Source organism: Marinobacterium zhoushanense, assembly GCF_014641945.1.
Classification (GTDB): domain Bacteria; phylum Pseudomonadota; class Gammaproteobacteria; order Pseudomonadales; family Balneatricaceae; genus Marinobacterium_D; species Marinobacterium_D zhoushanense.
In genome coordinates, this window is sequence record NZ_BMIJ01000003.1 from 282,730 (window position 1) to 397,173 (window position 114,444).

General features: G+C 58.2%; 102 protein-coding genes (2 of these 102 cut by a window edge). 46 read left to right on the forward strand and 56 right to left on the reverse strand.

Annotated elements, in window-relative coordinates:
• The 3 genes in view from IEX40_RS08450 to IEX40_RS08460 are tightly spaced (each overlapping or abutting the next) and all read right to left on the reverse strand, a layout consistent with a single transcriptional unit that may run on beyond the window.
• Positions 1-689, reverse strand: partial view of an ABC transporter permease gene (locus tag IEX40_RS08450; RefSeq protein ID WP_188747227.1) — the 5' portion only. 565 nt of this gene lie to the left of the window's left edge; only the first 689 of its 1,254 coding nucleotides appear in the window; its start codon is at positions 687-689; the stop codon falls past the left edge of the window.
• Positions 683-1,402, reverse strand: coding sequence for an ABC transporter ATP-binding protein (locus IEX40_RS08455; protein WP_188747228.1), 720 nt, complete (start codon positions 1,400-1,402; stop codon positions 683-685). The genes IEX40_RS08450 and IEX40_RS08455 overlap by 7 nt, the downstream gene beginning before the upstream one ends.
• On the reverse strand, positions 1,399-2,010 hold the full coding sequence (locus tag IEX40_RS08460; RefSeq protein ID WP_188747230.1) for a ZrgA family zinc uptake protein: 612 nt from the start codon (positions 2,008-2,010) through the stop codon (positions 1,399-1,401). The genes IEX40_RS08455 and IEX40_RS08460 overlap by 4 nt, the downstream gene beginning before the upstream one ends.
• 306 nt (positions 2,011-2,316) lie before the next feature.
• On the opposite strand from IEX40_RS08460, the gene IEX40_RS08465 reads away from it, so the two are divergent.
• On the forward strand, positions 2,317-4,272 hold the full coding sequence (locus IEX40_RS08465) for a propionyl-CoA synthetase (RefSeq protein WP_268235774.1): 1,956 nt from the start codon (positions 2,317-2,319) through the stop codon (positions 4,270-4,272).
• Positions 4,273-4,417: 145 nt separating this feature from the next.
• Here the strand turns inward: IEX40_RS08465 and IEX40_RS08470 are convergent, their stop codons facing one another.
• The 11 genes from IEX40_RS08470 to osmF form a co-directional block, all read right to left on the reverse strand.
• Positions 4,418-7,558, reverse strand: a complete 3,141-nt coding sequence (locus tag IEX40_RS08470) for an efflux RND transporter permease subunit (protein WP_188747235.1) — start codon at positions 7,556-7,558, stop codon at positions 4,418-4,420.
• Between the two features lie 80 nt (positions 7,559-7,638).
• Positions 7,639-8,769, reverse strand: a complete 1,131-nt coding sequence (locus tag IEX40_RS08475) for an efflux RND transporter periplasmic adaptor subunit (protein ID WP_188747237.1) — start codon at positions 8,767-8,769, stop codon at positions 7,639-7,641.
• A gap of 239 nt (positions 8,770-9,008) precedes the next feature.
• Positions 9,009-10,736, reverse strand: coding sequence for a putative bifunctional diguanylate cyclase/phosphodiesterase (locus IEX40_RS08480; RefSeq protein ID WP_188747240.1), 1,728 nt, complete (start codon positions 10,734-10,736; stop codon positions 9,009-9,011).
• Positions 10,737-10,767: 31 nt separating this feature from the next.
• Entirely contained in the window at positions 10,768-11,229 is a 462-nt protein-coding gene (locus tag IEX40_RS08485; protein ID WP_188747242.1) for a response regulator, read from the reverse strand.
• Positions 11,201-13,129 carry a sensor histidine kinase, YfiR-like protein-associated gene (locus IEX40_RS08490; RefSeq protein WP_188747244.1) on the reverse strand — a complete coding sequence of 643 codons (1,929 nt, stop codon included), beginning with the start codon at positions 13,127-13,129 and terminating at the stop codon, positions 11,201-11,203. Before IEX40_RS08490 ends, IEX40_RS08485 begins: the two co-directional genes overlap by 29 nt.
• The gene (locus IEX40_RS08495) at positions 13,126-13,674 is read right to left on the reverse strand and encodes a TOL_0243 family YfiR-like periplasmic protein (RefSeq protein ID WP_188747246.1); all 549 of its coding nucleotides are present in this window, start codon (positions 13,672-13,674) and stop codon (positions 13,126-13,128) included. The genes IEX40_RS08490 and IEX40_RS08495 overlap by 4 nt, the downstream gene beginning before the upstream one ends.
• A gap of 7 nt (positions 13,675-13,681) precedes the next feature.
• Entirely contained in the window at positions 13,682-15,595 is a 1,914-nt protein-coding gene (locus IEX40_RS08500; RefSeq protein WP_188747248.1) for a TOL_0244 family TonB-dependent receptor, read from the reverse strand.
• 201 nt (positions 15,596-15,796) lie between these two features.
• Complete coding sequence (locus IEX40_RS08505; protein WP_188747251.1) at positions 15,797-16,573, reverse strand: ABC transporter permease; 777 nt, start codon at positions 16,571-16,573, stop codon at positions 15,797-15,799.
• Positions 16,573-17,523 (reverse strand): ABC transporter ATP-binding protein, encoded by a 951-nt coding sequence (locus IEX40_RS08510; protein WP_188747258.1) that lies wholly within the window; start codon positions 17,521-17,523, stop codon positions 16,573-16,575. Before IEX40_RS08510 ends, IEX40_RS08505 begins: the two co-directional genes overlap by 1 nt.
• Entirely contained in the window at positions 17,520-18,668 is a 1,149-nt protein-coding gene (locus IEX40_RS08515; protein ID WP_188747259.1) for an ABC transporter permease, read from the reverse strand. Before IEX40_RS08515 ends, IEX40_RS08510 begins: the two co-directional genes overlap by 4 nt.
• A gap of 15 nt (positions 18,669-18,683) precedes the next feature.
• Positions 18,684-19,577 carry a glycine betaine ABC transporter substrate-binding protein OsmF gene (gene osmF, locus IEX40_RS08520; RefSeq protein WP_188747261.1) on the reverse strand — a complete coding sequence of 298 codons (894 nt, stop codon included), beginning with the start codon at positions 19,575-19,577 and terminating at the stop codon, positions 18,684-18,686.
• A gap of 311 nt (positions 19,578-19,888) precedes the next feature.
• Here osmF and IEX40_RS08525 point away from each other — a divergent pair, with 311 nt between their 5' ends.
• The 4 genes from IEX40_RS08525 (at position 19,889) to IEX40_RS08540 (ending at position 22,904) form a co-directional block, all read left to right on the forward strand.
• On the forward strand, positions 19,889-20,638 hold the full coding sequence (locus tag IEX40_RS08525; protein ID WP_188747262.1) for an electron transfer flavoprotein subunit beta/FixA family protein: 750 nt from the start codon (positions 19,889-19,891) through the stop codon (positions 20,636-20,638).
• Between the two features lie 11 nt (positions 20,639-20,649).
• Complete coding sequence (locus IEX40_RS08530) at positions 20,650-21,579, forward strand: electron transfer flavoprotein subunit alpha/FixB family protein (RefSeq protein ID WP_188747264.1); 930 nt, start codon at positions 20,650-20,652, stop codon at positions 21,577-21,579.
• 114 nt (positions 21,580-21,693) lie between these two features.
• Positions 21,694-22,110 (forward strand): PaaI family thioesterase, encoded by a 417-nt coding sequence (locus IEX40_RS08535; RefSeq protein ID WP_229680654.1) that lies wholly within the window; start codon positions 21,694-21,696, stop codon positions 22,108-22,110.
• Complete coding sequence (locus IEX40_RS08540; protein WP_229680655.1) at positions 22,107-22,904, forward strand: alpha/beta fold hydrolase; 798 nt, start codon at positions 22,107-22,109, stop codon at positions 22,902-22,904. Before IEX40_RS08535 ends, IEX40_RS08540 begins: the two co-directional genes overlap by 4 nt.
• Before the next feature lie 41 nt (positions 22,905-22,945).
• On the opposite strand, the gene IEX40_RS08545 is transcribed toward IEX40_RS08540, so the two are convergent.
• Together IEX40_RS08545 and IEX40_RS08550 are read right to left on the reverse strand one after the other, a co-directional pair.
• Entirely contained in the window at positions 22,946-23,563 is a 618-nt protein-coding gene (locus IEX40_RS08545) for a response regulator transcription factor (protein ID WP_188747266.1), read from the reverse strand.
• Positions 23,563-25,095, reverse strand: a complete 1,533-nt coding sequence (locus tag IEX40_RS08550; protein WP_229680656.1) for a PAS domain-containing sensor histidine kinase — start codon at positions 25,093-25,095, stop codon at positions 23,563-23,565. Before IEX40_RS08550 ends, IEX40_RS08545 begins: the two co-directional genes overlap by 1 nt.
• Positions 25,096-25,668: 573 nt before the next feature.
• Here IEX40_RS08550 and IEX40_RS08555 point away from each other — a divergent pair.
• The 6 genes from IEX40_RS08555 (at position 25,669) to IEX40_RS08575 (ending at position 29,526) form a co-directional block, all read left to right on the forward strand.
• Positions 25,669-26,205, forward strand: coding sequence for a hypothetical protein (locus IEX40_RS08555; protein ID WP_188747268.1), 537 nt, complete (start codon positions 25,669-25,671; stop codon positions 26,203-26,205).
• A gap of 123 nt (positions 26,206-26,328) precedes the next feature.
• The gene (locus IEX40_RS08560) at positions 26,329-27,270 is read left to right on the forward strand and encodes an ATP-binding protein (RefSeq protein ID WP_188747270.1); all 942 of its coding nucleotides are present in this window, start codon (positions 26,329-26,331) and stop codon (positions 27,268-27,270) included.
• Between the two features lie 114 nt (positions 27,271-27,384).
• Positions 27,385-28,266, forward strand: a complete 882-nt coding sequence (locus IEX40_RS08565) for a hypothetical protein (protein ID WP_188747272.1) — start codon at positions 27,385-27,387, stop codon at positions 28,264-28,266.
• A gap of 107 nt (positions 28,267-28,373) precedes the next feature.
• Complete coding sequence (locus tag IEX40_RS22100) at positions 28,374-28,574, forward strand: hypothetical protein (protein WP_229680657.1); 201 nt, start codon at positions 28,374-28,376, stop codon at positions 28,572-28,574.
• A 48-nt stretch (positions 28,575-28,622) separates the two neighbouring features.
• Positions 28,623-29,039, forward strand: coding sequence for a hypothetical protein (locus tag IEX40_RS22105; RefSeq protein WP_229680658.1), 417 nt, complete (start codon positions 28,623-28,625; stop codon positions 29,037-29,039).
• A gap of 106 nt (positions 29,040-29,145) precedes the next feature.
• Entirely contained in the window at positions 29,146-29,526 is a 381-nt protein-coding gene (locus IEX40_RS08575) for a hypothetical protein (RefSeq protein WP_188747274.1), read from the forward strand.
• Positions 29,527-29,555: 29 nt separating this feature from the next.
• Here the strand turns inward: IEX40_RS08575 and IEX40_RS22270 are convergent, their stop codons facing one another.
• Entirely contained in the window at positions 29,556-29,999 is a 444-nt protein-coding gene (locus IEX40_RS22270; protein ID WP_373286478.1) for a hypothetical protein, read from the reverse strand.
• Positions 30,000-30,166: 167 nt separating this feature from the next.
• Positions 30,167-30,583 carry a PilZ domain-containing protein gene (locus IEX40_RS08585; protein WP_188747276.1) on the reverse strand — a complete coding sequence of 139 codons (417 nt, stop codon included), beginning with the start codon at positions 30,581-30,583 and terminating at the stop codon, positions 30,167-30,169.
• A 608-nt stretch (positions 30,584-31,191) separates the two neighbouring features.
• Between IEX40_RS08585 and IEX40_RS08590 the strand changes: the two genes are divergently transcribed.
• Entirely contained in the window at positions 31,192-31,395 is a 204-nt protein-coding gene (locus tag IEX40_RS08590; protein ID WP_188747278.1) for a CsbD family protein, read from the forward strand.
• 112 nt (positions 31,396-31,507) lie between these two features.
• Here the strand turns inward: IEX40_RS08590 and IEX40_RS08595 are convergent, their stop codons facing one another.
• The 11 genes from IEX40_RS08595 to IEX40_RS08640 all read right to left on the reverse strand — a co-directional run bounded on the left by IEX40_RS08595 (position 31,508) and on the right by IEX40_RS08640 (position 43,490).
• Entirely contained in the window at positions 31,508-32,758 is a 1,251-nt protein-coding gene (locus tag IEX40_RS08595) for a DEAD/DEAH box helicase (RefSeq protein ID WP_188747280.1), read from the reverse strand.
• Between the two features lie 264 nt (positions 32,759-33,022).
• Positions 33,023-33,694 (reverse strand): metal-dependent hydrolase, encoded by a 672-nt coding sequence (locus IEX40_RS08600; protein WP_188747282.1) that lies wholly within the window; start codon positions 33,692-33,694, stop codon positions 33,023-33,025.
• Between the two features lie 204 nt (positions 33,695-33,898).
• Positions 33,899-35,599, reverse strand: a complete 1,701-nt coding sequence (locus IEX40_RS08605; RefSeq protein ID WP_188747284.1) for an AMP-binding protein — start codon at positions 35,597-35,599, stop codon at positions 33,899-33,901.
• A 57-nt stretch (positions 35,600-35,656) separates the two neighbouring features.
• Complete coding sequence (locus tag IEX40_RS08610) at positions 35,657-36,238, reverse strand: peroxidase-related enzyme (protein WP_188747286.1); 582 nt, start codon at positions 36,236-36,238, stop codon at positions 35,657-35,659.
• 85 nt (positions 36,239-36,323) lie between these two features.
• Entirely contained in the window at positions 36,324-37,226 is a 903-nt protein-coding gene (locus tag IEX40_RS08615) for a hydroxymethylglutaryl-CoA lyase (RefSeq protein ID WP_188747288.1), read from the reverse strand.
• Positions 37,226-39,220 carry an acetyl-CoA carboxylase biotin carboxylase subunit gene (locus IEX40_RS08620; protein WP_188747291.1) on the reverse strand — a complete coding sequence of 665 codons (1,995 nt, stop codon included), beginning with the start codon at positions 39,218-39,220 and terminating at the stop codon, positions 37,226-37,228. Before IEX40_RS08620 ends, IEX40_RS08615 begins: the two co-directional genes overlap by 1 nt.
• A complete protein-coding gene (locus IEX40_RS22165; RefSeq protein WP_268235770.1) occupies positions 39,210-39,341 on the reverse strand; it encodes a hypothetical protein in 132 nt (43 codons plus the stop codon). Before IEX40_RS22165 ends, IEX40_RS08620 begins: the two co-directional genes overlap by 11 nt.
• A gap of 5 nt (positions 39,342-39,346) precedes the next feature.
• A complete protein-coding gene (locus tag IEX40_RS08625; RefSeq protein WP_188747293.1) occupies positions 39,347-40,141 on the reverse strand; it encodes an enoyl-CoA hydratase/isomerase family protein in 795 nt (264 codons plus the stop codon).
• A gap of 12 nt (positions 40,142-40,153) precedes the next feature.
• Complete coding sequence (locus IEX40_RS08630) at positions 40,154-41,761, reverse strand: carboxyl transferase domain-containing protein (RefSeq protein ID WP_188747295.1); 1,608 nt, start codon at positions 41,759-41,761, stop codon at positions 40,154-40,156.
• 82 nt (positions 41,762-41,843) lie between these two features.
• Positions 41,844-43,010 carry an isovaleryl-CoA dehydrogenase gene (locus tag IEX40_RS08635; RefSeq protein ID WP_188747297.1) on the reverse strand — a complete coding sequence of 389 codons (1,167 nt, stop codon included), beginning with the start codon at positions 43,008-43,010 and terminating at the stop codon, positions 41,844-41,846.
• 69 nt (positions 43,011-43,079) lie between these two features.
• A complete protein-coding gene (locus tag IEX40_RS08640; protein ID WP_188747299.1) occupies positions 43,080-43,490 on the reverse strand; it encodes a MerR family transcriptional regulator in 411 nt (136 codons plus the stop codon).
• Between the two features lie 302 nt (positions 43,491-43,792).
• Here IEX40_RS08640 and IEX40_RS08645 point away from each other — a divergent pair, with 302 nt between their 5' ends.
• The 5 genes from IEX40_RS08645 (at position 43,793) to IEX40_RS08665 (ending at position 48,574) form a co-directional block, all read left to right on the forward strand.
• Positions 43,793-44,614 carry an ABC transporter ATP-binding protein gene (locus IEX40_RS08645; protein ID WP_188747301.1) on the forward strand — a complete coding sequence of 274 codons (822 nt, stop codon included), beginning with the start codon at positions 43,793-43,795 and terminating at the stop codon, positions 44,612-44,614.
• Positions 44,611-45,321 carry an ABC transporter ATP-binding protein gene (locus IEX40_RS08650; protein WP_188747302.1) on the forward strand — a complete coding sequence of 237 codons (711 nt, stop codon included), beginning with the start codon at positions 44,611-44,613 and terminating at the stop codon, positions 45,319-45,321. Before IEX40_RS08645 ends, IEX40_RS08650 begins: the two co-directional genes overlap by 4 nt.
• Before the next feature lie 93 nt (positions 45,322-45,414).
• Positions 45,415-46,620 carry an ABC transporter substrate-binding protein gene (locus tag IEX40_RS08655; RefSeq protein WP_188747304.1) on the forward strand — a complete coding sequence of 402 codons (1,206 nt, stop codon included), beginning with the start codon at positions 45,415-45,417 and terminating at the stop codon, positions 46,618-46,620.
• A 134-nt stretch (positions 46,621-46,754) separates the two neighbouring features.
• Complete coding sequence (locus IEX40_RS08660) at positions 46,755-47,642, forward strand: branched-chain amino acid ABC transporter permease (protein WP_188747306.1); 888 nt, start codon at positions 46,755-46,757, stop codon at positions 47,640-47,642.
• Positions 47,643-47,650: 8 nt separating this feature from the next.
• On the forward strand, positions 47,651-48,574 hold the full coding sequence (locus IEX40_RS08665) for a branched-chain amino acid ABC transporter permease (RefSeq protein WP_188747736.1): 924 nt from the start codon (positions 47,651-47,653) through the stop codon (positions 48,572-48,574).
• A gap of 81 nt (positions 48,575-48,655) precedes the next feature.
• Here the strand turns inward: IEX40_RS08665 and IEX40_RS08670 are convergent, their stop codons facing one another.
• Entirely contained in the window at positions 48,656-49,579 is a 924-nt protein-coding gene (locus IEX40_RS08670) for an AraC family transcriptional regulator (RefSeq protein ID WP_188747308.1), read from the reverse strand.
• Positions 49,580-49,714: 135 nt separating this feature from the next.
• On the opposite strand from IEX40_RS08670, the gene IEX40_RS08675 reads away from it, so the two are divergent.
• From IEX40_RS08675 to IEX40_RS08715, 9 genes are all read left to right on the forward strand, one after another.
• Positions 49,715-51,208, forward strand: a complete 1,494-nt coding sequence (locus tag IEX40_RS08675; protein WP_188747310.1) for a CoA-acylating methylmalonate-semialdehyde dehydrogenase — start codon at positions 49,715-49,717, stop codon at positions 51,206-51,208.
• Positions 51,209-51,280: 72 nt separating this feature from the next.
• Positions 51,281-52,438, forward strand: a complete 1,158-nt coding sequence (locus IEX40_RS08680) for an acyl-CoA dehydrogenase family protein (protein WP_188747312.1) — start codon at positions 51,281-51,283, stop codon at positions 52,436-52,438.
• 25 nt (positions 52,439-52,463) lie between these two features.
• On the forward strand, positions 52,464-53,240 hold the full coding sequence (locus IEX40_RS08685) for an enoyl-CoA hydratase (RefSeq protein ID WP_188747314.1): 777 nt from the start codon (positions 52,464-52,466) through the stop codon (positions 53,238-53,240).
• A 25-nt stretch (positions 53,241-53,265) separates the two neighbouring features.
• Complete coding sequence (locus IEX40_RS08690) at positions 53,266-54,372, forward strand: enoyl-CoA hydratase/isomerase family protein (protein WP_188747317.1); 1,107 nt, start codon at positions 53,266-53,268, stop codon at positions 54,370-54,372.
• Positions 54,368-55,318 (forward strand): 3-hydroxyisobutyrate dehydrogenase, encoded by a 951-nt coding sequence (gene mmsB / locus IEX40_RS08695; RefSeq protein WP_268235775.1) that lies wholly within the window; start codon positions 54,368-54,370, stop codon positions 55,316-55,318. The genes IEX40_RS08690 and mmsB overlap by 5 nt, the downstream gene beginning before the upstream one ends.
• A 131-nt stretch (positions 55,319-55,449) precedes the next feature.
• A complete protein-coding gene (locus IEX40_RS08700; RefSeq protein WP_188747321.1) occupies positions 55,450-57,357 on the forward strand; it encodes a propionyl-CoA synthetase in 1,908 nt (635 codons plus the stop codon).
• 33 nt (positions 57,358-57,390) lie between these two features.
• On the forward strand, positions 57,391-58,152 hold the full coding sequence (locus IEX40_RS08705; protein WP_188747323.1) for an SDR family NAD(P)-dependent oxidoreductase: 762 nt from the start codon (positions 57,391-57,393) through the stop codon (positions 58,150-58,152).
• Positions 58,153-58,167: 15 nt separating this feature from the next.
• Entirely contained in the window at positions 58,168-59,349 is a 1,182-nt protein-coding gene (locus IEX40_RS08710) for a thiolase family protein (RefSeq protein WP_188747324.1), read from the forward strand.
• A 136-nt stretch (positions 59,350-59,485) separates the two neighbouring features.
• Entirely contained in the window at positions 59,486-61,135 is a 1,650-nt protein-coding gene (locus IEX40_RS08715; RefSeq protein ID WP_188747326.1) for an AMP-binding protein, read from the forward strand.
• A 32-nt stretch (positions 61,136-61,167) separates the two neighbouring features.
• Here the strand turns inward: IEX40_RS08715 and IEX40_RS08720 are convergent, their stop codons facing one another.
• The 8 genes from IEX40_RS08720 to IEX40_RS08755 form a co-directional block, all read right to left on the reverse strand.
• Positions 61,168-61,617, reverse strand: coding sequence for a nuclear transport factor 2 family protein (locus tag IEX40_RS08720; protein WP_188747328.1), 450 nt, complete (start codon positions 61,615-61,617; stop codon positions 61,168-61,170).
• An 18-nt stretch (positions 61,618-61,635) separates the two neighbouring features.
• Positions 61,636-62,403, reverse strand: coding sequence for an SDR family NAD(P)-dependent oxidoreductase (locus IEX40_RS08725; RefSeq protein WP_188747329.1), 768 nt, complete (start codon positions 62,401-62,403; stop codon positions 61,636-61,638).
• Between the two features lie 3 nt (positions 62,404-62,406).
• Positions 62,407-62,982, reverse strand: coding sequence for a DUF3833 domain-containing protein (locus tag IEX40_RS08730; protein ID WP_188747331.1), 576 nt, complete (start codon positions 62,980-62,982; stop codon positions 62,407-62,409).
• Complete coding sequence (locus tag IEX40_RS08735) at positions 62,979-63,482, reverse strand: chalcone isomerase family protein (protein WP_188747332.1); 504 nt, start codon at positions 63,480-63,482, stop codon at positions 62,979-62,981. Before IEX40_RS08735 ends, IEX40_RS08730 begins: the two co-directional genes overlap by 4 nt.
• Positions 63,479-64,006, reverse strand: a complete 528-nt coding sequence (locus IEX40_RS08740; RefSeq protein WP_188747333.1) for a DUF2878 domain-containing protein — start codon at positions 64,004-64,006, stop codon at positions 63,479-63,481. The genes IEX40_RS08735 and IEX40_RS08740 overlap by 4 nt, the downstream gene beginning before the upstream one ends.
• Positions 64,007-64,078: 72 nt before the next feature.
• A complete protein-coding gene (locus IEX40_RS08745) occupies positions 64,079-64,528 on the reverse strand; it encodes a DUF3833 family protein (protein ID WP_188747334.1) in 450 nt (149 codons plus the stop codon).
• 91 nt (positions 64,529-64,619) lie between these two features.
• A complete protein-coding gene (locus IEX40_RS08750; RefSeq protein ID WP_188747335.1) occupies positions 64,620-65,273 on the reverse strand; it encodes a ChrR family anti-sigma-E factor in 654 nt (217 codons plus the stop codon).
• Positions 65,273-65,848 carry a sigma-70 family RNA polymerase sigma factor gene (locus IEX40_RS08755; protein ID WP_229680659.1) on the reverse strand — a complete coding sequence of 192 codons (576 nt, stop codon included), beginning with the start codon at positions 65,846-65,848 and terminating at the stop codon, positions 65,273-65,275. Before IEX40_RS08755 ends, IEX40_RS08750 begins: the two co-directional genes overlap by 1 nt.
• A 144-nt stretch (positions 65,849-65,992) precedes the next feature.
• On the opposite strand from IEX40_RS08755, the gene IEX40_RS08760 reads away from it, so the two are divergent.
• Genes IEX40_RS08760 through IEX40_RS08770 form a run of 3 tightly spaced genes read left to right on the forward strand, consistent with a single transcriptional unit; the run spans position 65,993 to position 69,372 of the window.
• On the forward strand, positions 65,993-67,342 hold the full coding sequence (locus IEX40_RS08760) for an NAD(P)/FAD-dependent oxidoreductase (protein ID WP_188747336.1): 1,350 nt from the start codon (positions 65,993-65,995) through the stop codon (positions 67,340-67,342).
• Positions 67,335-68,138, forward strand: a complete 804-nt coding sequence (locus IEX40_RS08765) for a DUF1365 domain-containing protein (RefSeq protein WP_188747337.1) — start codon at positions 67,335-67,337, stop codon at positions 68,136-68,138. Before IEX40_RS08760 ends, IEX40_RS08765 begins: the two co-directional genes overlap by 8 nt.
• On the forward strand, positions 68,125-69,372 hold the full coding sequence (locus IEX40_RS08770) for an SAM-dependent methyltransferase (protein ID WP_229680660.1): 1,248 nt from the start codon (positions 68,125-68,127) through the stop codon (positions 69,370-69,372). The genes IEX40_RS08765 and IEX40_RS08770 overlap by 14 nt, the downstream gene beginning before the upstream one ends.
• 45 nt (positions 69,373-69,417) lie before the next feature.
• Here IEX40_RS08770 and IEX40_RS08775 read toward each other — a convergent pair whose 3' ends face one another.
• The 3 genes from IEX40_RS08775 to IEX40_RS08785 form a co-directional block, all read right to left on the reverse strand.
• Entirely contained in the window at positions 69,418-70,008 is a 591-nt protein-coding gene (locus tag IEX40_RS08775; protein ID WP_188747338.1) for a ferredoxin reductase domain-containing protein, read from the reverse strand.
• A gap of 4 nt (positions 70,009-70,012) precedes the next feature.
• Entirely contained in the window at positions 70,013-70,786 is a 774-nt protein-coding gene (locus IEX40_RS08780; RefSeq protein WP_188747340.1) for a HupE/UreJ family protein, read from the reverse strand.
• A 151-nt stretch (positions 70,787-70,937) separates the two neighbouring features.
• The gene (locus tag IEX40_RS08785) at positions 70,938-71,807 is read right to left on the reverse strand and encodes a LysR family transcriptional regulator (RefSeq protein ID WP_188747342.1); all 870 of its coding nucleotides are present in this window, start codon (positions 71,805-71,807) and stop codon (positions 70,938-70,940) included.
• Between the two features lie 129 nt (positions 71,808-71,936).
• Here IEX40_RS08785 and IEX40_RS08790 point away from each other — a divergent pair, with 129 nt between their 5' ends.
• Positions 71,937-73,127, forward strand: a complete 1,191-nt coding sequence (locus IEX40_RS08790; protein ID WP_188747343.1) for an MFS transporter — start codon at positions 71,937-71,939, stop codon at positions 73,125-73,127.
• A gap of 73 nt (positions 73,128-73,200) precedes the next feature.
• On the opposite strand, the gene IEX40_RS08795 is transcribed toward IEX40_RS08790, so the two are convergent.
• Positions 73,201-74,523, reverse strand: coding sequence for a hypothetical protein (locus IEX40_RS08795; RefSeq protein ID WP_188747345.1), 1,323 nt, complete (start codon positions 74,521-74,523; stop codon positions 73,201-73,203).
• Positions 74,524-74,755: 232 nt separating this feature from the next.
• Between IEX40_RS08795 and IEX40_RS08800 the strand changes: the two genes are divergently transcribed.
• The gene (locus IEX40_RS08800) at positions 74,756-75,976 is read left to right on the forward strand and encodes a tetratricopeptide repeat protein (RefSeq protein WP_188747346.1); all 1,221 of its coding nucleotides are present in this window, start codon (positions 74,756-74,758) and stop codon (positions 75,974-75,976) included.
• Between the two features lie 35 nt (positions 75,977-76,011).
• On the opposite strand, the gene fahA is transcribed toward IEX40_RS08800, so the two are convergent.
• The 7 genes from fahA to IEX40_RS08835 all read right to left on the reverse strand — a co-directional run bounded on the left by fahA (position 76,012) and on the right by IEX40_RS08835 (position 83,685).
• On the reverse strand, positions 76,012-77,307 hold the full coding sequence (gene fahA, locus IEX40_RS08805) for a fumarylacetoacetase (protein WP_188747348.1): 1,296 nt from the start codon (positions 77,305-77,307) through the stop codon (positions 76,012-76,014).
• On the reverse strand, positions 77,297-77,839 hold the full coding sequence (locus tag IEX40_RS08810) for a VOC family protein (protein WP_188747350.1): 543 nt from the start codon (positions 77,837-77,839) through the stop codon (positions 77,297-77,299). The genes fahA and IEX40_RS08810 overlap by 11 nt, the downstream gene beginning before the upstream one ends.
• Before the next feature lie 46 nt (positions 77,840-77,885).
• On the reverse strand, positions 77,886-78,530 hold the full coding sequence (gene maiA, locus IEX40_RS08815) for a maleylacetoacetate isomerase (protein ID WP_188747352.1): 645 nt from the start codon (positions 78,528-78,530) through the stop codon (positions 77,886-77,888).
• Positions 78,531-78,547: 17 nt separating this feature from the next.
• Positions 78,548-79,627, reverse strand: a complete 1,080-nt coding sequence (gene hppD, locus IEX40_RS08820; RefSeq protein WP_188747354.1) for a 4-hydroxyphenylpyruvate dioxygenase — start codon at positions 79,625-79,627, stop codon at positions 78,548-78,550.
• A gap of 48 nt (positions 79,628-79,675) precedes the next feature.
• Positions 79,676-80,026 carry a type 2 periplasmic-binding domain-containing protein gene (locus tag IEX40_RS08825; protein ID WP_229680661.1) on the reverse strand — a complete coding sequence of 117 codons (351 nt, stop codon included), beginning with the start codon at positions 80,024-80,026 and terminating at the stop codon, positions 79,676-79,678.
• Positions 80,027-80,228: 202 nt separating this feature from the next.
• Complete coding sequence (locus IEX40_RS08830) at positions 80,229-81,311, reverse strand: MBL fold metallo-hydrolase (RefSeq protein ID WP_188747357.1); 1,083 nt, start codon at positions 81,309-81,311, stop codon at positions 80,229-80,231.
• A 13-nt stretch (positions 81,312-81,324) separates the two neighbouring features.
• A complete protein-coding gene (locus IEX40_RS08835) occupies positions 81,325-83,685 on the reverse strand; it encodes a hypothetical protein (protein ID WP_188747359.1) in 2,361 nt (786 codons plus the stop codon).
• A gap of 545 nt (positions 83,686-84,230) precedes the next feature.
• Here IEX40_RS08835 and IEX40_RS08840 point away from each other — a divergent pair.
• Complete coding sequence (locus IEX40_RS08840) at positions 84,231-85,739, forward strand: aldehyde dehydrogenase (RefSeq protein ID WP_188747361.1); 1,509 nt, start codon at positions 84,231-84,233, stop codon at positions 85,737-85,739.
• 36 nt (positions 85,740-85,775) lie between these two features.
• Here the strand turns inward: IEX40_RS08840 and IEX40_RS08845 are convergent, their stop codons facing one another.
• Positions 85,776-86,642, reverse strand: a complete 867-nt coding sequence (locus tag IEX40_RS08845; protein ID WP_188747363.1) for an inositol monophosphatase family protein — start codon at positions 86,640-86,642, stop codon at positions 85,776-85,778.
• Between the two features lie 110 nt (positions 86,643-86,752).
• On the opposite strand from IEX40_RS08845, the gene IEX40_RS08850 reads away from it, so the two are divergent.
• Positions 86,753-87,187 carry a DUF1810 domain-containing protein gene (locus IEX40_RS08850; protein ID WP_188747365.1) on the forward strand — a complete coding sequence of 145 codons (435 nt, stop codon included), beginning with the start codon at positions 86,753-86,755 and terminating at the stop codon, positions 87,185-87,187.
• 9 nt (positions 87,188-87,196) lie between these two features.
• On the opposite strand, the gene IEX40_RS08855 is transcribed toward IEX40_RS08850, so the two are convergent.
• Positions 87,197-87,655 (reverse strand): flavodoxin domain-containing protein, encoded by a 459-nt coding sequence (locus tag IEX40_RS08855; protein ID WP_188747367.1) that lies wholly within the window; start codon positions 87,653-87,655, stop codon positions 87,197-87,199.
• A gap of 207 nt (positions 87,656-87,862) precedes the next feature.
• Here IEX40_RS08855 and IEX40_RS08860 point away from each other — a divergent pair, with 207 nt between their 5' ends.
• A complete protein-coding gene (locus IEX40_RS08860) occupies positions 87,863-88,414 on the forward strand; it encodes a leucine-rich repeat domain-containing protein (RefSeq protein ID WP_188747368.1) in 552 nt (183 codons plus the stop codon).
• Between the two features lie 64 nt (positions 88,415-88,478).
• Here the strand turns inward: IEX40_RS08860 and IEX40_RS08865 are convergent, their stop codons facing one another.
• On the reverse strand, positions 88,479-89,873 hold the full coding sequence (locus IEX40_RS08865) for a glutamine synthetase family protein (RefSeq protein WP_188747371.1): 1,395 nt from the start codon (positions 89,871-89,873) through the stop codon (positions 88,479-88,481).
• Between the two features lie 253 nt (positions 89,874-90,126).
• On the opposite strand from IEX40_RS08865, the gene IEX40_RS08870 reads away from it, so the two are divergent.
• From IEX40_RS08870 to IEX40_RS08890, 5 genes are all read left to right on the forward strand, one after another.
• Entirely contained in the window at positions 90,127-91,473 is a 1,347-nt protein-coding gene (locus IEX40_RS08870; protein ID WP_188747373.1) for a glutamine synthetase family protein, read from the forward strand.
• Between the two features lie 2 nt (positions 91,474-91,475).
• On the forward strand, positions 91,476-92,765 hold the full coding sequence (locus IEX40_RS08875) for an NAD(P)/FAD-dependent oxidoreductase (protein ID WP_188747375.1): 1,290 nt from the start codon (positions 91,476-91,478) through the stop codon (positions 92,763-92,765).
• Positions 92,766-93,036: 271 nt separating this feature from the next.
• Positions 93,037-95,184, forward strand: coding sequence for a methyl-accepting chemotaxis protein (locus IEX40_RS08880; protein WP_188747377.1), 2,148 nt, complete (start codon positions 93,037-93,039; stop codon positions 95,182-95,184).
• A 37-nt stretch (positions 95,185-95,221) separates the two neighbouring features.
• The gene (locus IEX40_RS08885; protein ID WP_188747379.1) at positions 95,222-98,635 is read left to right on the forward strand and encodes an ATP-binding protein; all 3,414 of its coding nucleotides are present in this window, start codon (positions 95,222-95,224) and stop codon (positions 98,633-98,635) included.
• Positions 98,632-99,546, forward strand: a complete 915-nt coding sequence (locus IEX40_RS08890) for a response regulator transcription factor (protein ID WP_188747381.1) — start codon at positions 98,632-98,634, stop codon at positions 99,544-99,546. The genes IEX40_RS08885 and IEX40_RS08890 overlap by 4 nt, the downstream gene beginning before the upstream one ends.
• An 86-nt stretch (positions 99,547-99,632) precedes the next feature.
• Here IEX40_RS08890 and IEX40_RS08895 read toward each other — a convergent pair whose 3' ends face one another.
• Together IEX40_RS08895 and bamE are read right to left on the reverse strand one after the other, a co-directional pair.
• On the reverse strand, positions 99,633-100,013 hold the full coding sequence (locus tag IEX40_RS08895) for a rhodanese-like domain-containing protein (protein ID WP_229680662.1): 381 nt from the start codon (positions 100,011-100,013) through the stop codon (positions 99,633-99,635).
• A 299-nt stretch (positions 100,014-100,312) separates the two neighbouring features.
• The gene (gene bamE / locus IEX40_RS08900; protein WP_188747384.1) at positions 100,313-100,675 is read right to left on the reverse strand and encodes an outer membrane protein assembly factor BamE domain-containing protein; all 363 of its coding nucleotides are present in this window, start codon (positions 100,673-100,675) and stop codon (positions 100,313-100,315) included.
• A 317-nt stretch (positions 100,676-100,992) separates the two neighbouring features.
• On the opposite strand from bamE, the gene urtA reads away from it, so the two are divergent.
• The 6 genes from urtA to IEX40_RS08930 all read left to right on the forward strand — a co-directional run bounded on the left by urtA (position 100,993) and on the right by IEX40_RS08930 (position 107,523).
• On the forward strand, positions 100,993-102,279 hold the full coding sequence (gene urtA, locus IEX40_RS08905) for an urea ABC transporter substrate-binding protein (RefSeq protein ID WP_229680663.1): 1,287 nt from the start codon (positions 100,993-100,995) through the stop codon (positions 102,277-102,279).
• Positions 102,280-102,385: 106 nt separating this feature from the next.
• On the forward strand, positions 102,386-104,002 hold the full coding sequence (gene urtB, locus IEX40_RS08910; protein WP_188747385.1) for an urea ABC transporter permease subunit UrtB: 1,617 nt from the start codon (positions 102,386-102,388) through the stop codon (positions 104,000-104,002).
• Positions 104,003-104,023: 21 nt separating this feature from the next.
• Positions 104,024-105,088, forward strand: a complete 1,065-nt coding sequence (urtC, locus tag IEX40_RS08915; protein WP_229680664.1) for an urea ABC transporter permease subunit UrtC — start codon at positions 104,024-104,026, stop codon at positions 105,086-105,088.
• Positions 105,088-105,927, forward strand: coding sequence for an urea ABC transporter ATP-binding protein UrtD (gene urtD, locus IEX40_RS08920; RefSeq protein ID WP_188747389.1), 840 nt, complete (start codon positions 105,088-105,090; stop codon positions 105,925-105,927). Before urtC ends, urtD begins: the two co-directional genes overlap by 1 nt.
• Positions 105,928-105,949: 22 nt before the next feature.
• A complete protein-coding gene (gene urtE / locus IEX40_RS08925; protein WP_188747391.1) occupies positions 105,950-106,645 on the forward strand; it encodes an urea ABC transporter ATP-binding subunit UrtE in 696 nt (231 codons plus the stop codon).
• 20 nt (positions 106,646-106,665) lie between these two features.
• The gene (locus tag IEX40_RS08930) at positions 106,666-107,523 is read left to right on the forward strand and encodes an urease accessory protein UreD (RefSeq protein ID WP_188747393.1); all 858 of its coding nucleotides are present in this window, start codon (positions 106,666-106,668) and stop codon (positions 107,521-107,523) included.
• On the opposite strand, the gene IEX40_RS08935 is transcribed toward IEX40_RS08930, so the two are convergent.
• The gene (locus IEX40_RS08935; protein ID WP_188747395.1) at positions 107,468-110,161 is read right to left on the reverse strand and encodes a glycosyltransferase; all 2,694 of its coding nucleotides are present in this window, start codon (positions 110,159-110,161) and stop codon (positions 107,468-107,470) included. The two genes, IEX40_RS08930 and IEX40_RS08935, sit on opposite strands and share 56 nt — an antisense overlap.
• 100 nt (positions 110,162-110,261) lie before the next feature.
• Positions 110,262-113,675: an ammonium transporter gene (gene amt, locus IEX40_RS08940; RefSeq protein WP_188747397.1), complete on the reverse strand. Its 3,414-nt coding sequence runs from the start codon at positions 113,673-113,675 to the stop codon at positions 110,262-110,264.
• Between the two features lie 619 nt (positions 113,676-114,294).
• On the opposite strand from amt, the gene ureA reads away from it, so the two are divergent.
• Positions 114,295-114,444 carry the start of an urease subunit gamma gene (gene ureA / locus IEX40_RS08945; RefSeq protein ID WP_188747399.1) on the forward strand. It continues 153 nt past the right edge of the window, so the window shows 150 of its 303 coding nt (coding positions 1-150); it begins with the start codon at positions 114,295-114,297; its stop codon lies off the right edge, out of view.

Genomic DNA, 114,444 nt, shown 5'->3' on the forward strand with positions numbered 1-114,444 from the left:
TCGGACAACGTGCTCGGGTCTACCGACAGCCCCGGCATCGGAACGCCCGCGCGCCAGCCCAGATGGATGGCGGTTATCGACTCCAGGCTGACGAGCAGCGACTGGTCTACGGGGGTGCCCGTGGGTTCGAGGATACCGACAACGGTAAAGGGTTGGTCTTTATGCTGGGCAAAGCTTGTGCTGCCAAGGCCATGGGCTATGACCACTTTGTCCCCGGTATGGTATCCAAGTCTGCTGGCGGCCTCCGCTCCAAGTGTAACCTGGTGGATACCGTTGAAGGCACGGCCGGCGCTCAGCTTGAGTGCGTTTTCACGCCCGTACCGATAGTGATCGAAGAAGGCGCTGGTGGTGCCCACTACGCGAAACCCTTTGTGCGAGTCGCCCAGCGACAGAGGGACGCTCCATTCAACTGCAGGATCGTTGGCAACACGCTGGAAGCTTTTCCAGCGGATATTGTTGGTGGCCGAGCCAAGGTGGAACACCGAGTATAGAAGCAATTCGACCTGCCCGGTTCGTGCCCCGACGATCAGGTCGGTGCCGGAAACAGTGTTAAAGAAGCCTTCGCGCATATCCTGGCGCACTTTCTCGACACCGGCCAGCAGCGCTACGCTGAGGCCGATCGTCAGTATGCTCAGCACAGCGGTGGCGCGCCGGTTCAGCAGGCTGCGCCAGAGCAGGTCGATCAGCATGGCCGTGTCTCCAGGGAGCTGCCGGTAATCCCGTCCAGCTGGAGGGTATTATCGAAGTGACTGGCGAGCGCCGGATCATGGCTGACGAACAGCAGGCTGGTGCCGTTGGCTTGGGTTTCCTTCATCAGGAGATCGACGAAGCGGTCGCGGTGCTCGGAGTCCAGCGCCGATGTGGGTTCGTCGGCGATGATCAGTTCCGGGCTGCCGATCAGGGCCCGAGCCGCGGCGACCCTCTGCTGTTGACCGATGGAGAGCGCCGAGGTGTTGCGGCGGCTGTTCAACACCTCAGCGAGACCGAGTTCGCGAAGCAGGCGGATCGCTTCGTCTTGGACCGAACCGCTGCGCGCCTGGGCACGGTCGCGTCTACGACGGGAAAAGCGACAGGCCAGTGCGACATTCTCCACGGGTGACAACCAGGGAAGGAGATTGAACTGCTGGAAGATCAAACCTATATGATCGGCCCTCAACCGATCGCGGCGATGGGCTGACAACGTCTCCAGACGCTCGCCGCAGATCGAGACGGAGCCTGAGTAACCCGCCTGGACACCCGACACCAGATTAAGCAGGGTACTTTTTCCGCTGCCCGATGGACCGCGCAGGAACAGGCTGCTGCCAGCTTCAAGGCGTAACTGGGGTATATTCAGCAGTTGCCCGCGCATGTCGGGCCAGCTGAAGCGTAATTGGTCGATTTCAACGATATGGCTAGTCGTCATTTGAGTTTCAGATATGGATTGGCGGCGTTCAGCAACTGGACCGACTGGGTGTGGGTAATGACCTGCGCTAGCAAGGACTCCAGCAAAGGGTACTTGCCGAACAGGGTGAGTTTGATTCGATCCAGCAGTTCAGGGGCAGCACACAGGAATCGGTAGTTGAAGCTCAGATCCATATGTTCGTCAATCAGATCGGCATGATCATGTTCGTGCTCGTGCTCGTGCTCGTGCTCGTGCTCGTGCTCGTGCTCGTGTTCTTGATCATGTTCCTCTTCATCTTCTTCAAGTTTGAGCTCATGGTGCTGGCCGATCTCGACCTGGCTGAGCGCACAGTCGGCTTCGGGTGGAAGTTCAATCCAGTGCTCGGGTGTACGCATCGCTGAGTCGATGGCCTGAATCCTGGCCTTCTCCTGATCGGTTTGTGCCGGGTGTTCGAATCCGACCAGATTGTATGCCGGTGAGTTCAATGTGAGGCTCAGTGTTTGACCATCGGTCACCACATCCAGTTGGGCCTCGCCATGTTGATGCGGAGCGAGCGCGGGTTGAGCCTGTGCCCCAATAGCGAAAATACTGATTACCACAGCGGTGCTGGTCAGAGTTAGGCGGGTCATCTGGTTCTCCATCTCCATTAGCGAGTCTGATATTTTGGTAATGTTATAATATAACCATTTGATAGCCAATCATGCTGAACTGATTTCAAACCGCGACGGATTGGGTGGTTCAAAGTAAGTGTCGACAATTAAAAGATTCTAAAAGAGATGTCCGTGATACCGAAAATCACAAGATAGTTCCGGTGTTATAGCTGTTTCAGGTCAATATTCCATTCTGCATCACCTAAGGTTACGCCTTTTGTCGTATCTCATTTGTCGACAGATTCAGCTAGAGTGACTGTCGATAACGGGGAAGTGTCAACAATAATCGATAAACCCCGAACCCCAAGCGACCACAAACTCAAGAATAAAAGGACCTGTGCCATGTCCTACCAAGCCGAATACAGCAACGCCATCGAGAACCCGGAAGGTTTTTGGGCCGAGAAAGCCGCTGATCTCCCCTGGTACGCTCCGCCGCAACAGATACTCTCCACCGATGACAACGGTATCTACCGCTGGTTCGCCGATGGTGAGATGAACACCGCCTACATGGCATTGGATCATCATGTGGAGAGCGGTCGTGGTGACCAGGATGCCGTGATCTACGACTCACCGGTATCGGGTTCCAAGCGCAAGCTGACCTACCGAGAGTTGCGCGATGAAGTGGCCAAGTTTGCCGGCGTGCTCAAGGCTCAAGGTGTCACCAAGGGAGACCGTGTCGTCATCTACATGCCGATGGTGCCGGAAGCGTTGATCGCGATGCTGGGTGTAGCCCGGCTTGGTGCCATCCATTCGGTGGTATTCGGTGGCTTTGCGCCGCACGAACTTGCCGTGCGTATCGACGATGCCGAGCCGAAGGTGGTGGTATCCGCCTCCTGCGGCCTCGAGGTCGCCAAGGTGATCGAGTATAAACCGATGCTGGATCAGGCGATCGAACAGTCCGCGCACAAGCCGCAGGCGTGCATCATTCTGCAGCGCCCCGAAGCGAAGGCCGAGCTGACCGAGGGGCGTGATATCGACTGGGTCGAGGCGATGGCCCAGGCCGAACCGGCTGACTGCGTTCCGGTCAAGGGCACCGACCCGCTCTACATCCTGTACACCTCCGGAACTACCGGAAAGCCGAAAGGGGTGGTGCGCGATAACGGTGGCCATGCCGTCGCCCTCAAGTACTCGATGAAGGCGATCTACAACATGCAGCCGGGCGATGTGTTCTGGGCTGCATCCGATGTGGGTTGGGTCGTGGGCCACTCCTATATCGTGTACGGGCCTCTGCTGGCCGGGTGCACCACCATCGTGTACGAAGGCAAGCCGGTGAGAACACCGGACGCCGGTGCCTTCTGGCGTGTGGTGCAGGAGTACAAGGCCAAGGCGCTGTTCGCCGCGCCGACCGCGTTCCGTGCGATCAAGAAAGAGGATCCCGAAGCGTCTCTGCTGGCCAACTACGATATCTCCTCTCTGCAGACCATCTTCATGGCCGGCGAACGCCTCGATCCGCCCACCTACGACTGGACCGTCGGCAAGACCGGCAAGCCGGTGGTTGATCACTGGTGGCAGACCGAAACCGGTTGGGCGATCTGCGGCAACCTGATGGGGATCGAGCCGAAAACGCCGAAAGCGGGCTCCTCTACACTGCCGGTACCGGGCTTCAATGTGCAGATTCTCGGTGTCGATGGCCAGGAGCTGCCGCCGGGCGAGCAGGGCTCAATTGCACTCAAGCTACCGCTGCCGCCGAGCTGCCTGCCAACGATCTGGGGCGATTTCGAGCGTTTCCGCACCGGTTACCTGTCCGACTTCCCGGGTTACTACACCTCCGGCGACGGCGGATACAAGGATGAGGAGGGCTACGTCTTCATCATGGGGCGCACCGACGATGTGATCAACGTGGCCGGTCACCGTCTCTCCACCGGTGAGATGGAGGAGATCGTAGCGGCGCACCCGGCTGTGGCCGAGTGTGCGGTAATCGGTGTCAATGATCCGCTCAAGGGCCAGGCGCCGATCGGTCTGGTGCTGCTGAAAGATGGTGCCGAGGTGGAAGAGAGCCAGCTGCAGAGCGAACTGGTGGCCATGGTGCGCAAGGAGATCGGGCCGATCGCCTGCTTCCAGCGCGCCATTATTGTGCAGCGCCTACCGAAGACCCGCTCCGGCAAGATCCTGCGCAAACTGTTGCGCCAGATTGCCGATGGCCAGAGCTACACTGTGCCGTCGACTATCGACGATCCGGCCAGTCTGTCCGAGATCGAGTCGATCATGGACAGCCACGGGCTGGTGCAGCGTAACGGTTAAACCTGACTGCGATATATAAAGAACAACAACTCCAACGGCGTCAGGTTGCATACAGGGATGTAAAAAACCCGCCTGCGTATGGATGCGCAGGCGGGTTACATGGACGTTGCCGATTCAGGTTATCCGCGTAATCGACGACTCTTCCTCAGGCCTCTGTTCTGACCAGAGCCATCCCGTCCTCTTCCTCCAGATCCTCATGCTCGTGCTGGCGCGCAATCAGCATGTACAGTGAGGGCACCACGAACAGTGTGAAGATCGTGCCGATCGTCATACCGCCCACCAGCACCAGACCGATTGAGTTACGCGCCGCCGCTCCCGGACCATCCACCAGTGTCAGCGGGAAGTGACCGGCAATGGTGGCGATGGAAGTCATCAATACTGGACGCAGTCGGGTCATGGCAGCCAGTCTGATAGCGTCCAGCTTCGCCTGTCCCTGCTCCTGCAGTTTGTTGGCGAACTCGACGATCAGGATACCGTTCTTCGAGATCAGCCCTACCAGAGTGACCAGACCGACCTGGGCATAGATGTTCATTGTCGTGGTCCAGCCATCGGTCCAGAACGGAATATCCGGGTTGGGCATTTTCAACACAGTGAAGGTGAGGGCGCCGAACATCGCCAGCGGCACCGAGCCGAGCAGGATCACGAACGGGTCGCGGAAGGAGTTGAACTGCACTGCCAGCACCAGGAAGATCATCAGGATCGCCAGCCCCAACGAGGGCAGGAACTTGTTGCCCTCGGTACGCAGCTGGCGCGACTCGCCGGTGTAGTTGACGGTGTAGTTGGCCGGCAGCAGTTCCGCAGCGGAGTTTTCCAGTACCTTGAGCCCCTCGTCGATCTGCGCCGTCATGCCGGAAAGCTTGATCGCATTGAGCTGCTGAAAACGGTTCAGCGAGCGTGGTACGGTGGTATCGCTGAGCGTCGCTATAGAACTCAACGGAATCAGCTGGCCATCAGGTCCAGAGACGTAGATCTCGTTGAGCTGCTCCGGGTTGAGCCGGTCGATGCGGGCGATCTGCGGGATCACCTTGTAGGCGCGCCCCTCCACGTTGAAGCGATTGACGTAGTTGGCCCCCAACGCGGCTCCCAGGTCCGCACCGATCTGCGCATTGGTCAGTCCAAGGGCGGCGACCTTCTGGTGATCGATATGGATCTCGGACTGAGGCTGGTCGAACTTCAGGTCGATCTCCGGCGGGAAGTAGAACAGTCCGCTCTCCATCGCTTTCATCTGCAGCTGCTGGGCGTACTCCAGCATCTGCTTCGGATCGTCGGTGGAGGTGATGACGAACTCCACCGGGAAGTTGCTGCCGCCGGGCAGGGCCGGGGGCTGGGTGACGAAGATCTGCAGCCCGGGAATGGTCGACAGCTGTCCCTGCATCTCGCGAATCAGCTGATTGACCGACTTGTCGCGCTCATCCCAGGGCTTGGTAACCATACCGCTGAAGCCGCCGATACCCAGTGCAGCCGCGAATGGGTCGGATGGCGCCAGCAGGATCTGGAAGGTCAACTCGCGCGCGGGGGCGTTGTAGAACATCTGCTCGGCGGTTTTACCGAAATGGACCTTCTGGTCCGCCGATGCGTTGGCTGCATTGTTGATGATGCCGAACATGACGCTCTGGTCCTCCAGCGGCGCCAGCTCCTTGGGCGAGAACATGTACATCGGCACCACCATGATGCTGAGCGCGATCCAGACCACGTAGACCACGGGGCGGGCATGCAGAATGCGCTGAAGCAGGGCGCCGTAGCCATCACGCAGGCGGTCGAAAAAGTGGTTCACCCGGCCGGTCAGGCCGTGCTCTTCGCTTTCAGCGCTTTTCAGCAGGTGTCCCGCCATCATCGGCGACAGGGTCAGGGCGACGATACCGGAGATGGTCACCGCACCGGCCAGGGTCAGCGCGAACTCGCGGAACAGGGCGCCGGTCAGACCGCCCTGCAGACCGATTGGCGTATAGACCGCGGCCAGGGTGATGGTCATCGCGATTACCGGCCCGATCAGCTCACGGGCACCGATCAGTGCGGCCTGCATCGGTGAGCGGCCCTCGCGTAGATGGCGCTCCACGTTCTCCACCATGACGATAGCGTCATCCACGACTAGACCCACCGACAACACGATTGCCAGCAGCGTCAACAGGTTCAGCGTGAAGCCGAACACCTGCATCAGGAAGATAGCGCCGATCAGCGAAACCGGGATCGCCACTACCGGTACCAGCACCGAGCGCATGGAGCCGAGGAAGATGAAGATCACCAGAACGACGATCGCCAGCGTCTCGGTTAGCGTGCCGACAACCTCATGGATCGCATCGTTGATATAGGCGGAGGCGTCATAGCCGATCTCGGCCTCCATACCTGGCGGCAGACCCTGTTTGATCCCCTCCAGATCCTTGCGCACCAGGCCAATGACATCGATGGTGTTGCTGTCAGGCAGGGGAAATATCCCCATGAACACGGCGGTCTGGCCGTTGAAGCTGACATTGGTTTCGTAGTCCTCGGCGCCGAGCTCCACCTCGGCGATATCGCTGAGCCGGATGATGGTGTCATGCTGGTTGCGGATCACCAGTTGTGCGAACTCCTCCTGCGAGTGCAGGTCGGTGTTTGCGGTCAGGTTAACCTGAACCATATTGCCCTTGGTGTTGCCCACCGCTGCCAGGTAGTTGTTGGAGGCCAGCGCCGTGCGCACCTCTGTCGGACTGATGTTCAGTGCCGCCATTCGGCCGGGATCAAGCCAGACCCGCATGGCATAGGTACGCGCACCGAAGATCTCAGCGCGCTGCACCCCCTCCAGAGCCGACAGACGGGGCTGTACCACCCGTACCAGATAATCGGTGATTTGGGTTTGCGACAGGGTATCCGAGGAGAAACTGAGGTAGGCGGCAGCGAATTCGGAGTCCGCCGACTGGATGCTGATCGACGGCACCTCCGCTTCGGCCGGCAGCGAGTTGCGTACCTGGTTCACTTGGGCGGTGATATCGGTCAGCGCCTTGGTGGGCTCGTAGTTGAGCTCAAGTCGGGCGGTGACCATCGACAGCCCGAGCAGGCTTTTCGACTCTACATAATCGACACCCTGAACCGCGCCGATGGCGCGCTCTATCTCGGTGGTGACGAAGCCCTTCACCACTTCGGCGCTGGCGCCAATATAGGGAGTGGTGACGGTTATGGATGCGTTTTCGCTCTGCGGGTACTGGCGCACGCTCAGTGACCACCAGGATTGCACGCCCGCGATGATGATGACGACGCTGACCACGATGGCAAGCACGGGGCGGCGTACGAAAATATCGGTGAAAGCTTTCATGATCGATTGTTCCGGCGCAGTAACGGGTTAAAAGGCGCAGGCGCAGCTATTGCCGCAAGCCTCAACTGTTGCCAGGAGCCTCAGCTATTATTAGGAGTCGGCTCGAACTTGAACTCAGGCGCGAGGCTGTTATCGACCACAACCGTCATCCCGGGACGCAGCTTGAACACGCCGGTGGACACCACTCGATCACCCGCCTTTACCCCCTGCAGAACCTCCACAAAGTCACCCATGTGCTTACCCAGCGTTACGCTTTGCTGTCGGATTACCAGTGATTCCGGGTTCTCTTCGCTGGCTTCGATGACAAACAACGTGGAGCCGTAGGGGCCGTATTGAACCGCCGTGGCGGGGAGCATCAGCACCTTTTCGGTCATCCCCTTAAGTACTTCAAGCGAGACGTACATGCCGGGGCGCAGAAATCCCTGGGGATTGGACAGGGTGGCCTGCACGCGGATATTGCGTGTGGCGGGATCCACATCGGGGTTGAACGCGGTGATGCGGCCCTCGAACGGTTGTTCCGGGTAGGCGTCGGCTTTGACCTGCACGGTCAGTCCGGTGCGCAGCTCCCCCTGGTGCTGCTGCGGGAGCGAGAAATCTACATACACCGGATCAAGCGATTGCAGGGATACGATCTCGTCGCCCTTATTGAGGAACTGACCGACGCTGATCTGGCGAATGCCCAGCGTACCGGAGAAGGGGGCGCGGATGGTTTTCTTGGCGATCACCGCGCGCACGTAATCAACCTGGGCGTCGGCTTGCTTTACGCCGGTGCGGATAGAGTCGAACTCGGACTGAGCGATATATTTGCTCTTGCGCAGCTCCTGAGCTCGCTTGAGCGAGATCCGCGACAGCTCGGCAGTGGCTTCCGCTTCGCGCAGCTGTGCCTGTTCGAGCTCGGTGTCCAAACGCACCAGCGGCTGTCCCGCTTCGATATTGCTACCGGCCTCGAACAGTATCTCACGCACCAATCCCTCGACCTCGTTACGTACCATGGTGCCCTGTACTGACATCACCGTACCGACAGCGGGTATCTGCGGTTGTCGCGTGTATTCAAAAACCTCGGCCGCGTTTACCGGCTCGGGCGGCATGGTCATCTCTGCGAATGCATCGCCCATGGTTTTGAACTGCAGCAGCTTAATGCCTGCCAGGCCTGCAATCATCGGCAGCGCTATAACAGCGCCAAGCAGCACCAGCAGTAGTTTCCTTAACATCTAAATACGTCCTTTTTCTGGTTTTGCGAACAAGCGATTATAGTTGATTATTTGGTCATGTTTATTAAATCTTATTACGAAAATCGGTTTATTAAACCCTGCTAAATATAAGGGTGTCGCGGGGGGCATTGATTTTTTTGCGGAATCGAAGAAAGTGTTACGTCATGGTATCGAAAAAAATGTATTGCAGCGTTGGCGCGGATATGCCGCGGCCTTGTGACGCCGGTCGCGGTTAGCGGTCATATCTGTGTAAAGGGGGAGGGCGTTGCAAGCAATTTGCCGAGATCATCTCCAGGTAAGGGGCGGCTGAACAGGTAGCCCTGTACCAGATTGCACCCCTCGTTGCCCAAAAACTCGGCCTGCTGTTTCGTTTCGACGCCCTCCGCTATCACGTTAATATTGAGGCGGGCCGTCATGGCGATGATCGCGCGTGTAATCTCGATGCTGTCCCGGTCGTCGGGTATATCTCTGATAAAACTCTGGTCAATTTTCAACATGTTGACCGGGAAGCGCTTGAGATAACTCAGGCTGGAGTAACCGGTGCCGAAGTCATCCAGGGAGATGGATACGCCGAGGTCTCTCAGGCGTTTTAGAATACGCTGAGTCGTGTCCGGATCCTGCATAAGAGCGGTTTCGGTGATCTCGATTTCCAGTTGCTGCGGCGGCAACTGAAGGTGCTCCAGCAGGTTTTGAACGCTTTCCGCGAGATCCGGCTGACGGAACTGAAAAGCGGAAAAGTTCACGGCGACTCTGGGGGCTGTTTCCCCGTATCGAGACGCCCACTCTTTGGCTGCGCTGCAGGCCTGTTTCAACACCCATTGCCCGATTGAAAGAATATGGCCGGTCTCTTCGGCGATTGGGATAAACAGATCCGGGCGTATCGAGCCCCGCTCTGGATGATTCCATCTTAGCAACGCTTCAACCGCTACCATCCGCCCGCTCGAGAGCTCTACCTGCGGTTGGTAGTGCAGAATAAAGCCCTTGTTGATTGCCGCGGTGCTCAGTTCATGCTCAAGGGTTAGCCGTTCATCGCGAAGTTGCCGCAGCTCGGGAGAGTAGAACCTATGGTTGCTACCGCCGTGCCGGATCACCTTCTGCATCGCCAATGCCGCATTTCCGTGTAAGCCATCGGGTTTGTCCGCGTCATCAGGAAACAGGCTGATCCCGATGCTTGGATTTATCCTCAATGAGTAACCGCTGATATCCAGGGGTTGTGACAGGGTCTGATACAGCCGCATACAGGCAGCAAGCAGTTCATCATTATCGGAATAACCGGTGACTATGGCGGCAAACTGATCGCTATCCAGACGGGCGACAAAATCATGGCTCTGCACTGACTGGCCGACACGCGCGGCAAAGGCCTTGATGAGCCTGTCGCTTCCCTTCGGGCCCAGACTACTGCTGAGTTCATAGGCACGGTCCAGACGGATCAGAAGCAGCCCGATCAACCCACCGTTATGCTCGGCTTCGATCAGTGACTGTTGAAGCCTGTCCTGGTACAGATTCCGATTGGGCAGGTTTGTCAGCTGGTCATAATTTGCCAGGTACTGAATGTGCTGCTCCGCCTCGCGTCGCTTGCGGTGTACCTCCGCTTCGCGCAGCTCTCTCGGTACCGCGGCGGAGAGACGCTTGAGATTGTCTTTAAGTATGTAGTCTTGTGCGCCGGAACGAACCGCGCTGACCGCCAGTTCCTCGCCGATAGTGCCGGATACGAAAATAAAAGGTACGTCCTTGTCATAGCGGCGAACCAGATCCAATGCGGCCATGCCGTTGAAAGAGGGCATGGTGTAATCGGAGAATACGATCTGCCAATTTTGCGAGCCAAGCAGCGCACGCTCCAGTGCTTCGGCGGTATCAACCTTGACAGCATCGACGTCATAGCCGCACTTGCGCAATTCGCGCAGCAGCAATGCGGCGTCATCCGGTTCATCCTCGATGATCAATGCGCGCAGAGGTTGGGTGTCCATGATCGGTGTAACTCCTCCCAACGATACCTAATTAAGTATGTTCAGATTTTAGTGCATCATGTTGCTCCGGGAGCTCATTGAGCAGCAGCCAATACATGCCGAGCTGGCTAACCGCTCGCGCGAACTCGTTGAAGTCGACTGGCTTGCGGACGTAACTGTTGGCGCCAAGTTGGTAGCCCGCAATCAGGTCCTCCTCGTGCTTGGAAGAGGTGAGTATTACCACGGGCAGGGTTTTGGTATGCGGATCGTTGCGGATCCTGCGTAATACTTCGAGCCCGCTGATCTTCGGTAGGTTTAGGTCGAGCAGCACCACGGCGGGCAGGTGCCTGTATTCGCTCGTTTCCGTATCGGATCCCAAAAGCAGATTCAGCGCCTCTTCTCCGTCACGTGCTATCCATAGCTCGTTACTGATATTGCATTTCTTGAACGCTCTCAAGGCGAGCGCTTCGTCGTCGGGGTTGTCTTCAACCAGCAGAATTGGGCGTCTTGTCATGGTGGAGTTCCTCGGATGGGGTTAGCGTGAAATAGAAGGTACTGCCTTTATCCAGTTCGGATTCGGCCCATATTCTGCCGCCGTGGCGACGGATCACACGCTGTACGGTAGCCAGGCCCACACCGGTGCCGGGAAACTCACGGTTGTCGTGCAGGCGCTGGAACGGGGTGAAAAGTCGATCGGCATATTTCATGTCGAATCCGGCACCGTTGTCGCGGACAAAGAAGTAGCTTCGCCCTTCGAACTCGACCTGGCCGAACCGGATCTTGGCGTCGTCCCGTTTTGCCGTGTACTTCCAGGCATTGCTGAACAGGTTTTCCAACACCACGCGGACAAGGCGGCTGTCACCGTAAGCCAGAAGCTCCGGCTCGATCTCGGTGTATACGCTCCGCTGTGGTTCGGACTGGCGCAGTTCGTTCAGCAGTTCCGCGGCGACTTCGCTGAGGTTTAATGGGCGGCGGACCAACTCCATGCGGCTGACTCTGGACAGGTTCAGCATGTCATCGATCAGTCGGCCCATCCGCTGGGCACCATTGCGTACTCGATCCAGATACTCCTTGGCTTCTTCATCAAGTTTGTCTCCGTAGTCCTCGATCAGGGCTTGGCTGAAGCCGTCGATTGAGCGCAGCGGAGCTCGCAGGTCGTGTGAAACGGAGTAGCTGAACGATTCCAGCTCTCTGTTGGCGTTTTCAAGCTCTGCAGTGCGCTCCTGCACGCGGTGTTCGAGTTCGGCATTCAGGCGCTGTACCTCCTCAGTCGCCTGCATTCGTTCGTGAATATCATCGACGATCCCCATCCACTCCATGGTTTGACCACCGGGGTCAATAAGAGGGGCGGCGCTGAAGTTGACGTAACGGTACTCGCCGCCGGGGGCATACCAGAGCCTGAATACCTGCTTGAACGCTACACTCTCTTCGCAGGCCTGATTCCAAAGCTGGCTGACCAGCTCCCGGTCATCCGGGTGGACCGCCTGAAGCCAGCCACGGCCTGCATGACTTCGGGGCGTTTGTCCGGTAAAGCTGTCCCACGCAGTCTGTGTGGCGCTGAAGTCGCCATGCGCATCGGCCCGCCATGTCAGTGCCGACAGCGTCGTGATCAGCGTGCGGTGCCGATATTCGCTCTCGCTGAGGGCTTTTTCAGCCTGCGACCGTTCGTGGATCTGCTCGGCCAACTCGCTGTTGGAGCGCTCAAGTTCTGACGTGCGAAGCCCGATCTGGGACAGCATCTGGTTGAACGCTTCGATCAGAAAGCCGATTTCATCGTCGGTGGTTCTATTGGCGCGCAGGTTATAGTTGCGCTCGTTGACTACCTGGCGGGCCAGCTCCGTCACCTCCATTATCGGGCTGGTGATACGGGCCTGAAGCCAGGAAGAGAGCAGTGTCGAGGCCGCCAGCGCGACAATGGCGATGGATAAGAAAATCAGTAGTACACGGAAGGTGCGCTCCTTGACACCGCTTTGCGCCAGCATGAATACGCTGCCGATTATCTCCCGATCGTTATAGATAGGCCTGAATAGCCGGATTGTATCAGCGTCGACACCGATACTCGGCTGTTCGGCACGAACCGGTATTTCACGAATATGGGCGGGGGAGGCGTAATAGCGGGCGAAGAGATTGCCGTTCCTGTCATAGATTGCGGCGGCAAGTATCTCAGGTCTCAGCCGGAGTGAGGCGAGGGTCTGCTTGGCGGTTTCCCGGTCCTCAAACTCCAGTGCCGCCGTGCTGCTTAGACTTATCAGGTCAGCCTGGGTGGTCAGCTCTTCGACAAGGCGATCGCGGTAATCTCCCAGATCGTAGATGATGAAGATCGCACCGAGGATTGCCAGTGCGGTGGCGGTCGTCAGCAATACGCCGACTAGCAGCTTGTGGCGGATTGAGCTTAGAGCGAAAAGGGCATTCATGGCTCCGCCCCCTCGATCTGTCGTGCTACGGTCAGGAGCCGCGAGCTGATCTTGAGTCGATTGGACTGTGCGGCGGTCAGCGAGATATCAAAGCGGATGCGGTCGTCCTCGCGGCGGAAGTTAATACCGCTGCCGAACTCAAGTCCCCTCGGGAGATCGGTAACAATCAATATCGGCTGCCCCTTGACGCTCTCTATGCGACTGCGGACCAACCGAGTATCGTCGCCCAGGTAAAGCACATGTATGCCTTCCGTTACCTCGTGCTCGGATAGCGTGCGGACCTGAACCGGTCGTTCACCCACTCGGCGACCCCGAACCGTTTCCGTTAACAGGTGTGCCATCGATGCGTCACGCTCAAAGGTCGCAATGACGATTGGGGATTGAGGCGTGGAAAAAATCTCGGGCGGCCACTCGATATAGCTGCAGAACTTGAAGATGAAGGCAGCCTTGACCTGGTCCGCCAGCGGTGGGCGAGAGGTATCGTTGGCGGCTGCAACCGACCCATGAAGTATTAGAAGCGCCAGGAGTATCCGAACTGCTCTCATAGCGACCTCAATATCTATGCACCAGCTTCAGCAGCACGTTACGACCGACCTCACTGCGCGAGGCCGAAGATCCATACTCCGGGTGGCGAGAGTCAAACAGATTAAATCCGGACAGAGAAACATCTGTACTTTCGCCAAGGCGCCAACCCAGTCTGATGTCCACGGCGGTGTAGCCCGGTGCTCCGCTGTCCGAAAGTTCGCCTACCCGCCGCAGGTTCAGATCAAATTCGGTATCGTTGGCGAGGTCGATATGCGAGCCAATTCGCCACTGGTAGTTGGGGTCATTGCCAGAGCCACCGTCCATGAAGTTAGACGATTTGAATTCCAGGTCCCGGTCCATCAGCAATCCGCCGGCGTTAATGCGCCAGTTATCGGTGAGCTGCGCAACCCCCCAAACCTCCAGTCCATGAATGCTGCCCTTGATGCCGTTGCCGATTTCGAAGGCGCCACCAGGGGTGGGGTTTAGAGAGCGGATATCGTCGTAGTCGTGATAGAACAGCGTCAGATTGTAGTTCAGATTGCCGGCCTGGCGGGCACGGTACCCGATTTCGAACGCGTTCAGGATTTCCGAATTGAACTCGGGACCTCCCGCCAGCAGTGAGCCATCAGCGGGAGCATACAACTCCCGGTCAAGTCGGGACGGGGTGCGTACTGCCCTTGAAACCGCTGCCCAGAGTAGTCGGTCATCCGAGAGCAGCCATGCGATTCGGGCGCTGGGCATCGCTTCCCAGCCGGTGTAACTGTTGTGTTCCAGGCGACCGGCCAGGGTCAGGCGAAGCGCATCGTTCAGCTCGATCTTGTCCTGTATGAACAAGTTGCTCCAGCTCAGCCGCTTGTCCGCGGGCAGGAACACAAGATTGGAGGGGTTACCGACCTCATCCCACGCAGTGCGGTAACCCATGCCCCATATAAGCTGCTGCCTGGCGGTTGGCTGCAGTGTGTGCTGCATCTCCAGATCCAGTATGTCGAGCGTTTCGCTGTAACTGTCGGGAAAGTCTCGCTCGCGATGATCCAAATAGGCACTCAGGGTTAATTGTTCGCCCCCGGCGAGCTGCGGCTTCCAGCTCGTGAGCAGGTTGAACCCGCTGATGCTCGCATCATCGGCGTCGGCATTATCCAATCGGCCGCGGTAGGCATCGCCCTGTACCCTTAAGTCTCCCTTGGCATCGAGATCCAGCCTGAAGCCTGCCTGAGAGCTGGACCAGTTGTCGTCGGCCCCCGGGCCCGATTCCAAAAGGGTTTCGTTGTCATGAGAGGCCTTGGCATAGGCGCGATACTGCCCGCCGGAATCGAGTGTGCCGCCATAGCGATAGGCGGCATCCTGAGCGCTGTTACCGCCTCCGAGCGAGACAAGCCCGCCCTGGGATTGGGCGGAAGGGAGGGTGATGATATTGATGACGCCGTTTACCGCGTTGCTGCCCCAGGAGGTAGAAGCGGGGCCGCTGATCACCTCAATGCGTTCGATATCCTCCAGTAACACCGCGGGCTCATCCCAGAATACGCCGGAGAAGAGCGGGGTGTAGATGATGCGCCCGTCGATCAGCACCTGGAGCTTGTTGGCCGTCGTGGAGTTGAATCCACGGGCACTTATCACATAGGTCTGAGCATCCCGTTGTGCGACCTGAAGATTCGGCGCCAGCCTCAGTACCTCCGGCAGGCTACGGGCGCCGCTTCGGCGTATATCCTCGGCCGAGATGACGAATATGGACGCGGCAGCATCGGATAGCTTTTCTCCGTCCCGCGAGACGGAGGTGACCTGGATGTCGCTCAGCTCCTCCAGGCTCAGGTCAGCCAGGCTGATTTCTGGCGCTGTAGTCGCGGATTGCGCAAGGGAAGAGAGCGTCACTGCAACGAGCAGTGTGGGTGGCCAAAGTGTCCTGACGTAGCGTGCGACCCTGGTGCTGGGGGAGGAATACGGCATAGCACTCATCCTGTTGCTATCGAATGGTCAGCACGACAAAGGCCGACCGCCAATAATTCACTCCAAAGCCGTGCCTTTGGATCCCTTTTTTAGACGGAATAACTTTTCCGACTAATTGAGTCAGGATAATCAAAAAACGTGAATTTGCTAACTCGTATGAATTTTTTTCTGGTCGTAGCGGTTTGCCTGAGCAGCGTCGATTCAGTGGTTTTGCGCTGACAGCAGACGGGACTCAAGGCGCTGGAACAGCGCATCGAACAGCATCGCCATCAGCGCGACGATAATGCCTCCCTGCAGAACGAAGGAGAGGTTGTCGGTGAGCAGGCCGGCAATGATCACTTCACCAAGTCCTTTGGCAGCAACCGTCGAGCCGATGGTGGCGGTGCCGATACTGATGATCACCGACAGACGCACCCCGGTTACGATAACCGGCAGCGCCAGTGGTAGCTCAACACGCCAGAGCACCTGCATCGGCCCCATGCCCAACCCCTTCGCCGCCTCCTTGATCTCCGGCCGGACCTGTCCGAGCCCGGCCAGGGTGTTTTCGAAGATCGGCAGCAGGCCATAGAGAAACAGGGCGATCAGCGTCGGCCAGGAACCGAAGCCGACGGCCGGTACCGCCAGTGCCAGCACCGCCACCGGGGGCAGGGTCTGGCCGAGGTTGGCCAGTGATCTCGCCAGGGGCAGGAAATCGGCCCCGCCGGCTCGGCTGACCAGTATCGCGGCGGCGATCGCAATCAGCGACGCGGCGGTAATCGCCAGTACAACCAGGAACAGGTGCCAGCCTATCAGGTTGATAAAACTGTCTCGGACGTAGATGACCGGTGCACCCACTGGCGTCAGCGATACCAGTAGCGGCTCAAGAGTTGAGGTAAACAGTGCGAAGTAGAGCAGCAGGAGCAAGGGCACCAAAACGCCTCGCCAGTCGCGCAGGTATTCAAAGGAAGCGGGTGACGCCGCAGGGGTGTTAACAGGCATCAGTCACGTCCTCCGGCGTTGATCAGCTCCTGCAGACTGACGGCGCCGCAGGTTGCGCCGGTCTCATCCACCACCCTCAGCACAGCGCTGCGCTGCCAGATCTGCCGCGCCAGGGCATCGCGCAGCGACATACCCGCGTCGATGCAGGGGGTGTCATCGCTCAATTCGAACTGGTCGGCGGGCTGTGCCAGATCACCTACGCTGCGCAGCGACAGCAGACGCAGGGCACGCTCCTCGCCACCAACCAACTGGCTGACAAAACCCTCTCGCGGATTGCGCAGCAGCTCAGCGGGACTGGCCACCTGCAGCAGCTTGCCGCCATCCATCACCGCGATCTGGTCAGCGAGTCTGATCGCCTCTTCGATATCGTGGGTTACCAGGATGGTGGTGATGCCGAGCATGCGCTGGATCTGCTTCAGCTCGCCCTGCAGCCGCTCGCGGGTCAGCGGATCGAGCGCACCGAACGGCTCGTCCATCAGCATCAACTCCGGGCGTGCAGCCAGGGCTCGGGCGACACCGATTCGCTGCTGCTCGCCACCCGAGAGGCGGTGAGGGTACTGGTACGCAAAGGTATCGAAATCCATCTTCAACAGGTCGAGCAGTTCATGCACCCGCTGATCAATCTGTTTGGCGGGCCAGTTCAACAGCCGGGGCACGGTGGCGATGTTGTCGTATACGGTGCGATGGGGGAACAGGCCGACACCCTGAATCGCGTAACCGATACGGCGTCGCAGCAGCTCCGGTTGCTGGTCGCGGATATCCTCGCCATTGATCAGCACGGTACCGCTGGTCGGCTCGATCAGCCGGTTGATCATCTTCAGCGTGGTGGACTTACCGCAGCCCGAGGTGCCGATCAGTGCACAGATCTGGCCCGACTCCACCCGCAGGTTCAGGTTGTCGACCGCGGTACGTTCGCCGAATACGCGGGTCAGCCCCTGCAGTTCGATCATTGCGCCTCCCTAGTTGTCATCGCGATCAGCGTGTCGATCAGTAGCGCCGCCAGAAAAGCGAGCAAGATGGTGGGCAGGGTGCCGAGCAGTACCAGATCCGTTGCCGTCTGCCCCAGCCCCTGGAAGATATAGGTGCCGTAGCCTCCACCGCCGATCAGCCCGGCCACCGCCACCAGACCGATATTCATGGTGACGACGATGCGCAGCCCCGACAGCATCACCGGCAGCGCCAGCGGCAGTTCGATCTGCCACAGCATCTGGCGGCGGCTCATGCCCATGCCGCGTGCCGCCTGCAGCACCGCCGGATCCAGGCCGTCAAATCCGGCCGCGGTATTGCTGACGATGGGTAGCAGTGAATAGAGAAACAAGGCCAGTACCGCAGGCGCGACCCCTATGCCACGGATACCCAGATCTGCGAGCAGAGGGAAGGAGAGGGCGAGCAGGCTCAGTGGAATCATCAGCAGGCCAAACATCGCCAGGCTGGGGATGGTCTGCAGCAGGCTTAGTACCGGTATCAGCGCGGCACGAACTCTGGGTGAGCGGTGGCAGCGAATACCAAGTGGGACACCGATGATCAGGGCCGGCACGATGCTGCCCAGTGCCAGCAGCAGATGGCGCGCGCCCTGCTGCCAGAACGCGGGCTGATTATGGTACTCCAACATCAGCGAGAGACGGTCCCAGACTCCGCCCGCAAGCAGCACGAACAGCACTGCCAGATACCCGACAACCAGCAGCAGACGCGGCAGTGCGCTGAGCTCCAGCTTGATCAGCGCATCGGTCAACATCAGGCCGAGCAGTAAAAGCAGTGCCCAGAAGCCGCTACCCAGCGCCAGTCGGGCAAAACCACTTTTGTCAGCCAACAGGGCGGTGCTGTCCGTGCCCAGAGCATAGATCAGCGCGAGCAGGCTGAGAGCACTGAGCCCCAGCTTGAACAGGGCTTGGGTCCGTAAGCAACTGACGATAGCCGTTGGAATCAACAGCAGCAGAAACAGCTGCATACCCGACTGCTTCAGCAGCTCACCAAGGGGCACACCGCTGCCGGGCAGGATGCGATTAGGCTGCAGGTTAAGCAGCGGCAGCAGCACCAGTACCAGTGCAACCGCCACCGCAAGGGTCAGACCCAGCCGGTCGATACGAAAGGGCATAGGGTTGGTTCGTGGTTAAAGCCCCAGCTGTTCGAGATAGCTGGCCGCCACATCGCTGGCGTTCTCGCCGCCAACGGCGATGCGACCGTTCAGTGATTGCAGGGTTTCCAGATCCAGCGAATCGAACACCGGCTTGAGCAGCTCCTCAATCTCGGGATGGGCGTTGAGTACCTCCTCGCGGATGATCGGCGTCGGCGCGTAGACCGGCTGTACCCCCTTGTCGTCCGCCATCACCAACAGGCCCACGGCCGAGATCGCACCGTCAGTGCCGTAAACCATCGCCGTATTGGTGCCATCGGTCTGCGTTGCGGCCGCCTTGATTGTGGCGGCGGTATTACCACCGGAAAGCACCAGCAGTTGCGACTCCTCCAGCTTGAAGTCGTACACCTGCTGGAACGCGGGCAGTACTGCCGGGCTGGAGACAAACTCGGCCGAGGCCGCCAGCTTGATGTCGCCGCCTTCACGGACATAGGTACCGAAATCGGTCATGGTCTTCAGACCGGCCTCATCCGCGATCTCCTTGCGCACGGCCAGCGCCCAGGTGTTGTTGGCGTTGGCCGGTGTCAGCCAGACGATCTTGTTGGCTTCGTAATCCAGCTGTTTGGCTTTTTCATAGCCCTCCTGGAACGATTTCCATACCGGATCTTCCGCCTGATTGAAGAAGAACGCAGCGTTACCGGTGTACTCCGGGTAGATATCGATCTCACCCGAGGTGATCGCCTTGCGCACGATCGGTGTGCCGCCAAGCTGCACCCGATTTTCCACCTCAAGCCCCGCTTGCTGCAGGCGCTGGAAGATCATGTTGCCGAGCAGACTGCCCTCGGTATCGATCTTGGATGAGACGACGATAGGGTCGGCTTGGACCGACAGACTGAACAGTGCACAGAGCGTAACTAGCAGCCGGATCATGGTGGGAGCTCCGAAGTCAGGTTCGATTGAGACTGTCTCATAAGACTAACACAGAGGCTTGAATCCTGCGGGGAGGGTGCTCGCAGCGCACCTTTTCTGGCCCCGTACGACTGTCCAAGTCAGCATATAAATACGTATGTTCCCGTATTTTTGTCGATTCATCAGTAGCTATCACTTCTACCAATTGGCTAATAAGGGTAATTGCTTATCGATGTGAAATCGGTAATATAGGGGAAAGTACTTATTTAGTGGGCGTGCTTAATCAGCGATAGCGCGCCCTGCCACATAACGATTAGAAAAGGTTTCTGCTGATGAAGGTACTCGTAGCCGTCAAGCGTGTGATCGACTACAACGTCAAGGTGCGCGTGAAGTCGGACAACACCGATGTGGATCTGGCCAACGTCAAGATGGCGTTGAACCCGTTTTGTGAGATCGCCGTCGAGGAGGCGGTGCGCCTGAAAGAGTCCAATGTCGCCAGCGAGGTGGTCGTGGTCTCTGTCGGACCCAAGGCGTGTCAGGAGCAGATCCGCACCGCCCTGGCCCTCGGCGCCGACCGCGGCATCCATATCGACACCGACGCTATGCCGGAGTCGCTGTCGGTGGCCAAACTGCTGGCCAAGGTAGTCGAGCAGGAGCAACCGGGGCTGGTGATTCTCGGCAAGCAGTCGATCGATTCCGACAACAACCAGTCCGGCCAGATGTTGGCGGCGCTGACCGGCATGTCCCAGGGTACCTTTGCCTCCAAGGTGCAGGTGATCGACGGCTCGCTGAACGTGACCCGTGAAGTGGACGGCGGCCTGCAGACCCTGGCATTGAAACTGCCCGCCGTGGTCACCACCGACCTGCGTTTGAACGAGCCGCGCTACGCCAAGCTCCCCGACATCATGAAAGCCAAGAAGAAACCGCTTGAGGTGAAAACCCCGGCCGACCTCGGCGTCGAGCTGCGCGATCACACCAGACTACTGAAGGTGGAAACGCCACCGACGCGTCAGGCGGGGATCAAGGTCGCCAGCGTCGATGAGCTGGTCGAAAAACTGAAGAACGAAGCCAAGGTAATTTAAGGGGTGATCTGATGGCTATTCTGGTAATTGCGGAACATGACAACAGCACCCTCAAGGGCGCGACACTGAACACAGTAGCGGCGGCTGGCCAGATCGGCGGTGATATCCATCTACTGGTAGCCGGTAGCGGCTGCCAGGCCGTCGCCGAGCAGGCCGCGGCGGTTGCCGGCGTGGCGCGGGTGCTCTGCGTCGACGCCGCGACTTATGAACATCAGTTGGCAGAGGATCTGGCACTGCTGGTTGCCGAGTGCGGCCGCGACTACAGCCATATCCTGGCGCCGGCCACCACCAGCGGCAAGAACCTGCTGCCCCGCGTGGCGGCACTGCTCGATGTGGCGCAGATCTCCGATATTATCGGCGTCGAGAGCGCCGACAGCTTCCGTCGTCCGATCTACGCCGGTAACGCCATCGCCACCGTGCAGTCGCTGGATCCGATCAAGGTGATCACCGTGCGCAGCACCGGTTTCGATGCCGTGGCGGCCAACGGCGGCAGTGCCGAGATTGTTACGCTGACCGCGGTCAGCGCCGCAGGCATCTCCAGCTTCGTCAGCGAAGAGGTTGCCGAGTCCGAGCGTCCGGAGCTGACCTCAGCGCGCGTGGTTGTCTCCGGTGGTCGCGGCATGGGCAATGGAGAGAACTTCGCGCTGCTGGAGAAAGTGGCCGACAAGCTGGGTGCCGCCATCGGCGCCTCGCGTGCCGCGGTGGATGCGGGCTTTGTCCCCAACGATATGCAGGTGGGGCAGACTGGCAAGATCGTCGCGCCGGACCTGTATATCGCCGTGGGTATCTCCGGTGCGATCCAGCATCTGGCGGGCATGAAAGACTCCAAGGTGATCGTGGCGATCAACAAGGACGAGGAGGCACCGATCTTCCAGGTCGCCGATTACGGTCTGGTGGCCGACCTGTTCAAGGCGGTGCCTGAGCTGGAGCAGAAGCTGTAAGCAGGGCTCGGGTTGTCGATAGTAGGGCGCTTAGGCGCCCTGTTATGTACAGGACGTACGGTATGCCGCGCGCAGGGACGTGCAGAAGCGGCGGTGTCAGGGGAACAACAGCTGATGATGAATTTCGATGAATTGGTCGCCTTCCTGCAGGAGCACTTTCCGCAGGGCGCGCAATATGGCGAGCTGATCGAGCTCGGCGAAGGCTGGGCGAAGATGCGCCTGCCGGTGGACGATCAGCACCTGCGCCCCGGCGGCACGGTCTCGGGGCCGGCGATGATGGGGCTGGCGGACGTGGCGGTGTACGCGGCGCTGCTCAGCCGAATTGGCCCTGTACCGCTGGCGGTGACCACCAGCCTGAACATCAACTTCCTGCGTAGGCCGCACTCTGGCGCGGACATTATCGCTTACGCCAAGATGCTCAAGGTGGGCAGGCGCCTCGGCGTTGGCGAGGTCTATATCAGCTCGGACGGTGATGAGGACCCAGTCGCCCATGCCACCATGACCTACTCGATCCCGGAGCAGCGCACGTGAGCATCCAGTTTGAAGACCTGATGCTGCAACTGGCGGATGGGGTGCAGATCCATGCCCTGCACGGTCGCCACCCGCTGGGAGCGGGGCGGCCGACACTGGTGTTCCTGCACGAAGCGTTGGGTCATATCCGCATGTGGAAGCAGTTTCCGCAACAACTGGCGGAGCGCTGCGGCTGCGACCTGCTGATCTACGAACGCCAGGGCTATGGCGGGTCGACGCCGATCGAGCTGCCGCGCAGCGATGATTACCTGCTGGTGGAAGGGGAGTACTACCTGGCCCAGGTAACAGAGGCCGCCGGGATTGAGCGGATGATTCTGATCGGCCATAGCGACGGTGGCAGCATCGCGCTGCTCGGTGCCGCCTGTCTCGGTGATCGGGTGCGCGGGCTCATTACCGAAGCCGCCCATATCAATGCCGATGAGCTGACCCTGGCGGGTGTACGCAAGGCGGTCGACATCTACCGGACCACGGATCTGCATCAACGCCTGGAGCGCTATCATGGCGATCGTACCGAGCTGCTGTTCCGGGCCTGGACCGATACCTGGTTGCGTGAGAGTTTCCACCTGAACATCGATCTCAGCCCCTGGCTGTCGCAGATCCGTTGTCCGGCGTTGATCATGCAGGGAAGGGATGACCAGTACGGTCTGCCGCAGCAGGTGCAGGATATCTGCCAGGGCATCGGCGAGCAGGCTCAGGCGGCGTTTATCGACGACTGCGGCCATATACCGCACTTGGAACGACCGGATGCGGTGCTCGATTTGATGGTGCCGTTTATCCGCAGCTTAATTAACTGATAGATCGACTGAACCATCAATACGCAGATCAGGCGCTCGGATTAAGCACTTGGATTAAGCCGGGCCGCCTGCTGCACCAGCTCGGCGATACTGCCCGCACGCATCTTGCCCATCACGCGGGAGCGGTGTACCTCGACGGTCTTCGGACTGATACCGAGGGTTTCAGCGATCTCGCGGTTGGACTGCCCCTCGACCACCAGTGCCATCACCTCTTTTTCGCGACGGCTCAACTGCGCGTAGCTGTCATGGACCTGGCTGGCCTGCGCCTGGGATTGCTGCAGTTTCGCGGCCTGGGCCAGCGCCTGGTTGACCAGCTGCAGCAGCACCTCGTCGTCGAATGGTTTCTCGAGAAAATCCACCGCCCCGTTCTTCATTGCGCTGACCGCCATCGGGATATCGCCGTGACCGGTCATGACGATGGTGGGCAGGTTGATCCCGCGCATGCGCAGAATCTGCTGCAGTGCCAGGCCGTTGATCTCCGGCATACGCACATCGAGCAGCAGGCAGCCCAACTCGCCCTCATACTCGTCGAGAAATGCCTGCGCCGAATCGAAGCCGGCGACTTTCAGGCTGGCCGATTCCAGCAGCCACTGCATGGAGTCACGGAAATCGTCGTCGTCATCAATGATATAGACGGTGCCGGGAGCGGGGTGCTGCATCATGTGTCCTTCAACGGAAGTCTGAGGTGGAAGCAGGTGCCGGAGTGACCGTCACTCTCGGCCCATAGCTGGCCACCGTGGGTTTCAATAATGGTGCGGGAGATCGGCAAGCCCATACCGAGACCGGTCGCCTTGGAGGTGTAGAACGGCTCGAACAGCTTATTCAGCCCCTCGGCCGTGATCCCCTTCGCCCGGTCGGTAACAGTGATATGCAACTCGGCTCCGCTCCTGCGGGTAGAGAGGATAACGGGTCGCGGGGCATTGCTACAATCGTCACTGTCATCACAATCTCTATACGCCTCGATGGCGTTACGCATCAGGTTCAGCAGCACCTGTTCGATCTGGATCTTGTCCGCCAGCAGCGTGGGGTTGGACGGGTCCAGATCCATCTCGAAGCGGATATTGTGGTCCTGTGCCTCCTGATGCAGAAACTTGCTGACATCCACGCAGGCGTCGTTGATCGGGAAGCGCAGGCGTTGATACTCGGTCTTGCGCACGAAGCTGCGCATCCGCTTGATGATCTCGGCTGCGCGTTTGGCTTGGCGCGAGATCAGCTCGATCGCCTTGTTGGCGGTGCCGACCGGATCCTCACACCCCTCCTCGAGACGGCGCTGGGCACCGCGGCTGTAGTTGAGAATCGCCGCCAGCGGCTGGTTCAACTCATGCGCCAGTCCTGTGGCCATCTCGCCTACGCTGAGCAGGCGCGACAGGTGGGCCATCTCCAGCTGGTGGCGTTTGACCTCCTCCTCAGCCTTGCGCTTGACTGTGATGTCGCGCGCGATGATCGAGTAGTACTCCACCTTCATATTCTCGCGCCGATTGCGGTGGGCGATGATCTCACGCACCTCGGCGTTGCGCTGCTGGGTCGACAGGTGCATCTCCAGCGCGCCCTCCCAGCTGCCTTCGCGGGCAGCCTGACTCAGCGCTGCCTGCAGCTCGGTAGCGGCGGTGCTCTCATCAAACAGCTCGGGCAGATGCAGCGCCCCCGGGTTCTCAGGGCGCGCACCCAGTGTCTGGCATGCGGACTCGTTGAGGTAGGTCAGCTGCAGCGCATCGGGGCTGCAGAACAGGATCATATCGCTGGATGCCTCAACCACGCGGGCCAGACGGCGCATCGACTGCAGCGCCTGCTCCCGTTCGGTAACATCGCGCGATACGCAGATGATCTCCAGCGGCTGGCCATCTTCATCACGGATGGTGCGGCTGGTGGTCTCCAGCCAGACGTAATGGCCCAGCTTGTGTCGGTAGCGGTAGACGTTGGTGTACATCCCCTTGGCGTAACGCACCGACTCTGCACGGCTCGACAGGTTGTCGGCATCATCCGGATGGAACAGATCGCGTGCGGGTTTACCGATAATCTCCTGCGGCGTGTAGCCGAGCAGGCGCTCGACCGCTGGGCTGACATCGATATAGGTCCAGTCCGGCGCCGGTGTCTGGCGCGAGATCATATCGGTGGACTGCTCGGCGAGAAGCCGATAGCGATCCGCCTCGGCGCGGCACTGCTCCAGCGCAGCTGGCATTGGCACAGACATGACGCTCCCTCGGGTATACCCGGAGTAAGCTCCGGAATTTCAATTACATGACTGTAGAATACTGCAAAAAATAGGTGAAAACACTTATCTAAGCCTAAGGCCGGGTATTCAATGCAGCTAGGGCTTGTGCGGTTATGCAGACAGTAGCAAACTTGGGGAAAGCGTCAGACAGGCAGTAGACGCATGCGCTAGCTCGCAGAAGATCCAAAGGGACTGATTTATGGATGCATCAAACATCTCTCAGCCGACAGCGGCAATTATTAATACACATACCCGTTCATGTGCTGTGCTACCTGAGAACGCCGTAGCGGGGCGAATGCAGTTGTTACCCCTTTTTATGGCGAGAACTAGGTTGAAATACCCCTTTTCGCCAGATTATTCGTGGCACTTCCAGAAAAAATCTCATTTTTTCAACCGGTTAGATGTGAGAAGTTTCGGTGTATCCGAATTAGGGGGCATACTCCCTAATAATTATTATGGGGCCGACAGGACCCATTAACAGACTGTTAAGTTTCTATGAATCTATTAGGTCCCAAGAAAGATCTCGATATCGCGAATAAAGCGATCGACTGTATGAAATCCACCACAGATTTTTCCGAGTTTCAGGAAAGCTGGGAGAATTTTCTATTTCGGATAGAGAGAGCCTGGGAATTCACCGAAAGAACGCTCAAATCGGAGAAGGGCTTCCAGCAATGGCATAAGCCATATACTGACCTGCGGAAAAAGGACCCTTTGCTGGTGTTTTTACGGCAGGCACGAAATGCAGAGATGCATAGCGTTTCGCCCACAGTAACGAAGCCTCTTAAGATGGCAGTAGTTGATAAGAGTGGACGTGGCTTTCAGCTCAATTCAATTTCATCACGGCTGGAAAATGGGACTTTGACGATTGATTTGGATTCGCCCGATATATTGCTCGATCTGGATACCAGAATCGTGCCTACCGATCCTGAAGTTGTTCGTTTCAAGAATAGAGGAAAGTGGTACAACCCACCATGGCAGCATCTCCGGGAAAGAATCCGTGATCTCCACCCAGTCGCCATAGCAGAGCTTGGCCTTGTGTTCTATCGAGCCTATGTCAATGAAGCTGAGCTTTGGAGTCAGAAAACTTAACAATGTGGTCAACGGGACGCTGGTTTTTCGCTGCGCTCCAAACCAGCCGCAAATGCGGTCGTTAACTTTGTAAAGAAGTCAGTTAGTGTAGTCAAAAACTTGAGTCTGTATAAAAGGACGATTATGGAATACTCGGTCACTTATGAAGATGGATTTCTAACCAGGGAGATTGGTTCTATTGCCACAAAGGCCGATGTAGCCATCACAGAACTAATTGCAAATGGTCATGATGCAGGCGCGTCTGAGGTAAGGATCATTTTTCCCGAGGAGAAAGGAAGCCTCATTACAGTCGAAGACAATGGAGTTGGCCTGACCGAATCGCAATTCGAACAAAGGTGGTTGAAGCTACGCTATGACAGAAAGAAGCATCAAGGCTCATTGGTAGAGATACCTGAAGATAATAATCTGCGAAAGACAAGACTCGCCTTTGGAAGAAACGGAGTCGGACGGCATGCAGGTCTCTGCTTTGATGATGGGTACACCGTCGAGACTTGGCGTAATAAAGAGTGCAATATCTACGAGCTGAAGCTTTCATCCGGCAGGCAACCTATTGAGGTTAAAGAGCACCGCAAGGAGGATAAGTCAGGTCATGGAACAAAGATAAAGGTAATTGCTAATAAAAACTTGATTCCGGTTGAAGAACTGACCGAAACGATATCAGCCAGATTTTTGTTTAACCCAGAATTTAAAGTATATGTAAACGGGAAGCTTATAACGCTATCCGAGCACCCCGGTATCGTCAAAAGAACAGAGATCAATCCTGTCGGAAGCATAAATATTAAATTGACTCTGGTTGATTCATCAACAGCTTCCCGAACGGCTAGACAGCATGGCGTAGCTTTTTGGCTGGGAGGTCGTTTGTTGGGCGATCCTTCTTGGTCAATAAATGGACAGCAAGTATTTGACGGGCGGAGATCTTTTGCTAAAAGATACACCGTGATCGCAGAGTCTGAGGATCTTTTTGACTTCATTGAGGCCGACTGGTCTGGCTTTAAATCTGATTTTTCCGCCCTAAATTTAATAGCGGAAGAAATTTCTGACTTTGTTAAATCATGCTACTTATAGCTTTCCAAAAACGAGATAGAAACAACTAAGCGTCAAGTTTTTGATTCGCATAAAAGTGAATTAAAAGAGCTGCCAAGGCTGGCTCGCAGAGAATTGGTTAATTTTGTTGATCAGATGTTAGCCGGAAGTCCTGATATAAAGATTGAACTTCTTGAGCTTGCATTTAAAGCGGCTCTTAATCTTGAAAAATCTAGAGCTGGTATATCGCTACTATATAAGCTGACGAATATATCACCAAACGATTCTGAATCGCTGAACTCATTCTTAGAAGAATGGAGCGTGTCTGATGCAATGTCCATTCTCGCTGAAATAGATTCTAGAATTAAAGTAATCGAGGCTATAGATAGGCTGAGTGGTGACCACAGTGTAGACGAGCTGCATACGTTGCACCCCCTGATCGAAAAGGCTCGATGGGTATTCGGCCCTGAATTCGATACGCCAGAGTATGCAAGCAATAGAGGGCTAATCAAGACGATGAGTTCTGTTTTTGGAAGAAAATATAAGAAAGAGGATTTTACGAATTCTGCGAGGAGACCAGATATTGTGGTTGGTGAGAATTCCTCTATTAGCTCATTAGGTCTAGAAGAATTCTCGGGTGAGATAAGAAAAACAAAAAGAGTTTTGTTAATCGAGCTAAAGAAAGGTGGTTTTGAAATTGGCCGTGGAGAAATGGATCAGGCTAAATATTATGTCGAGGATATTTGGCATGCCGGTGTTGGGTCCTGTCAACCATATATAAAAGCTTTTGTAGTCGGTGACAGTATTGATCATCTTACAGGAAAATACCAAACAGTAGGAAAGTCAAAGGATGAACAGTTTGGTGAAGTTCATGCGATAACATATTCGGAATTGGTACGAAGCGCTGAAGCTCGATTGTTTTCGCTAAAAGAAAAAATCGAAGGTCGGTATGATAGCTTGGAGGATGGTCCACTTATAAATGAGCTTTTGGGGAATCCAGAGCAGAAAGATTTAGATTTTGCAGCGGGCCAAGAGTGAGACAAAAGTTAACAAGGGGCTTCAGCCGACCAGTTTCCGCTGCCGTTCCAAACCGGCGGCTGAGCCAGGCGTTAGCGTTTTCCGGATCTCAGACCTTAAGGTGAAGGATGCAAAAAGAATATCACTCCAAAATTGAAAAAGAGTTTGCGGAATATCTTGTCACTATTGGCTACCCTAAAGACTCAATTGTCTATGAGCCTGCGTTTTTGGCCGCTGATGGCAGAAAGCAATATCGGCCCGACTTTTTAATCGTTGATCCGATTAAGAAGGAGAGGTTGGCGATTATAGAAATAAAAGGATCTAGCTAACTCAGTGCTGAGAGTACCTATAAACAACTGAAGGCCTACAGTAAATCAGTGGGTGAGGACAGTATTCCTGTTTTCCTAGTTACGCCATCAAGCAATCAGATTTTCCCCTTCGACTTGTATATCTTTGATATTGATGGTGGGCTTATTCCTACTGATTTTGCTCTCTTCCCTACATTTCCTACACTAACTGCAGAGGACGCCGCAGAACGAAAGAGCGGGTTACGAATAGAAAAGGTCGAGGCCGTTGAGTCGTTCCAAAAGGTTTCGTGGGTGTTGGCGTTTATCGTTTTTGCTATCGTCGTAGCAGATTTCATCTGTGCGCAAAATGATATAGTGTTACTTACGACTGAGCGGATGGCACTTATCGGTGCTGTAGTGGCGCTGATTGTTATTCCCTTTGCCCAGAAATTTAAGGGGCTAGGGATTGAGTGGGAAAAAGCTACGAAAGGAGACCATGGCAGCTAATAATCGTAGTCACGGCGACGGTTTTTATATTGCGGCTTCGCCTTCATTACAAAACCGCGCGTGCTGCGGGCGTTAACGGCTTACGTTACGGACATGGAAGGCTAAAGTGACTTTTAAAAGTTTTGGTATTTCGTTAGGGATAGGAATAGGGCTGGTTGTTCTGTTGTGGTTACCTGTCTTCTGGAGCTACATCTTCGCTAAGTGGAAAAGATTGGCTTATCCAAAGCGCTTTGCGTTTTTCAGTGGTTGCACGAGTTACGGTATCCAAACTCTGATCGGGGCGTTGCTGTTATGTCCATTTGCTGCTCTAGCGGTCATGGACGCACCACTGTACTGCGAAGATTATCCAGAAGCTTGGGTCTGTTACGGACTAGGTTTTATCGAAGATTGGTCCAGTGTGTTGAGTTTGATATCTGCTGTTGTTGTTACAGCATTGACTCCGGCGGTATTCAATAGATACGTGTGGAGTAGTGGTAATGGCCGTTAACAAGTGACTGTGATGTCCAGTCATAATATTTAAGCCGTTTTTTCACACCAGCGCTCCTCGTTTTTCAGGAGCGTATTGAGCACCACAATGAGCTTACGCATGCAGGCGATGATGGCCACTTTGGGTAGCTTCCCCTGGGCCTTCAGGTGCTCGTAGAAGCGTTTAAAAACGGGGTTACATTGGATGGATGAGAGCATCGCCATGAACATCACGGTGCGGATGCGATGGCGACCAATGACGCCACAGTGATCTTGTTGTGCTGGCCGCGGCGTATTCGCCCTTTGATCCGGGGTGTGAGCCGCGAAGAGATCGAGGCCGCCTTTGTCGGTTGGAAGATCACCGACGTTGAACCCTCTTTCTTTAAGCTGCCAGCACCCCTGGAGTGGGTCTTGCGCCCAGACGAGCACTGGTATGTCCTGCATCGTGTCTGAGGTTACAAGCTCAAGCGGGTGAACAACCTCCTCAGCACCCACACCTAGCGCCGACGCGGTTTGCCTGTTTTGGTTTTGTTGCTATCACTTTGCCCAAGAGATTTAGCGCGTGAGTAAATGGGGAAAGAGTAAGAATGAGCAGAGCTAATAAGACGCAGTGCCTGCAAGACTGCGGATCCGGGTTTGATCAGTTTGCCTGAAAGGCCCGATTATAAGTTATTCGATGGGAAAAGGGCGGCATATTTGGCTATCCATTCCAGTGCGGCCTCTTCGTCGCTCAGGGTGCGGCCCTGATGCTCCTTAACGGACTGACGATAGTGACGGATATGGCAGACCTGCTCAAACATGCGCATGCGCTGGGCGTGTTCAGCGCTTGAAAAGCGGATATTCAGTTCGTAATGATCGTAGCGTGCGCGGCACCACAGGATCTGTCCGGTGATGAACGGCGCATTCAGCAGGCCGTCGGCACTGATGCTGACCTGCAATCCCGAGGCAAGCATGGCTGGGGATTTGCACACCAGGTCCAGGGGCATGATGTTGCTGTCGGGCATATGGGATTGTTCGACGACCTGAAGGTCGAGGGGAATCTCGTCTGGGTGGCGGATAACTCGTTGCTGGTTGCGCATTACAACCTCCGCAGATCAGATGACACAAGGCCCTTGTATCAGCATCAAGGGTTCTTGTAGTCCCTATATGCTTTTCCAGTGGCGCCTTGTACTTAGAGCAGGGCAGACGCATGAACATAATTTGTACAGCGAATGCGACTGTTTTTATGGGTAGGACCAATCTCCGAATGCAAGCCCAGATAATAATCCAGTTCGATTCGGCACGGGGGCCGCTCCGGGGGCTTGCTGTAATGCCGGAGCTCGTTTACGCAACGACTTCCGCGGTCACCGGTGCCTGCCCCCAGTATTAGTGTGCAGGCCTTTTCCTGGCGGTCCCGACGGTTTGGCGTCTATGCCATCCAGGCTTGAGTCCGCTGGACGTCGTCTCGATCTAATTCAAAATTGCTCCCAAAGCGGGCTCTAGTCTGTACGCCAGCGCACACAGTGCCGCGGGCAGGGCTCAGTGAGGAGAGCGCATTGCTGAGCGCCTGTCCCGGTGGCGGCATCAAGGCGCCTCTACGTGCGCCGCCGCACCGACGGCGATTCGGATTGTGCTTAGGCTTGTATCGCGACAGGGAGAAATCGATTGGCGACTTCTCCACTAAGATCCGGAACAGGAGGCGTTCTATATGAACTGGGATATCGTTGAAGGCAACTGGAAGCAGTTCAAGGGCAAGGTGAAAGTACAATGGGGCAAGCTCACCGACGATCAACTCGACAAGATGTCCGGCACGCGTGACGAGCTGGCGGGCAGGATCCAGGAGGCTTACGGCGTATCGAAAGATGAAGCCGAAGCGCAGATCAAGCGGTTTGAGGATCAAAACAGGGATTAATCGAAATAATTGGGGTCAAAATAATTGTGGTCAGAGTAATTGGTAATCTAACTTTATTTTCAATTATTTCTCTGACCCCCAATTATTTCTTTTCTCGAAACTCTTTAGAAACCTAGCGACGACGCGGTTTGCCTGTTTTAGCTTTGTTGCTACCGCTTTGCCCAAGCGCTTTGGCGCGTTGGGTTTTCTTGGACGGTTTACGCTTAGCGCTACTCGTCTCTTCTTGCGCCATTGGATTCGGCTCGAAACCTTCCATCCACTGCAGGATAAAATTCTCGCCCGTGAGTTTTTCTACGTCTTTGAGTAGGTATTTCTCTTTATTCGAGACCAGTGAGACGGCCGAGCCCGCCTGGCCTGCACGGCCTGTTCGACCAATACGGTGAATATAGTCTTCGGCGTTGTAGGGCAGCTCATAATTGATCACGTATTGCAGTTGCTGGATGTCCAACCCGCGCGCGGCCACATCGGTGGCGACAAGCGCACGCACCTGGCCGGTTTTAAACTCTTCCAGGCCGCGATCGCGGGCGCCTTGTGACTTGTCGCCATGTACCGCAGCCGCACTGATGCCATCTTTCTCAAGCTCTTTGGCAAGCTCATCCACCGCTTGTTTGGTACGCGTGAAGATAAGCACCTGGTGCCAATTTCTGGAGCCGATCAGGTACGCCACCAAACCCGCTTTGCGTTTGTTGTCGACTTCGTAAAAGCGTTGTTCAATTTTCGCCGCCGTCGCATTGCGTTCGGCGACTTCGATCAGTTTCGGCTGCTTTAAGATGGTTCTGCTCAGGGCAAACACTTCATCGTTAAAGGTTGCGGAGAAGAACAGGGTTTGGCGGGTTTCGGGTAGGCGTTTCAGGATGCGCTCGATATCGACAATAAAGCCCATATCCAACATGCGATCCGCCTCATCGAGCACCAGTGTCTCAACCCTGCTCAGGTCGATCAGCTCTTTGATGGCAAGCTCCAGCAAACGGCCCGGTGTCGCCACGAGCACATCACAGCCTTGGTTTAACGCATCGATCTGCGGGTTAATGCTCGCCCCACCATATGCCACGACTGAGTTGAGACCCAAGCCTTGACTGTATTTCACAAAGCTTTGGTGTACTTGTTGAGCCAGCTCCCGAGTTGGCGTCAGCACCAACACACGGATGGCCTTTGCGGATGTTTCTCGAACGAGGTGACGTTGAATCAATGGCAAGGCAAATGCGGCTGTTTTACCCGTGCCTGTTTGCGCCCCCGCCATGAGATCGTGACCCGCCAGGACTTCCGGGATCGCCGCTTGTTGAATCGGCGTTGGCGTGTGATATCCAAGCGTATCGAGGACAGCCAACAGATCCGTGTGAAGACCCAGGGTAGAAAAACTCATAAACCAGCACCGCTTTCAATAAATCGAGACGGCGCTAGTGTACCGAGTTCCCCACGAACAGTAGACACCTTCTAGAGGACACCGCGAAAAACCTGCTGCGCGATTCGTGAGCTGCGTTGCGCGGTGCTCGGAATCCTCATGTATACCGCATACACTGCGGTTCCTGTGCTCCGTGCGCCTTGCTCACAAACCGCTCGCTACGGTTTTTCGAGGTGTCCTAGAGTCAGATTTGCGCGTCAGATCCAGTTGAACGCGCGCCAACACTCAGACAAAGCCTGTGCTGGCGATCTTGACCACCTCATTAGGCAGTTTATGCGGCAGCGGTAGCTGCGTTGCGCAGTAGATGGCTATCGCGAGAAAGATGCCGCTGGCCCACCAGTTGTCGATGCTTATCGGCTTTAATGCGCTCCCGAATGAGCGTTTGAACTCCATATCGGAAAGGTCCACTGCGTAACACTCATCCAGAATCAGGTGCACCAGATAGCCTGCGAAGACCATCCCGCCCAGCGCCCAGGAGAAGTCGATGCCCTGGCTGGTAAACCGCCAGCAGAGGAGGGTGGACAGTAGCCCAATGCTCACCGCCGCCATCAGGGAGTGAAATGCGCCGCGATGTTCGGTCAGATGGGCGAAGATTTGCAACAGGCCAAAGCGGACCAGCAGGAATGCGGCGAGCATGGCGCCCCAGAGGTGCAGTAACGGCAGGTTGGGGAATCTGAATAGCACACCAAAGGATGCCATCACGCCGAGGGCGCTGAAGAGTCCTTTCAGTATGCCGGTTGTGTCCGAGTCAAGATCCGGGGCCAGGCTGGCGACGGTGCCCGCGACCCAGAGGCTCATGCCTTGGCCGGGTGTAAATAATCCAGTGAGTAGCATAGTGGAGGTGAGCACACAGGAGGTGACGGCACCGCCAAGAAAATGGGTATTGAAATTAGCCATTGCGTAATCAAGTTCCTTATCGAGGGCAGCAATATCGAGCGTCCCTGCCATAATGTGCCACGGCACTTAAGCCGCGATACGCTCTGACCCCCGCAGGTAGATCTTGTTCCGCCGGCGTAGCTCTGCCCATCGCCTGACTGTAATGACCTGGCAATAAAAAACGCCAGCAGCTCAGCTGGCGTTTTGCGGCTTTTAGAGGGGGGCTTACTCCTTATCCAACCCCAGCTCCTCAATCGAGATCTGGCGCATCTTGAACTTCTGGATCTTGCCGGTCACGGTCATCGGGAACTCCTCGACGAACTTGAAGTAGCGCGGGATCTTGAAATGGGTGATCTGGCCCTTGCAGAACTCCCGCAGGGTTTCCGGTTCGATCTCGTCGATACCCGGTTTCAGCTTGATCCACGCGATCAGCTCTTCGCCGTACTTCTTGTCCGGTACGCCGGTGACCTGCACGTCGGAGATCGCCGGGTGGGTGTAGAGGAACTCCTCCACCTCCTTCGGATAGACGTTCTCGCCGCCGCGGATCACCATATCCTTGATGCGGCCGACGATCTGCACGTAGCCCTCGTCATCCATGGTGGCCAGGTCGCCGGTATGCATCCAGCCCGCTTCGTCGATGGCGCTGTGGGTGGCTTCATCGTTGTTCCAGTATTTCAGCATCACGCTGTAGCCGCGAGTACACAGCTCGCCGATCTCGCCGCGGGGCAGGATATAGCCGGTGGCCGGGTCGATGATCTTCGACTCCAGGTGCGGCTGTGTGCGGCCCACGGTGGTGACGCGCTTGTCGAACGGGTCGTTTGCGGCGGTCTGGGTCGAAACCGGGCTGGTCTCGGTCATGCCGTAGGCGATCTGCACCTCCTGCATATGCATCTTCGAGTTGACCGCTTTCATCACCTCGGCCGGGCAGATGGAGCCGGCCATGATGCCGGTGCGCAGGCTGGACAGGTCGTACTGGGCGAAATCCGGGTGGTCCAGTTCGGCGATGAACATGGTCGGCACGCCGTACAGGGCCGTGGCGCGCTCCTCGGCCACAGTCTCCAGCACCGCGCCGGGTTCGAAGCCTTCGCCGGGGTAGATCATCGTCGCGCCGTGGGTGATGCAGCCCAGGTTGCCCATCACCATGCCGAAGCAGTGGTAGAGCGGCACCGGGATCACCAGACGGTCCTTATGGGTGAAGCCCATCGACTCGGCGACGAAGAAGCCGTTGTTGAGGATGTTGTGGTGGGAGAGAGTGGCGCCCTTGGGGAAGCCGGTGGTGCCGGACGTGTACTGGATATTGATCGCGTCGTCGAACTGCAGCTCGCGCTGCGCATCGGCCAGCTGTTCTGCGTCGATCTCGCTGGCTCTCTCGACGAAATCGTTCCAGCGCCACATGCCGGGGTAGACGGTTTCCGACAGGTTGATGACCCCCTGCAGGTGCGGCAGGTTGCGGGACTCCAGCTGGCCGGGCTGGCTTTGCGCCAGTTCCGGTGCAAGTGTCTGCAGCATCTCGGTGTAGTTGGAACTCTTGAAGCTGTCGGCGGTGACCAGGAAACGGGCTTCCGACTGGTTCAGCGCGTACTCCAGCTCGTGCAGGCGATAGGCCGGGTTGATGTTGACCAGGATGGCGCCGACCTTGGCGGTGGCGATCTGGGTCATCAGCCACTGGGCGTTGTTCGGCGACCACATGCCGACGCGATCGCCACGGCGTACGCCGATAGCGAGCAGGGCGCGGGCAACATTGTCGACCTGCGCTTTCAGCTCGGCGTAGGTCAGGCGGATCTGTTGGTGGCGTACGATCAGCGCCTCGTTGTCGGGGTAGGTGGCCGCAATCTGGTCAAACTTGTCGCCGATGGTCATGCCGATCAGGGGCTGGGTGCTGGTACCGCTGGTGTAGCTTGGAAGCTTTTGGGGCTGCGTAGTCATCTGTGTATTCCCAAAGAGTCGTTTATTGTTGTTGTCTCGGTCCGGGGTGCAGGTCATTCAGCGATGCAGGCCGTGGTACTCAGGGTTCGGTTGCATATCCACGGCGCTGGCGACACGGTTGGTCATGTTGTAGAAGCCGGCGATGTTGGCGATATCCCAGATCTCGCCATCGCTGAATCCGGCATCGCGCAGTGCCTGACGGTCGGCTTCAACGATGCGGTCCGGGGTCTCGGTCAGCTTGACTGCAAAATCGAGCATGGCGCGATGGCGCGGCGACAGCTCGGCGGTGCGGTAGTTCATGACGATCATCTCGCCGAGTTGGGGCGATTCGGCGTATTCACGTACCGCGGCACCATGGGCGACCTGGCAGTAGTAGCAGCGGTTGCTGGAGGAGACGACGACCGCGATCATCTCCCGCTCCAGCGTCGACAGGCCGCTCTCGCCGAACATAAGTTCGTTATAAAGCTTCGAGAAAACATCAAGTTGCGTTGGGCTTTGACTGTAAGCCTTGAGTACGTTGGGCACCAGTCCCAGCTTCTCCTCGCAGATCGCGAAGTACTTCTGAAACGCCTCAGGCAGACGATCCCGCTCCGGGATCGGCAGATCCAATGCCGTGATATGGTCCGGTTGGGTGTACATGCGATTCTCCCTAGTGTTGGAGGTTTTCAGTTTTTAAATAGGTGTTTTTGGATTCGCTGTTTTTCGCCAGTTCGGCTCGGTTCGGTTAGCTGCAACCCAGCGCTTGCGCCACCCGAGAGGCCGGGGTGCGCCCGAGCTGTTCGCTGATCCAGCAGCTGGTGGCGACCAGCTTGTCTAGGTCCACTCCGCTGTCGATGCCGAGGCCGTTGAGCAGGTAGAGCACATCCTCGGTGGCCACGTTGCCGGAGGCACCTTTGGCATAGGGGCAGCCGCCGAGGCCAGAGACGGAGGAGTCGATCACCGCGATGCCTTCCTCAACTACGGCATAGAGGTTGGCCAGTGCCTGTCCGTAGGTGTCATGGAAGTGTGCCGCCAGGTTGCCGACCGGCACCTCGCGGGCGACCGCCTCCAGCATCCGCTTGGCCTTCAGCGGGGTGCCGACGCCGATGGTGTCGCCGAGCGAGATCTCGTAGCAGCCGAGCTGATACAAGTCGCGGCAGACGCCTGCCACCTGCACCGGCGCGATCTCCCCGGCGTAGGGGCAACCGAGCACGGTGGAGACGTAGCCACGCACTGGCACGCCCGCATCACGGGCGCGCTCGATCAGCGGCGCGAAGCGCTCCAGACTTTCGGCGATGGAGCAGTTGATGTTCTTCTGCGTAAACGCATCGGAAGCGGCCGTGAACACGGCGACCTCCGACACGTTGGCGGCCAGCGCCGCCTCCAGCCCCTTGAGGTTGGGCGTCAGCGCGCTGTAGATCACGCCGGGGCGGCGGTCGATACGCGCCATCACCTCGGCGCCATCGGCCATCTGCGGCACCCATTTCGGCGATACGAAGCTGGCCGCTTCGATATGGCGCAGGCCGGCGTCGGCCAGACGCTCGACCAGCTCCACCTTGATCGCGGTGGAGATCACCGCGCCCGGCTCATTCTGCAAGCCGTCGCGGGGGCCGACCTCGACCAGGCGTACCTGTTGCGGAAAAGCCATCAGGCGGCCTCCTCGTCGCCGGAGGCCAACGCGATCAACGCGTCACCCTCTTTGACCAGCTCGCCCTCGGTGAAGAAGATATCGCTGACGCAACCGTCATGGGGCGCGTGGATGCTGTGCTCCATCTTCATCGCTTCCATAACCACCAGGGTCTGGCCGGCTTCCACCTGCTGCCCCTTGCTGACCAGTACCGCCACCACGGCGCCGTTCATCGGTGCTGACAGCGAGCCCGCCGTGCCCTGATCGGATTCGGCGAAGGTGTCACGGTGTTGGCGGCAGCTGAACTGGTCGCCCTCGTGGAACAGCGTCAGGTTGTCGCCATCCTGGTAGCCGTGCAGCGTCAGCCGGTGGCCGTCGACCACCAGATTCAGCGCATCCCTGTCGAGCTGGGCGCTGACACGGTGGCTGGCGCCGTCGAGGGTGATCTCGTACTCCTCCTGCAACTCGCGCACGCTGAGCTGATGGATGGTCTCGCCGACCACCAGTTTCAGCGGACGGGCGTATTCGGAGTTCAGCCGCCAGCCGTTCTGGGCGGAGAAGGGGGAGTGCTCGTCGCCGCGGATGCGGTCACCCTTGCGCGCCAGCTCCAGGAACCAGGCGGCTGCGCTGACCAGGCAGCGGTCCTGGTCGAGACGGCCCGGTGCAAACAGCAGCTCGCGGTGGCGCTCGATAAAGCCGGTATCCAGCTGCGCCTCGCGGAACGGGGCGGCATCGGCCAGGCGGTGCAGGAAGCGGGTGTTGGTTTTCAGCCCGCCGATACGGTACTGCTCCAGCGCCTGCACCAGGCGGTTGATCGCCGCTTCGCGGTTATCGTCCCAGACGATCAGTTTGGCGATCATCGGGTCGTAGTAGACGCTGACCTCGTCACCCTCGATGACGCCGGTGTCGACGCGCACATGGGCGTTCTCATCCGGTGTGCGCAGGTAGCGCAGGGTGCCGGTGGCGGGTAGGAATTCCTGATCCGGATCCTCGGCGTAGATACGCGCTTCCAGGGCATGGCCGCGGATCTTGATCTGATCCTGTTTGAGCGGAAGTTCGTCGCCATCGGCCACGCGCAGCTGCCATTCGACCAGATCGAGGCCGGTGATCATCTCGGTGACCGGGTGCTCCACCTGCAGGCGGGTGTTCATCTCCATGAAGTAAAAGGAGCCGTCCACGTCATAGAGGAATTCGACGGTGCCGGCGCCGACATAGTCGATCGCCTGTGCCGCGCGTACGGCGGCTTCACCCATGGCACGGCGTGTTTCGTCGGACAGGCCCGGTGCCGGAGCTTCCTCGATCACCTTCTGGTGGCGGCGCTGTACCGAGCAGTCGCGCTCGGCCAGGTAGACGCCGTTGCCCTGGCTGTCGCAGAACACCTGGATCTCCACGTGGCGCGGCTGGGTCAGGTACCTCTCGATCAGCATGTCCGGGTTGCCGAAGGCGTTTTTCGCCTCGCGGCAGGCGGAGGTCAGCGCCTCGTCGAACTGCTTCAGCGACTCGACCACGCGCATCCCTTTGCCGCCACCACCGGCGACCGCTTTCAGTAGCAGCGGGAAGCCGCACTTTTCCGCCTCTCTCTTCAGCGTGTCCGGTGATTGGTCGTCACCGTGGTAGCCCGGTACCAGCGGCACGCCGGCGGTCTCCATGATCGCCTTGGCAGCGGACTTGGAGCCCATCGCGGCAATAGCGCTGGAGGGCGGGCCGATGAAGACGATGCCGTTACGCTCGCAGGCGTTGGCGAACTCAGTGTTTTCGGACAGGAAACCGTAGCCGGGGTGGACCGCCTGGGCGCCGGATTCCTTGCAGATCTCGATAATGCGCTCAGCGCGCAGGTAGCTTTCGCTGGTGGGGGCCGGGCCAAGCAGGAAGGCTTCGTCGGCCATCGCCACGTGGCGGGCGTTGCGGTCAGCTTCGGAGTAGACCGCGACACACTTGATACCGAGGCGGTGCGCGGTCTTGATAACCCTGCAAGCGATCTCGCCGCGGTTCGCGATTAGTATTTTATTGAACATTGGTAGTCTCCGCGTCGAGATCGTTTGCACGCGCTGCGCGCGTCGGCAGTCGATTTGGCTTCGCCGCCAGTTGCTGGTGCAACTGGTCACCGCGGTTAGCTATCAGAATCTTGTTAAACATGATGCTTATTCCTCGACCCAGTTGGGCTGACGCTTGTTCAGGAAGGCGCTCAGCCCCTCCTGACCCTCGGCGCTGACGCGGATATCGGCGATGCGCCGGGCGGTGTCGTCGATCACCGCCTGGTCGATCGGTTTCTGGCTCACGGCGTAGATCAGCCGTTTCGCTTCCGCAATCCCCTGTGGGCTGTTGCGGCGCAATTGAGTCAGCAGGCTGTTCGCGATCTCGGCCAGCTGCTCCATGCTTTCGGCCAGTTCATGTACCAGGCCGAACTGCTGGGCGGTGGCGGCATCGAACGGCTCTGCAGTGATAAAGTAACGCCTTGCCTGGCGCTCGCCGATGGCGCGTACCACGTAGGGGCTGATCACGGCCGGGATCAGGCCGATCTTCACCTCGGACAGGCAGAAGCGGGTTTCGCGTGTGGCGATGACGATATCGCAGCAGGCGGCAAGGCCAACGGCGCCGCCGTAGGCCGCGCCCTGCACCAGTGCCAGCGTCGGCTTGGAGTGGTTGTTTAGCCGCTCCATCAGCCGTGCCAGCTGGCCGGCGTCCTCCAGGTTCTGTTGATGGCTGTTCTGCGCCATCCGTTTCATCCAGGCCAGGTCGGCACCGGCCGAGAAGTTCTTGCCGTTGGCGCGCAGGACCAGTGCCCGCACCGCCGGATCACGGTCGGTGGTTTCGAGCGCGTCGATGATCTGCGCGATCATGCTGTCATCGAAGGCGTTGTGTACCTCGGTACGGTTCAGCGTCAGCCAGGCAACGCCCTGGGCGTCGCGGGTGAGTTCTATGTACTGTGCTGTCATCTCAAGCCCTCCTTACATTCTGAACACACCGAAACGTGTCTCGGTCTGAGGTGCATTGAGTGCCGCCGACAAGCCCATGGCGACCACTTCGCGGGTCTGCGCCGGGTCGATCACGCCGTCGTCCCACAAGCGAGCGGAGGCGTAGTACGGATGGCCCTGGTGCTCATAGGTCTCGATGATCGGCTTCTTGAACTCGGCTTCCTCCTCGGCGGACCAGTTCTTGCCCTGGCGTTCCAAACCGTCGCGACGCACGGTGGCCAGTACACCGGCGGCCTGCTCGCCACCCATCACCGAGATGCGGGCGTTGGGCCACATCCACAGGAAGTTGGGGCTGTAGGCGCGGCCGCACATGCCGTAGTTGCCGGCACCGAAGGAGCCGCCGATCAGCACGGTGAGTTTAGGCACGTTGGCGCAGGCGACGGCGGTGACCATCTTGGCGCCGTGCTTGGCGATCCCCTCGGACTCCGCTTTCTGACCGACCATGAAACCGGTGATGTTCTGCAGGAACAGCAGCGGAATGTTGCGCTGGCAGCACAGCTCGATGAAGTGCGCGCCTTTCTGTGCCGAATCGCTGAACAGAATGCCGTTGTTGGCGATGATGCCCACCGGATAGCCGTAGATATGGGCGAAACCGGTGACCAGGGTGGTGCCGTAGAGCTTTTTGAACTCGTCGAACTCGGAGCCGTCGACGAGGCGGGCGATCACCTCGCGGGCGTCGTAGGGCTTCTTCAGATCGGTACCGACCACGCCGTACAGCTCTTCGGCCGGGTAGAGCGGGGCTTCCGGCGTACGCAGGTCAAGCTGCGGATTCTTGCGCCTGTTCAGGTTGGCGATACAGCTACGGGCGATCTGCAGCGCGTGGGCATCGTTCTCGGCATAGTGGTCGGCCACGCCGGAGGTGCGGCAGTGTACGTCGGCACCGCCCAGATCCTCGGCGGAGACCTCTTCACCGGTGGCGGCTTTCACCAGCGGCGGACCGGCCAGGAATATGGTGCCCTGGTTGCGCACGATGATCGACTCGTCGGCCATCGCCGGCACGTAGGCGCCGCCGGCAGTGCACAGACCCATGACCACGGCGATCTGCGGGATCCCCTTGGCGGACATGCGTGCCTGGTTGTAGAAGATGCGGCCGAAGTGATCGCGGTCCGGGAACACCTCATCCTGACGCGGCAGGTTGGCGCCGCCGGAGTCCACCAGGTAGATACAGGGCAGGTGGTTGCGCTCGGCGATCTCCTGGGCGCGCAGGTGCTTCTTCGCCGTCAGCGGGTAGTAGGTGCCGCCCTTCACGGTGGCATCGTTGGCGACGATCATGCATTCGACGCCGCTGACGCGGCCGATACCGGTGATGATACCGGCGGCCGGTACGTTGTCCTCATAGACCTCGTAGGCGGCCAGTTGTGAAAGCTCTAGAAAGGGGGAGCCTTCGTCGAGCAGGGCGTTGATCCGCTCGCGCGGCAGCAGCTTGCCGCGGGACAGATGGCGCTGCTGGTATTCTGGGCCGCCACCGAGTTCGACGGTGGCAACCTTGTCGCGCAGGTCCGCAACCGCCTCGCGCATGGAGGCGTCGTTGCGGAGGAACTCGTCGCTGCGCGCGTTAATCTTGGTGTGCAGAACGGGCATAGCGTTCTCCCGAAGTTATCGTTTTTGTGCGGGCCGTATTGGGCTTAGCATAAGTTGGTTCAGTCTGAACTGGTCTATAGGCTCAGTTGTTCAGGAACAGCTCGCGCCCGATCAGCATGCGGCGGATCTCCGAGGTGCCGGCACCGATCTCGTACAGCTTGGCGTCGCGCAGCAGACGTCCGGTCGGGAATTCGTTGATGTAGCCGTTACCGCCCAACAGCTGGATCGCATCCAGTGCCAGCTTGGTGGCGTTCTCCGCTGAGTACAGTATGGCGCCGGCGCAGTCCTTGCGGCTGGTCTCGCCACGCTCGGCGGCACGGGAGACGGTGTAGATGTAAGACTTGGACGCGTTCAACAGGGTGTACATGTCGGCCAGTTTGCCCTGCACCAGTTCGAACTCGCCGATCGCCTTGCCGAACTGCTGGCGGTCGCGGCAGTAGGGCACAACGATATCCATCGCCGCCTGCATGATTCCCAGCGGACCCCCGGACAGCACCAGACGCTCATAGTCAAGGCCGCTCATCAGTACGCGCACGCCGCCGTTGAGCTCACCGAGGATGTTCTCCTTCGGTACCGGGCAATCCTGAAACACCAGTTCGCAGGTGTTGGAGCCGCGCATACCGAGCTTGTCGAGTTTCTGATGACGGGAGAAACCGGGGAAGTCACGCTCGACGATGAACGCGGTGATGCCGCGCGGACCGGCATGAAGGTCGGTCTTGGCGTAGATCACGTAGGTGTGGGCGTCAGGACCGTTGGTGATCCACATCTTGTTGCCATTGAGCAGATAGTGGTCGCCGTTGTCGCGGGCGTGCAGCTTCATCGACACCACGTCGGAGCCGGCGTTGGGCTCGGACATCGCCAGCGCGCCGATATGCTCTCCGCTAATCAGCTTGGGCAGGTATTTCTGCTTCTGCTCTTCGGTACCGTTGCGGTGGATCTGGTTGACGCAGAGGTTAGAGTGCGCTCCGTAGGAGAGGCCCACCGACGCGGAGGCGCGGCTGATCTCCTCCATGGCGATGACATGGGCCAGGTAACCCATGTCGACACCGCCGTACTCCTCTTTAACAGTGATGCCGAGCAGGCCCATATCGCCGAACTTCCGCCACAGATCGTTGGGGAAGGCGTTTTCACGGTCGATCTCTTCAGCACGCGGGGCGATCTCGCGGCTGGCGAAGGTGTTGATCTGCTCGCGCAGCATGTCGAGGGTTTCGCCGAGGCCGAAGTTAAGGCTGGTGAACTCTGAAATCATCGTTTTTTACCTGTCTGTATTGCTTTGAAAACCGTATGGCAACCCGCTATCCGGCTGCTTTCAGGTGTCCTAGCTGGCTTTTTGTTTTTGTGTCCGTAACTCGTCTAAAGCGTCGCGGCAGCGGCGCTCTGCGTTGTCCAGTTCCAGTTGCACCATCGCGATATCTTTCAACTGCTGATCAAGCTCGGCGCGTTTCTGGTGAATGATCTCCATCAGCAGGTTGAGCTGCTTTTGGCTGCCACTGGGGGTCTCGTCCCAGAGTGAAAACAGGTCGCGGATCTCGGCGAGGGAGAATCCCAGGCGCTTGCCGCGCAGGATCAGCTTCATTCGGACCCGGTCCTGGCGGCTATAGATGCGGGTCTGGCCACGACGTGTCGGATGCAACAGTCCCTGGTCTTCGTAGAAGCGGATGCTGCGAGTGGTGACATCGAACTCGCTGGCCAGCTCGCTGATGGAGTAGCTGTTTTGTTTAGGTGCCATTGTCCCGTTCGTTTCCTTGCGCTTTTTATTCAGGCTAGAGGAAGTTTACGTTAACGTAAAGCAAAAATAAGGGTATACACCTATTCGTAATCATTGGTTACATTTGTATGTAACCTATTGATATTAAAAATTCTATGTGGTGATATTTGGCGAAAAACAGGGGTGTATTAGACTAAAGTCGTACTGGTAACTGCGTATTCGTGGTTGTTAAGTTCGGTTCCGAGCTTACGTTGACGTAAGCGACGTTCCGGGCGTTTTAGCCTGGTGAAAATAACAATAAGAACACAGGTTCCGATTACGACATGAGTACCGACTACGTACTACAAACCACTGATCTGGTTAAGGAGTTCAAGGGCTTTACCGCCGTTGACGACGTCAGTCTCAATATCGAACGAGGAAGCATCCACGCCTTGATCGGCCCCAATGGGGCGGGCAAGACCACGGTGTTCAACCTGCTGACCAAGTTCCTCAGTCCGACCCGCGGTCGGATTCTCTATAACGGACGCGATATCACGGCGATGAAACCGGCCTCTGTGGCCCGGTTGGGCCTGATCCGTTCGTTCCAGATCTCGGCTGTGTTTCCCCATCTGACCGTGTTGGAGAACGTGCGCATCGCACTGCAGCGCAAGGAATCCAACAGCTTCCATTTCTGGCGCTCGGAAAAGGTGCTGGAACCGCTGAATGCCAAAGCGCTTGAGCTGCTGGATCAGGTGGGACTGGCCGAATTCGCTCGCACGACTACCGTCGACCTTTCTTATGGCCGCAAGCGCGCGCTGGAGATCGCCACCACACTGGCGCTGGACCCGGAGCTGATGCTGCTCGACGAGCCGACTCAGGGGATGGGGCACGAGGATGTGGATGTGGTTGCGGCGCTGATCAAGAAGGTGTCGGCTAACCGCACCATTCTGATGGTCGAGCACAACCTGCATGTGGTGTCCCGTCTGGCCGATCGCATCACGGTGCTGCAGCGCGGTGCGGTGCTGACCGAAGGCGACTACGACACCGTCTCCGCCGATCCTCGAGTGAAGGAGGCGTATCTCGGTGTTGCCGCCGATGAGCAGGAGGGGGTCGAAGCTGACGCAACCTCTGGCGAAGTTGAACAACAGGAGAGGGTGACGGCATGAGCACTTACGGCGAAAAGATCCGCATCAGCGACCTGCACGCTTTCTACGGCGAGTCGCACATCCTCCATGGCATCGACCTGAACGTGAAACAGGGTGAGCTGGTGACGCTGCTCGGTCGCAATGGCGCGGGCCGTTCCACGACGCTGCGCTCGATCATGAACATGGTTGGCCGTCGCAGCGGGACGATCAATATCAACGGTCGCCAGACCATCGGTATGGCCTCCCATCGCATCGCCCACCTCGGCATCGGCTACTGCCCCGAGGAGCGCGCCATCTTCTCCAGCCTCAATGTGGAGGAGAACCTGATGCTGCCGCCGGCGGTGCGCAGCGACGGCATGTGCGTAGAGGAGATCTACGACATGTTCCCCAATCTGTACGAGCGCCGCTACAGCCAGGGTACCCGCCTCTCCGGCGGTGAGCAGCAGATGCTGGCGCTGGCCCGTATTCTGCGCTCCGGCGCCAACATACTGCTGCTCGACGAGATCACCGAAGGCCTGGCCCCGGTGATTGTGAAGAAGCTCGGCGAGGTGCTGCAGAAGCTGAAGCAGCGTGGGCTGACCATCCTGCTGGTCGAGCAGAATTTCCGTTTCGCGGCGCCGATCGCCGATCGGCACTACGTCATGGAGCATGGCCACATTGTGGAGGAGGTTGGGGCGCATGAGCTCGAAGCCCGGGCCGACATGCTGCACACCTATCTGGGCGTTTAGCCCTGTTACACCCGTTCTACCCCTTAGTGTGTTTCACCCCCTTAAGTGCAATTTAAGTGCAATAAAAATAAAAACCTCATGGAGGCGAAAAGGATGAAAGCAATCAAGAAAACCCTGCTCTGCACCGGTATCGCAGCAGCAATGACCGTATCAGCAGCCCAGGCGGCCGGTATCTCCGACGACAAGGTGAAGATCGGTGTGCTGGCGGATATGGGCGGTGTATACGCCGACATCTGTGGCGAGGGTTGTGTCACCGCCGTGCAGATGGCGGTAGAGGATTTCGGCGGCACCGTGCTTGGCAAGCCGATCGAGATCGTCAGCGCCGATGACCAGAACAAGCCGGATGTGGGCTCCAGCATTGTACGTAAGTGGATCGACAACGAGCAGGTGGACACCGTGACCGGTCTGGTGGCCAGCTCCGTTACCGGCGCCGTGGCCAAGGTGCTGACCGATTCCAAGAAGATTGCGCTGATCTCCACCTCAGCATCACATGCGTTCACCACCAAGGCCTGTTCACCCTACAACGTGCAGTGGACCTACAACGTGGTGGCACTGGCCAACGGTACCGTGAAGCCGATGGTGGGTGCCGGCAAGTGGCGCTGGTTCTTCATCACCGCCGACTACGCCTTCGGCCATGCGCTGGAGAGCGTGGCCACCGAGGTGGTCAACTCCAACGGTGGTGAGGTACTGGGCGCGGTGCGCGCTCCGCTGGGAACCACTGACTTCTCCTCCTACGTGCTGCAGGCGCAGAGCTCAGGTGCGGACGTGATCGCGCTGGCGAATGCCGGTACCGACTTCACCAACTCGCTGAAGACCGCCGCCGAGTTCGGCCTGACCCAGACCGCCGACGTGGCGGGCCTGCTGGTATTCACCTCCAACGCTCAGGCGCTGGATCCGGAGATTGCAGGTGGTATGAAGCTGACCACCGGTTTCTACTGGGACATGGATGAACAGACCCGCGAGTGGTCCAAGCGCTTCAAGGAGCGTCATGGTGCGATCCCGGCTATGGGCCAGGCGGGTGCCTACTCCATGACCATGCACTACCTGAAAGCGGTTGAGGCAGCCGGTACCGACGACTCCGATACCGTTATCCGCAAGATGAAGGAGATGAAGCCGGACGACTTCTTCGCCCGTAACGCGACGCTTCGTAACGATGGCCGCATGGTGCACGACATGTACCAGGTGCGGATCAAGCGCGCGGATGAGCGTGCCAATCCGGATGACATCTTCGCCATCGAAAACGTGATTTCCGGAGAGGAAGCGTTCGGGCCGATGCTGGCCGAGTGCGACTTCAAGTAACGGAAAACTGACGTAACAGAACGACGGCGCCGACAGGCATGTCCGGCCGGCGCCCGAGTTCGAAGAAAACCCGAGTGCAGTGCTGTAACGCTGAGCTTCGGGTCATATTCGGAATAAAACGCGGGTAGTGGGATATGGCAACATTTCTCGGCATCAATCTGTTTGGCCTGTTCGGTCAGTTGCTGGTCGGGCTGATCAACGGCTCCTTTTACGCCTTGCTCAGTCTTGGGCTGGCGATCATCTTCGGTCTGTTGAAGATCATCAATTTCGCTCAGGGTGCGATGTACATGCTGGGTGCATTTGCAGCCTGGATGGCGCTGAACTACTTCGGCATCAACTACTGGGCGGCGCTGATCCTGGTGCCTCTGGCGGTGGGATTTGCCGGTGTACTGATCGAGCGTGTTCTGCTGCGGCCGATCGCCGGTGAAGACCATCTCTACAGCCTGTTGCTGACCTTCGGTATCGCGTTGGTGCTGCAGGGTCTGTTCACCCAGATATACGGTGCGTCGGGTCAACCCTACTCGATACCCGATGCGCTGAAGGGCGGTACCAAGCTGCCGTTCATGTATCTCCCTGATTATCGCGCCTGGATCATCGTAGCCTCGGTGGTGGTCTGTGGTCTGACCTGGTTCATGATCGAGAAGACACGTCTTGGCGCCTATCTGCGCGCTGGTACCGAAAACCCGGCCATGCTGCAGGCGTTCGGTATCAACGTACCGCTGATCGTGACGCTGACCTTCGGCTTCGGTGTTGGACTGGCGGGCTTTGCCGGAGTGATGGCGGCGCCGGTTTACTCGGTATCGCCGGATATGGGCTCCAACATGCTGATCGTGGTGTTCGCCATCGTCGTTATCGGCGGCATGGGTTCCATCGGCGGCGCGATCCTGACCGGGCTCGGCATGGGCATCATCGAGGGGCTGACCAAGTACTTCTATCCCGAGGCCTCCACCACGGTGATCTTTGCCGTCATGGTGATCGTGCTGCTGCTCAAACCTGCCGGCCTGTTCGGGAAGGAGGCGTAACAATGAAAATGACAAACACAAAAATAGCACTGCTGGTCGGTCTCGGTCTACTGGCACCGCTGGTGATCTACCCGGTATTCCTGATGAAGGTGCTCTGTTTTGCACTGTTCGCCTGCGCCTTCAACCTGTTGCTCGGGTTCACCGGTCTGCTCTCATTCGGCCATGCCGCGTTCCTCGGTACCGGCGGCTACGTCACAGGCTACCTGATGATCAATACCGGATTGACGCCTGAGCTCGGTATTCTGTGCGGTACGCTGGCGGCCGGTGTGGTCGGCGCCGTGTACGGCAAGCTGGCGGTCAAGCGTGAGGGGATCTACTTCGCCATGGTCACTCTGGCGCTGGCCCAGTTGCTGTTCTTCGTTTATCTGCAGGCGCCGTTCACCGGCGGAGAGGATGGGCTGCAAGGTGTGCCGCGAGGCTTCCTGTTTGGCCTGATCGACCTGACCGATAACACGTATCTCTACTATGTGGTTTACGCGATCTTCCTGTTCGGCTTCTGGCTGGTGTACCGCACCGTGCACTCGCCGTTCGGACAGATCCTGAAGGCGATCCGCGAGAACGAGCCGCGGGCGATCTCGCTCGGCTACAACGTCAGCCAGTACAAGTGGGTTGCGTTTGTGATCTCGGCGGCGCTGGCGGGGTTGGCCGGCTCAACCAAGACGCTGGTGTTCCAGCTTGCGTCGCTGAACGATGTGCACTGGCATCTCTCCGGTGAGGTGGTACTGATGACGCTGCTCGGCGGCATGGGCACTATCGCAGGTCCCCTTGTCGGTGCCGGCGTGGTGGTCACGATCCAGAACTACCTGTCCGGTGGCGAGCTGGGTAACTACGTCAGCATCATCATGGGTGTCATCTTCATCATCTGCGTGCTGCTGTTCCGTAACGGCATCGTCGGCGAGCTGCAGCGGCTGATCAAACGTAACTTCAGTTAGTGTAAAAGGCATATGGCACGGGGTGTGGTGCCCCTTATTTTGCGGGCTTCGGCCCGCCTTTTTTATGTGCAGGATGTACGGTTACCGCGTTGAACCACCCCGATAAGCATAGGCCCCGGTACGCAGATTGCGGTACTGACTGGGTGATACGCCCATGATCTTCTTGAAGATACGGGAGAAGTAGTAGGCATCCTCGTAACCGACGGCAAAGGCGATCTCGTTGATACTGTTGCTGGTGGTGTCGAGCAGGTGGCAGGCGCGCTCGATCTTCAACTGGATGAAGTGGTTGATCGGAGTGGTGCCGGTGAGCTCCTTGTAGCGTTTGACGAAGTGGTACTTCGACAGGTTGACGCTGTCGGCCAGGGTATCGAGCGCCAGGTGTTCATGTACATGGGCCTGCATCAGGCTGTGTACCCGCTCCAGATCCAGGCTGTCGCCTTTTTGACGATTGCGCGCCAGGGGCTGCAGCAGCGCAATATGTGTCAGGATCTGGCGCAGTTGGTTGGCCGCGCAAAGGTAGGCGCTGAGGTTATAGGTGGACTCACGCAGCTCCAGCAGCGCTTCGAAGTCGCTGGCCAGCCGAGACTGTAATCCGAGCGGGGTTAGCAGTATCGGCGCGCTCTGCCGAGGCTCGCTAAGATGCGCGTAAAACGCATCGGCATCATCGCCGTGAAAATGCGCCCAGTAGATGGTCCAGGGGCGGCTCTTCAGTGCCCGGTAACTGTGGCTGACCCCTTTGGGCAGCAGTACCAGATCTCCGGCATGCACGCTGTATTTCAGTCCTTCCACCTGTAACAGTCCCGCGCCCTCCAGGCAGTAGATCAATAGGTAGTCGTCGTGCTCGACGCGCTCCATATGGTGCCCGGACGCCTGGTGATAGTAGCCGATACCCAGCGGATAGAGGCCTCGGCTGAGGGGGTGGTCGGCCAGTTGCTGCACGATTCGGCGTGGTACCACGAAGCGGATGCTCTCGGGCGGTAACGGCCAGTTTGACGGGTTGCTCATAGCTACTTTTTTCTAATAAGTGAAAATCCTAACGTAATCACAATATAGTCCATCAAGTGAACAACATTATCAATCCTGAACTCTCTGGGCGCGTGCTAAAACTACAACAAATATAACGATAACGAGGATAGAACCATGACCCAGCAAGTCCCCCTCCTGATCAACGGCGAACTGATACAGAGCCGCTCGACAACATTGATCCAGGTAACCAACCCGGCGACGCAGGAGGTGATTGCTCAGCTGCCTTGTGCCACTAGCGAAGAGGTTGAGCGCGCCGTTGCCGCAGCCAAAGCGGCGTTTGAATCATGGAAAGACACCCCGGTTGGTGATCGAGCCCGTCTGATGTTGCGTTACCAGGCATTGCTGAAAGAGCATCACGATGAACTTGCCGAAACGCTGTCGCAGGAGACCGGCAAGACCTTCGAAGACGCCAAGGGCGATATCTGGCGCGGTATTGAGGTGGTCGAGCACGCCTGCAACATCGCCTCGCTGAGCATGGGCGAAACCGTGGAGAACGTGGCACGCAAAATCGACTGCTACAGCATCACCCAGCCCCTGGGCGTCTGTGTCGGTATCACCCCGTTCAACTTCCCGGCGATGATCCCGTTGTGGATGTTCCCGATGGCGATCGCCTGCGGTAACACCTTTGTGCTCAAGCCCTCGGAGCAGGATCCGCTGACGCCGATGCGTTTGGCCGAGCTGTTCAAGCAGGCGGGCGCGCCTGACGGCCTGCTGCAGATTGTGCACGGCGGCAAAGAGGTGGTCGACCAGCTGCTGACCCACAAGGATACTCCGGCGATCTCCTTCGTCGGCTCCGTCGCGGTCGGCGAGCATATCTACCGTACCGGTACCGAACATCTGAAACGGGTACAGGCGTTCGCCGGTGCCAAGAACCACATGGTGGTGATGCCGGATGCGTCCAAAAACCAGGTGATCAATGCGATCGCCGGTGCCTCTGTCGGTGCGGCCGGTCAACGCTGCATGGCGATCTCCGTAGCGGTATTCGTCGGTGAGTCGCGCGAGTGGATCCCCGAGGTACGCGATGCCCTGGCCAAGGTTCGCCCGGGTGCTTGGAACGACCCGAAGGCCGGCTTCGGCCCGTTGATTAACCCGCAGGCTAAGGAGCGTGTGCTGCACTTTATCCAGGAGGGTAAGGCCTCTGGCGCCGAGTGCATTCTCGATGGCAGCGAATGTGTGGTCGAAGGTTACCCTGATGGCAACTGGGTTGGCCCGACCATGTTCCGCAACGTGACCACCGATATGTCGATCTACCGCGAAGAGATCTTCGGTCCGGTACTGGTCGCGCTGGAGGTGGACTCCATCGAAGAGGCGATCGAGCTGATCAACGAGAACCCCTACGGTAACGGTACCTCGATCTTCACCTCGTCCGGTGCGGCGGCACGCAAGTACCAGCACGAGATCAAGGTGGGTCAGGTCGGTATCAACGTGCCGGTGCCGGTGCCGCTGCCGATGTTCTCCTTCACCGGCTGGCGCAAGTCGTTCTACGGCGATCAGCACGCCTACGGCAAGCAGGCGGTGCGCTTCTATACCGAGACCAAGACGGTAACCGCACGCTGGTTCGAAGAGGATATCGACCACGGAGTGAATACCAGCATTCACCTGAGGTAACAGACTTAATCCATTGAAATAAAATATAAAAGCCGGGGCTGAATGCCCTGGCTGCATAAGAAGGAAACCTCTATGGATTTTGAACTGAACGAAGATCAGATCGCCTTTGCCGACATGGCGCGCGCCTTCGCGCAGAACGAGCTGGAGCCCAATGCGGCACAGTGGGATCAGGAGAGTTTTTTTCCGGTCGACGTCCTAAAGAGCGCCGGTGAGCTGGGCCTGATGGGCCTGTACACGCCGGAGGATGTGGGCGGTCTGGCACTGAGCCGTCTCGATGCCAGCATCATCTTCGAACAGCTGGCGATGGGCTGCACCTCGACCACCGCGTTCATGACCATCCACAACATGGTGTGCTGGATGATCGCCAGCTATGGCAATGCGGAAACCCGCGAAACCTGGTGCCCGCAACTGACCAGTGCCGACAAACTTGGCTCTTACTGCCTGACCGAGCCCAACGCCGGTTCCGATGCCGCCTCGTTGAAAACTACCGCCCGCCGTGACGGCGACCACTATGTCCTCAACGGCAGCAAGATCTTCATCTCCGGCGCCGGCAGTACCGACGTACTGGTGGTGATGGCACGTACCGGCGGCGAGGGTCCGAAAGGGATCTCCGCGTTCGTGGTCGATGCCAAGGCTGAAGGGATCAGCTACGGTCGCAAAGAGGACAAGATGGGCTGGAACAGCCAACCGACCCGCGCCATCACCTTCGACGGCGTGCGTGTACCGGCTTCAGCTTTGCTGGGCGAAGAGGGGCAGGGTTTCAGCATCGCCATGAAGGCGCTCGACGGTGGCCGTATCAATATCGCTACCTGCTCCATCGGTACCGCCCAAGCGGCGCTGAACCGCGCCCGTGATTATCTGCATGAGCGCAAGCAGTTCGGTCGCGAGATCGGCGAGTTCCAGGCCCTGCAGTTCACCCTGGCCGACATGGTCACCGAGCTGGTGGCAGCGCGGCAGATGGTGCGTCTGGCCGCCAGCAAACTGGACGCCGGTGATGCTGACAAGACCGCTTACTGTGCCATGGCCAAGCGCTTTGCCACGGACGTCGGTTTCCGCGTCTGCGATCAGGCGCTGCAGCTGTTCGGCGGCAACGGCTATATCAAGGAGTATCCGATGGAGCGTTATGTGCGCGACAGCCGTGTACACCGCATCCTTGAGGGTACCAATGAGATCATGCGTGTGATCATCGCGCGCCGGGCGCTGATGCAGGATGCCGCGGATCTGCTGTGATCGCGATTTAGAAGGAGTCACGAATATGACAGATGCACTGATTATCGAAAAACAGGGCCACACTGCGGTCATCACCATGAACAACCCGCCGGCCAACACCTGGACCGCGGAGAGCCTCAAGGCGTTGACCGAAGCGGTGAAGTCACTGAATGCCGACCGTGATGTCTATGCGCTGGTACTGCGCAGCACCAGTGACAAATTCTTCTCCGCCGGTGCCGACCTGAAGCTGTTCGCCGACGGCGACAAGTCGGTCGCCCGCGATATGGCGCGTCTGTTCGGTGAGGCGTTTGAGACGCTGGCGCAGTTCCGTGGCGTGTCGATCGCGGCGATCAACGGTTTCGCCATGGGCGGAGGTCTGGAAGTGGCGCTGGCATGCGATCTGCGCGTGGCTGAGGAGCAGGCACAGATGGCGCTGCCGGAAGCGAAAGTAGGCTTGTTGCCCTGCGCCGGTGGCACCCAGAACCTGACCCGACTGGTGGGCGAGGGCTGGGCCAAGCGGATGATCCTCTGCGGCGAGCGTATCACAGCAGCCAAGGCGCTGGAGATAGGTCTGGTCGAGGAGATGGTTAGCAAGGGCCAGGCCTACGAGCGTGCACTGGAGTTGGCCAAGCAGGTGGAGCAGCAGAGCCCGATCGCCGTGACCGCCTGCAAGCAGCTGATCCAGAACAGCCGCAGCGCACATCTGAACCAGGGTTATATCCTTGAGCGTGAGCTGTTCGTCGACCTGTTCGACAGCGAGGATCAGCGCGAAGGGGTCAACGCCTTCCTGCAGAAGCGTGCACCCGAATGGAAGAATCAGTAACAGGCCAGACGAGAGAGGATTGCCGATGAGCTGCGTACTGTTTAACGAGATACCGACACAGGATGGCAAACGGATCATCGAGATCCGCCTCAATGCCGAGCGCTCGCTGAATGCGCTGACCATGGAGATGGTCGAGCTGATCCAGCCGAAACTGGACGCCTGCCGTGACGATGACAGCGTCGTCGCACTGATCCTCGACAGCGCCGGCGAGAAGGCGTTCTGCGCCGGTGGCGATATCGTCAACATGTACAAGTCGATCAAGGGTGAGGGGGCAAAGGACTTCGCCGAGATATTCTTTACCCGCGAGTACAAGCTCGACTACACCCTGCACACCTACCCGAAGCCGATCATCTGCTGGGGCAGCGGTATCGTCATGGGCGGCGGTATGGGGCTGATGAACGGCTGCAGCTACCGCGTGGTTACCGAAACCACGCATATGGCGATGCCGGAGGTGACCATCGGCCTCTACCCGGATGTGGGCGGTAGCTGGTTCCTCAATCATATGCCGGGACGTACCGGCCTGTTCCTCGGCCTGACCGGCAACCCGATCAACGCTCCCGACGCGCTCTACCTGGGTCTGGCCGACCGTTTCATCCTCTCCGAACTGCGCACCGCGCTGGTGGAGCGACTGCAGCTCGCAGACTGGCAGGGCGACGCAAAGACAGCCGTGAACACTGTGCTGCGGGAGCTGGAACAGCAGTCCCAGCCCCAACTGGCCGAGATGGCCGGCCCGATCCGCCAGCACGCGGAGTTGATCCGTCGTGTCACCGACCACGACAACCTGGAGGCGATGCAGGCGGCGCTGCTGGCCGAGGACGGCAGCGACAAGTGGGTGGTGCGGGCGCAGAAAGCACTGAGCCACGGCAGCCCGCTGTCGGTGCGGATCATCGCCCGCCAGTTGGAGCGCTGCCGCCACCTGTCACTGAAAGAGGTGTTCGAACGTGAACTTGAGCTGTCGGTGCAGTGCTGCCGTCACTCCGAGTTCCCCGAAGGGATACGTGCACTGCTGATCGACAAGGACGGCAAGCCGGACTGGATGTTCAAGTCGGTGGCCGAAGTCGATCCAAGGGTGCTGGATAGCTTTTTCGAGTCGCCCTGGGCGGTCAATCCGCTGAGCGAACAGCTGAATTAACCAAGCGGGCACCGGTAAACCCCGCCGGCGCCACCAACAGAATAAGGATAAGAGAATGGCAACTATCGCATTTATCGGCCTCGGCCACATGGGTGGCCCGATGGCGATCAACCTGGTCAAGGCCGGGCACAACGTTCACGTGTTCGACCTGGTCGACACACAGGTGCAGGAGGTGGCCGCAGAAGGTGCCCAGGCAGCGGCCAGCGCCGTTGACGCGGTTTCCGACGCGGATTTCGTGATCTCCATGCTGCCGGCCGGCAAGCATGTGGAGACGCTCTATGTCACCGGCGATCAGCCGCTGTTTGATGCGGTGAAGAAAAGTGCCTTGATCATCGACTCCTCCACCATCGATGCGGCCACCGCGCAGCGTGTGGCCAAGGTCGGTACCGAGCGCGGCCTCAACTTTATCGATGCGCCGGTTTCCGGTGGTGTCGGTGGCGCCAAGGCGGGCACGCTGGCGTTCATGGTCGGCGCTTCGGATGCGCAGTTCGCGCAGGCCAAGCCGATCCTTGAGTGCATGGGTAAAAACATCTTCCACGCCGGTGACCATGGCGCCGGTCAGATCGCCAAGGCGTGTAACAACCTGCTACTCGGCGTACTGATGACCGGCACCTGTGAAGCGCTGAATCTGGGCGTCAAGAACGGCCTGGACCCGGCGGTGCTGTCCGAAATCATGAAGCAGAGCTCCGGAAACAACTGGGCGCTGCAGGTCTACAACCCCTATCCGGGGGTGATGCCGGGTGTGCCCTCCAGCAACGACTACCAGGGCGGCTTCATGGTCGACCTGATGTACAAGGACCTGGGGCTGGCGATGGAGCTGAGCCAGCAGAGCGCCTCGCCGGTGCCAATGGGCTCCAACGCGCGGGCGCTGTTCAACCTGCATAAGGCCAAGGGCAACGGCACGTTGGATTTCTCCAGTGTACTGCGCCTGTACCAGGACAAGTAATCGCTCAAGCAGTTAATTCGATCACTCGGCTGTCGTCGCTACCCCCTCTAACGGCGCGGCAGTCGATGCTATCCATCGGGCGATGGTCGAGGGTGGACCGTGCCTAAAAACAACAATAACGAGGTTGAACGATGGGTTACACCGACGAGTATCAGGCCGCACTTGAGAATGGTGAGCACTACTGGGCCGAGCAGGCCGAGCGCATCCATTGGTTCCGTAAACCGCAGACAACGCTGAAAAAGACCGAGTCCGGCACCTGGAACTGGTATCCGGACGGCGAACTGAACAGCTGCTACCTGGCGTTGGATCATCAGATCGCCCAGGGCCGTGGCGAGCAGGTGGCGCTTTACTACGACTCCCCGGTCACCGGCAGCAAGCAGGCGATCAGCTACAACGCGCTACGCGACAAGGTGGCCCGCTTTGCCGGTGCACTGCGTAGCCACGGGGTGGAGAAGGGCGATACGGTGCTGATCTACATGCCGATGATCCCGGAAGCGGCGGTGGCGATGCTCGCCTGTGCCCGTCTCGGTGCCGTGCACTCGGTGGTGTTCGGTGGTTTCGCCCCGCATGAGATGGCGGTCCGCATCGACGACGCCGAACCCAAGGTGATCCTGACCGCCTCCTGCGGTATCGAGTTCGACAAGACTATCGCCTACAAGCCACTGGTGGACCTGGCGATCGCCACTGCCAAGCACAAACCACGCTGCACCATCGTCTGCCAGCGCCCGCTGCTGAAAGCCGAGTTGAATAATGCTCGGGATCTGGACTGGGAGCAGGTGCAGGAGGGCGTCGAGCCGGCTGAGTGTGTGCCGGTGCGCGGTGAAGACCCGCTCTATATCCTCTACACCTCAGGTACCACAGGACAGCCGAAGGGGATCGTCCGCGATAACGGCGGCCACGCGGTGGCGCTCAGCTATGCGCTGAACAACGTCTACGGCATGAACGAGGGTGATGTCTGGTGGGGCGCGTCCGATATCGGCTGGGTGGTCGGCCACTCCTTCATCGTCTACGGCCCGCTGATGGGTGGCTGTAGCAGCATCTTCTTCGAGGGCAAGCCGGTACGAACCCCGGATGCCGGTACTTATTGGCGCGTGATCGCCGAGTATGGCGTCAACTCCATGTTCTGCGCGCCCACTGCGTTCCGCGCGATTCGCAAGGAGGATCCGAACGGTGAGCTGGCCAGGCAACATGACTTGTCCAGCCTGCGCTGGATCTTCGTTGCCGGTGAGAAGCTGGACTCTTCCACCTATAACTGGCTCTCCGAACTGCTGAAGGTGCCGGTGCTGGACCACTGGTGGCAGACCGAGACCGGCTGGCCGATGACCGCGCCGATGATGGGCTTGACCGACCCGGCTGAACCGCGCCTTGGCTCTACCCATAAACCGCTGCCCGGCTATGACATCCGCGTGGTGGATGGGGAGGGCAACGAGGTGCCGGTGGGCGAGGCAGGGCATATCTGCGTCAAGCTGCCGATGCCGCCGGGCGTGGCCTGGAGCATCTGGAACAACGATGAGCGTTTCGTCAGCTCCTACCTGACCGCCTTCCCCGGTTACTACCACACCGGCGATGGCGGCTACCGCGACGACGAGGGCTACATCTACATCACCGGGCGTACCGACGATGTGATCAACGTGGCCGGACATCGTCTTTCCACCGGTGAGATGGAAGAGGTGGTCTCTGCCCATCCGGCCGTAGCCGAGTGCGCGGTGATAGGGGTGAACGACGAACTGAAGGGGCAGCTGCCGGTGGGGTTGGTGGTGATCAAGGCCGGTGAGGAGATCGACGAAGCGCAGCTGCAGGCCGAGCTGGTACAGCGGGTACGCGATCAGGTCGGTGCACTGGCCTGCTTCCGTCGAGCCGTGGTGGTCAAACGACTGCCGAAGACCCGCTCCGGCAAGATCCTGCGCGCGACACTGCGCAAGATCGCCGCTGCCGAGCCCTACAAGATGCCGTCCACTATCGACGATGCCAGCATTCTGGATGAGATCACTGAGCGCCTGCAGCAGGCAGGATTTGACCGCGCGAAGGCACCAGAGTAGTACGAAAAAATACGTTAAAACAGGCGGATAAGTATGGAACTTAAACAAGTACCGGCAGTTGTGACCGGTGGTGCGTCGGGTCTTGGTGAGGGGGCGGCACGCGTGCTCGCCGCAGCCGGTTGTCGCGTGGCGATCCTCGACCTGCAGCAGGAGCGTGGTGAAGCGGTCGCGCGTGAGATCGGCGGCATCTTCGTCAAGTGTGACGTTACCTCTGCCGAGAGCGCCGAGGCGGCATTTGCGGCCGCCCGCGAGGCGCATGGCCCCTGCGGTATCGCGGTGAGCTGCGCCGGTGTCGCACCAGCGGGGCGAATTGTCGGCAAAAAGGGGCCGATGCCGCTGGATGATTTTGCCCGTGTCATCCAGATCAACCTGATCGGCACCTTCAATATCCTGCGCCTCGCCGCTGCCGATATTGCCGAGCGCGCGGCGAATGACGATGGCGAACGTGGTGTGATCGTCAATACCGCCTCGATTGCCGCCTACGAGGGGCAGGTCGGCCAAGCCGCCTATGCCGCCTCCAAGGGTGGGGTCGTTTCGCTGACGTTGCCGGCAGCACGTGAGTTGGCCCGGCAGGGGATCCGCGTCAACACCATCGCCCCGGGTCTGTTCATGACGCCGATGATGGCGGGATTCAGCGAGGAGGTGCAGCAGAGTCTGGCCGCTACACTGCCGTTTCCGCAGCGTCTGGGTAAGCCGGAGGAGTTCGGCATGCTGGTGGAGCAGATCGCACGCAACCCGCTGCTAAACGGTGAAACTATCCGTCTCGACTGTGCGTTGCGCATGGCGCCGCGTTAATAGAGGAACAATAGAATGTCCGATAATAGCGTTGTAATTGTTGGTGCGGCCCGTACCCCGATGGGCGGCATGCTGGGCGAGCTCAGTGATGTGCGCAGCCCCGATCTGGGCGCCGTGGCTATCGGTGCCGCCGTGGATCGCGCCGGGCTGACAGCGGATGCTATCGACGAGGTGGTGATGGGCTGTGTGCTGCCGGCCGGTCTCGGCCAGGCACCGGCGCGCCAGGCCTCGCGCAAGGCGGGTATCCCCGACAGCGCGGGTTGCACCACGGTTAACAAGATGTGCGGTTCCGGCATGAAGGCGGTGATGCTGGCCCATGACCAGTTGCTCGCGGGAAGTGCCCGGATCATGGTCGCCGGTGGCATGGAGAACATGAGCCAGGCACCCTACCTGTTGCCGAAGGCGCGCGCCGGAATGCGCATGGGGCACGGTCAGGTGATCGACTCCATGTTCTTCGACGGTCTGGAAGATGCGTACGAGGGCGGACTGATGGGCGTGTTTGCCCAGCGTACCGCCGATCTCTGCGAAGTCAGTCGCGAAGAGATGGACCAGTTCGCCATCGGTTCGCTGAACCGGGCGCTGGAGGCGATCAACAGCGGCGCGTTCCGCGACGAGATTGCACCAGTCAGCGTCAAGACTCGCGCTGGAGAGGTAGTAGTCGATACCGACGAGCAGCCCGGCAACGCCCGCCCGGAGAAGATTCCGCAGCTGCGCCCGGCGTTCAGCAAGGACGGCAGCGTTACCGCCGCCAACTCCAGCTCAATCAGCGACGGCGCCTCGGCATTGGTGCTGACCACCCAGGCGGAAGCCGAGGCGCGGCAACTCAAGCCGATGGCGCGCATCGTTGCCCACGCAACTCATGCCCGTTTGCCAGCCGAGTTCACGCTGGCGCCAATCGGCTCCATCGAGAAGGTGCTTCAGCGCGCTGGCTGGAGCAAGGATGACGTGGATCTGTTTGAGATCAACGAAGCCTTTGCCGTAGTGACGTTGCTGGCAATACGTGAACTGGGGCTTGATCCGGACAAGGTCAACGTCCACGGCGGTGCCTGCGCACTGGGCCATCCGATCGGGTCCTCCGGTTCGCGCATCATCGTCACCCTGATCCATGCGCTGAAGCAGCGAGGGCTCAAGCGTGGCGTGGCGTCGCTCTGCATCGGCGGCGGTGAGGCGACGGCGGTGGCGATCGAGCTTCTCTAACTCTTCGATCTTTCCCGTAAAAGCGAGTCAGCAGCGCTCCTCCAATGGGAGGCGCGCCGGGCTGCCCTTATGCCCGAACTCCACTCGCAACATAGGGATAGTCGATCACGAATAACAACAATAAGCAGGTACTGCGATGAACAACGTTAAATACAGCGACTTCATGCGCGACTTCAGCGTCGACACCATACTGAACCGCTTCGTCGGCGACTACGAAAACGGCATCAATGTTTGTCAGGAGATCTGTGACCACCACGCGGATGATCCGAGCCGCGTGGCCCTGCGCTACGAGCGCATCGACGGCTCCACTGGTGAGTTGACCTTCCACGAACTGCTACAGCGCTCGGCTCAGTTCGCCAACTTCCTCACCAGCCAGGGGATAGGGCGGGGCGACCGTGTGGCCTGCCTGCTGCCGAGAACACCTGAGCTGCTGATCAGCCTGTTGGGTACTCTGCGGGTCGGTGGTGTCTACCAGCCACTGTTCACCGCCTTCGGCAGCGGCGCCATCGAGTACCGCCTGGAACGCGCCGATACCAAGCTGATCATCACCAATCCGGAGCAATGGACGAAGTTGAAGGATGTGGCCGGGCCGCCGCGCACCATGTTGGTCGCCGACGCTTACCATCCGCTCGCGGGCGAAGCGAACTTCCTGTTCGATGAGGCTCAAAACGGGCAGAGCACCGAATTTGAGCCGGTACGCCTGGGGCCCGATGAACCCTTCCTGCAGATGTTCACCTCCGGTACTACCGGCAAGTCCAAGGGCGTGTCGGTACCGGTACGCGCACTGCCGGCGTTCTGGGTCTATATGCGTTATGCCATCGGTCTGCGCGCGACTGATAACTTCTGGAACGTGGCCGATCCGGGCTGGGCCTACGGTCTGTATTACGCCATTGTGGGCCCAATGCTGCTCGGCTGCACCACACACTTCAACGAAGCGGGGTTCAGTGCCGAGAACACCTTCAGTTTCCTCGAGCGCTATAAGATCACCAACTTTGCCGCCGCGCCGACCGCTTACCGCATGCTGATGGCCAACGACAAACTGCTGGCGAACTACCCCGGCATCAAGCTGCGTGTCGCCAACAGCGCCGGCGAGCCGCTGAATCCGGAGGTGGTGAACTGGGTGCGCCGCGCCTTAAGTTGCCGTGTCTGCGACCAGTACGGCCAGACCGAGACCGGCATGACCGCCGCCAACTTCCATGAACTCAGCCATACCCACCGCGACGCGAGCATGGGCTACGCACTACCCGGTTACCGTCTGGTGGCACTGGATGCGGACTTCAACGAGGTGGGCGAGGGGGAGACCGGCGAACTGGCGATCGATATGGAGAATTCGCCGCTCTACTTCTTCCAGGGCTACACCTGGGGCGAGAAGAGCCCCTACCAGGGCCGCTATTATCTGACCGGCGATGTCGTCATCAGCAACGGCGACGGCGCACACTCCTACACCGGTCGAGATGACGACATCATCGCCTCGGCGGGCTACCGCATCGGGCCCGCCGACGTGGAGAACACCCTGCTCGAACATGAAGCGGTGATCGAGAGCGCGGTGGTCGGCAAGCCCTGCGACAAGCGCGGCTATATCGTCAAAGCCTACGTGGTGACCCACCCGGAATATGATGCCGATGAAGCGTTGATCGAGGCGCTGCAGCAGCATGTACGCAACCGCCTGTCGACCCACGCCTTCCCACGTGAGATCGCCTTCGTCACCGAACTGCCGAAGACCTCCAGCGGGAAACTGCAGCGCTACCTGCTGCGTCAGCAGGCGATGGAGGAGTTGAAGGGCTGATTGGCTGATGAATAGGCCCGGGGTTACCGGGCCTATGTCGATTCTTTTTCAATTTGTCCCGCTTTGTTACGCACCGACTTCACGATCCGCCCGAGTAGCGGTATACCATCCATGATCCGGCTACCGTCCCAGTAATCCTGGTGGTGGCTTATTTTGCCTTCCGCATTGATCAGTATGTGGCTGACTCCTTCAGCGTGTATCGCTTTGGTGATGTTGCTGAAGGCGCTGAACTCCCAGATCAGATAGCCGCCGGTCGGGGTGGCATCGATCTGTTTAACCCTGAACTGGATATTGTCGAGACTGGCGAACATATCCATCATCACGGCGCGGTAGCCTGCCTTGCTGGTGGTGTGGTTAAACGGGTCCTTGAACTCGACATCCTCAGCCAGCAGTTGCAGCATCTGATCCACTCTGTCGGGAGTGAGAGTCTGCAGCAGATCGGCGTATCGTCTCAGCAGCGTTTCGTGTTCGGTATTGGTCATTCAGTGTGACTCAAGGTTTCAGGCTGTCAGTTTCCGTACCAGAGGAAAGTACCATGCATAGGGCAGGCAGCGGAGCAGTTTGAGCACAGAGGTAAAACGGGCCGGAAAGCTGATCTCGAATCGGTTTGAATCGAGCCCTTTGATAATCCACTCCGCTGCCTGCTCCGGCTCCACCAGAGCGGGCATGGTGAATTCGTTCTTGTCGGTGAGTGGCGTGCGAACAAATCCGGGATTGATCAACCGCAGGTCGATATCGCTGCCGACCAGGTCGAGCTTCAGCGATTCGGCCAGATTGATCAGTGCCGCCTTGCTTGCGCCGTATGCAGCAGCGGTTGGCAAGCCGCGGTAACCGGCGACTGAGGCCATGATCGCGATCTGGCCCCGACCACGCTTAAGACAGCATTTCAGGCTTGGATCGAGCGAGCGTAGCGTGCCGCTGAGGTTGGTGTGCATCAGTGCTTCGACCCGCTCGGCGCTGAACTCCTGGGCGGTGAAGGGGTCGTGCGTGCCGGCGTTGAGGATGATCAGATCCGGCAGCCTGCTGTTGTGCTCCCATTTCTCGAAACAGCGCTCTATCGCCGCTTGATCGGTAACATCCAGCGGGCAGGGGGTCAGCACTCCCGGCATATCCTTGAGCTCGTGCGCCAGCGCTTCGAGCACATCACTACGTCGCGCGCTGGCATAGACGTTTACGCCCTGCCGGCAGAGTGTCACGGCCAGTGCCCGGCCAATACCCTGGCTAGCCCCGGTTACCCAGGCAGTTTGCCTGATGTGTTTCGTTTTCATCGTTTACTCCTCCACTCGGCAATTGGGCCGGAGGGGCCGGGAAGGCTTATCACTGACACGGTGTATAGCCAGCGTGATCTCGCCCACTTCGAAGCCAAACTTGGTCATGCGGGTGCGGTTAATCAGGTGATCTTCACTGACCAGATAGAGCCAGTCGTCGAGGGTCAGGTCGATGCTGTCGCCGTCGTCCAGCGCGACTCTCAACACATACTGCCAATTGAGGGTATTGCCGGCGATTATTCCTTGGGCGTCTCCGATGACATCGCCAGCACTGCCGGTCAGCCGGTTGTCGGTCTGCTCAAGTCGCCAGCAGCGCCACTGCTCTTCGCCGTCATTGAAATGGAACTGCTCATCAAGGACGCCCCGCGTGCCGTTCCACTTGCCGACGATGTTCGCAGTGAAGCGGCGTGTAACCTCGCCGGAACGGTCCTGCACGATGCCCACAGCCAGCAGTTGGCCATTAAAGAAGGTCGCGGGTACGAATGCCGGCTCGCTATTGCGATACTGTTCAATCCTGGTGCTACAGCTCGCCAGGGTCAGCAGGCTCAGCAGTGTCAAACTGCGGGTCAGGATATTCATGATTCTCCCTTAAGCTGTCGGCTTAGGTGTGGAAACGAGCTGTTTTCCGCCAGCCAGATCGCCAGAAAGGCTTTGGCGAACTGGCTATCGTCGATCTGGCCGATCGGTTGCTCGTTGAAGTGGAAGGTGCCGCCGCTGGCGGTGAGCTCGAAACTGAGGCTGTCGCCGGGCCGGATCTCGCTAGGCCAGAAGCGGGTTAGGCTCTGCAGTTGTCGTTCGGTCTGCTGCGTTGGCAGGCCGGGAGCGACCTGTTGTAACTCATTTCGGGTTGCGTCGATCAGATCATCTCGTTCAATTGCACGCAGGTAATCCAATTTGAGCAGCAAGGGGACAGTGATGCCGTGGTAGCGCCCATCGGCCGTGTACAGCTTTACGTCGTAGATCTCCCAGAGCAGCACCCGGAGCCTTGCTTCACCGACCAGTTGGTACTGGGTGTTGGCCATTAATGGGCTACTCATCACCGCCAGCAGCAAGAGAAGTAGATGAGCTGTGATCTTCATAAAGCCCCCGATGCCTGGTTCCTGGTGCCGAAGTTTTGCCCGAGCCAGAGCAGTGCCGGCAGCAGCGCTGCCCAGAGCGGCACCAGTATCAGCAGACTGGTCGAAGTGGTGTATCCCAGCTTCACCGCCCCCAGCTGGGCGCCCAGCAGATAGCTACCGCTACCGGCCACACCGCCCAACAGCCCGGCGAGATAAGGGTGAGTCGCGAGCGGTTTGAGTCCCTGGCGCAGGGTGGCGGCAAAGCAGCACCACAGCAGTGCTAGCCAGAGCGGAGGTACGGCCGGGGCGCGCTCGAAATGAAAAACACCGCTGAGCAGCAGCAGCGTGTCGAGAAGGTAGCCGAAGGTGGCGGTGATCAAAATTAACTGTAACTCGGCCAGTCGATCGCTGTGCAGGAGAAGGTGGCCCGACAGCAGCAGAATCAACCAGGGCAGGCTCTCGTTTTGCAGCAAAACCGCGAGCCACCAGCAGAGCTGAAAACCCACCAGATTGATAATGATGTGTTCGCTGATGCCAGATTTCATCCGCCGCTCCGATAGTAACTCTGTTAATTAGCTACGTTGTAGCGCGCGCTTTGGATCAGCTGAACTCGACAATCACCGCCGTGTAAACGCCAGCGTGACACTGCCGACATGAACGCCCCATTTGCTCAATCGAGCGCGGTTGATTAGCACCCCATCGGCCATCAGGAACATCTGATCGTTGAAATCGATACGGACTGTGCGTTGTCCTACCGAAAGGTTAAGCTGATAGCGCCAAAACAGCCGGTTACCCTCGATCTTGCCTGCAGCCGGCTTAGAAAGGTCTGCGGCCACGCCACGATATTGGATGGAGCTGAGTCGTTGGATTCGCCAGGTACGCTGCTGGAGTTCGCCATTGTCATATTCGAACGACTCATGGAGAACCAGGGTGTCGCCCTCGATACGACCCTCCAGATCGACTACCAGTTGCCGTCGGCAGCGGCCAAAAGGTGTTTCGAATATTCCATAGGCGCGGGTTGTGCCCTGGAAATAGTCAAACAGATCGAAGTGTTCCGGAAAGCTCATCGCTAATGCCCTGTGCTGTGCAGTCACCTGTTACTACGTGGCTGCGGGGCAATCAGATCATCTCCGGGATCGGGTGCCAGCGTCTGAACGATCAGAACCCGGTCAGGGGTTGCACGATCCGCCCCAGCAGCGAGGTGAAGCGCAGCGGGCCGTCGGTGGCAATGAGACAGATACAGGTCTCAGGGCTGTCGACCAGCGGTTGGTGCTCGATAGCATCATCGATATCGGCGATATCGCCGCTGGCGAAGCGTCCCACCTCGTCGACAAAAGAGCCGCGCAGGACCATGGTCAACTCGTTTCCGGTATGGGTGTGAGGCAGCACCGATTTGCCGGGCGCTATCCGCAACAGTTTACTGGCGCCTGTGCCCTGGCAGGGCAGGTCAACATAGGCAAAGCCGGGTGCCAGACTCTTCCACGCCAGTTCATCCAGCGGTTTGTCGATGTAGGGCCAAAGCGGTGCAGGAACATCGGCAGGTGGGGGGCTCGGGGCTTTCGGTGTCGGCTCGGAAGCCTCCTCACCGTCCAATGCGTCGAGCAGGTTTTGCAGCGCAGCGTCGCTGAGATCGACCGGTTGCAAGCGCTCCAGCATCTCGCCTCCTAGAACCTCCATCTCGCCGCATCGCTTCCGGCACTCCCCGCAGACCGAGAGGTGACAGGCGACAACCAGCGCCATGGAGTTGGTCAGAGCGCCCGAGGTATAGCTCACCAACGTGGCGTCATCGAGATGGTGACGTATCGTCGTCATTACTCACCCTCCCAAAAGTTACGCAGTTTCGCGCTGGCGAGGCGGATGCGCGCCTTCACGCTGCCCAATGGAATGCCCAGCTTGGCCGCGATTTCGGCGTGGGCTCGACCCTCGAAGTAAGACATGTAGATCACCTGCGCCTGCTCGGGCGGGAGTTCATTGATAGCTGTTTTCATCTTGTGTCGTATCAGGTGCAGCTCACCGGGCTCGTGGTCGCTGTCCTGTGTATCCTCTTCGTAACCGTCCAGCGAGCAGGTTGGATATTTCTGCTTGCGCATCCAGTCGATCGCCTTGTTCCGTGCCAGGGTATAGATCCAGGCACCGGCTTCGGCACGTGCGGGGTCGAAGCTTCCCGCCTTACGCCAGATCGTCAGCATTGACTCCTGTACGAGCTCCTCAACGACCGACTCCAGCACACCCAGCCGCAACATGTAGCTTTTGAGCAAAGGAGCGTAGTGCTGAAAGATCTGCACAAACAGCGCCCGGTCACCGGTTTTGGCCATGCTGGCCAACAGTTGTGACCAGTCGGTATCACCATGCGCTCTCAGTGAAGGCAAAGGCACAACCTTTTTCACGCTGACTCCTGACAGTTTTTCTTTGTCAATGTTTACGACCCCGGATGCGTTTTGGATCACTGGTTACTGGATTTAATTGGAGAGTGATCCAAACCCCTTGCTGCTGCGTTAAAGCGTAAAAACCGGCAGATGAATCTCATAACCATGAATATTAGAGCACTACACCCGAAGAAGATCGCTGTAATTGGTTCAGGTATCTCCGGGCTCAGCTGCGCCTGGCTGCTAAATCATTACCACGATGTCACGCTGTATGAGAAAGACGATCGGCTCGGCGGCCACAGCAATACGGTCAGGTTCGATCTGGACGGGACTCAGGTGGATGTGGATACCGGCTTCATCGTGTTCAATCCGCTCAACTATCCGAACCTGGTGGAGCTGTTCAAACTGCTCGGCGTTGAGTGTTGCGATACCGAGATGACCTTCGCCGTATCGGCCGATAACGGGGAGCTGGAGTACAACGGTACCAATCTTGGTGGGGTGTTCGCTCAACGGAAAAACCTGCTGAGGCCGCGTTTTTGGCGCATGCTGGCCGATCTGCTCCGCTTCTACCGCAATGCATCGCAGATGGCCGGTCGAGCGGATATCGAACAGCTAAGCCTCGGTGAGCTACTCAGGGACGGAGGCTACGGCAAGCCATTTATCTACGACCATCTTCTGCCGATGGGAGCGGCGATCTGGTCGACACCGGTGGATCAGATGCTGGAGTATCCCGCTAGCAGCTTCCTGAATTTTTGTCGGAATCACGGCCTGGTTCAGCTCAGTGATCGGCCTCAGTGGCGCACGGTAGTTGGTGGCAGCCGCCGCTACGTGGACATAATCGCCGCATCCCTGCGCAATCCGGTGCAGCTGAACCGCAACGTGCAGCGTATCGTGCGTGAACGGGACCGGGTGATCATCGAGGATCTGCACGGTCAGCGGGACTACTATGACGAGGTGGTGCTGGCCTGTCATTCCGATCAGGCACTGAAGCTGCTCGATGCGCCAACGCCGGATGAGGAGCGCCTGCTTAGCCAGTTCCCCTACCTGCGTAATCGGGCCTACCTGCACATGGATCCGCGGCTGATGCCGAGCAACAGGGCGGTCTGGTCAAGCTGGAACTACATGGCGACCGGTCAGAAAGCGAGTCAGCGCAAGGTGTCGGTGACCTACTGGATGAACCGTCTGCAACCCTTGCCTACCGAGCGCAATATTTTTGTGTCGCTCAATCCTCTGGTGGAACCAGCCCAGGGCAGTATTGTCCGCACCTTCTTCTACGACCATCCAGCCTTTGGTGCCAACTCGGCTGCGGCGCAGCGTGAGCTATGGAGTCTTCAGGGACAGCAGCGCACCTGGTTCTGCGGTGCCTATTTCGGCTACGGCTTCCATGAGGATGGTTTGCAATCGGGGCTGGCCGTTGCCGAACAGCTTGGCGGTGTGCGCCGTCCCTGGCAGGTAGAAAACCCGAACGGTCGCATCCACGTGCAGGGCTGGCAGGAGGTTGCGGCTCATGGCTAACCGAGAATTGAACTCCAGAGTCTACTGTGGCCAGGTGATGCACCACCGTTTCAGCCCCAAACGGCATCGCTTCGTCTATTCGGTCTTCAGCCTGTTGCTCGACCTGGATGAGCTGCAGGATCTACCGCGCAGGGTTAAAGGCTTTTCGCTGAATCGATTCAATCTGTTTTCGTTACATGAAAAGGATCATGGCGCAGGGCAGGGGCAGTTGAGGGACGAGATCGAGTGCCTGCTGCGCCGACAGGGTTACGGTGATGCTACTGCACGTATCCTGCTGCTCTGTTACCCACGTATCCTCGGTTACGTGTTTAACCCGCTAAGTGTCTATTTCTGCTACGACAGCCAGCAGCACCTGGCCGTGGTGATCTACGAGGTGAGCAACACCTTCGGCGAGCGGCACAGTTATCTGATCAAGGTGGACGAGGGCGACAGGACGATACGACAGCAGTGCAGCAAGTCGATGTACGTAAGCCCCTTTACGCCGCCGGTATCCGACTACAACTTTCGCATCCAGCCCCCTGCAGCGCGCATCGCGGTATGCATCAGCCAACTTTCGTCTGAGCAGCGCCTGCTGCACGCAACCTTCACCGGCAAGGCGGAAAATCTCGGTTGTTGGAGTGCGGTAAGTCTCTTTTTTCGTTACCCGATGATGACGCTTAAGGTGATCGGTGCCATCCACTGGGAGGCGCTGCGGCTCTGGCTCAAGGGAGTGCCTGTTTACCGGCACGAAAGCGGCCACCGTTTCAGCGTCAGTTGGCAGGATAAGGATGGAGTCAGACACTATGAAATTATTTGAATACAAAACCGCCGAAGTGCAGGGCCAGCGCTGCTCCGAGCAGATGCGTGAACGGGTCCCCGGCGTGCTGGAACGGTGGCTGATCGCTTGGCTGCGTCCCCGTATTGATGGCAACCAGGGCACCCTGCAACTTCAGCTTCCCAGCGGCAATTGCTATCGATTCGGCGAGCAAGAGCCTCACGCCAGTCTGACGCTGAACAGTTACCGGGGGCTTCGTAAACTGATTACTGGTGGTTTGAACGGCTGGTCTGAAGCGTACCTGCAAGGTGATTGGGATAGCCCGGATCTTACCGCGTTGATTCGCTGGGGAGCACGTTACGAGTCATCGCTCGAATCCATGGGCAAGCTGCGCCTGCTATCCGATCTGCAGCACAACCGCTACCATCGCAGTCGCGAAAACCATCGAGAGGGCAGCCGTCGCAATATCGCCGCCCACTACGATCTGGGTAACGCGTTCTATCAGCAGTGGCTCGATCCCTCCATGACGTACTCCGCGGCCCTCTTTACCGAACCTGGCATGTCGCTACAGGCGGCACAGGTCGCGAAGAATCAGCGCATACTGGAACTGACCCAGACCCGGCCCGGCGATAGCATCTGTGAAATTGGCTGTGGCTGGGGCGGCTTCGCCGAGCAAGCAGCGCAGCAGGGTAGGCGGATACACGGTGTGACTCTGTCCAGAGAGCAACTTGCCTGGGGGCAGCAGCGGATTCAGTCCGCCTCACTGGCCGACCAGGTCGAGCTGAGCCTGACCGATTACCGCGATCTTGATGGACAGTATGACGGGGTAGTGTCTATCGAGATGTTCGAGGCGGTGGGCGAGCAGCACTGGGATACCTATTTTCAGCAGCTGAAAAATATCCTCAAACCTGAGGGGCGGGCAGTACTGCAGATCATCACCATCGATGATCAGCGCTTCCGCAGCTACCGAAAGCAGGCTGATTTCATTCAGCGCTATATCTTCCCCGGCGGCATGTTGCCCTCGGTGGAAGCATTGCACTACAAGTTCAAACAGCATGGTTTTAGGTTGGAACATCAGCAGATGTTCGGCCTTGACTATGCCCGTACCCTAAAAATCTGGACGGACTCATTCGAGCGCAACTTTGACCACAACATCGCCCCGCTGGGCTTTGATCGCCACTTCTACCGCATGTGGCGCTACTACCTGGCCTACTGTGAGGGTGGTTTCCGAGAAAAATGCATCGATGTCGGTTTGTTTGTGCTGACGCGTAACTGAGAGGAATGAGCGAAATCGAGCGGAGCTAATGCGGGAGGAGATCGATTACGGCATATAGAGATCACCGTAGAAGCCGTAGGTTTGCAGGATGACGATAACCGGCTCGGTGCCGGTGTTCTCCCAGTACCAGCCGTGTGAGCCAGCGAAGGGCGCGGTGAATGATCCGCTGGCTTCACGTTGGTTCGCGCCAACCCAATAACTGGTGAAGGCGCCACCGGAGTCCGGTCGTTCTCCATGCATATCGAAGGACACGATACCCCCTTCCACATGCCAGCTGAACATAAAGCGGTCGCCGGGAGTCATCACCGACTTGATCTCCGCCCCTTGGCCCGGCATCAAGGGGACCTTAATTGTATCTGATCTAGGCGTACTGCTGGCTTTCCACAAGGTGAACGCCGTGTTAAGCGCGGTGTCAGCGGTTTGCGTCAGCGCCGAGTCTGGCGTTGGGCTACTTTCCAGGCGCAAGCTATCCAACCCCATCACCCTGCCCAAACCGGTAGGATCGAGGCCGAACTCTGCGGGCAACACGGCTGTGACAAGAATGGCGACGGCTGCAACAAATGCACATAAGGTGGTCTTCAGCAGGCTGGCTGCTGAGTGCTGCCCCTTGGGGTTCAGCCTCGAGATATTGGACATCAGGTCACTCCTGGGTCATCAGCCAATAACCGGTCAGTTGGTAGCCGACCAGGATAAAGCCGGCGGTCATCAACACCACATTGGCCGAGATCGCGTGCCGCTCGAATGCGCTAGAACGGCGCCAGAGGTTCATGACGATCAAAATGCAGGTGAGCGCGAGAAGCTGGCCGATCTCGACACCAATGTTGAACGCCAGAATGTTGGGTACCAGCCCCTGCTCGGAGAGGGAAAAATGCTGGAGCTTGGTAGCCAGGCCAAATCCATGAAAAAAGCCAAATATAAGCACCGCAGCCCTGACGTCGGGTTGGAAACCGAACCAGAGACGGAAAGCGCCAAGATTATCGAGCGCCTTGTACACCACGGAGAGTCCAATTATCGCATCGACCAGATACGGGTTTACCTCGGTACCACTGAGTACACCAAACAGCAGCGTCGAGCTGTGACCCAGCGCGAAAAGGGTCACGTACAGACTTACGTCCTTTATCCGGTAGAGAAAGAAAATAACCCCGAGCAAAAACAGCAGATGATCGTACCCCGTCACCATGTGTTTGGCGCCTAGATAAGTGAAGGGTAACAGGTGCATCCCACTCACGTTCTCGATAAAAGTGGCGTCGCCTGCCGCTACCCCATGTGCCCAGACCTGTGTTGAAAGGCCGCAGCTAATAATAACGAGGAGTAGGCAGAGTCCCTTACGGACCGTCGTCACGGCCAATGAAAAGTGGTCGCTGACGAAAGTCTTGATGTCGGCCTCAACGTTCGATAAACGAGCTCGATTCATGGAGCCTGCCCGAAGTGTGTGTTGCAAAAGGCTCAAGGTAGCCAGTTCTGCGGGGCAACTGAATTCTACTTGGGTGCTATTTTAGACGCGTAACTCAGTACTAAAGCCGGTATTGGGAGCAATTCGCGCAATCTTGTCGATCCCAGCTCGATCAGTGTCGAATCAGGTCCGCATGACGAAACAGCGGGCTCTCTTCGATGGTTTGCGCCAGTCGCGCAGTCGCGGCATTCACCTTATCGGCGATGAATAGCGTTGTATCGGTCTGTGGCAGAGCAGGGAGGGCATCGTCGATTACCACCAGCCCCGGCTCCAGCGCAGACTCCGGACACACCCCGATACCGATGCCGGCCCGCACTGCGGCGAGTACACCTGCCCGACTGTGGCTGGTAAAGGTGATGCGGTAAGGCGCATCGATTCGTTGCAGCGCCTTGGTCGCAGACTCCCGGTAAAAGCAGCCATCCGGAAACACCGCCAGCGGGATAGTCTCTTGCGTGTTCAGCGGATGGGCTTCGCCTCTGACCCAGACCAACCGGTCGCGGCTTAACCGCACGCCACCATCCGATAGCGTCGGCATCTCGACCAGTGCGAGATCCAGCCGACCGTCTGCGACGAGCGAGGCGAGATAACCCGGACGATGGTCGCAGGTAACCTCAAGCTCCGCTTCGGGATAGCTCACACCATAGCTCTCAAGCAGTGGCGTCAGCGCGCGTGTGATGTAGAGGTCATGGGTGCCGAGGCGTACCTTGCCGGTTATATCGGCGTTCTGGAACCCGCCCAGTATACGATCGTGCAGTGCGAGCAGTTGTTGGGCATGGGACTTGAGCTGTTCACCTGCGACAGTGAGCCTGACACCGTACTGGCCCCGCTCCAGCAACGGAGCCGTTACCAGACTCTCCAAGCGGTTCACTTGCATGCTGATGGTGGATGGAGCGCGATGTAGCCTGCTTGCAGCAGTGGTCAGGTTGAGAGTTTCAGCAACCACGACAAAGGTGCGCAGCAGAGGGATAGGGAGATCGGTCATGTCCAGAATTCAATATAATCGAATGTAGTGATCAATATATATCGCTTTCGTGAAGTCTGGCAAACGATTATTGTTGCTTCCTCGGTGCTATCTGGGTAGCGCCTGTCCTATTTGGAGGAGTCGCTCGATATGCGAATGGCCGTAGTCTTCGGTATGAACCAGGTGGTCAGCCATGGTTTCGGAATGTTCCTGTTCGCTGCCCTGGTGCCGCTGATGCGAGAGTCGACTGGACTCAGCTACTGGCACCTGGCGCTGGCCGGTGCTTCGACCCAGCTGGCCTATCTGGCAGGTGCGCTGATTCTGGGCATTATTGGGCATCGGTTGGGGACCCGTGCAGTGGCGCTGGTCAGTGGTGCCATTTCAACCTCCCTGCTCTTCAGCATGCCGCTGCTGCGTGAACCGGTGGCTATTATTATTGCGCTGATCTTCCTGGCTGCCAGCGCTGCTATGAGCTGGGGGGCCATCGTCGAGATCATCAGCCGCTGCGCACCTCGCGAGCGGCGTTCAACCTATCTCTCCAGTGCCTCAAGCGGAACCGCTTGGGGATATGGCATCAGTGGCCTTGTCATCCTCTGGATCGTACCGATCTGGGGCTGGGAAAGCAGTTGGCGGTTGGCTGGAGTGTTCGGCGCGCTGGTGCTTGTTGTAACCTGGTCTATGCTGCGTCGACTTCAGGAACCCGAGCCGCAGACCGTCGTGTCCGGTGAACACTCTATCGCCGTATCGAAACTCCTGCGTACGCTGTTCACCGAGCGAACCGCGTTTTTCGCCTGTGCGATCTGCTTTCTGGTCGGTTTTTGCACCATGCCGTTCTCCAACTGGCTGAACACCTATCTTGAGGAGTTGGGCTTGCCTGCTGAGCTTGGGGGATACAGCTGGACAACCGTGGGCGTTACCGGAATGGTGGCGGGTTTCGTGACCGGTAAATTTGCCGATCAGAAGGGGCACGCAAGCGCCTTGCTACTGATCTTTGTTGTGTTCGCCGTGGGCCAGATCGCCTTTGCGTTCAGCCCCGCCAAGACTGTGCTCCTCGCCAGCTTTGGTTACGGCCTGATGTATTTCCCAATGTGGGGAATCGTTGCCGGCTGGGTCAACCAACAATATTCAGCAACGGCGACCATGCAGATAAGCGGTATCTGTATGGTGACTTTCGGACTTGGTGGCACCCTCGGTAACCTGTTGCTCGGCACTATCCGCGACGTAAGCGGTGTGCTGCAGCCCGGTTTTATCCTGCTGGCGGCGGTATCGTTGCTGCTGGTAGGGCTTGGATTATATATTCGTCGCGGCTCTCTTGCGCCTGTCGGCGTAGTGGCTCAATAACCCGAAACACTCAGAGTAGTGGGATCGGTATACCATCGTTGATGGACCTGGCGAGCTGAGTCGTTACATCAACTCAGGGCGTCTTGAAACGATAAGACCCGGAAGAGGGGGTGGTTAGTCTCTCATGAGCTGACAGATTCACCGCCCCCCATTCCGTTACTCTCTCTCGACCATTCAGTTCAAAGCGGGCCCGGATACTCCAGAAGTAACGGGCGTCCGCATTAAGGCTCTGCGTCATTGTGTGGTGGTTGTCAGGTAGTCCTTCCCGCCAATACACGATCTCGCCGGGAGCCAGATTCCTTTCGCGGGCGATAATCAGGTCGTAACGCACATTGCGGACCGCGGCCATCTCTTCCGCTGCCATCGCTTTATCTCCGTCGCGAGGAAACGCTTGCCAGCGCATCGTCGGGCGAAGACTGGTGGCACGTGTCCACTCCAAGGTATCGCCTATAAACTTGTCTCCGGTTAACTGGCCCCTGATTGGCGGCTCTTCGGGGGCCAGGCCAAACGCCGCCACCAAAAAACCAACCATGTGTGGCTTACGGTCCGGAAATGGATAGAGCAGCAGGAGACTGTCGTGAATATGATAGGCCAGCGCGATATAGCCTGCTTGAAGGGCTTGTAAGAGGCGTTGGGCCCTGTTGGTAGACCACTCCTCCAAAGTGTAACTGGCACCCGCATGGGTGTATTCAACTGACGTTATCTCCGTGTTGTCCCGGGTTCGCACCAGTCTTACACGGGCAGTCATGGTCAGTTGCAGCGGCGGATTAAACCCGCCACCTTGCGTTCCCACATGTGTCAACGCCACTTCCAGCACAGTGTCCGCTTCAGAGGTCAGTGAACGATAATCCTGTTTATCGCCGGACGCTCGCAGCAGTCGTAGATCGGGTAGCGCGAGACGGGTGCCCCGTACCTGCGCCACGTCCATCAACTCTTCGCCCAGGGCATGCTGAATCGACTCGGCACTCAAACGCTCACTCATCCGGCTCTCGGCCTCATCAACGTCTTTACCTGAGGGGGCCTTGGCGGCACCGACGACACCGCCAACTACACCGCTGACTCCGCATACACCGAGCCAGGCAAGATAAAAGGCACCACAAATAGAGCCCGTACAGCTGCCTTGTCCGAGCATCTCAACACAGCCAAGAAAGCCGGTACCGGCGCCTTTCGCTGCTCCCGACGGTTTATTACGGGTAAACCCGTCGAATTCGATATCCGGTTGCGTATTGAGTGAAATGATAGCCACCCGCCCCAGCGATTCCTGATAGCCGGTGTGGGGGATAGGCGGTGCTACGCTGCAACCCGTTTGCAGAGTCAGGGCCACTACCAGAATCCCGGCGATAAGGCGCGCAGCCCCTTTGGGGATGAAAGCGCCGAAGCGCTCGATTATGTTCACACATATCCCCCGTCAAGGTGTTCACGTTGGAAACGTTAAATAAAGTGTCGTCTAAGCCAGCCCTCTCTTCCATGTGGCTGCTCGCGTAATGCCTACGAGGGGTGACGCCATCTCGAACGTGATCCTTCCCAGGCAAACTCAGGCTTTTCAGTGTTTCATCACATTGGGACTAAACTATTAGTCCAAAAGAGAGCTCAGGGTGTGGTTGGCCTTGGCAGCAGAGGCTCGATAGATGATCCACTCGCGCACCGGCAACAGCATGACAACGGCGTCAATTCAGGCCGCACAACTTTACCTCGATGCATTGGATCTCATTCTGGGTTCCGAGTCCGGTGCTAAAGAGCTACTCGACCGGACCCTGGAGCAGGACCCCAACTTCGCGCTGGCGATGGCGGCCCGCTACACGCTGGCGAAAGATGCGAACGATCCCGAAGCCGATCGCTTCAAGGACAAAGCTCAAGCGTTGGCTGAACAGTCCGAGCCCTGGGAACAGGCTCATATCGACGTGCTGATCGGCCTGCTGGCCGATCCCTATGGGAACCTCCAGCGTACGCAGGAGTATGTTGCAGCTAATCCAGGCGATCTTCTGGTTATCTCTCAGCTGTGCGGATACCTGATTTTTTATGGCGGCGAGGAAAAGCTTTCCCGGGTTCTGAATATCCTCAAGGCCTCGGAGTCGACACTCGCCGATGATTGGGCGTTCCTGGCGCGGCTCGGGTTTGCTGTCAGCGAAGCGGGCGATCCCGAACAGGGGAGACGGATTCAGGAGAGGGCGCTTAAGCTGCGACCTCAGTCTCTCTACACGATCCACGGTTACGCGCATATTTTGCATGACCTGGGCGTACCGGATCAGTCGGTATCGCTGATCAATCGCTGGCTTGATGAAAATCGAGCGTCTGCCGAAGGCGGGGCTCTCTACGGCCATCTGCAATGGCATCTTGCGCTGGCTGAATGGCAGGTCGGATACCGGGAGGATGCCTGGGCTCTGTATCAGCGATATTGTGCGCCGGAGACGACGACCTGTGGCCCCGTGCTGACACTGGCCGACTGTGGCGGTTTCCTCCTTCGCGACTATCTGAAAACCGGCGACATATCTGCTCTGAGTTCGGCGGTTACCGAACTGACGTCGCGCTTTGAGGGCATGTTGGCGCATCCGTTTATCGCGTTGCACGTGGCGGGTATACATGCGGCCACAGGCAACCTGGCAGGGTTGGAGAGCTGCGAAGCGCTTATTCGCGATAAAGAGGCGAGTACCAATCGCGATCTGGCATTGCAACTGGTGGCGGCGGTTAGGCATTTTGCCCGATCCGAGTACCAGGACACGGCTGAAATCCTGAACGGGATAAGCGCAGCACAGCGTATCGGCGTGGGTGGAAGCTATGTAGAACGCATGCTGATCGATCTGCTGGAGGCTAAAGCGCAGGAACGCGCCGCCTCAACAGATGACATCTGATGAGGCGGGCACCAGGTATCGCTCGCCGGTCTTGATCAGGTCGTGCTGTTACTTGGCAGCACTGTGCCGGCAACCTCGCCCAAACTGATACGCAGTTGATCATCGCCGCAGTAGGCCTTGAGAATGATGGTGTCGCCATCTTCCAGAAAGGTGCGCGATTCACCGTTGGCCAGTTGAATCGGGTGCTTGCCGCCCTCGGTCAGCTCCAGCAGAGAGCCGGAGGACTCAAGCAGCGGTCCCGACAGGGTGCCGCTGCCGAACAGGTCGCCCGGCTGCAGATTACAGCCGTTTACCGTATGGTGCGCCACCATCTGGCCAACCGTCCAGTACAGATCCTTGAAGTTGCCCAAGGTCAGGCGCTGTGCGTCCATGCTCTCGGCACGCATTCTCTGCGTCTGTATCCAGACTTCCAGATTGATATCGATGGCGCCCTGGCGGCGGTTACGTTCCGATTCCAGATACGCCAGAGGCTGCGGGTCAGCGGCATCGCGCGTCCACTCGGTGCGGTAGGGTTCCAGCGCCTCCAGCGGTACGATCCAGGGGCTCAGGCTCGAGTAGAAACTCTTCGACAGGAAAGGTCCCAGCGGCTGATACTCCCAGGCCTGTATATCGCGGGCAGACCAGTCGTTGAGCAGGCCGACACCGAAGATATGGCGGTCACTATCGTCCAGCGCTATCGGCTCGCCCAGCGCGTTACCCTCGGCTATAAAGATGCCGAGCTCCAGTTCGTAATCCAGCCGCTTGCAGGGTGCCACGACTGGCCTTTCCTGGTCGGGAGGCTTGAGTTGGCCGACCGGACGCCTGAAGTCGCCGCCCGATACCTGCAGTGACGAGGCTCTGCCGTGGTAGCCGATCGGGACCCATTTGTAGTTTGGGAGCAGGGGATTGTCAGGACGGAACAATGCACCGACACGGGTCGCGTGGTGGATCGATGCATAGAAGTCGGTGTAATCACCCACACGACAGGGCATACCGAACCGGACGCGGTTCTGAGCGATAAGGCAGGGTTTCACCCCGGCGCTGTATCTCGGGTCCGACAGCAACTCGGTGAGCCGTGCGCGCAGTTCAGCACGTGACGCCTGGTCAAGCGCCATCAAGGCATTCAGTTGCGGCTCACAGGCGGCCTGTCGAGTCGCTTCAGTGAGCCCCGCCAACAGTCCGCGATCCGCCAGGGCATGCAGGTCCACGATCCTATCGCCGATGCCTACGCCGATGCGCGCCGTGGTACCGTCGGTGACAAATGAACAATAGGGCAGGTTCTGCACCGGAAAGCCGTTGCCCGGCGCGTTGGCGGTGTCCAGCCAGGCGTTTAGCGTCTGATCAATCCTCACGGAACTCCTCCTCGTGTAGCCAGGCCGCCATCTTCGGTGCGCGTTTGGTTCTCGACCACTCTTCGATCATCGCCGGGGCGATCTCCTTAAGCTTTTTCAACTGCTCCTCAGTACCGCAGCGGTAGGTCAGCTCGAGGCGATGGCCATTGGGATCGAAAAAGTAGATTGACTGGATAATGCCGTGATTGGTGACACCCAGAACATCCAGTCCCTTGGCTTCCAGCTCGGCTTTCGCCGCCAGCAGGGCATCCAGGTCTTCGACCTCGAATGCGATGTGCTGAACCCAATCGGGGGTGTTGGGATCCTTGCCCTGTTCCGGGTAGGTCGGCAGCTCGAAAAACGCCAGGATGTTGCCCTGGCCCGCATCCAGGAACACGTGCATGTAGGGGTCGGGGGCTTTGGTCGATGGCACACGGTCCTCCGAGATCGCGACCAGAAAATCCATGTTCAGGTAGTGTTTGTAAAATTCCACTGTCTCTTTTGCGTCTTTACAGCGATACGCCACGTGGTGGATCTGCTTGATGTTTATCATTCTTCGCTCCTCTACATAACGCGTACATAACGCCTACATAGTGCCTCTATGACTGCGCATCCGGCTGGGCGGCGGGCGCTGCGAGCCTGAAGGCGTCCAGCGCCAGGCAGTTCGATTCGATCGCCAGCAGCCTCGGGTAGAGATCCAGTGAAACCTCGAAACGTCGGGCGTTATAGAGCTGTGGTACCAGGCATAGGTCCGCCAGCGTCACCGAGTTGCCGAAGCAGTAGCCCCGGTCGCCGACACTCTGCTCCAGCGCGTCGAGTCCGATCTCGACCCAGTGTCGATACCAGGCGTTGATCTGTTCATCCTGGGCGCCCAGCTCGTGACGCAGGTACTTGAGTACCCGGAGGTTGTTGATCGGATGGATATCAGTCGCCACCGCCAGGGCGAGTGCGCGTACACGGGCACGATCATAGGATTGCCGGGGCAGGAGCGGAGGTTCGGGGTAACACTCATCCAGGTATTCGACGATTGCCAGTGACTGGGTCAACACGCCGTTGTCGTCCCGCCAGGCCGGCACCAGTTGCTGTGGGTTGATCGACCGGTAGCGATCCAGCCGCTGCTGGCCGCCATCTTTCACTAAGTGTATGTACTCGTTGCGGTGCGCTATCCCTTTCAGGTGCAGGGCGATGCGTACCCGGTAGGCCGCGGATGAGCGCCAGTAGGTATACAGGGTGTTGTCAGTCATGCTCGTACCGATCCTTGTTAGCTGTCCTTGTTGCCGATGACACCGCGCGCGATCTGGTCGCGCTCGATCGATTCGAACAACGCCTTGAAGTTACCTTCGCCGAAGCCTTCATCTTTCTTGCGCTGGATAAATTCGAAGAACACCGGACCAAGCAGGTTGGCGGAAAATATCTGCAGCAGCAGCTTGGGTTCACCCTCGGTAGAACCATCCAGCAGAATGCCTCTTGCCTTGAGTTCCTCGGTCGGCTCGCCGTGGCCGGGCAAACGCTCCTCGAGCATCTCGTAATAGGTATCGGGCGGTGGCGTCATCAGCTCGATGCCGCCGGCTCTGAGCTTGTCGACGGCCTCTATCAGGTTGTCACAGCGCAACGCGATATGCTGGATACCCTCACCATTGAATGCCATCAGAAACTCTTCAATCTGCCCGGTGCCGTTTGAGGCTTCTTCATTTAGCGGAATACGGATCAGGCCGTCCGGCGCGGTCATCGCTTTCGACGTCAGACCGGTGTACTCGCCCCTGATGTCGAAGTAGCGGAGCTCCCTGAAATTGAACAGTTTTTCGTAGAAATTGGCCCAGTAGGCCATGCGTCCTTTGTAGACGTTATGGGTCAGATGATCGATCACGTAGAACCCGTACCCGGGCGGATGGCGATCGATACCATCGAGAAACTCGAAATCGATATCGTAGATCGACTGTCCATCTTCAAAGCGATCGATCAGGTAGATCGGTGCGCCGCCGATACCTTTGATCGCCGGCAAGTGCAGTTCCATCGGACCGGTTGGAATGTCCATCGGTCTGGCGCCATGATCCAAGGCGTAGCGGTAGGCTTTATGGGAATCATGCACGCGAAACGCCATACCCGCCGCAGAGTTGCCATGCTCCTGACCGAAGTAGTATGCCTCGCTGTTAGGCTCCCGGTTCAGGACAAAATTGATGCCACCCTGACGGTACAGCTCAACAGCCTTGGAACGGTGTTTAGCGACCAGGGTAAAGCCCAGCAGCTTGAACACCTGTGCGATCTGGTCAGGTTCAGGGCCGGAAAACTCCACAAACTCGAAACCGCAAAGACCAACAGGATTGTCAAATAGATCCGTCATGTGTCGATCCTCTCAATCAGCTGTACCCCGCCGCTGTGAGGTAAATGATCAGTGGATTACCCTTGATGGATAACGGCGCGGGCGGCATGCAATACCCCCGCACTCAGCGTGACCATCGTCGTTAAAAGTATAGGTGTTGTGCTCGGTATGAGGGCGATCAATCTCTTTGCTTGCAGTCCATGCACCGATCGTTTCCTGATCCTTTGGGCTGAGGCTTTCAAACACATCGGGGTTCATGAGGATGGTAAACGCGGTGGTATAGAGCCCTTTGGGGAACAGGGTGAGATCGGTGCTGTCCTCAGCAATGTGCAGAAACTTCTGATCCATCGCCGGCAGAAAGGTACCGTCGACCACACCTTGCTGCATCAACTCGTGGGATTTTGGCGCAGTTGCGCCCACCGGGGTATCGCCGATACATCACATCTTAGAGAGCCGTTATGCGGGCCTTTACAGGTATCGATATAAACAATGTGATGAATAACAGATGTGGTTTAAATATATTGCTGGCCTTGGGTAAGGAAAGCGAGATGATTCTGGAGGGTGGGCGTAAAGGTCCAGCGGCAGCGGACCTTTACGATTTCTGTTTGATACCTGAGCAGGATTACTCCGGCCAGGCGTGGGTGAAAAGTCCGTTGGTGGCAGTCACCCAGAAACTTAATGAGGTATCGTAGTATTTATACTGACGGTCGGCGCCGCATCGCACGGTGTGCCGGTCCCATGTCGTTCGTATGCGCGGTTGGTAATTCGCGATCGTCTGCAGTACTTCATCAGAAGGCTTATAGGCATCCAGCGCCGAACACTTGGGATGGTAGTATCGATCCCCGGAGCTAAAAATGACCGCCTCTGGCAGGATCGCCTTTCCAATCAGGACGCTGTTCGAGCCAGCGGTTGAGGCGCCATGGTGTGGCGCAATCAGAATGTTGCTTTCTAGCCCCTCTGCACTGTTGTTCAACGCGCTCAAGATAGAGTTTGCCGTGGCGTCGCCGGTCAGTAGTACCGAAAAATCATCGCTTTCGTAGCGGGTAACGATGGAGTCTGAATTTTTATCCTCCTCAACGTCCGGCAGGGGAGCGGCGTTGGCGGTAATCACCTCGAAGTACACTGAGTTGCCATTGACACCATTGGTGTACTCCAACAGATTACCGCTGTAAGTTTTCAGCAGGTTGGCCATGACTGAGTCTTGACCGTGGTGTTGCTTAATTCCATCAAGCCATTGGCGCATGTCATCCGAGTAGTCTTCAACTCTCCCACCAAGTACCGCATTCGTGACCAGGTCACTGGGCAATAATGGCAAGATGTTGTAGTGGTCGATGTCCGCATGGCTGACGACCGCAAATACAACCGGCTTGTCATAGAGATCATAGATATGGTGTATATAGTCGACCGCGCTTTGCTTTGACCAACCATTTTCGCCCTGGCCCGATGATCCACAGTCGTTGATGAGGATAGGGGTTACGCCGTCATCTTTGGCAGGCAACTCCAATAAAATGCAGTTGCCTGCACCTATAGGCAATACCGTAATGCGGGATTGGTCCGGCCGCTTTGCTTCAACCTGAAGCGCGATCTCGTACTCTGCCAGGTATGAGGGCGCTGCACCGGTGACCGGAGCCTGGTTCAAACCCGAACAGGCGGACAGGAATACCGCGGCGCCGATTAGCGCCGCATAACGAAGTAAGGTTTTCATAATGCTCGCTCCCTTAATTGACGCCGGCAGGCGCCTTGATCATCTTGGGTAACGGATCGGTACGGTGGGCCATGGCAAGGTCCTGTACAAAACCTATTGCCTGGCCGATCTCCTTAACCCTCGCTTCAGTTAACGGCGTGGACTTATCGGGCGGCAACATCTGCACGAAGTAGCCGATAATCTGCGGAGCGGGAGCGCGGAGAATCATCTGTCCGGCCATGGCGTAGCTGTTCAGTGACTCGTTTTCACTGGATTCCGCCCGCGATTCCGACACCGAGAAGCAGAACAGACCACCGCCGGCAGTTTTTTTCGAATCCCAGGTGTCCCGCAATGCCTTGGTTTTGGAGGCGTCCAGGGTCACTTTGACGCAGAGGTCTTTAACCACCACGAGGGCGACGGGATAGGACGGGAAACTGTTTTTACTGAGTAATTCGAGCAGTTTGTCCTGGTTGGAGTATTTCGATATCTCCTTGATGTTTACCTGGTCGGCCGGAGACAACGGCTTGTCCAATACCCGCACCATATTACCGGTATGCAGGAAGAGTTCCGGCTTCATCCACTCGCGTTTTATCAGTATCTTTTGTGCGAGAAAGCCCATCTCAATCTTGCTCTCGGCGCTCATGAACTCTTCGGCAAACTCCGTGCTCGACTCCACATTGCTGCCGCTGGCGCTGCCCAGGAAAAGATTAACCCCCCAGTCAAGCTCCGAGAAAAAGGTGCTTAGAGAGCGAGTGGACTCCATCTGTTTCTGATCGATGGAAATCTTTATCTCGGTCCAGGTACTGGCATTGGCGTCACTGGTTGGCGATGGGTATGCAGTGTCTCCGAACGAGGGAGAAAAATTGGGGTTTTTGCCCTGTTCTGGTTCTACCGCGGAGAGATACTTGTAGTAGTTGTTGGCAGAGGAGGAGAAGTTCTTAAGCTGCTCCTGCGCCCGTGCACAACATGTTTCAAGTTGTGAGATGTAGCTCTCTAACCAGGTAAAGCCGGACTTAGGCCCTTTGTTTTTCAGGAACTCGGTTGCAGCGGTCGCCAGATCCAGACCCGATTCGATCATCTCGCTTTGCGCCGCATTCAGGGAATCCTGTCCTTCACCGATCTTTTTAGCGGCCTCTTTTATCTTCTCCCAGTCCAGTTCATCTCCCGGTTGACCGTTTTCCTGGTTAAGGGCTTCAGTCAGGTTGTTAACGTCTTCGGTTATCTTTTGTCCCTCCTGTTCATCCGCTTCATCCAGCTTTTTGCCGCGGCTCGAGTAGATGTCGATGAAGATCTCGACCGCCGTGACGGCGTTGGCCGTGTACACGTCACGCAGATTTTTCTGGTCCTCCCGCCACTTTTTGCTTTTCGCGGCGAGATTGTCTGCCAGCTCCTGTATCGCCTTATCGTCGACCTGGGGAATGATGGCGCGCCACGCCATCAGCTCATCCTCAAGGCGCAGGAGTGCCGTCTCCAGTGTGGCCTTTTGTAGCTCGGGATCGCTTAAGAAATCGATGAAGCCGGTGGTCGGTTTTAACTGGGTTGTCCAGAACAGCGGTTGCCCCCTGGTCGGCACGTAGGAAAACCCTTCATTGGGCGGCACGGGTATGGTGGCGCTATTCAGCAACTGTTTGGCCTCATTAAGGCCGGCATCATCTTTGGTATCTAAAATCGCTATCGCATCGTTCCACTGTGTTAATGGAAATTGGGCTAGCATTTCGTAATAAGCCGCGTGGATCTTCTCTATCCAACTGTCGGCATTGGTTTCATACCATTTTATGTAAGCGTTATATTGTGCGGAAGGATCGTTTGGAAATTTATTCTCAAAGCGTTCAATCGCTTCCTGTTGACGCCGGCTCCAATCCTCTTTTGCTCGTATCCAGTTGCTGAACAGGTAATAGAAATAATCGACTAGTTTCATCTCTTTTTCTTTGCCGTCAATTTCAACTTGTACCTTTATGTTGATGCGTTCGCGTAGGATGGTCTGGAGTTTATTGAGGTGTTCATTTGGCACAGGAGCCAACTGCGATATGGCCATTTTGTAGCGGTCGGATACTCGGGTACCGTCAGGTTGGGTAATGGGCGACGGCGGTACATACTGATCCAGGAGCTGCGCAATGCGGATATTTTGCGTAGGAGGAACAGTTGCTTCGCCGGAATCCTTGTCCCAACCCAGCTCCTCATAATCAAGCACTGTGCCGGGCCAACATAAACTGAACATCTGGGAAGGGTTCTGGTTACCAAATACTTTCGTGAATGCGTCGTATATAGCGCTTGCAAAGTCGGATGGAACGGTTGCTTCTTCCTGGGGGGGCTCGCTAATTTTTGCTTTTCTTATCGGTGTCTTTTTATCTTTATCTTGAGACGGAGTTATTTTTACCGCGCTTCCGTTCGACATGACCAGTACCTCACTCTTTTATTAAATCTATATTCCTGTAATTACAGGATTGATTTAGGGAGTGGACTACTGGTTTATGAATGCGTTACAACATGCAGCTAAAACACTCACTTCCCTGTGCAACTGAACGATAGGATTACAGGTTGAAGATTTAGGTAATAGGTGTGGATAGTGTCAAGCTGGCAAGTAGTTATTTTGTTTCCACAATAAAAAATGTACATATTTAATCATCGTAAATCATTATTTTTTATATGGTTTTTGCGCGATATCAGATTATTTAAAATATACTATTGTATTCCTGGTGTTCGCCTTCACATCGTTTGTCTTTTTGTCATGAAAATATGACACAACTGCTTTCCTTATTATGAATAAGAACATCTCTATGATTTTTGATTTTTATGTCACCCAGTTGATGCATGCCGAAAAGTCGGGGTAATGCCGCAAGAGCTTTGTGTTTACGCTCTACACTGTAAGGAAGTAAGCTTCGCAAGAATCTTGAATCCTGAGTCGAACGCCGGAATCGCCTCGGTATGGAGCGTTGAATAATGAGCACTAAACAAAAGTCTAGAAAGAGCTTTGAGGAGTGGCAGGCGGTAGCAGATGCACTGGTTATCAATGGCCAGGCCTTTATCGACGGTCGCTATCAGCCGGCGCAGTCGGGCAAGGCTTTTGATTGCCTGAGCCCCATCGATGGTCGACTGTTGGCAAAGGTCGCGGCCTGCGACGAGGCGGATGCCAATCTGGCGGTGGCCAGCGCCCGCGCCGCATTCAATGCCGGAGCCTGGTCGCAGATGGCGCCGGCGCGACGCAAGCAGGTCATGATCCGCTTCGCCGATCTACTCGAAGCCAATATCGAAGAGTTGGCGCTGCTGGAGACCCTTGATATGGGTAAGCCGATCCGCGACTCCAGCCGGGTGGATATTCCCAATGCCGCTAGGGCGCTACGCTGGTCCGGTGAAGCGGTGGACAAGATCTACGATGAGCTGGCACCGGTACCGCATGACCAGATTGGTATGATCACCCGCGAACCCGTCGGCGTGGTTGCGGCTATCGTACCCTGGAACTTTCCGTTACTGATGGCCTGCTGGAAGCTGGGTCCGGCGCTCGCTGCCGGTAATTCGGTAGTGCTTAAACCGTCGGAGAAATCGCCGCTGACCGCTATCCGTGTTGCTCAATTGGCGGTGGATGCAGGTATCCCCCCGGGGGTGCTGAATGTGGTACCGGGCTTCGGTCATGAGATCGGTTCGGCGCTGGCACTGCATATGGATGTGGATACGCTGGTGTTTACCGGCTCAACCCGCACCGCCAAGCAGCTGATGATCTATGCCGGACAGTCCAACATGAAGCGGGTCTGGCTGGAGGCGGGCGGCAAGAGTCCCAATATTGTGTTTGCCGATGCGCCCGACCTGAAAAAGGCTGCTCAATCCGCGGCTTCGGCAATTGCCTTCAACCAGGGCGAGGTGTGTACCGCCGGATCACGCTTGCTGGTGGAAGCGTCAATCAAGGACCGGTTTGTCGAGATGGTGATCGACGAGCTGAAGGGTTGGAACCCTGGCAATCCGTTGGATCCGGCAACCAACTGCGGCGCCGTGGTCGACGAGCAGCAGCTCAATACCGTATTGGGTTATATCGCGGCTGGGCGCCAGGAGGGGGCGAAGCTGGTGATTGGCGGCGAGCGGGCGCATGGCGAGAGTGGCGGCTATTATGTGCAGCCAACCCTGTTCGATGGTGTGTCCAATGCCATGAAGATCGCCCAGGAGGAGATCTTCGGTCCGGTACTGTCGGTGATCAGTTTCACCGACATGGAGGAGGCAATCGCGATTGCCAACGACAGTGCCTACGGCTTGGCGGCAGCAGTGTGGACCTCAGACCTGAGCCGTGCGCACAGGATGGCCAAGGCGCTGCGTACCGGCATGGTCTGGATAAATCAGTACGACGGCGGCGATATGACCGCCCCCTTTGGAGGCTACAAGCAGTCGGGCAACGGTCGCGATAAGTCGCTGCATGCGTTCGAGAAGTACACCGAGGTCAAGGCCACCTGGATAGCCCTGTAAGCGTCTGGCAAAGGTGACAAGTACTCTGCCGGGGTGTCACTCTTCGCGAAGGTTCGGCTCCGTGACCGGTCTTCTATCGGGGCTGACAAACTGCTGGCGGATCGCCTCCAGTGCCTGATGGGAGTTGGCTGCAACCACGCAGCCATCCCTGATGGTCGGCGCGTAATCGCGTCCATCCATCATGCCAACACAGCCGCCGGCTTCCTGTACCGCCAGTGCGCCCGCGGCATGATCCCAGGGTTTGGCACTGGCGTTGATATAGAAATCCACGTTGCCCCGAACCAGCAGCCGGTACTCATGGCAGGCGCAACGCAGGGTATGGGCACGGGCGAAACTCAATATTGCGTTGCTGACGTGCGCACGTTCAGCCGCCGCAAAACTGAAGGTTGAGATAAAGCCGACCATCGCATTGAGCGGCTTTTCAGCACTGACGAACAGTTGAACCGGTTCGCAACCGGGATTGCAGTACCAAGTCCCGCCACCGCGACGGGCAAGGATCCAGTCATCCAGCACGGGATCGTACAGCAGGCCGAACTGGGTTTCGTCACGCTCGGTAACCGCAATCAGTACACCGTGGGTGGCAAGTCCATTCGCGAAATTCCATGTGCCGTCAATCGGATCGATGATGACGGCCAGATCCGCTCCGGGTAGACCGTCGAGCACGGCTGGGTTGGCCGCCACTGCTTCTTCACCGATGACCACGGCATCGGGCAGCAGCCGGTTGATGCCTAGCGCAATAGCCTGTTCGGAACAGAGATCGGCCTCGGTTACCAGATCGTCGAATGCGGCTTTCGTGCGCACGGCATCCGGGTGTAGCCGCCGAAAACGCGGTGTTATCTCGTTACGTGCGACGTCGCGAATCAGTTCTATCAGTTCCTTCTCTGTCGTGAGATCCAGTGCCATTACATGCTCCGATGCTTTTCGTATTGTTGCCTTAAGGTTAGTTTAGGTGACCAATGAGTTAAGGGGCTAAGATATGTAGGAGCTGCACTGGCCAGTATGGAGGCTTACACATGACAAAAGCGGTTGATCCTTACAATCTGAAGCGATTCTTGGAGCCGCAGGCGCGCGACTATAAGGTAGCCTTGTGGGAGCTAAAAAGCGGGCGCAAACGCTCGCACTGGATCTGGTATATCTTCCCGCAGATTTCCGGGCTTGGCCGCAGCGTCAGGGCTGATATATATGCCATCGGATCCCTGGATGAAGCGCGAGCCTATCTCGAACACCCCTTACTGGGACCGCGGTTGATCGAGTGCGCGGAGACGCTGCTTGCGGTCGAGGGCCGGAGTGCTCGCGACATTCTCGGTATGCCGGACGATATGAAAGTGCGCTCCTGTGCGACACTCTTTGCCGGAGTTTCGCCCAAGGGAAGCGTGTTCGAGCAATTGCTTGATAAGTACTACGGGGGCGAACCGGACCAACGCACGCTCGATCTCGCAGGCCTTTAGACGGAATAGTCAGCTTGCCTCTGGCAGGTGTTGCGCCCAGGCCTGAGCCCACTGCGCAGCCGCCATAGGCTGATTTGCAACATGCGCCGCATCCAGCGTAAATATCTCTCCGATGCGCTTGGCGCCGGACAGATAGAACGCATTCTCCATCATGTAACCCGCTTGAGCGAACTGTCGGTAACGGCTGTCACCCAGTGCGACTACCGCGAACGCGCGGTCCCGCATGTCGATAGACCGATCTTCCAGCGCGAGATACAGGGGATACAGGCTTCGTGGCAGCTCGCCATCGCCGGTGGTCGAGCAGCAGATCAGCAGGACCTCTTCGAGATCCTGCACCAGATCTGCAGCCTGCGGTGTCTCATTGAGGCGCGCTACGTGGCCCAGACGTTCGAGCAGGGCCCCCAATACCTTGGCGATTTGCAGCGCTTTGCCATTGGTCGTACCGACCAGAATCTGTACTTTCGCCATCGCTCGGGGCTCCTGTATGTGGCTCTTTTCCTCAGGTATGCACCATCCTGGCCAGGACGGCCGAACCTCTATTCTCACACCGTTCTTGCGCTGGATACGGGCATGAGAGCACTGGCATAACCGTTGCTCGGTACTCCTGAGCCGGCCCGATTAGAGGCCGATTGGCTTGAAAAATGTCGTATTCCCAACAGAGGCGAGGCGTTCAATATGAAAGTAGCTGAGATACCTTTTGAAGATGACGCTTTTAAACAGTGTGTTCTGGATACGAAAGCGGAAAATGCTGAAGAGGTGACGCGCTTGATCTGTCGTAAAAAACAGATCAAGAGTCTGGCTGGTATCGAGTATCTGACTGCGTTGCGTGTACTGGATGTGACGAGAAACCAACTCACCAGGCTTCACCTGTCGAAAAACACCCAACTGACTGACCTGTTCGCCGGCAATAACGAGATCAGCGAGCTCGACATCAGCAATTGCACGCAACTGGAGACGCTTGAGTTATTCACCAACAATCTGGAAGTGATCGATCTGTCGAACAATCCGATGTTGGAGGAGTTTTTTGCCAGCGATAACGATCTGTCCAGCATCAGACTCAGTGCCAACACCGAGCTGCGGAAGGTACGCCTGAGCGGTAACAATATCAGCACGCTGGAGTTGCCCAGTCCCTGCATGCTGCAGGAGTTGGAGCTGAAGGAAAACCCGCTCCCCGATGCTCTGTTGGCGCAACTGCAGGCGTTGCCGGACACACAGGTAAGGCTCTGAACAGGCAAAAGAGAGCCGGGCTGTGCCCGGCTGCTCTGGATCTACGACGCTGGCTGCGAAAGTGCTACACCGTATGCAGGTACCAGGTGTACTCGAGGTCGGAGATGGTGCGTTCGAACTGCTCCACCTCATGCTCTTTACAGGCGATAAATACGTTGAGGAAGTCGTTACCGAAATACTCTCGCATCATGCCCGAGCTTTCCAACTCGCGCAGCGCATCACGCAGATTGTTGGGCAGGCTGGTCTCCTGCTGCTCGTACGCGTTGCCCTCTATCGGGGGTGGTGGTTCGATCTTGTGGGTGATCCCGAAATGGATCGCCGACAGCATCGCGGCCATCAACAGGTAGGGGTTGGAGTCCGTGCCGGCCAAACGATGCTCGATACGGGCCGCCTCCGGTTCGCCAAGCGGCAGGCGCAGGGCGGTGGTGCGGTTCTCGACCCCCCAGCAGGGCCAGGTTGGTACGTAGAAGCCCTGGCTGAAGCGGCGGTAGGAGTTGATGTTGGGACAGAGGATAGCGAGATAGTCATCCATCGCCTCGATCAACCCGCCCACGGCCCAACGCATGATGTCGTTAGGCTGTTCGCTGTCAGGGTCGAGTTCGAATACGTTTTTCCCCTCTTTGTCGATCAGGCTGATATGCAGGTGCATACCGTTGCCCGCCTGGTCGGCGTAGGGCTTGGCCATGAAGGTGGTATCCATCTCATGGTCGTAGGCGACGCTCTTGATCACCCGACGCAGCAGCGTGGCGTTATCGCAGGATTTGATCGGGTCCGCCACATGGTGCAGGTTGATCTCGAACTGGCCCGGCGCGGATTCCGCAACGATGGTATCGGCGGGGATCCCCTGATCACGCGCGGTTTCGATCACGTCCGAGAGAAAATCGGCGTACTCGTCCAGCTCGTCGATCGAATAGACCTGCACGCTTTCCGGTCGTTTGCCGGAGATCGGTGATTTCGGCGGTTGCGGTCTGCCGGCGATGTTCTCCTGGTCGATCAGGTAGAACTCAAGCTCGAACGCGGTAACCGGAGTCAATTCCAGTTCGCCGAAGCGTTTGAGCACTCGCTTGAGTACTGTCCGTGGATCGGCATAGAAGGGGGTCTCGTCATCTTCATACATGGTCATCAGCAGCTGCGCGATAGGGCGCTTCTGCCAGGGTTCCATGCACAGGGTGCCGGCGATCGGATAACAGATATTGTCGGCTTCACCTATCTCCAGTCCAAGACCGGTGCTTTCGACGGTCGCGCCCAGAATATCCAGACCATAGAGAGATGCAGGTAGGGCGACACCTTTTTCAAACACCTTTTTCAAGGCTGAACGATCGATTCGTTTACCTCTGACGATGCCGTTCATATCCGCGATCAGGAGATCGACAAACTGCAGGTCAGGGTGTTGTTCGAGGAAGGCTTCGGCTTCAGCCGGTTCGGGTAGCTCCAACCACCCGTTAGATTGTTTAGTCATGTTTCACCATTTTACGCTCGGGATGCTTCAGCTCCCGCTAATATCGAGTGAATGCCATGCCCCGAATAAAGTCAACATATTAATTTTATTAAGGCTGAACCGGTGCGATTGCGCGTGTATGGCTTTGGTTGTAACGTCGTTCGCACATGCACCCGCTGAAGCAGGGTGCGGCCTGTTTAACTATGCTTTTCAGGTACTCGACGCCGTCGTGGCGGAGATGTTTGGCAATTCGAGACCTATATAGGGGGATCAGATGCAGCGGCTTGAAACCTGGCTCAAGGAGAACCGGGTGACTGAGGTAGAGTGTGTTATCAGTGATCTGACCGGTATCGTCCGTGGCAAGATCTCGCCGGTCGATAAGTTTCTTTACGAGCGCGGGATGCACCTGCCCGAGAGTGTACTGTTGCAGACCGTGACCGGCGACTGGGTCGACGATGATATCTACTATTCACTGCTCGATCCCGCGGATATCGATATGGTCTGCCATCCCGACCCGGATGCTACCTTTCTGCTGCCCTGGACACAGGAGCCGACCGCTCAGGTAATCCATGACACATACGACCGTGACGGCAACCCGATCGCGCTGTCGCCGCGTAACGTGCTGAAGAAAGTACTGGCACTCTACGACGAAAAAGGCTGGAAACCGGTTGTGGCACCGGAGATGGAGTTCTACCTGACTCAGCGCTGTGCCGACCCGGATGTGCCGCTGGTTCCGCCCATTGGACGCTCCGGCCGTCCCGAGACCGGGCGCCAGTCCTTCTCCATTGAGGCCGCTAACGAGTTTGACCCTCTGTTCGAGGATATGTACGACTGGTGCGAGTACCAGGGCCTCGAGATCGATACGCTGATCCACGAGGAGGGTACCGCACAGATGGAGATCAATTTCCTCCACGGCGACCCGTTGATGCTGGCCGACCATGTTCAGGTGTTCAAGCGCACCATGCGTGAGGCGGCGATGAAGCATGGCGTATTGGCCACCTTTATGGCCAAACCGATCAGTAACGAACCTGGCAGCGCCATGCACCTTCATCAAAGCGTGCTGGATGTGAAAACCGGCAAGAACGTGTTCAGCGATCCCGATGGCAGCATGAGCGAGCTGTTCAAATACCACATAGGGGGAATGCAGCGTTATATCCCTGAGCTATTGCCCCTGCTGGCGCCTAATGTGAACTCGTTCCGCCGCTTTCTGCCGGATACCTCGGCACCGATCAACGTCGAATGGGGCTACGCTAACCGCACCTGTGGCTTGCGTATCCCGGAATCCAACGCTGACAACCAGCGCCTTGAGAACCGTCTGGCCGGCGCCGACGCCAACAGCTACCTGGCGATCGCCGCCAGCCTGCTGTGCGGCTATATGGGCATGATGGAGAAGATCGAGCCCTCAGCAGCCTGCATGGGGCGTGCTTATGAGCGCAAAAACTTCAGTTTGCCGACCACGATAGAAAGCGCGGTGGAACGGATGGAACAGTCGGCCGCGGCACGCAAATACCTGGGCGATGCCTTTGTCGATGGCTATATCGCAGTGAAGCGTGCGGAACATGAAAACTTCAAACGGGTTATCAGCTCCTGGGAACGTGAATTCCTGTTACTGAGCGTGTGATTATGAACGAACTGGATCTCAACTATCCCCCGTCCTATTACGCGGCGTCGGCCAATGTTCATCCTGAATATCCGCAGTTGGCGGGTGACATCGACTGTGATGTCTGCATTATCGGCGCCGGTTACACCGGTCTGTCGACGGCGCTGCATCTGCTGGAGCGCGGTGTCGATGTTGTGATTCTGGAGCAGGCGCGTTTGGGCTGGGGAGCCTCCGGGCGCAACGGCGGTCAGATCGTCAATAGCTACAGTCGCGATATCGATATCATCGAGCGTACCGCCGGCAAGCGCATCGCCGATCAGCTGGGCGCCATGGCGTTCGAGGGCGGTCGCATTATCCGTGAGCTCGTCGCACGCTATTCTATCCAGTGCGACTTGAAGGATGGTGGCGTGTTCGCCGCGCTGAACCACAAGCAGATGGCCGAGTTGGAACACCAAAAGGCGCTCTGGGAGCGTTACGGGTATGACAAGCTCGAACTGCTCGACGGCAACGGCATCGGCGGCGTCGTGGCGAGCAAGCGTTATGTCGGCGGCATGCTCGATCACGGTGGTGGCCACATGCACCCGCTCAATCTCGCGCTCGGTGAGGCCGAGGCGGTGCGCAAACTGGGCGGGCAGATCTTCGAGCGCTCGGCTGCAATCGCCATCGCTCGCGAGGAGCAGCCGATAGTCGTCACCAAGGGCGGTAGCGTCAGGGCCAAGACCCTGGTGATCGCCGGTAACGCCTACCTGGGTGGACTGGTGCCGGAACTGAAGGCCAAGTCGATGCCTTGTGGCACACAGATGATCGCCACAGAACCTCTCAGCGACGACCTGGCGAAAGCGCTGATCCCGCAGGATTACTGTATCGAAGACTGCAACTATCTGCTCGACTACTACCGCCTTTCCGGCGACAAGCGCCTGTTGTATGGCGGTGGCGTGGTCTACGGTGCGCGTGACCCACAGGATATCGAGCGCCTGGTCAGACCGAAGATGCTGAAGACCTTCCCCCAGCTCGACGCGGTCAGGATAGAGTACCGCTGGACCGGCAACTTCCTGATGACGCTGTCACGTCTGCCTCAGGTCGGCATGTTGGATGACAATATCCTGTATTCACAGGGGTGCAGCGGTCATGGCGTGACCTATACCCATTTGGCCGGTCGGCTACTGTCCGAGCGCATATTGGGCAATTCGAATCGATTCGAAGCTTTCGCGACGCTGAAACATTACCCCTTCCCGGGTGGGCATCTTTTCCAGGCGCCGTTCAGCGCTATCGGCGCCTGGTACTACTCGATGCGGGACCGCTTGGGCATCTGATCACAAAGTGACTCGTTATGGTGCATTCATAGTGCGCCATGGCAGGGCCTGATCGGTTAGATTTAGAACGACGCTGTCGGTTGCAGATACGCCTTATCAGAAATAGCCTTTTGTGCACCGACATTGGGCGTCGCTTGTTTAATTAATAAACATTGTGCACCGCAATGGTGCCTAGTTTGTTTTTTGCTGCCTGAACTTAAAGGTTTTCGCTATACACACTTGGCTCGCCGATTGCTTAAACACTTCCGACTTTTGATTCGGGAGGGAGTGAATGAAGCAGTTCAAAAGCCACCAGATGCACCTTTCCAGCGCTGAACGCCGCTGGCTACCCTGGTTTGGTACTACGGGCAAGCTGGCCATGCGTTGGTCGTGCATGCTCAATCGTGATGCGACCGAGGTACTTGAGCATACCTTCGAAGGCGTCGCACGTATCCGTGTGGCAATACTTGAACGCTGGGCAAAGAATCAGTGGAGCCATGTCGAGAACCTGGCCGAACAACTGGTCGATCACTACCCCAAAATCGATTCCTCGCTGTTCCAGGCCAAATTGAGCCAGGCGGACGATTTTTCTGAACTGTTCTTTGTCACCGCTGAGGGCGAAATCTCCTTTTCAACTACACCCGGACGCATCGGCGCCGACGATATCGATCTTCGCGCGCTGAGCGAGGGGTTGAGAAAGCCGTTTCTGCATGGGCCCTACCGGGATCCGGTAACCGAATCTCTCGGACCATCAAGCTCAAGATTTCACGACCAGGTTACGTTGATGTTCTACCAGCCATTGGTCATTGATGGGGTGGTCAAAGGTTGTATCTGTGGACGGGTACCAAACGATGTAATTGGTGACCTGATCCAGCGTGAAGCGGGGCACATCTACCCTGAGTCCGGCGACAACTACCTGTTTATGGTCGAGTCACACTTTGACCGGACCATACAGCAGGGGACCGCACTGTCCCGTTCCCGTTTCGAGGACAACACCTTCTCCCACGGCGAGAACCTTAAGGGTGGTATCCATACCGGTTTCGGCACCGTGCGTATTCAAAAGCACACGGAATTCGAGATCCGCTTTACCGACCCGGCTACCGGACAACTGCATCCCGGCGTGCGGGAAACGATCCGCAAGGGGGAAAACCTCTACGTCCTTTATCCGGGCTATTCCGACTACCGGCATATTCCCGTGATCGGCAAGGGCGTGACGTTCCAGATGCCGGGCTCGCCGGATCGCTGGGGGATGATGTGCGAGGCGGACCTCGAAGAGGTCTATCGCCGTCGCTCATTGACGTACAAGCAGACCCGATTACTGACGTTGACCATGGGCGGCGCCTGGGGGCTGGGCATCGCCGTACAGCAGTTGATCGCCCTGCCGGACTTGGCCACATATCTGGTTGAAGCGGGGCTGCTGCTGGCGGGAGGGCTCACCTACCTGGCCTGTGGACCCAAGCGTTTGTCCCGGCGGATGGAACGGATGACCAAGGTGATCCGCACCCTGGCCGAGGGTGAGGGTAATCTGCGTCAGCGGATCGATACCGACAGTATGTCCAACGACGAGACCAACGACCTGTCCCGTTGGATCAACAGTTTCGTCGATAATCTGGATGCGATTGTGGGCCAGGTGATCCGGGCCGCCGATGGCGTCGAGCAAACCAGCAACACCATGCAGGCGCGTAACCAGGTGGCGCACCACTCTGCCAGCCGGGTACGAAGCGCCATCGATGAAATGATGGCGCTGGTGTCGGCGCAGCTGGAGGATATCTCCCGAGCGTCGATGACTGCAGAAGAGATGCGTGCGGCGATGGAGCGGGTGGTGGAAGAGGCACGGCGCAGCTACGAGAGCGCCCGCGAGGGCACACAGACAATCCGTGACGTGGTACTGACCTCTACCGAGCGTATGCAGGGGCTGAATCAGCGCACCTCGGAGATCGGTGAGATCGTCAACGTGATTACCGAGATAACCGCGCAAACCAATCTGCTGGCACTCAATGCCGCAATTGAGGCGGCGAGAGCGGGGGAACATGGTCGCGGCTTCTCCGTGGTGGCGGACGAGGTGCGGGGCCTTGCCGCACGAACCGAAGCCGCAGCCCAGGATATCGGCAGCAAGATAGAGCGGATCCAGGTCGAGAGTGGTGAAGCGGTCCGGTTTATGGAGAAGGGGGTCGAAGAGGTGGATCAGAACCTCAGGATGACCCAGAGCGCCTCCACCGATAACGCCCAGCTACACGATCTGGTCGAACAGATGTTCTCCATCATCAAGCATATCGATGAGAGCAGCCAGAAGAACGGTAAGACCGCTGGCGATGTGGCGCACATCAGTGCCGAGATGGGGGATGCGATACGCTCGCTGAATGTCAGTTCCGACCAGGCGCGTGTGACAGCATCCAAACTTCAGCAACTGGTTGGCTCGTTCGAGGTATCCCATGCCTGAGTGGCTGATCTAAGTAGCGCGGGGGCAAGGCAACAGCATGTTACCGTCGCAGACGATCCTGAAAGTGCGGCGCCACTATAACAAGTGGGTCGCCGACCAGACGCTTGAAGACTACGCGCTGCGCTTCACCGCCAGGGCCGGGCGGCGGATGTCGATCGAACGGGTCGCCCAGACGGCGCTGGGCGCCACCGCCTTTCTCGCGCTGGAGGGGATCGCCGCGGCGGTCACGCTGAGCTACGGCTTCACCAATACGCTGATCGCTATGTTGGTGGTCTGCCTGGTGTTCTTCATTACCGGCTTCCCGATCAGCTACTACTCGGCCAAGCATGGTCTGGATATCGACCTGCTGACGCGGGGGGCCGGTTTCGGGTACCTGGGCTCGACCATCACCTCACTGATCTACGCCTCGTTTACCTTTATCTTTTTCGCCATCGAGGCCGCAATCCTGGCCTCGGCGCTGCAGGCGCTGTTCGGTATTCCGCTGTCGGTGGGGTATGTGATCTGTGCCGTCGCGGTCATCCCCATCGTTACCCACGGTATCTCGGCGATCAGCCGGTTTCAGGTCGGGACGCAGACCCTGTGGCTGCTGCTGCAGTGCACGGCTCTGGTCGTGGTGGTGGTCTATGAGTATCAGCGCATGGCGGACTGGGTCAGCTTTGCACCGATCAGCCGGACCGGAAGCGACCATTTCGATATTCTGCTGTTCGGCGCGGCGGCATCGGTGTTTTTCGCCATGGTGGCGCAGATTGGAGAGCAGGTGGATTACCTGCGCTTCATGCCACCGAAGACCGAGTCCAACAAGCGCCGTTGGTGGTTCTGGCTGATACTGGCCGGCCCCGGCTGGGTATTCGTCGGCCTGATCAAGATGCTGCTGGGCTCGTTCCTGGCCTATCTTGCCATCAGTCAGGGCGAATCATTCAGCCGAGCCAGTGACCCCACCTACATGTACCAGATGGTGTTCACCTACCTGACCCAGTCGCCATCGGTGTCACTGGTACTGGCGGCGTTGATGGTGATCCTGTCGCAGATGAAGATCAACGTGACCAACGCCTATGCCGGCTCCATCGCCTGGTCCAATTTTTTCTCTCGGCTGACCCACAGTCATCCGGGACGAGTGGTCTGGCTGGTGTTCAACGTTGCCATAGCCCTTATCCTGATGGAGCTGGGCATCTACCAGGCGCTGGAAGCGATCCTCGGTATCTTCGCTATCGTCGCCGTCAGCTGGCTTGGCTCCCTCTCCGCGGACCTGCTAATCAACAAGCCGCTTGGCTTGAGCCCCTCCTACGTGGAGTTCAAGCGTGCCCACCTGTATGACATCAATCCGGTCGGCACGGGCTCCATGCTGCTGGCTACCGTTCTCGGCATTCTCTGCTACCTGGGCTGGTTCGGCGAGGTGGTCAAAACCCTGTCCCACTTTATCGCCCTTTTGATCTGCTTTATCGCGGTGCCGCTGATCGCCTGGCTGACCAAGGGGCGGTTCTACCTGGCGCGGCAGCCCGCCGAGTTGGAGATGATTCCTCACGGCGGTGCGGAGGCTACCGCGCATATCAACTGCGGTATCTGTGAAAATCACTTCGAGCGGGAAGATATGAGTTACTGCCCGGCCTACGGGCAGCCGATCTGTTCTTTGTGCTGCTCGCTGGATGCGCGCTGCATGGATAGCTGTAAGCCGAGAGCACGCTTCTCGGCACAGCTGATCGCGTTCCTGCGCCTGTTCCTGCCACGTCGTGTGGTGCGTTCGATCAACTCCCGCTTTGGGCGCTTCGTCGGCATGTTGCTGCCGGTGAATCTGCTGCTCGGGGCGCTTCTGGCGTTGGTGTATCGCCAGATGCAGCCAGAGGACCCGGTACAGATCGAGCTGCTCAGCCAGACGTTATGGACCCTCTTCTTTATCCTGCTGATCGCCTCCGGCGTCATCTCCTGGTTCTTCCTGCTGGCGCATGAAAGCAGGTTGGTTGCGCAGAAGGAGTCCAACCGGCAGACCCGCAAGCTGATCCGCGAGATCGAGGCGCACGAGCAGACCGACCGGGCACTGCAGTTGGCCAAGGAGCAGGCTGAACGGGCCAACGCCGCCAAGAGCCGCTATATCAGCGGCATCAGTCATGAACTGCGCACACCCCTGCAGTCGATTCTCGGTTATGCGCAACTGCTCGGGGATCGACAAGACACGCCGGAACGGCTGCGACCGGGGCTGAGCACCATCCACCGCAGCGGCCAGTATCTGGCCGATCTGATCGAGGGGCTGCTGGATATCTCCAAGATAGAGGCGGGCAGATTGGAACTCTACCGCAACCAGGTCCAGCTCCCCGAGCTGATCGATCAATTGGCCGATATGTTTGCCATGCAGGCGCGGGGCAAGGGGATCGGCTTTAGCTGCCGGATACACGATCCTCTACCGCAGCTGGTGAGTGCCGACGAAAAACGACTGCGGCAGATCCTGATTAACCTGCTCTCCAACGCGGTGAAGTACACCGCCAGCGGCCAGGTGGAATTCGAAATCCACTATCGCAACCAGGTGGCCGAGTTCAGTATCCAGGATAGTGGGCCGGGCATACCGGAGGAGCATCTGACCCGGATCTTCGATCCCTTCGAGCGGGTGCGCACTGCCGACAGCCCGAATCTGCCCGGCACCGGCCTGGGTCTTACCATCGTCAAACTGTTGACCGAGATTATGGGTGGCGACCTGCGGGTGCAGAGCGAGCAGGGCCAGGGCAGCCGTTTCTCCGTCAGCCTGATGCTGCCCTGGCTCGACCCGCAGAGCCGCGAAAAAACCAAGGCTAAGCATCTGATTGGCTACGACGGTGATCGGCGAACAGTTTGTCTGGTAGATGACGATCCGGTATTGCGGGGGCTGTTGGCTGACCTGTTGGCGCCGCTTGGTTTTCACACGCTGGAAGCGCACGACGCCGAGGCTTGTCTGGCTCTGCTCCACAATAGTCGTCCGGACCTGTTCCTGCTGGATATATCGATGCCCGGAATGAATGGCCTGCAACTGGCACAGGAGCTGCGTCGGCGCGGGATCGATTCCCCCATACTGATGTTGTCGGCAGATGCACGGGAGTATCGCACTGAGCCTGAAACCGATCCCGTCTATAACGATTATCTGGTAAAGCCGGTCGAAAACCAGGCGCTGCTGGACAAGGTTGGGCGTCACCTGGAGTTAGTGTGGATCTATCAGTCCGATGAGCCGGCGGCAACCAGCACGGTGCTCGCCGAACCGGCGGATGTGAAAGCGTCGGTGGAGGCTGATTTGCAGATCCCCGACCATGAGCTGATCCATGAACTGCGCGCCTATGCCGAAATCGGTTATCGTAAGGGGGTGCGCGAGACCCTCGCACAGTTGAACGAGCAGGGGGTACTTGATGCGCAAACGTTACATCACCTTAACCAGCTAACCGCCAACCTGCAGTTCGCGCAGCTGGCCCAGTGTCTGGAGTCTTCAGACGTATGACTAGCGAGAGCACACGTACCGATATAGCACTGGTGGTGGACGACTCCCCCGATACGCTGAGCCTGATCAACGACGCGCTGGAAGCGGCCGGTATTGATGTGCTGGTGGCGTTGGAGGGCCGGCAGGCGCTGACGATCGCCAAGCGGATGCGGCCCGACATCATCCTGATGGACGGGATGATGCCACATATGGACGGTTTCGAGGCTTGTCGTGCACTAAAGGCTGACCCGGAGCTGGCGTCTATCCCGGTTATCTTCATGACCGGGCTGGTCGAGACCGGCGACGTGATCAAGGGGCTGGAAGCGGGGGGAGTGGATTACCTGACCAAACCGATAAAGCCAAACGAGCTACTGGCGCGGATGAAGGTGCACCTTGGTAACGCTCGGCTGGCACAAAGTGCGCGTACCGCGCTCGACAGCCTCGGCCAGCACCTGCTGACAGTTGGTGATGACGGCCGGATCAAATGGGCTACACCACAGGCCCATGCCTTGCTGGCCCGCGCCCGACTAGATGAACAGTGGAAGAATGCCAACTTCGCCCCGCAGGTGCGTTACTGGCTTGAGCACAAACCGCAGTTGGAGGAACAGCTGGAGCTTGACGGCCTGGACTATCCCTTGGCGGTCAAGCTGGTCAGCCGACAGGAAAATGGCGAAACGCTGATGAAACTGCTCGACCTGCAGCGCACGGATGGCGCGACCTTGCTGCGGCAGAAGCTGGATCTCACTGAGCGCGAGTCCGAGGTGCTCTACTGGATCGCCAACGGCAAGACCAACCGCGAAGCCGCCGAGATTCTGGAGATGAGCCCGCGTACCGTGAACAAGCATCTGGAACAGATCTTTCCGAAGCTGGGGGTGGAGAACCGTACTTCGGCGGCCGGTGTGGCATTAAGGATACTGGTTGCCATTCAATAAGCTGACTTTATTGAAACGCTGTGGCAGGTTCGGAGGCTTGCCCCCGTTTAGCAATCAGGCGCATCAGTTATCGATGTACAGGCAGCTTAGTTACTGATGCGCAGATTAGCCGGTTTACTTGCCTCCAGGGCTGTGAATCCCCCGGCGTTGAACACCTGGGTATACCCCGCCTCACTCAACGCGCGCTCTGCGATACCGGCGCGGTTACCACTGCGGCAGTAGAGCACAACCGGCTGGTCTTTCGGGATGTCACGGTCGGCAAACTGCTGGACGATCTGCTGGTAGGGAATCAGTAGGGCACCATCGAGATGGCCGCTGGCATATTCCTGCTCTGTACGCACATCGACCAGCAGCGCGCCGTCTGCAATCTTTTTCCAGCCGGTATCCTCCTGAGGGCCGGCCTGGGCAACCAGAGTCAGCAACAGGGCCGGCAGCAGGGTCATCAGGGCAATCAGTTGTTTTACCATCATTCGATCCTGTAATAAGAAATCGGTTAGTACTCTATATATATCAGAAGACTCTAATGCTGGCGACAAATCGGCGGCAGCGTACAAGTCGTCGTTCAGGGGCGCTGCCGAGAGAAGCACTGACGGCAGCTACGTGCCGATAGTAGCTAAAGCTATCGCCTGTAACTGCTTTGGCGCGAATATCAGCGTTCACGGTACCCGGTTCAGCTACGTAGGGCAGGTTATCCGTTACGATAGAGCGTTTTTATCAGGCGGTAACCGAAACGGCTTTTAACCGGGCCGTGCACTTTGGTTACCTCTTAAAGACCATCTAGCATCAGGTTACACGTCGCTAGTGGAGCCGCGAAAGGGGAGAACTCCGTAGCATTAACCTGCGCCTTTACCGCTTTTCCACCCTCAAAGGTAATTACCATCTCGCACTGACCTTGAGTCGCTTTTTTGTTCTGAATCATATCTGAGTGGTAGGTCCACACCGTGGTATTGGGATCGATATGCTTTATGGTACGTGGCGTACCCAATACTCTTTTGATATCCGCAGGTGTCTGCTCGATCAGGTAGTCACTCACCTCATCGGGCGTTACAAACCGGCTAGTTGTTGAAGCACAGCCTGCGACAAAGAGTCCAAGCATGCTGACTGCAAAGAATTTCGTAACATTAACCATCAAACCTGATCCTTTTGACCGTTCCGAGGGCTTGTAGACTTTGCGGAGATGGAGGTTTCGTAGGGCGTCGCATTATATAGAAGCTCTGATCATCCTGACGATTGAATTTTTCTGAACAGCACAATGTTAGCCACCGTGTTGTACTGACACCGGAAGCCGTACTCGAGTTCTGTCACGCCATCATAAAGCTCGGTCCTGCTCCCATACGTCAAATGACGTACCCCGCCTGGCCGATCAACGCATACCGCCTCTTGTTCCCTTCAATGACAATCGATAGCAGGTGTTGTTGCGAATCTAAAAACCGAAGGGGATACGAGATGAGAATGAAGAAGCTGGCAGCGGGTGTGGCTCTGGGCCTGGGTGCGTCAATGTTGAGCTTTGCTGCAATGGCGGCCGATACCATCAAGGTGGGTGTACTGCACTCGCTCTCCGGTACCATGGCGATCAGTGAGACCACGCTCAAAGATACCATGCTGATGCTGATCGATGAGCAGAACAAGAAGGGCGGTCTGCTGGGTAAACAGCTGGAAGCGGTAGTCGTCGACCCTGCATCCAACTGGCCGCTGTTCGCGGAAAAGGCGCGTGAGCTGATCGAGAAGGACAAGGTGTCCGCCGTGTTCGGCTGCTGGACCTCCGTATCGCGTAAATCGGTGCTGCCGGTCTTCGAGGAGCTAAACAGCATCCTGTTTTATCCGGTGCAGTACGAGGGTGAAGAGTCCTCCAAGAACGTGTTCTATACCGGCGCCGCGCCCAACCAGCAGGCGATCCCGGCGGTCGATTACCTGAAAGAGGAACTCGGCGTCGAGCGCTGGGTACTGGCAGGAACCGACTACGTTTACCCGCGTACCACCAACAAGATCCTCGAAGCCTACCTGAAGTCCATGGGCGTGGCCGAAGAGGATATCATGATCAACTACACGCCGTTCGGTCACTCCGACTGGCAGTCGATCGTCTCCGATATCAAGAAGTTCGGCGCTGAAGGCAAGAAGACTGCCGTGGTTTCTACCATCAATGGCGACGCCAACGTGCCGTTCTACAAGGAGCTGGGCGCTCAGGGCGTAACCGCTGACGATATCCCGGTAGTTGCGTTCTCCGTCGGTGAGGAGGAGTTGGCCGGTATCGATACCGCACCGTTGGTCGGTCATCTGGCGGCATGGAACTACTTCATGAGCGTCGATAGCGAGCAGAACGACGAGTTCATCGAGTCTTGGCATGAGTTCATCAAGAACGAAGAGCGTGTCACCAACGACCCGATGGAAGCACACTATATCGGTTTCAACATGTGGGTAGAGGCAGTGAAGAAGGCGGGCACCACAGACCCAACAGCAGTGCAGGACGCGCTGATCGGTGTTGCCGTTCCCAACCTGACCGGTGGCTACGCGACCATGATGCCGAATCACCACATCGCCAAGCCGGTGCTGATCGGCGAGATCCAGGATGACGGCCAGTTTGCCGTGGTGTCCAGCACTCCGGGTACCGTGGTCGGTGATGCCTGGTCCGACTACCTGGAAGGCTCCAAGGATATCGTCTCCGATTGGCGTGCACCGCTGTCCTGCGGTAACTACAACGTCAAAACCGGCAAGTGCTCCGGTCAGAACTTCTGATCCGTCTGCGACTTGGGCCGGAATCTTGTTCCGAGCTCTTGTTACAAACGCCGGTGCCCGTTTGACGGGCACCGGCTCCCATCTTCTTGTTTCCAGGTAATGACCCATGACAGTACGGACATTTGGCGCACTATGCCTGCTCAGTCTGTTGCTTCTGCTCGCACCCTTGCGTGCTATGGCCGCTAGCGAAGAGGAGGTCTACAGCCAGGCGGCCGAACTTTTGATGAGTCGTGGCTTTGACGAAAAGGGGCAGGCAATTCAACTGCTGGCCGAGAACGATCATCCCCAGACCCCGCAGATCCTGACGCTGTTGATGGATAGCCGCCTCTACTACAACAAAGATGATGACCGGCTTTATCAGATCGATGACTACGACAGGGGTAAACCCGCAATCTCGATCGCGTCGGGCGACCAGATCGTTATTGAAAAGAAACGAGATTTCAAGAAGATAACGCTGAATAATCAACTACGATCGCAGGTAAGGCAGATCCAGGCCGAGCTGGGTCTCAAAGCCGCCGATCTGTCGCGCCGCTTGGCAGCGGTGCGTGCGATGCTCGGCAGTATGGACAGCGAGACACTATCGCTGATGCGTAAGGCCTATGCCGAGGAGCAGAGTGCCGCGGTACGCGATGTGATGCAGATCGCCATTGCGATCGGCGAACTGCCCGGCGCGGACGAAGCCCGCGCTCGCGATGCCATCGATACCCTGGCCGGTTCATTGGAACCGGATGCGCGCAATGCGCTGAGTCAATACGCCGCTGCCACCGACAGCAAGTCGCTGAAGAGCGCTGCGGAAAAGGCGCTGGCCGATATCGAGCAGCGTGCAAGCTTTTACGGCGGGATAGAAACCCTCTATTTCGGGCTGAGCCTCGGTTCAGTGCTGGTTCTCGCCGGTATCGGTCTGGCGATCACCTTCGGCGTCATGGGCGTCATCAACATGGCGCACGGTGAGCTGATCATGCTCGGAGCCTACACCACCTACGTGATTCAGCAGCTGATGCCCAACCATATCGGCATCTCGATCATCGTGGCGATCCCCTGCGCTTTCCTGGTGTCGGCACTGGTCGGCATCGCCATCGAGCGCGGCGTGATCCGTTTCCTCTATGGTCGTCCGCTGGAGACCCTGCTCGCTACCTTCGGTATCTCACTGGTGCTGCAGCAGGCGGTGCGCACCATTTTCTCGCCGCTCAACCGCAGCGTGGAGACGCCGGAGTGGATGAGCGGTCTGATCGAGATAAACCCGGTGCTGTCGCTGACCACCAGCCGTCTGTACATCATCGTGTTCTGCCTGATGGTGTTCTTTGCCCTGTTGCTGGTGCTGAAACGCACCTCGCTGGGCCTCCAGGTGCGCGCGGTATCGCAGAACCGTGCCATGGCCCGCGCCATGGGCGTGCGCTCCGAATGGGTGGATGCGCTGACCTTCGGCCTGGGCTCGGGTGTGGCGGGCGTCGCAGGCGTGGCACTGTCGCAACTGACCAACGTCGGTCCCAACCTGGGCCAGTCCTACATCATCGATTCTTTCATGGTCGTGGTGTTCGGCGGTGTCGGTAACCTCTGGGGCACACTGGTGGCGGGCCTGAGTCTTGGGGTAGCCAACAAGGTACTCGAGCCTTGGGCCGGTGCGGTGCTGGCCAAGATCCTGGTACTTGTTTTCATCATCCTGTTTATCCAAAAGCGCCCGCGCGGACTCTTCCCGCAGCGTGGCCGGGCAGCGGAGGGCTGATCGATGTTTCTGTGGAGGATAATGAAGGATGACCGCGGCGGGCAGATACTGCTCGCGCTGCTGGCACTGTCCATCGTACTGGTGCCGATATTGAACTCGCTGCCGCCGGATTCGGCGCTGTACCTACCCACCTATACCGTGACCCTGATCGGTAAATACCTGACCCTGGCGCTGTTGGCGGTGGCGGTGGATCTGGTCTGGGGCTACCTGGGGATTCTGACCCTTGGCCACGGCGCCTTCTTTGCCCTGGGTGGCTATGCCATGGGGATGTACCTGATGCGCCAGATTGGCGACCGTGGTGTCTACGGTAACCCGGAACTGCCCGACTTTATGGTGTTCCTGAACTGGCAGGAGTTGCCCTGGTTCTGGCAGGGCTTCGACCAGTTCTGGTTCGCCGCGATCATGGTGATGTTGGCCCCGGGTGTTCTGGCCTTTGTGTTCGGTGCGCTGGCGTTCCGCTCCCGCGTGTCCGGCGTTTACCTGTCGATCATCACCCAGGCACTGACCTTTGCCCTGATGCTGGCGTTCTACCGCAACGAGATGGGCTTCGGCGGTAACAACGGCCTGACCGACTTCAAGGATCTGCTCGGTTTCAGCCTGCAGTCAGACAGCACTCGCATCGGGCTGTTCATCGCCTCGGCGCTGGCGCTGGCGTTCGCCTATCTGCTTTGCCGCTACCTGATGCAGAGCCGCCTGGGCCGGGTCTGTGTCGCGGTGCGGGATGCGGAATCCCGTGCGCGGTTCATGGGCTACCGGGTCGAGAACGTCAAACTCTGGATCTTCACCATATCGGCGATGATCGCTGGTGTCGCCGGTGCGCTCTATGTGCCGCAGGTCGGGATCATCAACCCCAACGAATTCTCGCCGCTGAACTCCATCGAGGTGGTGGTCTGGGTCGCAGTGGGTGGCCGTGCAACGCTCTACGGCGCCGTGGTCGGTGCCCTGGTAATCAACTATGCGAAGAGCTATTTCACCGCCGAACTGCCCGATATCTGGCTGTTCGCGCTGGGCGGCCTGTTCGTGCTGGTCACCCTGTTGCTGCCCCGGGGTATCACCGGACTGCTCAGACCTAAGGAGGCGGTGTGATGAGTCTGCAATCAACGATGGCGGAAGTGCTCGACCGTGACCACGTATTCTCGTTCATGGCGCCGCAGAGCGCGGCGAATCTGAACGTCGAGAAAAATGTGCTGCTCTATCTGGAGGGGATCTCGGTCAGTTTTGACGGTTTCAAGGCGATCAACGACCTGAACCTGTACATCAACGATGGTGAACTGCGCTGCATCATCGGCCCCAACGGGGCCGGCAAGACCACGATGATGGACATCATCACCGGCAAGACCCGCCCGGATAGCGGCGCGGCCTGGTTCGGCCAGACCATCAATCTGCTGGATATGGATGAACCGGCGATCGCCCAGGCGGGGATCGGCCGTAAATTCCAGAAACCTACGGTGTTCGAATATTTGACCGTATTCGAGAACCTGGAGCTGGCGATGGCAGGGGATCGTGCGGTATTGCGGATCCTCGGTGCCCGGATCAGTGGCGAGCAGCGCGATCGACTCGACGAGGTCATCGATCTGATCGGGTTGAAGGAGTTGCCGCAGATGCGTGCCGGAAGCCTGTCGCATGGCCAGAAGCAGTGGCTGGAGATCGGTATGCTGCTGATGCAACAGCCCCGGCTTTTGCTTGTGGATGAACCGGTGGCGGGGATGACCCACCAGGAGATGGACCGTACCGCGGAACTGCTGACCTCGCTCGCCGGCAAACACTCGGTGGTGGTGGTCGAGCACGATATGGATTTCGTCCGCAGCCTGGCGGGCAAGGATCGCACCGTAACCGTGCTGCATCAGGGCAGCGTATTGGCCGAGGGGCGGATGGAGCAGGTGCAGAACAATCGTAAAGTGGTTGAGGTTTATCTTGGTGAGTAATGCAGAGAGGGGGGATGGATCGATGCTGGAGATTCAGGGACTCAACCAGTATTACGGCCAGAGTCACACACTTTGGGATGTAGAACTTAGCGTACCGGCGGGTGAGTGTACGGTGTTGATGGGGCGTAACGGCGTCGGCAAGACCACGCTGCTGCAATGCATCATGGGACACCACTCGGTGAAGAGCGGCAGCGTCCAGTTCAAGGGGGAAGATCTGCTGAAGAAGTCGGTGGAGCAGCGTCCCCGGGTCGGGATCGGCTACGTGCCCCAAGGGCGGCAGATCTTCCCGCTACTCACCGTCGAAGAGAACCTGCAGATCGGCTTGCCGGTGCTGCCGCGCGGCAAGCGCCGGATACCCGACTTCATCTTCGACCTGTTCCCAGTACTGGCGGAGATGATGAAACGCCGGGGCGGTGACCTGTCCGGCGGTCAACAGCAGCAGTTGGCGATTGGCCGTGCACTGGTGGTCGACCCGCAACTGCTGATCCTGGATGAACCGACCGAGGGGATCCAGCCCAACGTGGTACAGGAGATCGGCGATATCATCCGACGGCTGAACCGGGAGATGGATCTGACCGTGCTGTTGGTGGAACAGAAGCTGCCCTTTGCGCGTAAGGTTGGCGACAGATTCTGTATACTGGATCGTGGACGGGCGGTGGCCAAGGGCGCCATGGCCGAGCTCGACGATCAACTGGTGAAAGAGTATCTGACGGTATAAGGGTCTGTTAAGGAGACGCGATGAACCAGGCGGTAACCGCCCAGGGATGGGAAGCGTTGTTGAGACTGCGTTATGCGCAACGTGGCGATAAAACTCGCATAGTCGAGCGTGAGCGATGTGGCCCTTTGGCGGTGCAGCGTCCGTTCTACCCCGAACAGACCGGCGTTTGCCACACCTATCTGCTGCATCCTCCGGGTGGTGTGGTGGGGGGGGATAGCCTGGATATCCAGGTAAGGGTGGAGGCCGGGGCGCAGGCGTTGATCACCACGCCCGGGGCGACCAAGTTCTACCGCTCCGGCGGTCGCCTGGCGACCCAAAGGCAGACCCTTAGCGTTGAGTCTGGTGGTGTGTTGGAGTGGCTGCCGCAGGAAAATATCTTCTTTCCCGACGCCTGCGTACGGGTTGAAACTCATGTGGCGCTGGAGTCGGGTGCTGGCTTTATCGGTTGGGATCTGCAGTGCCTGGGACGACCGGTGAACCATGAAGCTTTCGATATGGGCGAGGTGAACAGCCTGACCCGCGTGAGTATCGACGGCGAACTTATCCTGATCGATCAGCTGCGGACCAATGGGCGGCGGCTGGTCGATGCCGCGGCAGGGCTGCGGGGCTACCCAATGCAGGCCAGCCTGTTTATCGTTCCCGGTCGCGATTGTGTAGCCTCGTGCCAAGACCTGCTGGACCAGATTCGGGCCGTTATTGCCGCTACCGACTGTAGTGCACTCGAGGTGGGGGCGACGCTGATTGACGGGGTATTAGTTGTTCGTGCATTGGGGGCGGGAACAGAACCGATCCTGCGCCTGTTCTCCGCCATCTGGTGTTCGATCAGACCTTGCGTAAGCGGTTTAGAGGCTGTACCCCCTCGGATTTGGGCCACTTGACGCTCTCGTCAATGCCCATGTCGGTTAGCAGGTCGTTAAGAATTCGTTTGGGTGAATAGTCCAGGCAGCGGGCCAAAGCTCCCACCCGCAGACGACCCTGATAAGCCGGGTCACTGAGATAGTTGATGGCATGTTGCGCCATCGTCTCCGTGTCTTCGGCCAGCAGTCCACTGCGTCCATGCTTGATGATCGATTTCGGTCCCTTGCAGTTGTACGCCAGCGTCGGCAGTCCCGAGCTCATCGCTTCCAGGATCACGCAACCGAAGGTATCGAACCGTGAGGGTAGCAGCAGAAGGTCGGCCTGCTGGTAGATCTGCGGCATCTGCGACTGTTCCACCCAGCCGAAGAAGGTGGCATCGGGCAACGCCTTGCGCAACTTTTTCTCTGCCGGCCCACTGCCGGCGATCCACAGCTGGGCGCCAGGATGAGCCGAACGGACCCTGTCCCAAACGTGCTGCAGGTCCATGACTCCCTTCTCCTCGCTGAGGCGGCCCACATAGAGCAGGATAGGGGCTTCGTTGTGCGGTTTGGGCATCAGGCTGGCGACCTCTGAAGCGACACCGGCCCAGTGCGCGGTCAGTTTTACCCTCTCTTCCGGCAGCGCCATGTCGGGCCCGATCAGCCACTCTCGATGGTCTTCGTTGAGCACGAAGGTTCCGTCGAACTGCTGATAAAATGCGCGAATCAGTCGCCGTATGCGATCCTGGGCATGGTGGTCGATAGCGGTTTTGCGGCTGAGGAACTCGAGCCAGTCGGTATGCATGTAGAACCAGGCGGGCACCGAGTAGGCCTGCTTCAGGTATAGGGCGATCGGTCCCATGCACAGTTCGGTTGAGCAGATGATGCGGTCGTAACCACCGCGTTCGAACAGTTTCTGTACCTCGAGCAGGTCCGGCACATGGATTGTCTGCTCGCCCAGCTGGTTGAAGTGAAACGCCGTCAACGGCCGAATTACCTGCAGGTGAGGTTGGGATTTCAGAGTCGGGTGGCAAACCAACAGGTCGATCGGTAGCTCATGTTTCTGGACCTGGGTCAGCACGTCCCTTAACGCTGAAGAGACGCCGTTGCGATCGACAAAGGTGTCGGTCAGCCAGAGAATACGCTGGGGGTGGCGGGTGGCGCCAAGCTGGCCGGCCAGGCGGTCGAGAAACCCGCGATTGGAGTAAAGCACACGGGTGCTGGCAAAGGCAGCCCCGGCCAGTACGCCGGCCGACAGGGCTGGGAAGGTCAGCTTGTCCATCAGTTGGCCCAGGTTGACCTGTGACATATCGGAGCCATTGCTGCGCTCGCTGGAGAACAGGGCGCGGAAGTGGGTTGGCACCTCCAGCAGGCGCACCAGCTCGTCGACCGGCATGTCGCTTAGACTGTCATGATCTATGCGTGACAGTTGCTCGTGCACGCGGCTGAACAGGGTATGGCTGATCTCGCGGTGAAGCTGGGGTATCGCCTCGCGCAGTATTTCGGGGAAGCGCTCGGGTTCCTTGCGCTGGGTGCGCGCGATCTGCTTGATCAGCTTCAGTGTCGGTTTGAATTCGCGCGATACCCCCAGGTTGATCAGCAGGCTGGGCTTGCGCCCCTTGAGCGCATGATGGAAGGTCTCCAGGAAGCTCAGGGTATATTTGTGTCGGCGTAACTCCTGCAGCAGGTTGGATAGGGCCAGGCAGAGCATCTTGTCCTTCAGCTCCCCCTTGTGCAGCAGCATGCGCAGCAGCCCCGGATCCTCCATGTTCAGCACGACCTGGGCGAAATAGTCGAGGAAGGTGGTGGTCAGCTTCTCCTCCTCGCCGACAAAACCGTAGGGCGCGGTACGTCCCTCGCGAATCGCCTCCAGTGCCAATGCGGGAAGCGATTCCCCAGCTTCCACGCGCTGCTTGAGATTTGGCACCTCCAGCAGGGTGCCACAGCGCCCAGCGAACAGGCCGTTGTGATCATCGGATCCGCCGGTCAGTGATTTGCGGTAGGGGTCGCGGCAGTAGTCGTAGGGGTTGATGCCATGCTTGCGGGACCAGGCATCGATCCGCTCCGGTGTCAGGCTCTGGATCCAGCGCAGCGTTAGCAGGTTCTGCCAGTAGCCGCGCTGGCCGTTGAGCGCCTCGAAGCGCTCGAACAGCAGCGCGAATCGCTCCAGAATCTCCGGATCTACCTCCCGCCCATGGGTGTAGAAAAACAGCGGGTGCGGCAACACTGTGGGCAGATCTTCATGTTTGGCATAGGCGCAGAAGGCGTAGATGTCATGGCGCAGATCGTTGAGCGTGCGCTCCTGCTCGCGGTCGAAGCCGTAGATCAGTACATGGACGCTGAGTTCGTCGCCGGGGAAGTGGCAGGTAAACTCGGTACCGCTCAGTACCCTGGGGTTTTCCCGCTGCAGCGCCCAGCAGGAGCGGGCGTTGTTGTGGTTGGTAATGGTGATCAGGTCGGTGCCGGCGCGCTCGAGTGCGCCCACCAGCTCTTCGGTTTTCAGCCAGGTCTCCGGCAGGCGTAACAACCGCCCCCAGAGTTCATCCGGTACGTCGCTGTTGTAATCATGGCAGTGCAGGTCGATACGCAGGGTGTCATGGGGATTGAACTTCCGGGCTGACTGCTGCAGGAAGGCGTCGTACTGTTCGCGTATATCCTGGTAAAACGGGGAAAGGGTCATGCGCTGGCTCCGCTCTTTCTTACGCCTGCGCAGTGTATTGCGTTTAGGTTTCGGGCAGGTGACAGTGGTGCCGGTGCCCAGTTCAAAAAAGCTGCGGGTGTTAGCGCGGCATGACGCGCACCCGTCCCAGTTGCTCCAGCGGCGCCGGTTCACCGATCAGGTAGCCCTGGGCGTAGTCAACGCCGATCTGGCGCAGCAGCCCCATGGTCTTCCTGTCCTCGACGAACTCCGCTACGGTCTTCAAACCCATGATATGGGCGATGTTGTTGATCGAGGCGACCATCGCCTGATCGATCTCATTGTTGGCCATATCGCGGATGAAAATGCCGTCGATCTTGACGTAGTCAACGGGAAGCTTTTTCAGGTAGCCGAAGGAGGAGAGGCCGCTGCCGAAGTCATCCAGGGCGAAGTGGCAGCCCAGGGATCTGAGCTCTTCGATAAAGCTGCAGGCCGCCTCCGGGTCGAGCATCGCGGCGGTCTCGGTGATCTCGAAGCAGAGGTAGTGGGCCGGGATCCGATGGCGCTCGATGTCGGCCTTGATCCGTTCCAGGTACTCCTTGCCCCCGATTGATGCGCCGGACAGGTTGATTGCGCAGTGCAGCGGGCTGTTATCGACGTGGAGCCGGTCACCCAGCCAGGCCAGGGTATTGGAGATAACCCATTGGTCGATGCGCGGCATCAAGTCATAGCGCTCGGCGGCCGGGATGAAGGCGCCAGGCGGCACCAGTTGCTCATGCTCATCGAGCATACGCACGAAGATCTCGATGTGGGGTACCTGACCGGCCTGGACACTCAATGGCTCGATGACCTGGAAGAAGAGCCTGAACCGGTCACAGTCGATAGCATGCTGGATGTTCGCCGCCCACTGCATCTGGTCCTGCCGATGACTGAGCTCCACATCGTCTGGCTGATACAGGTGCACCCGGTTACGCCCCATATCCTTCGCCGCGTAGCAGGCGGCATCGGCCACGCTCAACAACTCATCCAAGCTGGGACAGTCCTGACCGAAGGGGACCAGGCCGATACTGACGCCAACGGAGAAGATTTGGTTCTCCCAGGAGAAGCGGAAATCCTTTATGGTTTGACGTAACTGTTCTGCGATCATTCGCCCCTGTTCCACCGGACAGTTGGCCAGCAGTATTCCGAACTCATCTCCGCCAAGACGGGCCAGCGTGTCACCCTGGCGCACCAGCGCCTTGACCTCCTGCGCCAGTTGGCGAAGCAGTGCATCACCGGCGCGGTGGCCGCAGGTATCGTTGACCAATTTGAATTGATCGAGATCCAGGTAGCAGACCAGATGAGAGCTGTTGTCGGTGCGTGCTGAAAGTATTAGCTGTTCCAGCCTGCGCTCGAACTCGCGCCGATTGACCAGGCCGGTCAGTGCGTCATGTACTGCCTGAAAGGTGAGTTTGGCCTGTAGCTCGCTGTTGCGGGTGATATCTTGCATCGCCACCACCCAGCCCACGGGCGTGCCTTTAGCATCGTGCAGCGGGGCGCAGTTGAGCTGTACCTCCGAGCGTCGACCTCGCCAGCCGAGTAAACTGAGCTGCCGGCTTTCATCGTCGGAACTACTTTCCCTGCACAGCGCGGCGATAGAGACATTGTCCCGGTTGGCATCCTGCAGCCGGACCACCTGGTCTATCGATTGACCGAAGGCATCCTCGACTCGCCAGCCGGTCAGATGCTGCGCCACCGGGTTGAGGTAAACGGTGTTTAGCTGGCCGTCGCAGGTGATCACCGCTTCGGTGATCGCCTCCAGGGTAACCTGCGCCAACTCGGAGTGGCGGTGCAGACGATCCTCCATCCGTTTCCGTTCACTGATATCCCGGATGACCGCACTGTACTGAACCCCTTCGTCGGTAGGGCTGGCTGACGTCATCACCTCTATAGGAGTGGCACTACCATCCTGCTTGCGTCCGATCAGCTCGTGGGGGCCCTCGTTCTGACTGGCGGCGATCAGTGTCAGCAGGCGCTCGATCTGGGTGTGAGGGTAGAGGGCCTGATTCTCGCCGTGGAGCAGTACACTGACCGACTGACCGACCAACTGGTGTCGTCTACGGCCGAAAATCTCCTCCGCGCCAGGGTTCACGCTGGTGATGATCCCCTGTTCGCTGAAGGTGATGACGCCATCGCGCATATCCTTGAGGATCAGCTGGGTACGGGAGATCATCCGGTTCAGCTTTGCCATCACCTGGTTGTATTTTTGTGCGATCTGTCCCACTTCGGTGAAGGGTTCAACCGGCATCTTCCGGTTCATATCGCCGGTACGCTCCTGCTCGTTCATGGCGTACAGCAGATCGGTCAACTCGGTACTGGCGCCATGCTCTGAGCTGTTGAGCCCCTCATGCTCCGCCTCGGAGGAGACACGTAGCGGCATGAAACGCCGAAGTATCAGTAGAAATACAAAGCTCAGGGTAAAAGCCCAGACTGCGCAGATGGCAATACCTTTAACCTGGGCTAGAACCTGCTCGTACCAGTCCAAGCCAGTGCCGAGTTTTGCCGGGTCACCAAACAGACCTACGGCAAGGGTGCCCCAGATGCCGGCGCCAAGGTGGACCGGGGTGGCCGAGATGGCGTCGTCGAGCTGTAATCTCAACAGCAGCAACTCCATGCCTCGCATGCAAAGCGCACCAACAAAGCCGATTACCGCTGCTTCTGTCGTCGTTACCGCGTGGCAGCCGGCGGTAATGGCGACCAGACCGGCCAGAGTGCCGTTGATCGTCAGTTGCGCCCCCTGGTTGTTCTGGCTGCCGGTAAACCCCATCAGCATGCCGGTTATACCGCCGAGCGTTGCGGCGACCAGAGTATTGACGATGATGCCGGGAATGGCGGTGGTGAAGCCGAGGGTACTGCCACCGTTGAACCCTATCCAGCCGATGATAAAAAACATCATGCCCAGCATGGCAAAGGGCAGGTTGCTGCTCGGAATCAGCTGCGCCTTTCCATTGACGAAGCGACCGTGACGGGTACCCACCAGCACGATAGCGGCCAGTGCCACCCAGCCACCAAGACTGTGCACTACCGTACTGCCGGCAAAGTCGACAAACCCCTGCTCAGCCAGCCATCCCGGTGCGCCCGTAAGTGAACCGCCCCAGGCCAGATGGCCGAACAGCGGGTAGATCATCACGGCGATCAGTGAGGTGAGCAGGATGTAGGTACTGAAACGGGTGCGCTCGGCGATTGCGCCGGAGACGATCGTTGCGGCAGTCGCGCAAAATGTAAGCTGGAAAAAAAAGAAAGCGGCATCCCAGAAGGGGCGCTCGCTGAAGTCCGCAGCCATCAGGCCCAGGTCCGGTGCCCAGCCGTCGTAAGGCCCGAACATCAGGCTGAAGCCGATCAGCCAGAAGAGGGCGGTGGTAACGAGGAGGTCGAAGGCGTTCTTAAGCGCGACATTGATCGCGTTTTTACTGCGGGTAAGTCCGGATTCGAGGCAGAGAAACCCGCCCTGCATCACCAGCACAAGAACTGCGGCGAGCAACAGCCATAGGGCATCGAAAGCTTGATGATCTGTCACCTCGTCCCCCTTGCAGAGCCGCACAGCGGCAGCTCGGCTTACTTCCTTGTGCGGCAGCAATTAGTGCGCCAACCAGAACGAGCTTTATCGATACTTCCTAAGGCGTTGCCCGGGACCGAATAAAAAGCTGTAGCCATTAAAATACACCAATTGATGGGGAGCTAAACAGATCAAATTGACTGTTTTTTCATCAAACAGCAGGGCGTCTGGAGCCTTGTTTTTGGACAGGTACCTGTTCAGCAGGGTGAATATATCGGCAGCAAGGTCTGCCACATATACCAGCCTCAGCTCGCTGCGCACCAAAACGGACCGGCTGCGGAAAAAGATTGCACCGTATCGGGGCGCAATACTTAATGCTTTAACTCCATACCTCGGGCTGAGCTAAGCTGTAGCAGTCGTCTGACTCGAGCTGTAGTGGGCCCGGAAGACGGAAGAGGTGCGTTTTACACCCATCAGGGCTGAAAACTACTCCCGATTGAGGCACCAGCCGACCTCGTCTACACATAGGGGGTAAGCGCTACATCTTTGTTTGGGAACGCATTTTGCTTTATATGCGTGAAGTGGGCATGAGCTGGTCCCGCTGCGGGTAGCCGGATACAAAAGCAAGTAGAGGACGATCATGGAACTGTCACCAAGAGAGAAAGACAAGCTGTTGCTGTTTACGGCAGCACTGCTGGCCGAGCGGCGTAAGGCTCGCGGACTTAAGCTGAACTATCCAGAGGCGGTAGCCTATATCAGTGCTGCAATCCTTGAGGGTGCGCGCGATGGG

Excerpts from the sequence above, each read along its gene's own strand:
- IEX40_RS08615 (WP_188747288.1), bottom strand. The coding sequence starts at position 37,226 with ATGGCTTTTCCGCAACAGGTACGCCTGGTCGAGGTCGGCCCCCGCGAC.
- IEX40_RS08590 (WP_188747278.1), top strand. The coding sequence starts at position 31,192 with ATGAACTGGGATATCGTTGAAGGCAACTGGAAGCAGTTCAAGGGCAAG.
- IEX40_RS08560 (WP_188747270.1), top strand. The coding sequence starts at position 26,329 with ATGGAATACTCGGTCACTTATGAAGATGGATTTCTAACCAGGGAGATT.
- maiA (WP_188747352.1), bottom strand. The coding sequence starts at position 78,530 with ATGACTGACAACACCCTGTATACCTACTGGCGCTCATCCGCGGCCTAC.
- IEX40_RS08855 (WP_188747367.1), bottom strand. The coding sequence starts at position 87,655 with ATGGCGAAAGTACAGATTCTGGTCGGTACGACCAATGGCAAAGCGCTG.
- IEX40_RS08480 (WP_188747240.1), bottom strand. The coding sequence starts at position 10,736 with ATGGACACCCAACCTCTGCGCGCATTGATCATCGAGGATGAACCGGAT.
- IEX40_RS08715 (WP_188747326.1), top strand. The coding sequence starts at position 59,486 with ATGAACAACGTTAAATACAGCGACTTCATGCGCGACTTCAGCGTCGAC.
- IEX40_RS08785 (WP_188747342.1), bottom strand. The coding sequence starts at position 71,807 with ATGACCGATCTCCCTATCCCTCTGCTGCGCACCTTTGTCGTGGTTGCT.
- IEX40_RS08710 (WP_188747324.1), top strand. The coding sequence starts at position 58,168 with ATGTCCGATAATAGCGTTGTAATTGTTGGTGCGGCCCGTACCCCGATG.
- IEX40_RS22100 (WP_229680657.1), top strand. The coding sequence starts at position 28,374 with ATGCAAAAAGAATATCACTCCAAAATTGAAAAAGAGTTTGCGGAATAT.
- bamE (WP_188747384.1), bottom strand. The coding sequence starts at position 100,675 with ATGGTTAATGTTACGAAATTCTTTGCAGTCAGCATGCTTGGACTCTTT.
- IEX40_RS08930 (WP_188747393.1), top strand. The coding sequence starts at position 106,666 with ATGAACCAGGCGGTAACCGCCCAGGGATGGGAAGCGTTGTTGAGACTG.
- IEX40_RS08460 (WP_188747230.1), bottom strand. The coding sequence starts at position 2,010 with ATGACCCGCCTAACTCTGACCAGCACCGCTGTGGTAATCAGTATTTTC.
- IEX40_RS08500 (WP_188747248.1), bottom strand. The coding sequence starts at position 15,595 with ATGCCGTATTCCTCCCCCAGCACCAGGGTCGCACGCTACGTCAGGACA.
- IEX40_RS08650 (WP_188747302.1), top strand. The coding sequence starts at position 44,611 with ATGAGCACTTACGGCGAAAAGATCCGCATCAGCGACCTGCACGCTTTC.
- IEX40_RS08895 (WP_229680662.1), bottom strand. The coding sequence starts at position 100,013 with ATGGTAAAACAACTGATTGCCCTGATGACCCTGCTGCCGGCCCTGTTG.
- urtC (WP_229680664.1), top strand. The coding sequence starts at position 104,024 with ATGAAGGATGACCGCGGCGGGCAGATACTGCTCGCGCTGCTGGCACTG.
- IEX40_RS08455 (WP_188747228.1), bottom strand. The coding sequence starts at position 1,402 with ATGACGACTAGCCATATCGTTGAAATCGACCAATTACGCTTCAGCTGG.
- IEX40_RS08835 (WP_188747359.1), bottom strand. The coding sequence starts at position 83,685 with ATGTCGAACGGAAGCGCGGTAAAAATAACTCCGTCTCAAGATAAAGAT.
- IEX40_RS08525 (WP_188747262.1), top strand. The coding sequence starts at position 19,889 with ATGAAGGTACTCGTAGCCGTCAAGCGTGTGATCGACTACAACGTCAAG.
- IEX40_RS08765 (WP_188747337.1), top strand. The coding sequence starts at position 67,335 with ATGGCTAACCGAGAATTGAACTCCAGAGTCTACTGTGGCCAGGTGATG.
- IEX40_RS08780 (WP_188747340.1), bottom strand. The coding sequence starts at position 70,786 with ATGAATCGAGCTCGTTTATCGAACGTTGAGGCCGACATCAAGACTTTC.
- IEX40_RS08470 (WP_188747235.1), bottom strand. The coding sequence starts at position 7,558 with ATGAAAGCTTTCACCGATATTTTCGTACGCCGCCCCGTGCTTGCCATC.
- IEX40_RS08625 (WP_188747293.1), bottom strand. The coding sequence starts at position 40,141 with ATGACAGCACAGTACATAGAACTCACCCGCGACGCCCAGGGCGTTGCC.
- IEX40_RS08790 (WP_188747343.1), top strand. The coding sequence starts at position 71,937 with ATGCGAATGGCCGTAGTCTTCGGTATGAACCAGGTGGTCAGCCATGGT.
- IEX40_RS08770 (WP_229680660.1), top strand. The coding sequence starts at position 68,125 with ATGAAATTATTTGAATACAAAACCGCCGAAGTGCAGGGCCAGCGCTGC.
- IEX40_RS08880 (WP_188747377.1), top strand. The coding sequence starts at position 93,037 with ATGAAGCAGTTCAAAAGCCACCAGATGCACCTTTCCAGCGCTGAACGC.
- IEX40_RS08670 (WP_188747308.1), bottom strand. The coding sequence starts at position 49,579 with ATGAGCAACCCGTCAAACTGGCCGTTACCGCCCGAGAGCATCCGCTTC.
- IEX40_RS08875 (WP_188747375.1), top strand. The coding sequence starts at position 91,476 with ATGAACGAACTGGATCTCAACTATCCCCCGTCCTATTACGCGGCGTCG.
- IEX40_RS08630 (WP_188747295.1), bottom strand. The coding sequence starts at position 41,761 with ATGCCCGTTCTGCACACCAAGATTAACGCGCGCAGCGACGAGTTCCTC.
- IEX40_RS08510 (WP_188747258.1), bottom strand. The coding sequence starts at position 17,523 with ATGATCGAACTGCAGGGGCTGACCCGCGTATTCGGCGAACGTACCGCG.
- IEX40_RS08680 (WP_188747312.1), top strand. The coding sequence starts at position 51,281 with ATGGATTTTGAACTGAACGAAGATCAGATCGCCTTTGCCGACATGGCG.
- IEX40_RS08935 (WP_188747395.1), bottom strand. The coding sequence starts at position 110,161 with ATGACCCTTTCCCCGTTTTACCAGGATATACGCGAACAGTACGACGCC.
- IEX40_RS08865 (WP_188747371.1), bottom strand. The coding sequence starts at position 89,873 with ATGACTAAACAATCTAACGGGTGGTTGGAGCTACCCGAACCGGCTGAA.
- IEX40_RS08760 (WP_188747336.1), top strand. The coding sequence starts at position 65,993 with ATGAATATTAGAGCACTACACCCGAAGAAGATCGCTGTAATTGGTTCA.
- IEX40_RS08850 (WP_188747365.1), top strand. The coding sequence starts at position 86,753 with ATGACAAAAGCGGTTGATCCTTACAATCTGAAGCGATTCTTGGAGCCG.
- IEX40_RS08595 (WP_188747280.1), bottom strand. The coding sequence starts at position 32,758 with ATGAGTTTTTCTACCCTGGGTCTTCACACGGATCTGTTGGCTGTCCTC.
- IEX40_RS08690 (WP_188747317.1), top strand. The coding sequence starts at position 53,266 with ATGAGCTGCGTACTGTTTAACGAGATACCGACACAGGATGGCAAACGG.
- IEX40_RS08870 (WP_188747373.1), top strand. The coding sequence starts at position 90,127 with ATGCAGCGGCTTGAAACCTGGCTCAAGGAGAACCGGGTGACTGAGGTA.
- IEX40_RS08530 (WP_188747264.1), top strand. The coding sequence starts at position 20,650 with ATGGCTATTCTGGTAATTGCGGAACATGACAACAGCACCCTCAAGGGC.
- IEX40_RS08800 (WP_188747346.1), top strand. The coding sequence starts at position 74,756 with ATGATCCACTCGCGCACCGGCAACAGCATGACAACGGCGTCAATTCAG.
- IEX40_RS08655 (WP_188747304.1), top strand. The coding sequence starts at position 45,415 with ATGAAAGCAATCAAGAAAACCCTGCTCTGCACCGGTATCGCAGCAGCA.
- IEX40_RS08830 (WP_188747357.1), bottom strand. The coding sequence starts at position 81,311 with ATGAAAACCTTACTTCGTTATGCGGCGCTAATCGGCGCCGCGGTATTC.
- IEX40_RS08660 (WP_188747306.1), top strand. The coding sequence starts at position 46,755 with ATGGCAACATTTCTCGGCATCAATCTGTTTGGCCTGTTCGGTCAGTTG.
- IEX40_RS08745 (WP_188747334.1), bottom strand. The coding sequence starts at position 64,528 with ATGAGCTTTCCGGAACACTTCGATCTGTTTGACTATTTCCAGGGCACA.
- IEX40_RS08605 (WP_188747284.1), bottom strand. The coding sequence starts at position 35,599 with ATGACTACGCAGCCCCAAAAGCTTCCAAGCTACACCAGCGGTACCAGC.
- urtA (WP_229680663.1), top strand. The coding sequence starts at position 100,993 with ATGAGAATGAAGAAGCTGGCAGCGGGTGTGGCTCTGGGCCTGGGTGCG.
- hppD (WP_188747354.1), bottom strand. The coding sequence starts at position 79,627 with ATGACGGATCTATTTGACAATCCTGTTGGTCTTTGCGGTTTCGAGTTT.
- IEX40_RS08885 (WP_188747379.1), top strand. The coding sequence starts at position 95,222 with ATGTTACCGTCGCAGACGATCCTGAAAGTGCGGCGCCACTATAACAAG.
- IEX40_RS08515 (WP_188747259.1), bottom strand. The coding sequence starts at position 18,668 with ATGCCCTTTCGTATCGACCGGCTGGGTCTGACCCTTGCGGTGGCGGTT.
- osmF (WP_188747261.1), bottom strand. The coding sequence starts at position 19,577 with ATGATCCGGCTGCTAGTTACGCTCTGTGCACTGTTCAGTCTGTCGGTC.
- IEX40_RS08700 (WP_188747321.1), top strand. The coding sequence starts at position 55,450 with ATGGGTTACACCGACGAGTATCAGGCCGCACTTGAGAATGGTGAGCAC.
- IEX40_RS08620 (WP_188747291.1), bottom strand. The coding sequence starts at position 39,220 with ATGTTCAATAAAATACTAATCGCGAACCGCGGCGAGATCGCTTGCAGG.
- urtD (WP_188747389.1), top strand. The coding sequence starts at position 105,088 with ATGAGTCTGCAATCAACGATGGCGGAAGTGCTCGACCGTGACCACGTA.
- IEX40_RS08675 (WP_188747310.1), top strand. The coding sequence starts at position 49,715 with ATGACCCAGCAAGTCCCCCTCCTGATCAACGGCGAACTGATACAGAGC.
- IEX40_RS08555 (WP_188747268.1), top strand. The coding sequence starts at position 25,669 with ATGAAATCCACCACAGATTTTTCCGAGTTTCAGGAAAGCTGGGAGAAT.
- IEX40_RS08890 (WP_188747381.1), top strand. The coding sequence starts at position 98,632 with ATGACTAGCGAGAGCACACGTACCGATATAGCACTGGTGGTGGACGAC.
- IEX40_RS08685 (WP_188747314.1), top strand. The coding sequence starts at position 52,464 with ATGACAGATGCACTGATTATCGAAAAACAGGGCCACACTGCGGTCATC.
- IEX40_RS08495 (WP_188747246.1), bottom strand. The coding sequence starts at position 13,674 with ATGAGAGCAGTTCGGATACTCCTGGCGCTTCTAATACTTCATGGGTCG.
- IEX40_RS08740 (WP_188747333.1), bottom strand. The coding sequence starts at position 64,006 with ATGAAATCTGGCATCAGCGAACACATCATTATCAATCTGGTGGGTTTT.
- IEX40_RS08600 (WP_188747282.1), bottom strand. The coding sequence starts at position 33,694 with ATGGCTAATTTCAATACCCATTTTCTTGGCGGTGCCGTCACCTCCTGT.
- IEX40_RS08585 (WP_188747276.1), bottom strand. The coding sequence starts at position 30,583 with ATGCGCAACCAGCAACGAGTTATCCGCCACCCAGACGAGATTCCCCTC.
- IEX40_RS08565 (WP_188747272.1), top strand. The coding sequence starts at position 27,385 with ATGTTAGCCGGAAGTCCTGATATAAAGATTGAACTTCTTGAGCTTGCA.
- IEX40_RS08640 (WP_188747299.1), bottom strand. The coding sequence starts at position 43,490 with ATGGCACCTAAACAAAACAGCTACTCCATCAGCGAGCTGGCCAGCGAG.
- IEX40_RS08645 (WP_188747301.1), top strand. The coding sequence starts at position 43,793 with ATGAGTACCGACTACGTACTACAAACCACTGATCTGGTTAAGGAGTTC.
- IEX40_RS08505 (WP_188747251.1), bottom strand. The coding sequence starts at position 16,573 with ATGCCTGTTAACACCCCTGCGGCGTCACCCGCTTCCTTTGAATACCTG.
- IEX40_RS22165 (WP_268235770.1), bottom strand. The coding sequence starts at position 39,341 with ATGTTTAACAAGATTCTGATAGCTAACCGCGGTGACCAGTTGCACCAG.
- IEX40_RS08490 (WP_188747244.1), bottom strand. The coding sequence starts at position 13,129 with ATGAATGCCCTTTTCGCTCTAAGCTCAATCCGCCACAAGCTGCTAGTC.
- urtB (WP_188747385.1), top strand. The coding sequence starts at position 102,386 with ATGACAGTACGGACATTTGGCGCACTATGCCTGCTCAGTCTGTTGCTT.
- IEX40_RS08845 (WP_188747363.1), bottom strand. The coding sequence starts at position 86,642 with ATGGCACTGGATCTCACGACAGAGAAGGAACTGATAGAACTGATTCGC.
- IEX40_RS08535 (WP_229680654.1), top strand. The coding sequence starts at position 21,694 with ATGATGAATTTCGATGAATTGGTCGCCTTCCTGCAGGAGCACTTTCCG.
- urtE (WP_188747391.1), top strand. The coding sequence starts at position 105,950 with ATGCTGGAGATTCAGGGACTCAACCAGTATTACGGCCAGAGTCACACA.
- IEX40_RS08705 (WP_188747323.1), top strand. The coding sequence starts at position 57,391 with ATGGAACTTAAACAAGTACCGGCAGTTGTGACCGGTGGTGCGTCGGGT.
- IEX40_RS08810 (WP_188747350.1), bottom strand. The coding sequence starts at position 77,839 with ATGATAAACATCAAGCAGATCCACCACGTGGCGTATCGCTGTAAAGAC.
- IEX40_RS08775 (WP_188747338.1), bottom strand. The coding sequence starts at position 70,008 with ATGTCCAATATCTCGAGGCTGAACCCCAAGGGGCAGCACTCAGCAGCC.
- IEX40_RS08550 (WP_229680656.1), bottom strand. The coding sequence starts at position 25,095 with ATGTCTGTGCCAATGCCAGCTGCGCTGGAGCAGTGCCGCGCCGAGGCG.
- IEX40_RS08635 (WP_188747297.1), bottom strand. The coding sequence starts at position 43,010 with ATGATTTCAGAGTTCACCAGCCTTAACTTCGGCCTCGGCGAAACCCTC.
- IEX40_RS08840 (WP_188747361.1), top strand. The coding sequence starts at position 84,231 with ATGAGCACTAAACAAAAGTCTAGAAAGAGCTTTGAGGAGTGGCAGGCG.
- IEX40_RS08720 (WP_188747328.1), bottom strand. The coding sequence starts at position 61,617 with ATGACCAATACCGAACACGAAACGCTGCTGAGACGATACGCCGATCTG.
- IEX40_RS08860 (WP_188747368.1), top strand. The coding sequence starts at position 87,863 with ATGAAAGTAGCTGAGATACCTTTTGAAGATGACGCTTTTAAACAGTGT.
- IEX40_RS08665 (WP_188747736.1), top strand. The coding sequence starts at position 47,651 with ATGACAAACACAAAAATAGCACTGCTGGTCGGTCTCGGTCTACTGGCA.
- IEX40_RS08725 (WP_188747329.1), bottom strand. The coding sequence starts at position 62,403 with ATGAAAACGAAACACATCAGGCAAACTGCCTGGGTAACCGGGGCTAGC.
- IEX40_RS08735 (WP_188747332.1), bottom strand. The coding sequence starts at position 63,482 with ATGAAGATCACAGCTCATCTACTTCTCTTGCTGCTGGCGGTGATGAGT.
- IEX40_RS08475 (WP_188747237.1), bottom strand. The coding sequence starts at position 8,769 with ATGTTAAGGAAACTACTGCTGGTGCTGCTTGGCGCTGTTATAGCGCTG.
- IEX40_RS08545 (WP_188747266.1), bottom strand. The coding sequence starts at position 23,563 with ATGCAGCACCCCGCTCCCGGCACCGTCTATATCATTGATGACGACGAC.
- IEX40_RS08610 (WP_188747286.1), bottom strand. The coding sequence starts at position 36,238 with ATGTACACCCAACCGGACCATATCACGGCATTGGATCTGCCGATCCCG.
- IEX40_RS08730 (WP_188747331.1), bottom strand. The coding sequence starts at position 62,982 with ATGAATATCCTGACCCGCAGTTTGACACTGCTGAGCCTGCTGACCCTG.
- IEX40_RS08750 (WP_188747335.1), bottom strand. The coding sequence starts at position 65,273 with ATGACGACGATACGTCACCATCTCGATGACGCCACGTTGGTGAGCTAT.
- IEX40_RS08485 (WP_188747242.1), bottom strand. The coding sequence starts at position 11,229 with ATGACAAGACGCCCAATTCTGCTGGTTGAAGACAACCCCGACGACGAA.